Genomic DNA, 115343 nt, shown 5'->3' with positions numbered 1-115343 from the left:
TCCATTAAAATATAAGGTTCCACCAATACTGGTGTCCTCGTTAAAATAATACTCGTACGAACCCTCAACGGTTGAGGTTGCCAAAAACTGACCAATATTAAATTTTACTTCATGATTATTAGCGAACTGGGGATATGCCTGACCTATGGTCAAGTTTGAGACCAATAGGACAAAAGATATAAGGAGTATATTTTTCATGTCAATCTACATTTAAGAACTAGACCCATAGCACAAATCATGTTCCAAAACTGCGAAGTTAAAATTTTAATAATTGACAAAGCGTGCCATAGTAGATGCCTTTTTCTATTTTTGAGTCAAATTAATTTCATGAAAATAGTATCCTATAATGTGAACGGCATTCGTGCAGCTTTGAACAAAGGCTTTATCACTTGGTTACAATCGGTAAATCCGGACGTAATCTGTTTACAGGAGATAAAGGCCATGGAAGAACAATTGGACCTTTCTGTTTTTGAAGCTGCAGGTTATACCTACAACTATTGGTTCAGTGCCCAGAAAAAAGGATACAGCGGTGTTGCTATCTTATCCAAGAAACAACCTGACCATGTAGAGATGGGCACAGGAATCGATTATATGGATTTTGAAGGCAGAAATCTTCGTGCGGATTTTGGAGACGTATCCATTATGAGTATGTATTTGCCTTCTGGGACCAATTTGGCGAGGCTGGAGCATAAGCTTACCTATATGGCCGATTTTCAAAGATATACGGATACTTTACGGAAATCACACCCCAATCTAATAGTTCTTGGCGATTACAATATTTGTCATGAAGCGATAGACATACACAATCCGGTAGGTCTTAAAAACGTATCCGGATTTTTGCCGGTTGAGCGGGAATGGATCGGTAATTTTATTGATAGTGGCTTTATTGATAGTTTCCGCTATTTTAACAAGGAACCGGATAATTACACCTGGTGGAGTTATAGGGCCAACGCCAGGAACAATAACAAAGGTTGGCGATTGGATTATGGGATGGTCGCAGAACCACTTCGAGATAGGCTGAAGCGATCTGTTATACTTTCGGAAGCTAAACACAGTGATCACTGTCCTATCCTGTTAGAGCTTGATAATTGAAAATGACGGATAAGACATAGCACATATATTTTGTAGTTTTGCTGCTTCATAATTACAGAAAGCCTTTAAATGATTTATACCAAACTCCCGCACACAGATATTGAAGTAAGTAAGATTTGCTTGGGAACCATGACTTGGGGAAACCAAAATACCGAGGCCGAAGGTCACGAACAGATGGATTATGCGCTAGATCAAGGGGTGAATTTTTTCGACACTGCAGAACTTTACCCAATTCCAGCTCATCCGGATAGACATTCGCTCACGGAGAAGATTATAGGTACTTGGTTTAAAAAGACGGGGAATAGGGACAAAATCATCCTTGCTTCCAAAATTGCAGGAAAGGCAGATTTTACAAAGTTTATAAGAACAACAGGTTTTAACAGGGATTCTATTATTGAAGCAGTTGAAGGGAGCCTTGAACGTTTACAGACGGATTATATTGATTTATATCAGTTGCACTGGCCGGAACGTACGACCAATTATTTTGGTGAACGAGGCTACACCCACGACATATCTGATCACTGGCAGGACAATATACATCAGGTTTTGGAAACTTTAAGAGACTTGATCCGTGAAGGAAAAATACGCCATGTTGGGATTTCCAATGAAACACCTTGGGGAACGATGCGTTATTTGGAAGAAAGCAAGGTTCATGCGACATTGCCTAGAAGTATAACTGTTCAAAATCCGTACAGTTTGTTAAACAGACAGTTTGAAGTAGGGATGTCAGAAATAGCAATGCGGGAACAAATAGGGCTATTGGCCTATTCACCTTTAGGATTTGGTGTGCTGAGCGGAAAATATTTAGGCGATCGAAAACCTGACGGCGCTCGAATAACATTATTTCCGAACTACAAAAGATATAGTAATGAAACAGCTGTTGCCGCCACTCAAAAATATTATGAGCTGGCACGGCAAAACGATTTGTCATTAGCGCAAATGTCGTTAGCTTTTGTAAATAGTAGACCTTTCTTAACCAGCAATATCATTGGTGCGACATCCATGAAACAGCTTGAGGAGAACATAGCGAGCATAGACATAGCATTGTCGGATGCTGTTCTAAAAGGAATTGAAGCTATTCACGACCAGATTCCAAATCCTGCACCCTAATATGAACAGTCTTTTTTTATTAAAAGTAGGTTTTGGTCAAATCGTACTGATCGTTGCTGTAATAATCATCATAATGGTTGTTGCCAGAATAATGCGGGATAAGCGTTAACCGAATAAACTGCTTACAACATCCTCGATTTTGGAAGCCAGCTGCACGTTAATTTTGGTGCATTTTAGACCAATTTTGTTGTTTTTGGAAACAATGATTGTTGTATAGCCTAATTTTTCGGCCTCCAATATTCGTTGTTCCACACGTTGTACTGGACGTATTTCTCCCGCCAGACCTACCTCGGCCGCAAAACAGAATCCCTTTTCGATAGGAATATCCTCATTACTGGAAAGTATGGCAGCTATTACCGCTAGGTCAATAGCGGGATCATCCACGGAAATCCCTCCAGTTATGTTCAAAAACACATCCTTTGCACCCAGTTTAAATCCCGCGCGTTTCTCTAAAACGGCCAATAGCATATTCAACCTCTTGGCATTGTAACCGGTCGTGGAACGTTGTGGCGTACCGTATACCGCCGTACTTACCAAGGCCTGGATTTCAATCAACAAAGGCCGCATACCTTCAACGGTTGAGGCAATGGCAGTTCCGCTAAGGCCCTCGTCATTCTTTGAAATCAGTACCTCGGAAGGGTTGTTTACTTCCCTAAGTCCGCTCCCCTGCATTTCATAAATTCCCAATTCTGCCGTAGACCCAAATCTATTTTTTAAAGACCGAAGAATACGATATACATAGTTGCGGTCACCTTCAAATTGAAGGACGGTATCCACCATATGCTCTAAAATTTTCGGACCTGCTATAGATCCGTCTTTGGTAATATGACCAATCAATATAACCGGAGTATTGGTTTCTTTTGCGAATTTGATAAGTTCTGCGGTACATTCCCGGATTTGGGAGATGCTTCCCGCTGCAGATTCAATATAATCTGAATGAAGCGTTTGGATAGAATCGATTACAACGATATCCGGTTCTGTAGCTTCAATTTGTTTGAAAATGTTCTGCGTTTTGGTTTCCGTTAGGATAAAACAAGTTTGGCTGTTGGGATGAATCCTATCCGCCCTCATTTTTATCTGTTTCTGGCTCTCCTCTCCCGAAACGTACAAAGTTCTATAAGGCAATTTTAGGGCAATCTGTAAGATGAGTGTGCTTTTACCCACACCTGGTTCTCCTCCTAGCAATACCAAAGCGCCAGGAACAAGACCGCCACCCAATACCCTATTGAATTCTAGGTCAAAAGTATTGAGACGCAGCTCTTTTTCAGTACTTATTTCATTGACCAATAAAGGTTTTGAAACTCTCTTAGCGGTGTTGGATGGTGTTTTCCAACCAACTTTTTCTTCTTTTTGAACCACCTCTTCCACTACAGTGTTCCATTCCTTACAAGCGGAGCATTGTCCCACCCATTTGGCATATTGGGTACCACAGTTTTGACAAAAAAATGCTGTTTTGGTTTTGGCCATCTTTAGCTCTTACAGTTTGGGCTAAAGGTAACAAGAAGTTTAAAAAAGGCTTGGTTTTAAGTGTATATAAACTACTAATCGTCCTCGTATCTTTTTTTATTGAAATCCATAAAGGCTATAAAAAAAGAAGCCCAAGCCATTAAGAGGGCAAGGCCGTTATACACAAGATTAAAATCACCCTTTAATCCAAAGTATGTAAATAAAATACCTGAAACAAGAAAATATTTAGCATCAATTTTAATCATAAAAAGTAGGATTTAAGACTTGGGTTGGGGAATTGGAATGTTTTTTAAAAGCCAAAGTCGGCTTTCAACGCATCCATTTTTTCTAGTGCCATTTCTTTGGTCAAGAAATCTATTTCGTCCATTTGAAAAGCCTTCTCAAATGTTTTCAAAGCCTTTTTTGGCTCGCCCAATTCTTCGTAGTATTCACCTTCAAAGTAAAAGCCAAGCATCGAATCTGGATATTGGGCTTTGCATAAATCGGAAAGCGGCTTTAAAGATTCAAAATCTTCCTTTTTTCTAGAAGCTGCATATATGGCCATAATATCATTTAGTTCTACGGGTTTACTAAACCCGAACAAGTCTTCTATACCCTTATATTTATTTTCCAAATATTGAAAAACGGGTTCTTCTGAAGTTAAGATTTGGGTTTTGTACTCTTTTGGGCTAATAGGTTTGAACATTCCAAAAATATTGTCAAAGGCTTTCCCTATCCCATAAGTAGCAACGGAAATATGGTCCGCTCCTTTGTACTCCTCGAAAAAATAATGTAGCGTCTCCTTGTCTATGGCTTTTATACCTTTATCCATAGCCATGATGGCCTGAGTATCCTTACTAGGTTCTCCTTCAACTATAAGTTGATAGAAAATCTGCTTCTCGAAACTACCCAAACGAATTGGAACCCTTGTTTCCATTTCAGGTGCCAATGTCGGAGAAATACTTACGTAAGCATTGAAAAGCGAATGGTCCTTAAACAACCAATAGTTTTGAAAATTGGCGGTTATATCATAACCTAAAACCATTTTAAAAGGAGCGGTGCTAAAATTTAAATCCAAATAGGGAATGAGCTCCATACCAAGAAATTCAAAAAATTTCTTTCCTTTTTCGGATGGTAGACCTGTGTCCGGTTCAAAAGCGCAATCATCGTACCTTAAATCGTTTTTACTTTGGTTCACACCCACTATGATGCTCTCTGGCATTCCATGAAAGCGACTGTAGAATTTTGAAGTAGCAACTACTTGGTCAAAAAGATAGTTGGCATCCAGGACCAAGATCAGCGGATATTTTTTGGTTTCGTCAAGATTTTCGGGAAAATAATACTGAACATCCCTTCTTTCCTGTAATTTAAAAGATTCGAATATTTCTTGTTTTACCTGTGCGGTAACGGTGAAGCAAAGTAGTATGGCAAAAATAAAGGTAAAGCGGCGCATTGGTATCAGTTTGAATAGTGCGCTATACTAGCAGGACTATCGGTTTCTGTTCAATAACGGTAAGAGGAGAAAAGATATTGCACCAAAAACCACAATCATTAAGGTTTGGGCTATCCACATAATCCATCCAAAAGCGTCTCCCGAAACTGCACTGATGCCGAAAACGGCCAAAGCCTTACTTACCAATATGGGATATAACCCTACACCGCCGTTTGTAACCATCATGGCTATTGCACCTGCCACAAAAGCCACCAAGAGTTGGTTAAGTGTTAGGCCGGCCGTTTCAGGTATAGTAAATTTTATGACCCAAAACATGCCAATGTAACAAGCCCAGATGAATAGGGTATGAAATACAAACATCCATTTATTTTTCATTTTAAAAATGCTCAAGAGACCATCCATAAGTCCGTTCACAACATGCTTAATTTTTATTGCAATTTTGTGATTTGACTTTTTAATGAAAATGTAGAAGAAAAAAAGTCCAATTAAACCAATGCCTCCCAATATCAGAAGGCTATTGGGGTTAAAACCACCTTCCTCTAAAAAACCGAGTATCACCTCAGTTTGAAGAAATAGCGTGATGGCTATAATGGAGAAAAGCATAAGAACGTCTATTACACGTTCCGTCACAATGGTACCGAGACCTTTTTCGAAAGGAACCCCTTCGTAAGTCGCTAAAGCCGTTGGTCTTAATATTTCTCCCATTCTTGGTATTCCTAAATTCGCGAAATAGGACATAAGAATAATAAGTACGTTATTTGAAAGTCTGGGTTCATATCCCAATGGTTCTAGTAAATAGTTCCAACGGATGGCTCTGGATACGTGACCCAGTATACCCAACAGAAGGGAAATGCTGACCCAAAACAAATCAGCTTCTTTAATGTAGTATAGGATTTGTTGACGATCTTCTGGCAACGTAGAACTGTACCAGTACCAAACTAAAAATACTCCCAAGGCGATTGGGAGTATTGTTTTGAGTATCTTTTTTATTCTTTGATTCAAAATCAGTTTAAAAGATTGTTCTCTTCATTTGGGAACACTAAGGAGGGATTGAATTTTTTAGCTTCCTCTAAATCCATTCTAGCATATGTTATCAAAATAAGGATATCTCCCACCGCTACTTTTCTGGAGGCGGCACCGTTTAAAGTTATTTCACCGCTACCGCGTTGCCCGGGAATGGCGTATGTCTCTAAACGTTCCCCGTTGTTATTGTTTACGATTTGTACTTTTTCACCTTGTATGATGTTAGCGGCATCCATTAAATCTTCATCTATGGTAATGCTGCCTATATAGTCTAGGTCTGCACCGGTAACCTTAACACGGTGTATTTTAGATTTTACAACTTCAATTTGCATGGGACAAAATTAGTTAATTCAGGGCTATATTATCAATCAGCCTAATGCTGTTCGCGTAAACGGCGATAAAGCCCCTGTATTTTATGTTTTCAATTTTTCTTTTGGCAGGGGTCAGCGTTTCTACGTCCGCAATCTCAAAATATTCCATCTTAAAATCGGGATGATTTTCAAATTCGTTGTCCACCCATTCCTTTGTATTATGAACACTTTCCGTGCCAAATTTTTGTTTGGCAGCCACAAGCGTATCATATATAAAACCTGCTTTTAGTCGTAACGAAGGGTCCAACCTTTCATTTCTTGAACTCATGGCCAATCCGTTGCTTTCGCGTACTATGGGACATCCAATAATTTTGACCGGCAGCTTTAAGATTTCGGTCATCTTTTGGATAATTCTGAGTTGCTGAAAGTCTTTTTCCCCAAAATAGGCTACATCTGGTCTAATTAAGGAAAATAACGTTTCAATTATGGTGCCTACCCCATTAAAATGATTGTCCCTAAATTCTCCCTCCATTACCTTGTCCAAGCCGTGGAAATCATATTTTTTTGGGATTACATTTGACTGATACATTTCAGAAGTAGTAGGAACGAATACCATAATATTTGGCGAAACATCAGCTATAAGCCTCAAATCGTCATGAAGCGCGGTCGGGTATTTTTGAAGGTCTTCTTCGTTGTCGAATTGTGTTGGATTAACGAAAATCGTTACTATAACAGTTTTGTTCTCCGCAACAGCTTTTTTAATCAATGAAGCATGCCCGCTGTGAAGAGCTCCCATAGTAGGTACTAGACCTATCTTTGAATTGGGGGCAAGGTTGGAACGTATTTCCTGAAGTTCTTTTTTAGTTCGTATGGGTAGCATCAAAAATCGTAATTAGCGAGCAAACTTACTATAAATACTGCTAATCTCTATATTTTTTGTAATTTTGCACCTGCGTTTCTGCGAAAAACAAAAAAGAGCTTTTATGAATGGTAAAAAGATATTGTTTGTATCTTCTGAATTAGTACCCTACCTCCCCGAAAACGAAGTTTCCTTAATGTCATACGAGGCTCCTAGAATGGTCAACAGCAATGGTGGCCAGATTAGGATCTTTATGCCAAGGTACGGTAATATTAATGAAAGAAGACATCAATTACATGAGGTAATAAGGCTGTCCGGTATGAATTTGGTCATTAATGATATGGATATGCCATTAATCATTAAGGTGGCATCTATACCTAGAGAGCGTATACAAGTCTATTTTATAGATAACGAAGAGTACTTTAAGCGTAAAGCAACTTTTACCGATAAGCAGGGAAATCTATTTCCAGACAATGATCATCGTGCTATATTTTTCGCAAAGGGAGTAATGGAAACGGTGAAAAAACTGAATTGGTCACCGGATATTATCCACGTCCATGGTTGGATGGCTAGTTTGTTACCACTTTACCTGAAAAAATATTATGCGGATGAACCTCTTTTCTCAGAAAGTAAAATCGTCCTATCCGTATATGGTAAAACCTTTGAAGGTTCATTGGATAAGGATATGATTAAAAAAATAGCTTTTGATGGAATCCCGGAAGAGGAAATAGAAGCGCTTAGTGATCCCACCTATAATAATTTGTTAAAGGTAGCCGTAGATTATTCCGATGCAGTTATTTTAGCCTCGGAAGATATTCCAGAAGAGTTAAATACCCACATTGCCAACCTTAAAAAACCAGTGTTGCCGTACGTTCCCATTCAAGAATTTGAAGAAGCTTACGCCAATTTTTATAACACAGAAGTTTTAAAATAACCTGAATGAACTTTTTTAAGAAATGCCCTTTTCCCATCGTATTGGGTGTCGCTTCGGTTTTGGCTTTTTTTGTTTCTTGCGAGGATGAATTAACTACTATAGGTTCTGGAGTTGTTGGGAGCGAGCCCTTCATTACAGGAAGTGAAACCTTTGATGTATTTGCTTTTAATAAAAATATTGAAGCAGTACGCACTAATAAGTTGCCCATATATCAACTTGGTACTTTCAATGACCCCATTTACGGCAGAACGGAGTACTTCGTTAATTCCCAGTTACAGTTGGCAACCAGTAACCCTAGATTTGGTGCTTTAACCCAAAGTGTGGAGGATGATGCTGAAACTGATGATGTTATTACGACTATTGATGAGGAAGAGACGGTAAAAGAGGTAATCCTTTACATTCCGTATTTAACTAAAGATGGATCTAGAGATGCTGATTTAGATGGGGTAGACGACGAGTTTGATTCGGAACCGAATGATTCCAGTAACGATAGCGATGATGATGGTCAAACGAACAATCAGGAAAGATTGGCCAATACAGATCCATTGGACAGCGATAGTGTAGATGCTGATGGTGATGGACTGAACGATACTGATGGTGCAATCATTTTTGCCAATAATTTTGCGAAAAAGGTAGATTTGGATAGTATTTATGGTAATCGGGACATTCCCTTTACCTTTAAAGTAGAACGTTCTACATTCTTTTTAAGAGACTTAGACCCAAACACCAATTTTCAGGAAGCACAACAATATTTTTCTTCTCAAGAATTTGCGCCGGAATTTATAGCGGAAACCTTGTTTGAAGGTGAGATTACCATAAGTGACGAAGAAATTCTAATTCCTAGAGAAGATGATGAATCTACAGAAGATGTGGATGAATCAAATACTTTTACGAAATTGCCTCCGGGTATAAGGGTGGCTTTAGACGCTGATTTTTTTCAGGAGAATATTTTGAATAAGGAAGGGAGTTCGGATCTTTTAAGTTCGGCAAATTTTAATGAATTCCTTCGCGGACTGCATTTCACGATTACTACAGCGGAGGGAGAGGAGATGTTGATTCTTTTTGATTTAAAGGATGCTAACATTACACTTACGTACACTTATCAAAGCTATAAAAATAATAGCACCCCTGAAGATACTTCAGATGATACAGTAGAAACAGAGGAATCAGAATTTGTTATCTCATTTCTAAGACAGGCTCCGTCCGGATCCGTAACGGGCAATGCTGTGAATACCATAATAAATGAGTCATACCCATCTGAAATAACAAGTTCATTGAATACAGGAGAGAATGCTTCTCGAATTTACTTAAAGGGTGGTCCGGGTATTTTTACAGAGATAAATCTCTTCGAGAGCGATAATGGCAGGGACGTCATTCAAGAAATAGAGGCAAATAATTGGATTTTGAATGAGGCTAATCTAGTTTTTCATGTAGATAGGGAACAATTGGATTTATTGGGTGTTGAGAACGAACCGCCAAGATTGTATCTGTACAACGCAGAAACGAACAGTCCAATTTTTAATACGCTTACCGAGCAGAATGTCGCCCAATCGTTATTCGGCTTGTTTCTTAATTACGATGGTATTATTGAAAGAGACGAAGACGGAGATGGTATAAGATATACCGTGCGTATTACGGAATACATCAGTAACCTCATTTATAGAGAAACAGAAAATCCTACCTTGGGATTAGTGCTTACGACAAATATCGAAAATATTGGTGTAGCCAACTCCATGTTAGCGTCTGGAGATGAACAAGATGTTCCAACTACAGCAAACGTTACGCCATTAGGTACTGTGCTTTATGGTCCTAATATTTCTCCTAGTGACCCAAATTATAATAAAAGGTTGCGTTTGGAAATTTTTTATACCAGCACAGACTAATAGCATTTTTTCTCCCCCGTTTTTATTTGCAAAAAATTTTGATGCATATGTATCATTTCATAGAATTTAACCGTTCTATAACCGAAAAGGGAAATTCTTAATACGAGTTGAATTACATTTGTATAAGAATTTAGAATTACTAAATCATTCATTTTTAGAGTTATGTGTGGAATTGTAGGATATATTGGTCATAGAGATGCTTACCCGATTGTAATAAAAGGTTTACAGCGTTTGGAGTACAGAGGATATGATAGTGCCGGGGTGGCCCTTTACGATGGTAACAATATCAATCTAGCCAAGACAAAAGGAAAGGTCGAGGATTTAAAAAAGAAATCCATAGAAACAATTTCGCTCGAGGGAACTTTAGGCATTGGTCATACGAGATGGGCCACACACGGAGTTCCAAATGATGTCAATTCACATCCGCATTATTCCAATTCCGGAGATCTTGTCATTATTCATAATGGTATTATTGAGAATTATGAATCCATTAAAAAAGAATTGTCAAAAAGGGGTTACACGTTTAATTCGGATACGGACACGGAGGTTTTAGTCAATTTAATTGAAGAAGTTAAGAAGACCGAAGGCGTAAAATTAGGACAAGCTGTTCAAATTGCTTTGAATCAAGTAGTTGGTGCATATGCAATTGCTGTTTTTGATAAGAAAAAGCCGGATGAAATTGTGGTAGCCAAATTAGGTAGTCCACTGGCCATCGGAATTGGAGAAAACGAGTTTTTCATAGCTTCCGATGCTTCCCCTTTTATAGAATTTACCAACAATGCCGTTTATCTTGAAGATGAGGAAATGGCAATTATCCGCTTAGGAAAGGAAATTAAACTGAGAAAGATCAAGGACGATGCTGTGGCATACCCTAGGATTCTGGAATTACAAATGAATCTGGAAGAAATTGAGAAAGGTGGTTATGACCACTTTATGCTGAAAGAGATTTACGAGCAACCGAGAGCTATAAAAGATACTTATCGTGGTAGGTTACTTGCAGACCAAGGATTAATTCGCATGGCTGGGATAGACCAGAACATGGAGAAATTCTTAAATGCAAACAGAATTATTATTGTGGCCTGCGGCACCTCTTGGCATGCTGGGCTCGTAGCAGAGTATATTTTTGAGGACTTAGCACGAATTCCCGTTGAGGTAGAATACGCATCCGAATTTAGGTATAGAAATCCAGTTATTACAGATAAGGATGTGCTTATTGCCATTTCGCAGTCTGGTGAAACCGCGGATACGCTTGCTGCTATCAAATTGGCCAAGGAGAAAGAAGCTTTTGTTTTTGGCGTATGTAATGTAGTAGGGTCATCAATAGCTAGGGAAACCGATGCAGGTGCATACACCCATGCCGGTCCTGAAATTGGTGTTGCCTCTACAAAAGCATTTACCACCCAAATTACGGTATTAACTTTAATAGCACTTAAATTGGCGAAGGCCAAAGGAGTGTTTTCTGAATCTAGGTATCATGAGTATTTAACAGAGTTGGAAACCATTCCCGCTAAAGTGGAAAAAGCGTTGGAGTCCAATCCTTTAATAGAAATCATATCAGACGTTTATAAGGATTCAACCAATTGTTTGTACCTGGGACGTGGTTATAATTTCCCTGTAGCCTTAGAAGGCGCACTTAAATTGAAGGAAATAAGCTATATACATGCAGAAGGCTACCCTGCTGCGGAAATGAAACATGGCCCAATTGCGCTAATAGATGAGCACATGCCGGTTTTTGTCATTGCCACTAAAAAAGGACACTATGAAAAAGTAGTAAGCAATATTCAAGAAATAAAGTCAAGGAAGGGCAAGATCATTGCGATTGTAACGGAAGGGGACGAACAAGTCACGGAACTGGCAGATCATGTTATTGAAGTTCCTGAAACATTGGAAAGCCTCACTCCCTTATTAACAACCATTCCATTGCAATTACTGTCTTATCATATTGCGGTAATGAGGGGTTGTAATGTGGATCAGCCACGTAACTTAGCAAAATCCGTTACGGTCGAGTAACTGGTTAAACATAGATGTAAAAAGGGCGTATCATTTTTGATACGCCCTTTTTTTGCATATCCGCAGTATTCAATATATCATTTTATCAAATTAATACTATGCATGCATAATTTTTTTCATTTTATTATTTTCGATATGAAATAATCTGTATCTTGACCCCAAACTAATTTTAACTCAATTTTATAATGAGAACAATACTATTTTTAGCATTGATTTTAGTGGGAACCATAGGTTTTTCCCAGACTACCATCAATGGAACTGTTGTTGACCAGAACAACGAGCCTATCCCCGGGGCCAATATTGTTATTGTTGGCAAAGCTATTGGTACGGTAACCGATTTTGACGGAAACTTCACCTTGCAAACTTCTGAGGAGCCCCCATTTGAATTAAGAATTTCTAGTCTTGGGTACTCGGACGTAACGGAAAATATTACATCCAACAACCAAACCATTACTGTTGTATTAAACGAAACGCAAACCTTCTTGGATGAAGTTGTAATTTCGGCCTCAAGAACTCCTGAACGTATTTTTGAATCTCCAGTTTCCGTGGAGCGTTTTGGCTTAAAAGAAATAAGAAACACGACTGCCGAGTCCTTTTATGGAGGGCTTCAAAATTTAAAGGGTGTAGATATTAACACCAACAGTTTAACCTTTCAATCCGTAAACACAAGAGGTTTTGCAACGTTTGCCAATACTCGCTTTTTGCAATTGGTAGACGGAATGGATAATACTGCGCCAGGTTTAAATTTTGTTCTAGGAAATTTAGTTGGTATGAACGAATTGGATGTGCAAAGTGTTGAGATTCTTCCAGGCGCATCTTCGGCATTATATGGAGCAGGTGCTTTTAATGGTATTCTGTTTATGCGCAGTAAGAGTCCGTTTGATTTTCAAGGAATAAGCGCTTACGTGAAAACTGGACTTACCTCTCAAGAAGCTGCTGGAGATAATAACTACTATGATGTGGGAATACGTGCCGCCCATGCCTTTAGTGATAAGTTGGCAGCTAAGGTTAGTTTTTCAATTTTAGAAGGAGAGGATTGGCATGCCAATAGAACTGATGATTTGGGCAATCCTGGAGCTGACAGAACTAATCCTGCTTATAATGGTTTGAACGTCTATGGTGATGAAGTAGGTACTTTATTGAACTTTGATGCAGCCGCCGGCCTGCCTACGGGTACGGTAGGCTCTGCATTTGTTACGAGAACCGGTTATAATGAGACCGATTTAGCGAATTATAATGCCCAAAGCATTAAAGCCGACTGGTCATTGAATTACCGACCTTTTGGGAATGATTTGGAATTAATTTACAATGGTCGTATTGGCCGTGGAACCACCATTTATCAGGGAGCAAATCGATATTCGGTAACAGGCTTTAAAATGCAACAGCATAAGGTGGAGCTAAAGAATGATAACTTTTTTATAAGGGGTTATATAGTTGCAGAAAACTCTGGTGATGCATATGATACTCGTTTTGCTGGTATCAATGTGAATAGACGGTGGAAAGGTGATAGGGAATGGTTTACAGATTACGCTACCACCTTTATTGGTGCCAGATTGGGTGTGGGTACAGGTGTTCAGGCAACGGAAGAACAAGCACATGCCGCAGCCAGGGCAGCAGCGGATACGGGAAGGTTAGTACCGGGAACTCCAGCTTTTCAATCTGCTTTCAATTCAGTGATTAGCGATGGAGACTTTGAAACTGGGGCGAAATTCATTGATAATACGAAGTTTCGACATGTAAACGGAAACTATAATATTGCCCATCTAATAGATAATTGGGCAGATATCCAAATTGGAGGTTCCTTTAGGGAATACGAGTTGAATTCTGCCGGTACCATATTTACTGATATTGACGGTCCCATTACTTATAATGAATATGGCGGCTATTTGCAATTTCAGAAGAAACTGGTGGACGATAGGTTGAAATTGACTTTATCTGGAAGATATGATAAAAACGAATTTTTTGATGGTTTCTTCTCACCAAGAGCAGGTGTAGCAGTTACTATAGGAGAAAATAGAAACCACAATATACGGGCATCCGTTCAACAAGGTTTTAGAAATCCTACTACACAAGATTTATTTATTGGTTTGAATGTTGGAAATGCGATATTGGTAGGTTCAGCACCGGATAATTTAGATAGAGATGTAAGGACTTTCGATGTAAGTGAACCAGGACAGGCTTTTACGGGCTCTGAAACAGTTGACGTCGTGGGTAGAGCAGCTTATGAAAATGCATTTTCATTGGTTTCTGTACAAGCCGGTGCCCCAACAGCGGTAAACACTCCATTGATACAGCCTGAAGAAATAACCGCTTTTGAAGTAGGTTATAGATCACAATTGGGCAAGTTTACGATTGATGCTAGTGGATACTATAATATTTACAATAACTTCATCTCTCAAACGCAAGTATTGGTACCATTATATGGAGAAGCAGGGGATGGAGGATTATCTTTATTGGCTTTACAGAATGATGATTTTGAAGTTTATCAAGTATATACCAATTCTCAAGAAGAAATAACTTCTTATGGGGGTACTTTTGGAATCGACACTAAACTGGCAGGTTTTGATCTTGGCGCAAATTATACATATACGGTTCTTGAAGATGCTGAAGATTTGAGAGCTCGAGGTGTAAGAGTTAATTTCAATTCCCCAGAGCACAAGGTGAAGTTGTCCTTTGGAAAGACGGACTTATTTAAAAACTTTGGATTTGGTGTAAATTGGAGGTGGAGTGATAGCTTCTTTTGGGAAGCTTCTTTTGCTGATGGTGACGTGCCGGCTTATTCCGTATTGGACGCGCAGATAAACTATTCTGTCCCAAAGATTAAATCAGTCTTCAAGGCAGGTGGTTCAAACCTCTTGGCAGATGAATATTTTCAAGCTGTAGGTTCTGGTTTAATAGGCTCCATATATTATCTTTCATGGACCATTAATCCGTAGAAGATTGACATAACAAAGTATAAAAGGCGCCTTTAACGGGCGCTTTTTTTGTATCAAAAAAAGAGTGGCAAAGTAGTTTCCATTTTAGCTTGAATAGTATATCTTTGCAGCCGGAAAATGACGGCATTTTCTAGCTTATTTTAAACGTAATACATAAACAAAAGAGTAATGTCAAAAGTTACAGGTAAAGTTTCGCAAATCATTGGGCCAGTGGTTGATGTAGAATTTCAATCAGGGGCAGATCTTCCTCAAATATATGATTCTTTAGAAATAACCAATAAGGATAAATCCAAATTGGTATTGGAGGTTCAATCACACGTTGGGGAAAATACTGTAAGAACTATCTCTATGGATTCCACGGATGGTTTAAGTAGAGGAACAGATGTGGTCGCTACAGGAGCTGCGATTCAAATGCCGGTAGGAGATGATGTTTACGGACGTTTGTTTAATGTAATTGGTGATGCCATTGATGGTTTAGGTAATTTACCCAAGGCCGGTAAAGATGGTTTGCCTATACACCGTGAAGCACCAAAATTTGAAGATCTCTCGACTTCTACGGAAGTTTTATTCACAGGTATTAAAGTAATCGACTTGATTGAGCCTTATGCAAAAGGTGGTAAAATTGGATTGTTCGGTGGTGCCGGTGTAGGTAAGACAGTTTTGATTCAGGAATTAATTAATAACATAGCCAAAGGGCATGGTGGTCTTTCGGTATTCGCGGGAGTAGGGGAAAGAACACGTGAAGGGAATGACCTTCTTCGTGAAATGTTGGAGTCCGGTATTATTAAATATGGGGATGAATTCTTGCACTCCATGGAAGATGGTGGATGGGATTTAAGCAAAGTGGACAAAAAGGCAATGAAAGAGTCCAAAGCAACTTTTGTTTTTGGTCAAATGAACGAACCTCCCGGAGCACGTGCTCGTGTAGCACTTTCTGGGTTAACCATTGCGGAATATTTCCGTGATGGGGCAGGTGAAGGTCAAGGAAAGGATGTTTTGTTCTTTGTGGATAATATCTTCCGTTTTACCCAGGCAGGTTCTGAGGTATCAGCACTGCTTGGACGTATGCCTTCTGCGGTAGGTTATCAACCAACCCTGGCTACGGAGATGGGTGCCATGCAAGAGCGTATTACTTCAACTAAAAGAGGTTCCATTACATCTGTACAGGCGGTTTATGTACCTGCGGATGATTTAACCGATCCAGCTCCGGCAACAACTTTTGCACACTTGGATGCGACAACGGTACTTTCCCGTAAAATTGCGGAGTTGGGTATTTACCCAGCGGTTGATCCATTGGATTCTACATCAAGAATTTTGACCGCGGAGATTCTAGGGAAAGATCACTACGCTTGTGCGCAACGTGTAAAAGAGCTATTACAACGATATAAGGAGTTACAGGATATTATCGCCATCCTTGGTATGGAGGAACTTTCAGAAGAGGATAAATTGGCCGTAGGTAGGGCAAGACGTGTACAACGTTTCCTATCGCAGCCATTCCACGTGGCTGAGCAGTTTACGGGAATCCCAGGAGTTTTGGTAGATATCAAGGAAACCATTAAAGGATTTAATATGATTATGGATGGTGAGTTGGATCACCTTCCTGAATCTGCTTTTAACCTTAAAGGGACTATTGAAGAGGCTATAGAGGCTGGTGAGAAAATGCTTGCGGAAGCTTAAATTAATTGTTAGTTGTGGGTTGATTGATGTTCGTATATTATAGAACAATCAACTAACAACAATCAACGAACGACTAGAAAATATGTACTTAGAAATCGTATCACCAGAAGCTACCCTATTCGCAGGTGAAGTTACTTCGGTAACAGTTCCGGGAATCAATGGGGAATTTCAGATGTTGAAAGATCACGCACCTATAGTTTCTTTGTTACAAAAAGGAAATGTTAAGGTAGAAGGAAATATTACCATAGACGAAGCCCATGAGAACAAATTTTCTAAAGATGCTTCCGGGAAAACCATTCTAGCTATCACCAGTGGAACTATAGAGCTTAAGGATAACAAAGTAATAGTTTTAGCGGATTAAAGCGCAAAATATATTTAATGGAAAGCCATGTTTAACGTGGCTTTTTTATGGGCAATATTCAAGAATATCTGCGGGTTGACAAGCTAACGCTTTGCATATAGCTTCCAATGTAGAAAAACGAATTGCCCTAGCTTTCCCTGATTTTAAAATGGAAAGATTTGCTTCGGTAATACCAATAATCTCAGCGAGTTCCTTACTCTTTATGTTGCGATTCGCCAGTACCTTATCTAGATGAACAATAATCGCCATACCTATATTGTTAGGTCGTTTTCGGATTTTAACAGATAGCCCTTTTGAACAAGTTCAGACTGTAAAGAAAGAATCTGGGATATTATGAATAGTGGAATACATATAAAACAAATTTTAGCAATGATTTGACCAAAAAGATATCCAGTGTTGTGTAAAGGACCTTTCCTAAAGCCACTTTCCTGAATCAGCATTTCAGAAGTGTCCAATGATGAAATTGAATATAATTCTAAGAAAAGTTTTAATACACCAATTAAAATTGTAAAGAAAAGAATACCATTTGCTATCCTTTTTAGTTGTACTCCGTTTTTTGCACTAAAAAAAAGGTCATTATAAAAGTCATTCATGACATCACTAAATTTTTTTAATTGCAATACAATGTAACTGAGCAATAGACAATAGAACAGGGTTAATATTCTAAAAACATTGGGGCTAAATTTATCGGAAATTTCTACTCCAAGTAATTTATAACCCTTTGCTTCCTCTATAAATAAAATTCCATGCCATATTCTCGAAAAAACCATAAGAACTAAAAAGCCTATTAGAACCCAAGTTAAAACTCGAATATTAAAAGAAATACTTTTCATAATCCAATATTAAATTGTTAAATCGTTTTCATTTTGAACCTTCAGTCCTCTTTTGAAAATTACTGCAACAAAGAGTAAAAACACACCGAATATTACACTGAGAATCAAATTATGGATTCCACTCATTATTGAAATATTCAGGATGATGCTTCGTATCAATATATATACGATTGGGAAAACCAGTAAATTGATACTTGCAAGTAGCTTTAAATGGCGAATAGCCGCTGCATTAAAAAGAACTGCCGACTTGAAAGATTTTAAAATCATTGACAAACTGTAGAGAAATCCACCAATGTAAGTTAAAATTAGTGTGATACTTGTTATGATGGAAGTTTTATAATCGCCCTTGATGTCAAAGTAGGAAAACAGAGGAAAAGGAATGGTAAAGCGCCCATTCTTTAGTTCATAATTGCCAAATACAAAGGAAAGTAAAATAAAAAGTGCTAAAACTAAAGAGCTAATGGCTCCTAGCCGAATGATATAGAACAAATAGCTTGAAACTGATTTTGGGCCGAGCATTTTCATGATTAAAATTATTGTTTAACAATAACAAATATAAAATAATTATTGATAAACAATAATAAAATAGTGTTTTTTCAAAATAAGATATGTAACAGTTAATGATTTTCTACAACATCAGAGATTCCAATATAACTTTTAAAGTGGTTGTGCAAATACTTATAAACTATATGTTAATAACTTAAACGTGTAGTTCATCGAAAAAAATATCATTTTCATCGGCAAACTTATTTTTTTAGATACTTTGCGGGCTTAAATTAAATTTGCTGACTTTTTGATATGGTATTGAAGCTTAAAAATGCACTTACAGCATTTTCCCTCCTCTTACTTTGTACTGTTTTTACATCTTGTCAGAAGGATCATGATTTGGTCTCTTCATATGTAATTAAAACCCCACTTCTGAAAGCAGAAGTGCCTGAGGCAAATGAAACCCACGATTACGTAAATAGTGACACAAAAACTATCGCCAAACCATCTGAAGTTTTAAAATAAATTTCAATTACTTACTTCTAAATTTCTATTTTTTTTAGATAAAATTTTATTCTTGGGTAGGTAAGGTAATTATATTCCATTTTCGTCCTATCGATTTATAACTACGCAATAGCTCAAAGCCAACGGCTAGATGGGCATTGAAGGAACGTGTATTCGTGGCATCCACTTCTGTAATTATGGTGGCATAATTGTTTTTGTATTCTCTCTTCATTGTCGCATACAATTCCCTAAAAACTCCTTTTTTGCGATAATTTTTATCCAAACATACTTGTCCCATTACCAAATAGTTTTCAATTTTTAAATTTTCTAACTCTTTGAACATAGGTTTTAAGACAGGAATATCGTCTCCAAAATTAGGATGCATACTTAGCGCATATCCTACTACTTTACCATTAGCCTTTGCAATAATGTGTGGACAAATACTATTCATTTGTTTTAGGATGTCAAAGGAATGCATAACTGTAACAAAACCTTCTTTTTCCCTTTCCTCGCCGGAAATGGTCGTAACCATATTTCTATTTTGAAGTGCTAAAATCTCTTTTAGTTCTTCATCGGTTGCAGCTATGGAGTAGTAGATTTCCATTTACTCTAGCCTTAACCAATCTTCTCGACTCTTCAAAACTTCTGCTGTAGGGTTTTCCCCTTCGCTCTCAAATAAGGAGAGGGTGTACGTGGGATTAGCCGTTAGGATTACTTGCGCTGTCTTCTTCTGGCCAAAGCGCTCAAAATCAATTTTAATTGTATCGCCAACGGAAAATTGTTTAATAACAGCATCGAATTGCTCGGATTTTGGATATGGGTCACCATTTATTGCGGTTATGATATCTCCATTGTCCAACCCGGCGTTATATGCAGGACTATTCATTTTAGGGTTGGAAGAAATTTTGCCATTTCCGTCACCGTCTAGAACTACTGTTACTCCAAAATAAGGCTCGCTTGCATTTTGTATTAAAACAACCCCCACAAATTTCAAAAATCGCTCATAATCGGGCATTTTACTATTGTAAATGTAGTTGTTGAAAAATGCATCCCCGAAATCTTTACCTGCGTACATGTTTAAGGTTCTTTGCAAATCTGCAACCGTATATGGAGTTTCATTTTTTCCATAGGTTTGCCAAACCAGTTTCATGTAATCGTCCAAGTTTAAATCACTTTCCCTTAGGGAGAGATCCAAGGCCAATCCGAGAACGCTTCCATAGGAATAATAGGAGATAAACGTATTCTCCCGGTTAACAGGGTCAACTGAAGTTGCGGCATCTACGAAAGGCGCTTGGTAGCTCATTTCTATTGGGTTGAAAAACTGGCGCGCGGGGGAATTCCAAACATAATTGAAGGTGCCCGATAGTCCTTCTACATACTTTTGGGGAGAAATAAGTCTGGCTCTACATAAAATTAAACCAGTGTAATAACTGGTAAAACCTTCTGCAAACCAAAGCGCCCCACTCATATTGGCTTCTTCAAAATTAAAAGGTTCTAATGATTCCGGACGAATACGCTCTACGTTCCAAGCATGAAAAAACTCATGGGAAACCGTTCCGATATTATTATCCATTCCTCCCTCTGCCAAACTTCTGGTACTGGTTAAAATTGTAGAATTGCGATGTTCCATCCCATCACCCGATGCATTGGGAATATAGCAGGCCAAAAAAGTATATTTACCGTAATCAAATGTTGGCAGTTCGCCATAAACCTCTTTCTCTGCCAAGACCACTTTCTTCACTTTCTCAAAATAAGTATTTAGTTCTTCTTCCGTACCATTATGATGAAGGGCCAATTGTATGGTTTGCCCATCGACCACAAATTCTCGTAGCCCAAAATTACTGACCTCCGTTGGGCTGTCCATAAAGTACTGGAGGTCGGGAGCGGAATAGGTAGTTCCAGAAACTAACGGGAGTTGCGTAGCAACTTTCCAGTCTAAATCTTTCCGGACCTTAAAATCCACTTCTATTTTTCTTTCTGATAAAGAAGGAGCGTACATAAAAGTAGCGGGAATATTCAAATGGGCATGGGTTTCATCTATTTGGGAATAGGTGCCATCTCCTCTATTTGCAAATAAGGTATAGGAAATATTTACTTCTCCATCATGACCTAGGATTTGCCATTGATATGGATCTGGACGTACCACATTTAACTGGTTTCCATTACCATCGGTTGCTTTAAAATTATAGACGTTCTTAGCAAATTCATGAAGGGCGTAGCGCCCTGGTGAAGTCCTACTCATTCTTACGGCGAACGTGTCTTTCTCAATATTCGAAAACTTAGCCGTAATTCCCGCTTCATGGTGAATTGCATTTTCAAACGATATGGTATAGGAATTTACCTGCCCGAAAGATGACCAACTCACTAAGAAAAGAAAAGGCAAGAATTGAAATATTTTCATGAATATTATTTTAAATCTTGGCACTAAATATATGGAAATAAGAGGCAAAATTCTGACCATATTTTTATAATTACGATTAAAAAAAAGCAATCGTTATGCTTTTGCACATCTATATATTTAGTCCCTATCCTTGGAGAACGATAAAAATTATGTTATTGGCGACACCATTTTTTTTGAATAGGATTTTAGCAGGTATTTGGATGAGGATGGTTTTAGAAATAAATTGGATGTATTTGAAACTACCTTTGCATTATCTTTTCATTACCCAATGGTATTGGAGAAGTTTTCTCCTCAATCCAATGGATACGCCCAAATAAAAGTTGCGAACAATTTAATTGTGGAAGAAAAAGGAATGCTGGTAGATGATTTTAATACCTTATGTGCGTTATTTAATGAAAAGCAAGATTTGTACGAGTCTAGAATCGGGATTATTTTGGCAGAAACGGGGAATTTCAGATTTTCCTTTGATTTTTTTTTCACTCTATCCGCAATAAAATGGCCATAGAATTGGTCTTTTCATCACACATAATTTCACTAATTTTAGTGTGGAGGATTTTGAATTCGAAGTAATCCAATAAAACGAAATTCCCTATAGATTTTTTCCTTAAACATGCTACATTTGATGGCATGCTAGATTTCCCAAAAAGACTAAAACAAAAATTGGAGGAAAGGGTTAAAGAAGATTCACTCCGTGTGCTCGACTATGAGCAAGGATTAGTGGATTTCACTTCCAACGACTATCTGGGACTTGCCAAAGATGAAACACTATTTTCCAAGACCTTTCAGCTCTTACTAACCAAGAACATTGCGGAAAATGGCGCTACAGGTTCACGATTGTTAACGGGTAATCACTCGCTGTATGAAACGCTAGAATCCCTTCTAAGTAGTTTTCATATGGCCGAAAGTGCCTTGGTGTTCAATTCCGGATACGATGCGAACATCGGATTCTTTAGTTCAGTGCCGCTAAGGGGAGATTTAATATTTTACGATGAACTCGTTCATGCCAGTATTAGGGATGGTATGGCCATGAGCAATGCCAAGAGTTATAAATTCCCGCATAACGATATTACTGGTTTACAAGAAAAGATTAGTGCGGTATTAAAAGGTAGTAAACCGGAAAAGGATGCGGAAATTTATATTGTTACGGAGTCTGTTTTTTCAATGGATGGGGATTCCCCGGATTTAAAGGCGCTTGCTCAATTTTGCACTAATAACAAGTACAGGTTGATTGTGGATGAAGCGCATGCCGTAGGTATTTTTGGAAAAAATGGAGAAGGCTTAGTACAGGAATTGAAGCTTCAGGGGAACGTATTTGCCAGAATTGTCACTTTTGGAAAGGCGCTAGGTGCCCACGGAGCTGCAATATTGGGTCCGTCCTCACTTACAGCATATCTTCTCAATTTTGCGAGAAGCTTTATTTATAGCACAGGGCTATCACCTCACTGCATTGCCACAGTAATTTCTTCATATGAATACCTAAAGGATGATTCACAAGAAGAACGTCAAAGGCTAAAGAGAAATATCAATTTTTTTAAGGAAAAAGCTGTAAAATTAAACTTGCAGGAGCATTTTGTGGTTAGCAATTCTGCCATTCACTCCTATATCATTAGTGATAACACTAGGGTAAAATCGGTTTCAAAAAAACTCAAGGACAAGGGGTTCAACGTTAAGGCTATCCTTTACCCGACCGTACCGTTAGGACAAGAGCGGTTAAGATTTTGCATACATAGCACCAATTCCGAAGAGGAGATTGGACTGGTGTTAGAATTATTGTCCAACTATCTTTAGGCCTATGGAAGAGAAATTTTATCTTTTGGCATCATTCGAATATGCTGCCGACGTACAGATAATAAAAGGAAAGTTGGAGTCCGAAGGAATCCCAGTATTTCTAAGGGATGAGAATACCCTAAATTCAGACCCCCTAATCAGCAACGCTATCGGAGGGGTCAAGTTGCAGGTATATTCACGGGATAAGGAAAGGGCCTTGGAGATTTATAATGAAGTAAGAGCCTATGCCTTGGACGAAAAGGGGGAACCAATTGTTTGTCCTAATTGTAAAGCAAGTAAATCCGAGGTTTATTATAGCAGGAAAGGAATTTTTTATAAACTTTTTCCATTTTTTGAAAAAAGAAAATATAAGTGCCTAAATTGTGGCATAATTACAAATCCGAGTAACTAATGCAGAAAATATTCGTCACTGGTATATCCACAGGAGTAGGAAAAACAATTGCCTCCGCCATAATTACGGAAGCTTTGGAGGGGGATTATTGGAAACCTGTTCAGGCCGGTGATTTGGACAATACGGACAGTCATAAGGTTGCTGAATTAATCTCCAATACCAAAACAAAAATCCATCCTAGTAGTTATGAGTTGAAAAGCCCTATGAGCCCGCATGCCGCGGCGGAGATTGATGGTGTTCGAATAGATCGTTTTCATATTAACGAACCGGAAACGGATAATCATCTTATTATCGAAGGGGCCGGTGGTTTGTTAGTGCCGCTAAACGAGGAAGATACAATGTTCGATATTATAATGCCGGATTATAAAGTAATCGTGGTTTCAAGACATTATTTGGGTAGCATAAACCATTCGTTATTAACCATAAGCTGGTTACAAAAAAAGGGGTACGAAGTTTTTGTTCTATTTAGCGGCAATGCAAATCCGCATACAGAAAATATAATTTTGCACAAAACAGGGGTTTCATTGATTGGTAGGATAGAAGAGGAGCCTCATTTTGACAAGACGGTGATAAAAAGATATGCCGAAAAGTTCAAACATATCTTAGAGACCCTCTAAGCGTTGCAGTATTTCGGCCTTTTCCACAGTGGCATGTACTCTATAATGCTTGGTTAGGAAAGCATCAATATATTCATTTTCTTCCTCTTCTTTTTTATCAAAAACACGCCTATCTTTCCTGACAACTATCGTTTTAGGGCGTAGTTCTTCCATGATATAGCGCAACTCTTGAATGGAATTTTCCCTAGGGTTATCAAAAAAGGGAAAGAGTTCATCCCTACAAATATTACTGGGATGGGTAGATGCTTTAGTAGGAGGTAGGCAATTTAGATTCCAGTATCCGATATGATAGCCTAAAAATAGGATGTTCTTTTTCTCTAAACCGTTATTAGCGATATACTGCGGAACAGTGAACCCTTCTCCATTGAAAAAAGTACCTTTTTGAATCTTGCTTTGAACAATATTTACATATTCCAGATAGCTTTCTATGGGAATTAAAAGCAATATAAATAAGATTGTTCGTGAAACCTTAAAGCTGTATACGGTTATTATGGCTTGAACAACTACCGCTATAAAGACAACTAGCATTGGATATATCTGAATCAAGTAATGCCCATTAACTCTCCCGCCTTTCAAAAACGATAGCAAAACTCCAAAAATGGCGACTGTTAGGAGTATAACAGTCCTATTTTTAAAATTCATCCAACCTTTTTTCCATGATAAGAACAAAAAACCTCCAACCACTAAAAAAGTTGGGGCCAGTTTAAAAAAGGAAAAGCGTCTGGCTTCCGTATATTTCAATGGCGCAAGAATTACGGACTTCCACCAGACCGTAAGTTCGCCTGCATTGTAATAGGGAAAAATGGTCAAGAGAATTACCGTACAGATACCGATCCCGAACAGAAATAGATTCCAAACGGATTTTATTTTCTTACTTTTAAATAATTCGTAACACAAGAAAAGGCCGAGGATTAGAATGGGATAGGCCATGTTCAATTTTACCATAACAGTTATTCCCATAAGGATGCCGGATGCCAAAAACCAATAATTCTTTTTTTGCTTATTAATAAATAAAGTCCTGGAACAAAGGCAGCCATACAAATGTGTTCGGACATGACCCCTTGCAAACTTCCAAATAAGCTCAATAAAAGCACACAACAAACAGAGGCCCAATAGGCAACTTTTTTAGTAGTAATGTGTACAGCAATTTTAAAAGTGAAAAAAGCTGTAATCACAACCAAAACAGCACCAAAAAAACGGATGGCCAAGAAGCTTTTTCCAAAAATGGAAATGATAGCTGCGAAAAAAGCGAATGTGAGCGGTGGCTTTAAGTCCCAAAGCTCCAAGTAGGGCAATTGCCCATCTACCCAGGATTGGCCCAAAAGGATAAAGGTGCTTTCATCACGATCTATATAATCTCTGAAGAAAAATGGGAATCGAATAAATAACGTAATAAGAAATAAAGAAAAGAATACCGAATTCTCATTCAAATATTTGACACGAATTGACACCTGTTTTTTGAGCTTATTGAACATGAATAAAATTACTTGGGTATTTATTAATGAACTCTCTTATTTTCAGTTTTCAACAGCGAACCAACTACCTGCTCAGAACTAAAATTTCCCCATCTTTGCAAGATAGATAAATTGAGGACTTTTTGGATTCTATGAAAATGCAAAATCTATCACAACGGGATAAAAAACACCTGTGGCATCCGCTAACACAGCATAAGACGTCATCACTTCCGGTTGGTATTGTCAAAGCCAAGGGGGCGTTGTTATGGGATGATAAAGGGAATGAATACATAGACGGAATCGCCTCATGGTACACCACTATGTATGGACATTGTAATGAGACAATTACAAAAGCTGTAACCAAGCAAATGCAGCATTTGGATTTTGTCATGTTCAGTGGTTTCACACATGAACCGGCCGTAACATTAGCAGAGCGCCTCATACATATCTTACCGAACAATCAAGAAAAGATATTCTTTAACGATAATGGTTCTACTGCGGTAGAAGCTGCCATTAAAATGGCATTACAGTACCATCATAATAAGGGAGATAAACGAGATACCATAATTGCCTTTGAAGATGGATTTCATGGGGATACTTTTGGTGCTATGAGCGCCTCCGGTCTCTCATCGTATAACGGTCCATTCGAAGAATTTCTATTGAAGGTAAAACGTATTCCACCCCCGCAGGAAGATAACATAGAAGATGTTTTAGCACAGTTGGAGAATATTGTTCAACATCATAATTGTGCAGCGTTCATCTTTGAACCGTTGGTTCAAGGGGCGGCCGGTATGAAATTCCATTCCGCCAAAGGGCTTAACACGTCAATCAAAAGATGTCAAGAGTTGGATATCTTATGTATCGCTGATGAGATTATGACCGGTTTTGGTAAAACAGGAGCGAATTTCGCTTCGGAGAATTTGGAAAACAAACCAGATATCATGTGTTTGAGTAAGGCTTTGACCGCAGGAATGTTCCCGCTTAGTGTCACCAGTTGTACTCAAAAAGTTTTTGATGCTTTTTTGAGCGATGAGGTTCACAAAGGCTTTTTCCACGCCCATACGTTTAGTGGGCATCCACTGGGTTGTGCTGCGGCGTTGGCAGGTATGGAACTTTTAGAATCCGATGTAATCCTAGAGAGAAGGGCTTATATTACGCAAGCACATAAAGATTTTATTGCTAATATACAGCATCACCCTAAAATAAAAGAGGTACGTTCCATGGGCGTAATTCTTGCGCTGGATTTGAATATTGAAATGGAGCGCTATGGTAATTTAAGGGATAAATTGTATCAATTCTTCATGGAAAGGGGAGTCATCCTGCGTCCCTTAGGGAATACCATTTACGTACTTCCGCCTTATGTCATTACAAATGGGGAATTACAGAAAATATATAATACTATAACCGAACTGCTGGAAACTGTCTAAATCTATTTTGAACGATAAAATTTCCATTACCGCAATTGCTTCCATATCCGCCTTGGGTGATTCATCCAGTGATACCTGGAGAGGTTATGGCCGAGATGGACATTGCTTCGAAGAACAGGATTTCGATAATCAAAGGACTTGGATAGCACCACTTTCTCCAACTTTAAAACAGGAAATCCAACAGTTAAAGGGGTCGAATTCCAAATATAAAAATTTAGATGACACCGTGCTTTATGCTATCTGGGTCTCAAGAGCCGTCATAGGAAAAGCTGGCTGGAGGGCAGCGGATAATTTTGGAATCAATATAGGCTCTTCGAGAGGAGCCACCCAATTGTTCGAAAAGTATCACGAGGACTATCTGCAACACAAAAAGACAGCTACCCTTACCTCTCCTACCTCCACATTGGGAAATATAGCATCTTGGGTAGGGCATGATTTACAAACGCAGGGGCCCGATATCTCACATTCCATTACCTGTTCTACGGCGTTGCATTCCATGCTGAACGGAATTGCTTGGTTAAAAAGTGGCATGGCCAACAGATTCCTGGTAGGTGGAAGCGAAGCGCCATTAACTCCGTTTACTATCGCCCAGATGAAGGCTTTAAAAATTTATGCTCCTATGACTTCGACCCCGCTCAGTCAACATGATGATATGGTAGCTGAGCAAAGTCGAAGCTATCCGTGCCGTGCTTTGGATTTAGATAAATCTCAGAACACGATGGTGTTGGGGGAAGGTGCAGCAATGGCCTGTTTGGAAGTAGGGTTATGGGAGAATTCCTTAGCAGTTATTGAAGGCGTAGGATACGCTACAGAGCCTTTGGAACATAATGTTTCCATTTCCACAGATGCAGTTTGTTTTCAACGTTCCATGAAAATGGCATTAGGGAATTTGTCACCAGATGAAGTCGATGCAATTGTAATGCATGCTCCCGGAACCATCAAAGGGGATATGACGGAATTCAAGGCGATTAAAGAAGTTTTTGGTAATAAAACACCGTTTTTAACTACGAATAAATGGAAAGTTGGTCATACGTTCGGAGCTTCGGGAATGTTAAGTGTTGAATTGGCGATACTTATGCTACAGCAACAAGAAGTGATAAAAGTCCCCTATTTAGTCTATGAGTCCACTCGCAAGAGTTTAAACAGAGTAATGGTAAATGCGGTAGGTTTTGGTGGTAATGCGGTAAGCGTACTTCTTAGAAGACCTTAACAATTTTTCTCAATTTACTAGGTTTTTAGTGATGTGAAGTTTTAATGTTTCTAGAGGTAATTTAAACTTCCAAATTATTTTTTCTATCCAAATTCAGCTATTTTTGATTTTTACCAACAACGTAAGATTTTATGACTGAAGTAAGACACAACTGGACCAAAGAAGAGATTTTAGCAGTTTATAACAAACCTTTAATGGAACTGCTCTATGACGCGGCAACCATCCACAGGAAAAATCATGACCCCAATACGGTTCAGGTATCTACTTTATTATCCATAAAAACAGGTGGTTGTCCAGAAGACTGTGGCTATTGTCCACAAGCGGCACGTTATCATACCGATATTGAAGGCAACGATTTGATGACCGTTCCACACGTAAAAGCTCAAGCGTTAAGGGCAAAAGCTTCGGGTAGCTCCCGGGTTTGTATGGGAGCGGCTTGGCGTAACGTAAAGGACGGACCGGAGTTTGATCAAGTGTTGGAGATGGTTCGCACCATCAACAAATTGGACATGGAGGTTTGTTGTACACTAGGGATGATTACGGAGAACCAGGCAAAACGTTTGGCAGAGGCGGGATTGTATGCATACAACCATAACTTGGACACTTCAGAAGACTACTACAAAGATGTGATTTCTACCCGTGCTTTTGAAGATCGTTTGGCAACTATAGATAATGTGCGTAAAAGTAATGTCACGGTATGTAGTGGTGGAATCATAGGTATGGGTGAAGCATTGGAAGATCGCGCAGGGATGCTGGTAGCCTTATCATCTTTAAACCCTCAACCAGAATCCGTTCCGATAAACGCATTGGTAGCTGTAGAGGGAACACCAATGGAAGATATGGAGCCTATTGCTATTTGGGATATGATTCGTATGGTAGCCACAACGAGAATCGTAATGCCAGAAACCCAGGTCCGGTTGTCGGCTGGTCGTACAGAGATGAGTAGGGAAGGGCAGGCAATGTGTTTCTTTGCCGGCGCAAACTCTATTTTTGCAGGGGATAAGTTGCTGACCACTCCTAATCCTGATGTAAGCGAGGATATGGAAATGTTTAAATTATTGGGGCTGAATCCACAAAAACCATTTACTAAAGTTTCCCAACCCAAAACCGTGGAAGCATCGGATTCCGAGTATCTTCCTTTAGGCGAAAAGCCAAAATGGACTAGGCCAGATCATAAGATTGAGCGCAACGAGATGGCGAAGGAAAAGGCTAAGTTGACTGACTAATCCTACATTATTAATTTTTTAAGAAAATCTTTTAAAGAGGTTAAGTAACTTTGGGGTTCCTAAAAACCCAAATACCATTGAAACTAGTTGAAATCCAAAGGGTGGAATCTATCACCAAGGAAGATTTTATTAAGAACTACGTCAAACCTCAAAAACCTTTGGTTATACAAAGGGCTATCGAAGATTGGCCTGCACTTACCAAATGGAATTTGGACTACATCAAAAAGGTCGCTGGGAATAAAGTTGTTCCTTTGTACGATGATCGGCCAGTACACCATGAGGATGGTTTTAACGAGCCACACGCTCAAATGAAGATGTCCGATTATATTGATACTCTAAAAAAGGGCCCTACCAAATTCCGGATTTTTCTATGGAATCTCTTAAAGGAAGTACCGGAATTACAGAACGATTTTTCTTTTCCTGATTTTGGCATACGATTGTTAAAGGGTATTCCTATGCTTTTCTTTGGTGGTAGAGACTCTCATACTTTTATGCATTACGATATCGATTTGGCCAATATTTTCCATTTTCATTTTGAAGGTGAAAAAGAATGTATTCTGTTTCCACAATCCGAAACCAAATACTTGTATAAAGTCCCACACAGTTTGATAACACATGAAAGTATAGACTTTTCGAATCCAGATTTTAAAAAATGGCCTGCGCTAAAAAGAGCTAACGGATTTAAAACTGAGCTGAAACATGGTGAAGTTCTTTATATGCCAGAAGGGTTTTGGCACTATATGAAGTATAAAACCCCAGGGTTTTCAATGAGCTTGCGGGCATTGGCAAGAAACCCCTTAAATTTTGCCCATGCGGCTTATAATATTTTCTTTATGCGCCATTTTGATGTTATGATGCGGAAAATACAAGGTCAAAAATGGATTGATTCCAAGAATGAAAAGGCCATAGTTAAAACAAATCAATTTTTGGTTCAAACCAGCGGTAAAGCTTAGCGCTATCTTTATTCGTTAGAAGACCATAGATATGTTTATGGTTAATGTATTCAGGCAATTAATTCTTGAAGTTTACCGTACACCAAATGACTCTCCCAACCTCTGTAAAGCAGATAGTCTGCCAACTTTTTTTTCCTCTTCTGAAGGTTGGTTTCTGAGATTTGCCCTAATCTTTTTTTTGCAAGACTGTCCAGTGTCTTTAGGTATTCTACCTCATCAATTTCCTTTAATGCGGTAGCGATATTGTATTTGGTAATATCTCTTTGTTTGAGTTCGCTAATAATTCGCCTTTTCCCCCACTTCTTAATTTTGAACTTGCCACGCGCAAAACTTTTTGCAAAACGTTCTTCGTTCAAATAGTTCTCTTTAATGAGATGACCAACAATTTGGTCAATGGCAAGTGGTATCATTCCCAGATCACGAAGTTTTCGAATTACTTCCTTTTGACAACGATCTTGATAGGCGCAATAGCTTTCCAGTTTTTTGGTGGCTTCTTCTACAGAGGTGAATTGCTGGGAATAGTTCATATTTAATTCTTGGAAGAATTAAAATAAAAATTGGTTCCCAAGATTAAACTGTCTTTGCCATCGGTTGCAAAAACTGCGTGTAAAATTTCTCCGTTATCAAATTTCAGAGTAATACTATGACCATTGATATAGTACGTACCTGAACTATCTCCTATAGCATTTTTTGAACTATTCTTGACACTTTTTACTGTTCCCGAACCTAGTTCGGTAGTATTTCCAGCTGTACTGGTAGTCCCCTTACGGTCCTTTCTGACTCCTGTCCTGGTAGTTGAATTGCCACTATTCACCTCGGCCAAGGAAAATGAGGTCGTTTCGAACCGTCCATCTTTAGAAAGTATTAACTTGGAAGTGGTGACAGAACTTGAAATAGTGGTTCCGTTCACTGAATACAACTTAACGGCGAGTTCATAACGTTCGTACTTGTCACTAGGTTTGTAGATTGTCGCTTTCTCGAACCTCGCATCATCCTTCCATTTTATCCAAAAAGAGGGGTTCTCCTTTCTTGACTTTTCAAAATTTATCTCTTCCGGAGGTAGCGTGGGATTTTTTAATGCCCAGCCATCTTTGAGTAAAAGCCAAGTAGATGCATTGTTGAATTTCCATGTTCCTGAAAAGGTATTATATTTCTTTTTGCCGAAGAGGTGCACCATTCCAAAAATATCGTTCGCATTATTTTTAGAGGTGGTTTGTTGGCCTGAAGAATTAAATGATATAAGCAAAATCAAGAACAATGTAATTTTTCTAGGAGCCATAGAATTAAGATTATTATAATGGAATATGGATAGTTATTGGGTTTTTATTTTTAAAGCAAAATAATACTTACAATATCGGTTTCCAACTTTTCGCTACTACAGGGCATGTAATAACATTCGGGAAATTAAATCAAGTTTCAGAATTTCCATAACTCTTGGACATAAAAAAAGCGACTTCCCGAAAGGGAAGTCGCTTTTAGTACTTTAATAAATGGTTTTACCGTCTTTATCCTTAAAACGATATTCGAGATACGTGTAGGCATCCCTTGGTTGTATTTTAATCCATCTTTTATGCTCCAAGAACCATTTGGTACGCATAGACGGAAAGCCTTTTGTGATGTAGGCTGCAATAAACGGATGTATATTTAGTGTAATACCGTTGTCTTTTGCAGGACCTTTTAAAAGTCGCTCTAAATCCACATTTATTTTGTCGATCAATACTATTGGAGCTTCTACTTCTTGCCCATTATTATTAGGGTTTTGTTCAGTAGTTTTGATGTTCATTTCGGGTCTAACACGCTGCCGTGTAATTTGGATAAGACCAAACTTACTGGGTGGCAAAATTTTGTGTTTTGCACGATCATCCTTCATCTCATCCCTAAGATGTTCAAAAAGCTTTTTTCTATGTTGTGCTTTTACCATATCTATAAAATCCACAACTATTATACCTCCCATATCCCTAAGGCGTAATTGCCTTGCAATTTCGGAGGCCGCCAGAAGATTCACTTCCAATGCGGTATCTTCTTGGTTCTTTGCTTTATTTGATCGGTTGCCGCTGTTCACGTCAACTACATGCAAAGCCTCGGTATGCTCAATTATAAGATAGGCTCCCTTGCTCATGGTGGCCGTACGACCAAAAGACGTTTTGATCTGTCTTTCGATACCAAATTTTTCAAAAATTGGAACTTGAGAATCGTAGTGCTTTACTATCGATTCCTTCTCCGAGCAATTTCCATTACATAATCCTTAATTTGATTATATAGGGAAGCATCATCTACATAAATTCCGGTAAAGCTATCATTGAACACGTCTCTTAAAATGGACGAAGCCCTATTGAGTTCTACCAATACTTTTGACGGCGTTTGAGCGCGATATAATTTTTTACACATTGCTGACCACTTGTTCAGCAAGTTTTCTAAATCTTTGTCTAGTTCTGCTACTTTTTTGCCCTCTGCAACTGTCCTTATGATAACTCCAAATCCTTTTGGTTTTATGCTCTTAACAAGTCTTTTTAACCTGTCTTTTTCTTCATTGCTCCCTATCTTTTGAGATACGGATACGCGGTCTGAAAATGGCACCATGACCAAATAACGCCCAGCTATTGAAAGCTCTGAACTAATTCTTGGCCCCTTGGTGGATATGGGTTCTTTAACAATTTGCACTAACAATGATTGATTGGCCTTAATTACGTCTGTAATAACACCATTCTTATCAATGTCTTTTTCGAACGGAAAGTTCTTAAGGGAATAGTCCCTTAGTTTTCCTGTACTCACTTGTTTTATGAACTTGAGCATAGAAGATAATTGAGGTCCCAAATCATGATAGTGCAGAAATGCATCTTTTTCATAACCAACGTTTACAAATGCAGCGTTGAGTCCTGTGACCGGCTTCCGTATTTTGGCTAAAAAAATATCACCAACGGAAAAATCATTATTGTCTTCTTCTTTATGCAGTTCAGTGAGTTTACCGTCCTTTAATAAGGCAAAATCTACGGCATCGGAACTAGATCTTACGATTAATTCTCTATTCACCTGAATGTATTTTTATCCGTCCCTTAACAATAACTATTTGCATGCGGGAGCGGAATGATTAAACAATATCAAAAACAGATTAATGAAATCTGCCGAGGTCCACTTTTGGAACCTCTATGTCAAGGAACGTATTAAAATGAAAAAGTAGTTTAAAAAACTACTTTTTCTTGTGTCGGTTAGCTCTTCTACGCTTCTTGCGCTTATGGGTAGCTACCTTATGTCTTTTTCTTTTCTTACCACTCGGCATAAAGTTCTTCTTTTAGATTATTGTTATTTTACTTGTACGTTGCTCTTTACTCCTTCAACAAAAACCTTTGCCGGCTTAAATGCGGGAATGTTGTGCGCAGGTATTTTTATGGTCGTATTCTTAGAAATGTTTCTTCCGGTTTTTTCCGCTCTAGTCTTAATGATAAAACTACCAAAACCTCTAAGGTAAACATTGTCTCCACCTTCCAATGAAGTTTTAACCTCTTCCATAAAGGATTCCACTGTTGCTTGTACATCTCCTTTTTCAATTCCCAGTTTATCTGAGATTTTCGATACAATTTCCGCTTTCGTCATCTTACAATATTATATTTTCTGTATGTTTTTTCGGGTTGCAAATATATAAATTTAATTCAATCTTTCTTTCTAAAGGGCTAATTTTAAGTATTTAAACTGCTACTTTTATCACTTAGTATTAAAGTAGATGTTATTTTCTAGGAAAATATTGATTTGGTACGGTCAAAATAAGCGTACCCTTCCGTGGCGGCGAACCCGCAATCCTTACAAAATATGGTTGTCGGAAATTATGCTGCAACAAACTCGCGTAGCCCAAGGGACCCCTTATTACTTGAAGTTTATAAGCGCTTTTCCAACAGTTCAGGATTTAGCGGCCGCCTCGGAGGAGAAGGTGTTAAAACTTTGGCAAGGCCTCGGATACTATTCTAGGGCTAGAAATTTACATGCCACCGCTAAAATGGTTGTGGACAATTACGGAGGGGAATTTCCGAACAATTATCAAGAACTTTTAAAACTTAAGGGTGTGGGCGACTATACGGCCAGTGCCATTGCCTCTATTTGTTTTGATGAGCCCCAGGCAGTTGTAGACGGTAATGTTTATAGGGTCTTGTCTCGATATTTTGGTGTAGTTACTCCTATTAATTCTACCACGGGGATTAAATATTTCAAGAAATTGGCTAATGAAGTAATGGACGTTGAGAATATAAGGGATTATAACCAGGGTATTATGGAATTTGGGGCCATCCAGTGCACACCAAAAAAACCCAATTGTCTCTTTTGTCCGCTATCTGAAAGTTGTATCGCGTTAAAGGATGGAAAAACAGACACGCTACCCGTCAAACTCAAGAAGACCAAGGTTAGGAACCGGTATTTTAATTATTTGGTCCCTATATTCTCAAGTGAAAAAGGTGAAAAAAGCACAGTTCTAAAGCAACGGAAGGGTAAAGGGATTTGGCAAAACCTATGGGAATTCCCCTTGTTGGAAACTGAAAAGGAGGTTGATATTAATTACATCGAAAAGGGATATAACAAAATTCTAGAGGGGAATACTAGTGGTCGAATCTCGCAATTTGATTCCACACCAATTGTACATAAATTATCCCATCAACATTTGAACACAAAGTTTTGGATTATTGAGACAGATGAAGTTTTATCGAAAGGAATTCCGGTAGCAAATTTGGATAAACACCCTGTTCCGGTTTTGATAGCGGATTTCATCAAAGCATTTAAATTTTAGTACTTTTGTTTAAGAAAAATATTCTTTTAAGAGTTTGATTTACATAGAGGTGAATTTGTAAAAAAATCATTAAGCCTCAAAAAATTTAATTGGAGAAAATAGTATGAGCGGTACATTGAATAAGGTGATGCTAATAGGGCATCTGGGAGATGAGGTTAAGATGCATTATTTTGAAGGAGGGGGTAGTATTGGAAGATTTCCGATTGCCACTAATGAGACCTACACGAATAAATCTACCGGAGAACGCGTAACAAATACCGATTGGCACAACATCGTTGTTAGAAACAAGGCGGCCGAGATATGTGAAAAATACCTAAGCAAAGGAGATAAAGTATATGTTGAAGGGCGGTTAAAGAACAGACAATGGCAAGGCGAGGATGGCAATACCCGGTACACCACTGAAGTGCATGTACAGGAATTTACTTTTCTTACCACTAAAAAGGAAAGCATGGCCAATGGCCCCGGGCAGTCAGAGCCAGCTCAGAATAAGACCGTAGAAAGTAGAACACCACCAAAAGAACCATCACCATTAAGTCAAACAGAAGACGACGACCTACCTTTTTAATGCAATTAACAAATATTGACCATTGGACCCTGACCCTTCACGTTTTATCTTAAATTTCATGGTTATGGATGGTGGCTTTTTCCTAAATATTGCTATTCTCATCATCCTATTAATTTGTTCCGCGCTTATATCTGGGGCGGAAGTCGCACTTTTTGGGCTATCCCCTACAGAGGCCAATGAAATTGAAGAAAAGAGAACAGCGCAAGGCAGTATCCTAATTAAACTGCTCGAGCGGCCTAAAAAATTGTTAGCTACTATTCTCATTGCCAACAATGCCATTAATATTGGTGTTGTCTTGCTTTTTAATATTATAGGAGATACTATTTTTTCCAGTGTAAACCAGCTGATTTTGGGAGTTGTTTCCCTTCGGTTTGTGTTAGAAGTGGTGGTAGCTACCTTTTTAATATTAATGTTCGGTGAAATACTTCCCAAGGTATATGCCAACCGTAACAGAATGAGTTTTTCCAATTTTATGGCTTACCCACTTAGGGTTCTGGACTTTTTATTTTCACCTTTGAGCCTTCCCATGCGTTCTGGAACTATTTTTTTATATAAAAAGCTGGGTAAAGAAAAGTCAAATTTAAGTGTAGACCATCTGTCTCAGGCCTTGGAACTAACTTCGGACGGTGATACCACAAAAGAGGAACAAAAAATTTTGGAAGGTATCGTTTCCTTTGGTAACACGGATACCAAACAAGTAATGCGACCGCGAATCGATATCTTTTCCCTAAACGACCAGATGAAATTTTTGGAAGTTCTCGAGGAAATTAAGAAAAACGGATATTCGAGAATTCCGGTTTATTCCGAGAATATAGATACTGTTCTAGGCGTGCTGTATGTTAAGGATTTGCTGCCCTATTTGGACAGAAAGTCCTTCAATTGGATGACCTTGATAAGGGAACCATACTTTGTTCCGGAGAATAAAAAGCTGGATGATTTGTTGGCCGAATTTCAGGCTAAGAAGAACCATTTGGCAGTTGTCGTGGACGAATACGGAGGCACCTCTGGGATAGTTACGTTAGAAGATATTATCGAAGAAATCGTTGGGGATATTAGCGATGAATTTGACGATGAGGACTTAATATTTTCGAAGTTGGACGATTATAATTATGTCTTTGATGGTAAGACCACCCTAAAGGATTTTTATCGGGTCACAAAGCTGGAGGACGAAACATTGTTCGAGGATAATAAAGGTGAGTCTGAAACCATTGCGGGATTTGTATTAGAAATTTCTGGAAGTTTCCCGAGAAGAGGTGAAAAAGTAGGATTTCATGATTTTCAATTTGTAGTGGAAAGTCTGGATAAAAAGAGATTGAAACAAATAAAAGTTACACTGCCCCATGAAGTTTAGATATGCGATAGTGGTCATTGGATTACTCCTGCCGGTAATATCTTGTAAGGAAGAACCTATTCCAAAACCGAAGGCACAGATGCGTTTGGAATACCCCGCCGGCAAATTGGCCACTTTGGAAACCGAAAATTTTATTTTTCAGTACAATCAGTTTGCCAATGTCGAATCTCAAGACAGTAAAGCGATTACCTTGACTTATCCGGACATGAAGGGAGCGATATTTCTCAACTATAAAAAAATAGATAACAACTTAGGTAAGCTCATTAATGATGCAAAAAGGTTAAGCTATGAGCATGCCGTGAAAGCGGACAACATTGTGGAGCAACCCTACGTTAACCCTGACGAAAAAATTTATGGCGCATTGTTTGAAGTTCAAGGGAATGCCGCCTCACAATCTCAATTTTTCGTAACGGACAGTACCGAACATTTTCTGACCGGGGCCGTTTATTTTGCCACAAAGCCCAACTACGATTCTATTCTTCCGGCAGCAGCATATCTGCAAAATGATATTAGACGGATTATAGAGTCTATAAAATGGAAAGATTAGCGTTATAAAACTATGGTTATGCAAAAGCGAGATATATTGGATTGCCATAGCAGAATAAAGCCTTATATACACCGTACGCCCGTTCTCACCTCCAGACTGATCAATGAAAAGATTGGAGCCGAAGTCTATTTTAAATGTGAAAATTTTCAGCGGGCAGGAGCTTACAAAATCCGTGGGGCTACCAATGCCATTTTACAATTGTCCGAGGAACAAAGGGCAAAGGGGGTGGTTACCCATTCTTCTGGTAATTTTGCGCAAGCGGTTGCCTTGGCCGCCACCAATCTAGGTATTTCGGCTCATATTGTTATGCCGACTTCTGCGCCCAAAGTAAAAAAGGTTGGGGTAGAACAGTATAAGGGAATCATATATGAATGTGAACCAACCTTAGAGGCAAGACAATCCCTGGCGGATAAAATTGCGCAGAAAACCGGAGCAACTTTTCTACACCCTTCCAATGACCTGAACGTTATTTTAGGTCAGGGCACTGCGGCCTTAGAGTTGCTGGAAAATTATCCAAACCTTGATTATATATTTTGTCCGGTGGGTGGTGGTGGCCTTATCGCTGGGTCCGCCGTGGTTGCACATTATTTTGGGACTGATTGTGAGGTCATTGGTGGGGAACCTTTTGAAGCAGATGACGCTTACAGATCTCTGAAAAGTGGTAAAATCGAAGGGAATAAAACCGTAAATACGATTGCGGATGGTCTGAGAACTACGTTGGGCGACAATAATTTTCCTATTATAAAAGAACACGTATCCAAAATTGTTAGGGTTGAAGAGGATGAAATTATTTCTGCAATGCATTTGGTCTGGGAACGTATGAAAATTATCATTGAACCTTCTAGTGCGGTAACCGTAGCCGCTTTAATTAGAGATGCCACTGAAAATCCTAAAGCTTATAAAGAAAAAAAAGTGGGTATAATTATTTCAGGTGGAAATGTAGATTTACAAAATCTGCCTTTCTAAATGGGAAAAATTAAAAAAGTTCTGAGGGGAATGGTCATAATCACAGGAGGCGCACTAATAGTAATTATTATTGGAACGATATTTTTCGTTAATATCAGTCCTGAGTTTGGTGGCTCTGCTTCTGGGGAGCAAAGAAAGCAGTACGCAAAATCCAATAACTACAAAGATGGTACTTTCATAAATCTTGATGACGTAAAAATGGAGCTGGGGTTTAGTGGTTTTTTCAAAAGCATAGGCAGCTATTTTAAACCGCAACCTAATACCCTACCTAAGAAGAATATTAACGTTCAAAAAATCGATTCTATTGAAATTATTCGCTACCAAGGTCCGACCCGACTCATTTGGTTCGGGCATTCCACTTTCTTATTGCAAATGGAAGGCGAGAACTTACTAATTGACCCAATGTTCGGGGATGTTCCGGCACCTAGCCCATATTTAGGCACCAAGCGCTTTAGTAAAAGTTTACCAATTGAAATAGAGAAACTACCAAAGATTGATGCTGTTATTTTTTCGCATGACCATTACGACCATTTGGACTATGGTTCTATTCAGCTGTTAAAAGATAAAGTGGCCATGTTTTACACTCCCTTAGGACTTGGGGTGCATTTGACGGAATGGGGCGTTGAAAAGGAAAGGATTATAGAGTTGGATTGGTGGGAAAATATTAATTTTAAGCAGTTAAAATTTATATGCACTCCCGCACAACATTTCTCCGGAAGGGGCCTGACCGACCGTGGTAAAACCTTGTGGAGTTCATGGATTATACAATCGGATACAGAAAATATTTTCTTCAGTGGCGATAGTGGATATGCTTCACATTTCAAGGAAATCGGAGAGAAATATGGTCCTTTTGATTTTGCTATGATGGAGTGCGGACAGTACAACGAACTTTGGAAGGAAATTCATATGATGCCTGAAGAAACTGCGCAGGCCGGTGTGGAAATTAAGGCGAAGAAAATAATGCCGATTCATTGGGGAGCCTTTAAACTGGCCATGCATGCTTGGACAGAACCAGTTGAGCGTGTTTCCACTAAAGCCAAAGAATTAGGGTTGCCTGTTGTAGTTCCGAAAATTGGAGAACCCATTTATTTGACAGAAACAGGTAAATATCAGGACAAATGGTGGGAAAAATTTAATTAGAGGACTCCAATAGAGCCTCAGCCTGTGCAATGCTTGAGTTAATCTCTTCTTTTACTTTTTTCACTTTTTCCTCCTCCTCGTCCAACCATTTTTGCTTTTCGGCAGATAGTTCTTTCCCTTCCAGAATTTCATCGGAATCAAAACGGTCGCCAAAATCCTTCATCCAATCCATCATGGATTCATTTGCTTGTTGCAAATCTCGCATGGCCTTAGCCTGAGCGGATTCGTCACCTAAGGAATCCGCCATTGGTTTCAATTGAGATACCAGTTTACCTAATTTTCCCATTTTTGGCATTACCTCATCATGAATGGCCATTACCTGTTCCATTTGTGTTGGTCCCTCCTCAACCTTTTTCTCTTCTTTGCAGGATGAAAACAGGAGTAAGGAAACAATTGAAAAGGACAGGACTATATTTTTAGAAATCATTTTTTGAAAGTTTTGAGGTTCTTAGGTCTAAATTGTTCAATAACTGTAAAGATATCAAATATAGAAAAGGTCCGATGCAAAGTATGTCGTAATTTCATGCTGGGAAGAAATACCAATATATATTATGATTTCATTGGTTATCCGTGCTGAATCTATCTAGAAAATCAATTGTAATGAAAATGAATAATTGATTTTTTTTAACTTACTGTAACAAAATAATTCTCATAATGTCTTTACGTAGTACTATACTAAAAATGAAAAAATCATGAAAAAATCAATCGTAACACTAGCATTATTTTTCTGCTTTGTAGCAGGTGTCTTTTCCCAAACCAAAACCGTAAATGTTGACCCCTTCGATAAAATCATCATAAGTCCACATATTGAGGTGGAATTGGTAGAGGGTTCAGAAGAATCCGTAATTATAGAAAATGCCAAGGTTTCTATGGATAAAATCAATGTTGAAGTGGAAGGGAATACCTTAAGAGTATATCTTGATGGCGCCAAGACCGTGACCAAATCCGAGCGTGTTTCTTCGGATAATTGGAAAGGGAAAAAATCTTTGTACGATGGAACAATGGCCACAGCCAAAATCACCTTTAAGACACTTAAAAATCTTTCTATTCGAGGAGAGGAAGTTGTGAAGGTAAAGAGCCCAATAAGCCAAGATGATTTAAAGTTGACCATTTATGGAGAATCCAAAGTTTACTTTAATGAACTTGTCCTAAGTGAACTTACCGTTGCCATCTATGGCGAAAGTTATCTAGAAATTACCAATGGCAAGGTAGATAGACAGGTTTACAGGGCATATGGCGAGAGTGAAGTGAATACCTCTTCCATGAATAACAATGAGACTAAAATTACGGCCTACGGGGAAAGTAACTTTAGGGTAAACGTTTCAGATAGGCTAAAAGTCACTTGTTATGGTGAAACGAAAATAAACTATACAGGGGATGCCGAGGTAGATAAAGGAATCGTTATTGGCGAGGCGGAAATTAGAAAAATAGGATAGTGTTTTTTTAGTAGTGTTTGGATAAAAAACCCCGCTCTTAGAAGCGGGGTTTTCGTTGTTAAAGGGATTAAGCCTTATTCGAAATCAGCTGGGGTTACACCCTCATTAACTTTAATTTCGGTGAACATAAAATCGATATTTTGAGGCCCCATACTTTGCGTTAATTTAAACGGGAACATAATTCCTGAGACTTCTTTATAATCGTCGTAAGAAAGTGTTTGTTGAACTTGTTGCCCTTGCATTTCGGCCAGATTTACTTCTTGTAATTTAAGCCCTGTCTCAACATCATAATACACGGTTTTATTGTCCGTCACCTTAATTTTGTAGGCTTTTTTATCACCAACATTTTCTATCCCTTCTAAAGTTATTCCACCTACTAATAGATAGTTTAGCTCTGGAAAAGGAGCTGATTCTTCTTTAATTTTACTAACTTCTTCCTCCGTAAAATCCTTACGTTGGCCTTGAGCCATTACATACCCTTTGTCACCATCAAAGACTTGCTTGCTCATAGAATTCCCCATCATCTTAACATCTTGCATGAATTGGTCCTTTGAGGTCTTTTTCATTTCAAGCTCCAGTTTCATTCCTTGCATCTCGGCCTCGGCGGTCATGGAATACGATTCTACCTCTTCTAAAGTTTTCTTGCCTCCAATTGCTTCAATATACTTCTCCAAGACTTCATCGGAGGTCACACCTTCGGGCATATCCGCACTGTAATCCGGTTTTTCGGTCTTCTCCCCCATTTTGTCATAATATTGAACGGGGATTTTTTTACCGTTTATGCTTACATTTTCTAAATTTTCCAATACCTCACTGCCTTTGCCGGCAACGACCACTCTTGCATTACTTGTAGAAAAATATTTTTGAGCAGCTTTTTGAACATCGGATACGGTTATTTTGTCCAAGCGTTCTAAATAGGTTTTGTAAAAATCTTTTGGAAGGTTCTCCTTTTCAATGTTCAAGGCATAGGCAGCTATCGTTTGTGGCTGTTCCAAGGCCATTACAAATCTCCCAGCATATTTCGCCTTCGTATTCTCCAATTCCTTCTCGGTTACCGGCTCATTGACTATTTTATCAATTTCCTTTAGTATTTCCACAACAGAACTGTCAGTAACCATATTGCGTACACTGGCGGTAGCCCTAAATCTGGAAACATCATATTTATCATCCCCTATTGATGAATAAGAGCCATAAGTGTAACCCTTGTCTTCTCGGAGATTGAGGAATAGACGGCCTTCGCCACCGCCACCTAAAATTTGGTTGGCCACTAGGGCAGGAAGGTAATCTTCGTTCTTCATTTTGAGCTCCACCAAATTTTGCACCGCAATCTCGGATTGTACCGCATTGGGCATATCTACAAAATTAATTTGGGTGTATTGGGCGTCATTCGGAGTAGAATAAGTAAAAGAGGGGGGCGCGGCTTTAGTCCACGGCGTAAATGCCTTTTCTGCCAATTCTTTAGCTTTCTCAAATTCTACATCACCGATGATGACGAGATAAGCATTGGCGGGAACAAAATAGTCACGGTAGAACTGCTCTACGTCCTCCAGGATTACGTTATTCACGGTTGCTTCCGTAGTAAATTCCCCATAGGGGTGATTCTTGCCATAAGCTAAAGCGCGTTGAACCCTACCAGCAATTGCCGCAACATCCTTTTCTTCAGTTTTGAGTCCGGTAATCAATTTTTCCTTCTCTTTTTCGAATTCTTCCTGTGTGAAGTTTGGATTTATAGCCGCATCTGCCATTAATTCCAATATTCTGGGAAAATACTTGGACAACGAACTTGTATAGGCACTTTGTGGACCAAAGCTCATTCGTGCCCCAAGAAAATCTATTTCCTCATTAAATTCGTCCTTACTTATATTTTTAGACCCTTTGCCTAAAAGACTTCCGGTTAAGCTGGATACCCCAGCTTTCTCACCCTCCAAAATGGGGGGGTTGTCAATAGTCAATTGAATGGACACCCTTGGTAATTTATGGTTTTCAACAACCATGACCTTTAACCCGTTCTTTAGCTGAAAGCTTTGAGGTTCTTCAAGATTGATTTCGGGAGCGGGTCTCGGTTCGGGCATCTTGGTGCGGTCTACTTGCGCATGTACTGTAAGGGCACTTAAAATTCCAATAAATAGGATATAATATTTTTTCATAGCGATATTTAATTTGATGGATTTTCTTCGGGTAGATAGTCTATTACTACACGTTGGTTTGGATTAAGGTACTTTTTGGCAACTTCCATTATCTCTTCGCGGGTAACGGACCGGTAAATATCTATTTCCTTGTTGATGAGCGAAGTATCGCCATACAACATATAATTAGTGGCCAAGGACCCGGCAATACCTTCCACACTGGAGTTGGAATTCACAAACCTATTTTCAAACTTGTTTTGTAATTTTTTGTAGTCGTTTTCAGAAATCAAGTTTGTCCTAACCTTCTCTATTTCTTCTTCAATAGAAGTATTCAATGTTTCCAACGAAGTGTCCCCAACGGGCAGTGCAAAGACCAAATACATGCCATAATCTTCCTGACCTATATTGAAAGCACCTACCTGCAGTGCTTCTTTTTGGTCGTCTACCATCTTTTTGTAAAGTTTGGAAGTTGGGCCATCACTTAAGTAGGTGGAGAGCATATCCAATACATAGGCATCTCTTTCTTTAAAGCCCGGAGTGCGGTAAGCGATGACAGTGGCCGGAATTTGGATGTTAGGGTCATAGGATACCGCCTTCACTTCGGTAGTTATTGGCTCTTCTGACGGATAGTTGCGAACGACTTCTGCACCTCTCGGGATGTCCTTGAAGTAGTCAGATATCCACTGCTTGGTCTGAGGGATGTCAATATCCCCTGCCACCACGAGGACAGCATTGTTGGGAACGTAGTATTTTTCCTTATACTCAATGAATTCCTCCAGAGAGGCCGAATCCAAATCTTTCATGTAGCCAATATTCGGGTCTTTGTAAGGGTGGTTCTTGAACAAGTTTTCTGATACCGTAAAGAGAATTTTACCGTAGGGTGAATTATCGTAGCGCAATCTTTTCTCTTCCTTCACAACTTCGTTCTGTGTATCCACACCGTCTTGGTTAATGACTGGATGAAGCATACGTTCGGCTTCCATCCAAAGACCTAGTTTAAGATTATTGGAGGGGAATACCTCGTAGTAATAGGTTCTATCCTGGGAGGTATTGGCATTGTTTTTTCCACCGTTCGAGGATACGATTTCAAACCATTTCCCCTTTTCAATATTCTCGGTACCCTCGAACAATAAATGTTCGAAAAAATGGGCAAATCCGGTTCTACCTTCTGTTCTGTCTTTACCTCCAACATGATACATGACCGAGGTAGTGACTACCGGAGCCGTATTATCTTGGTGAAGGATTACATGCAAACCATTGTTAAGGTTGTACTCTTCATACTTTACCTCTTGTGCGCTCGTAATCACGAACGAAAAAAGTAAGGCAGAAGTTGATAGCAATTTTTTTCTCATCTTATGTAGTGTTTTTAAATCATACTTTGAATAAGTATGATTTTCGTTCTCAATGTTACATAAAAATAAGGTTTTGTAAGTATATTCTTTAAGTGGTAAATTTGATCAACTTAATTTTCCGATATTAGACCGAATATTTATAACTTAAGAAAATTATTAATATAATTTTTTCTATGAAAAACTATGCATTACCAATCAGGTTTGGAATTGCCGCAAGCGGTAGTTTAATAGCCTATTTTTTAATCTTGTCGCTCTTGGGGTTACACACCAATGTTTTTTACAGCCTTTTTAATGGCGTAATAACTGGGTTTAGTATTTACGAGGCCATAAAATATTACAAGATTAAAAAAGGAAGCGCTTTCAGATACAGTACCGGATTTATGGCAGGGTTGATCACCGGAGGGGTTGCAACATTGATTTTCACGCTCTTTTTCGCACTGTATTCCACGGAACTTTCTCCGGGATTTTTAGAGGAACTTTCAACAAAGTGGGCCAGTACCTACCAAAGTTTTGAGGCCATTGTATTTCTTGTGGTTGCCACTATGGGATTTGTTACTACCATAGTACTAACATTATCTTTCATGCAACTTTTTAAGTCTACCAATAATCCGAATGTTAAGGAGAACCAAATTCCATAAAAAACCCTTGTACATTAATCAATAAGCAGTATATTTGCACCCGCCTTTGGAAAAAATCCAATAGGTTTTAATTATACATTTTTAACAATATGTACGCAATTGTAGAGATGGCAGGGCAGCAATTTAAAGTTGCAAAAGACCAAAAAGTGTACGTTCACCGTTTGCAGACAGAAGAAGGGAAAAAGGTAACTTTTGACAATGTTCTTCTTTTAGATGATGGTACGAACGTTACTATTGGCGCCCCGGCCATAGATGGAGCCGCTGTTGAGGCTAAAGTCATTAAGCACCTTAGAGGTGACAAAGTAATTGTCTTTCACAAGAAAAGACGTAAGGGTTACAGAAAGAAAAACGGACATCGCCAGTCCTTAACGGAAATCGTAATCGAAAGTATCGTTGCGAAGGGCGCTAAAAAAGCGAAAGCTGCAGAGTCCAAGAAGGCTGTTCCTAAAAAAGAGGCTGAATCTAAAAAGGTTACCGGCAAAGCCGCTTCTGTAGAAGTTTCAGTAGCTTCAAAGCCTAAGGCAAAAAAAGCTAGCCCCAAAAAGGAATCTAAAGCGGATGACTTGAAAAAGGTTGAAGGAATTGGACCTAAAATCGCTGAAACGTTGATTGCTGCAGGCATTTCTACATTTGCAGAATTGGCGAAGACCAAATCTGAAAAGATTGATGAAATTATTTCTGATGTTCGTGGTAATCATGTTACCGATACTTGGCCAGCACAGGCAAAATTGGCTGCAGAAGGCAAGTGGGACGAGCTTAAAGAATTACAAGATAATCTAGATGGAGGTAGAAAGTAATTTTCACTCCAATATAATTTAATAAAACCGTAACAAATGGCACATAAAAAAGGTGTAGGTAGTTCTAAGAACGGTAGGGAATCAGAATCGAAACGTTTAGGTGTTAAAATTTTTGGTGGCCAAGCCGCAACTGCTGGTAATATCATCGTTAGACAACGCGGAACAAGACATAATCCTGGTGAGAATGTGTATGCCGGGAAAGATCATACTTTGCATGCCCGTGTAGACGGACTCGTAAAGTTTGAAAAGAAAGCAGGAGGAAAATCCTTCGTATCTATTGAGCCTTTTGAGGCTTAGGACACGTCTCTAACAAATATGAAAAACCCCTTACTGTTTTAAGTAAGGGGTTTTTATTTTAAATTTTTTGATTCTTTTTTAGGACAAAAAGTTTTTTATGATTGAGGCGCAAGGATTACAACAGCTTCTCGGCTACTTCTTTCCAAGAATTGACCCGTTCAAAGCCTTCCGTGTTTACGTTATGAGGTGAGGTAAATTGCAGGGAACGGCCATCAAAACGTTCCAAATTATAACTACGATCATCAATAAGGACATCACCTTTTAATATGTGTTTGTGACCACATAATATTCTATTTTGCCATGGTATAAAAGGAAGATGTTCATCCAGCCAATCGCTTTTTTCCTCCAGGGAATTAGGAAATTGCATGGCTGCGGAGGCGATGTAAACTTGATGTACTTCCGAAAGTCTTTTTAGAATTGGAATGCTGTCGGCTATGGGCTTTAAATCCCTAAAGAATCCCTTTCTGGTGGCATGTTTACGAACACTTTCCTGATGTGCTTCTGGCACCATCCTCCAGACCTCGTTTCCTAAACAACTTTGCGCTGTGAGCTGTCCGCCAAATTCCGAATTATAAATTTCTATATGGGCGCCGTAGGTATCTGCGATAACTTCATCCATATCAACAAAAATGATCATAGCTTAATTTTTGAGTGACGTAAAAATAAATATAAGGATTGACGAAGTAAATTAAAATTACTATTTAAAAGCAAGGATTACCACCGCTGGTCCTTGAACCCTTGTTCCTTGGCAAAATGTATGGTATCTCTTAAATAATTTTCAAGATTGTATTCCGGAATAGGCAAAATTTGTTGTAAAAGGGTGGTATCCCACTCGCAGGGTTTGGAGGTGAGATAAGGCGTGAGGTGCACACCAATGGTCTTATAGTAAAATTGTTCTAGTTTCGATTCAAAACCAGACTTCTGGTCGATAATCTCATGGGTAAGGCTAAAATTGTCAAAAGCAACGGCAGCTAAGATTTTCTTTATGCCGCTGTTGATATGGGTTGTTTTAGAATGTACAATATTCAGTTGGGTAATATCCTTATCAAATACAGTCGTAATAACCTTTGCTGCATAATCCACAGGTATAATGTTGAGACCGCTATCTTTGTGTGCCGTTATCCGTACACGGCCTTTGGTTGTATTTCCATGAAAGAACTTAGCAAAGAGGTAAAAGACCTTATATTTTGAGATAAAGAGACTAGGCGTTTTCAGAATATTGCCGCCTAGGACACTAGGTCTTAGAATTTGAACGGGTATATCTTTAACTTTTCCAATAGATACCAAATACTGTTCAGTCGCAAATTTAGAAGCTTCATAGTGGTTTCTATGAGAGTTTGGCGATGAGGTCAAATAATCGTTGTCCATTATTCCACCAATATTACCTGCGGAAAAAGCCGTGCTTATGTAGATAAACTTATCAATACAGTGTGCATATGCTTCAAAAATCGATTTGGTAAAGGCATAGTTTTTCTTAAAAATGTCTTCCTTTGCTTCCGGCAACGTGGATAGGTTTACAAATCCGGCGGAATGGATAAAATGGGTAATGCGAACACCTTCTAAGAATCGCTCAGGGTTTAAAATATCCTTTGCACATACTACGTTTATTTTGTCCAAAAGTTCATTACGATTGGTTTGAATGAATTCCGGTGTAAACCCACTTTCTAACATTCCTAAGATTCTGGCCATCGGTGAAAGCGCTTTCTTTTCTCTCACAGGAAGGTATATCCTATTTATAGTGTCGAATTTCTCTTCTAGCAAGCAAAACAGAACCTGAGAACCTAGGGTTCCCGTGGCACCGGTCAATAAAATATTCATAGTGATTCCGTTAAGTCCGTAAATATCGTATTAATAAAAAGAAACGATAGAACGCTACAATAAAAAGACAAAATTATTTCCAAAACTTTAAGTGCAATGGAGATCTATTTTAGTGTCCAAGAGAAAACAAGCCAATTAAACATAGATGGGGATTTTTGATTTTTTTAGAGTAATAATTATTTTTTTAAACTTCATTTAGAAGGGATAAAACTTTATCTTGAAGGTTAAATCTAAAATACATACAAAATGAAAAAATCTATTATCTGCGTGGCTATGGCCAGCTCGTTACTGTTTACAAGTTGCTTAGGTTCTTTTAGTGCCTTCAACAATTTAAAGGAATGGAACCAGAATATTTCGGACAGCAAATTTGTAAATAACCTTGTGTTCTGGGGATTGAATATTATTCCCGTATACGGACTTTTCTTTTTAGGTGATACTGTTATTTTTAACGTAATAGAGTTTTGGAGCGGATCCAATCCTATTGCTATGGAAGAGGGAGAACAGGAAACTCAAATGGTAGAGCGTGATGGAAACACATTTAAAATGGTTGCATCTAAAAACAGAATGCAGGTGACGGTTGTAGACGGACCAAAGACAGGTAAGAAAATTGATTTGGTATACAAACCAAGTGAAAAATCATGGAACGCTATTCGTCCAAATGGTGAAATCATTAAATTATCCTCTTTCGAAGAAGGTTTTTACATCGTATACATGCCAAACGGTAAGGAAGTAAAAATTGATGCATTAAGTACAAGGGAAGAAGGTTTGGCACTTATGAAGGAACAAACAGATTGTTACTATATGGAAGGTATGTTGGCAGAGAACAACTAATATTGTTTCTATAAAATAAAAATGCCCTCGATATTCACGAGGGCATTTTTTGTATAATTATTTTTCTAGTATCTGTAATACTCTGGTTTATAAGGTCCTTCCACGGTGACGCCAATATATTCGGCCTGGTCTTGCTTAAGTTCCGTTAGTTCAGCTCCTAAGCGAGACAGATGAAGTTTAGCAACTTTTTCGTCCAAATGCTTTGGAAGCATGTACACGTCGTTTTCGTAGTTATCCTTATTGTTCCACAATTCAATTTGAGCCAAGGTCTGGTTAGTAAATGAATTACTCATCACAAAACTTGGATGCCCTGTAGCGCAACCCAAGTTTACTAATCGACCTTCAGCCAAAATTATAATGTCCTTACCATTGATGGTATACTTGTCCACTTGTGGCTTTATTTCATCTTTGGTACTGCCATGGTTTTTGTTCAACCACGCCATATCAATTTCATTATCAAAGTGTCCAATATTACAAACGATGGCCTTATCCTTTAGCGCTTCAAAATGTTCTGCTCGGATAATATCCTTATTGCCGGTAGTGGTTATTACGATGTCTGCATTCCCAATTACGGTTTCCAATCTCTTCACTTCAAATCCGTCCATACAGGCTTGTAGTGCACAAATAGGATCAATCTCAGTAACCGTTACAATAGAACCGGCTCCTTTAAAAGAAGCTGCGGTTCCCTTACCAACATCCCCGTAGCCTGCAACGACTACTTTTTTTCCTGCCAACATGGTATCCGTAGCCCTGCGGATTGCATCCACCGCACTTTCACGGCAACCGTATTTGTTATCGAACTTAGATTTAGTAACGGAATCATTTACATTAATAGCCGGCATGGGTAAAGTTCCATTCTTAACACGCTCATAGAGTCTGTGAACTCCTGTGGTCGTTTCTTCCGATAATCCGTTAATACCGGCTGCCAGTTCTGGATACCTATCCAGTACCATATTCGTAAGATCACCACCATCGTCCAGAATCATATTCAAGGGCTTTCGATCTTCACCAAAGAATAAGGTCTGTTCTATACACCAATCAAATTCCTCTTCGTTCATTCCCTTCCACGCGTATACAGGGATTCCGGCATCTGCAATCGCAGCTGCTGCCTGGTCTTGCGTAGAGAAGATATTACAGGAGCTCCAAGTTACTTCTGCACCTAAAGCTACCAAGGTCTCGATTAGGACGGCAGTTTGTATGGTCATGTGAAGGCACCCTGCTATACGTGCACCTTTAAGTGGTTGCTCGTTACCATACTCTTCACGCAACGCCATCAATCCGGGCATTTCCGATTCTGCTAATTCAATCTCTTTTCTGCCCCATCCTGCAAGGCTAATATCCTTTACTTTATAAGGTACAAATGGAATCGTTTTGGTGCTCATATGTTTTTTTCTTTTTACTTTCGTTCGTAAGTGTTTAGCTATTTTTCTTGCGCTTCAAAGGTACGAAATAGACAAAGAATCCCATGCCGCTTTACAAAACTATAACAGTTGATCCAGTCACCTCACTGGCCATTTGGAAGGTCGATGAAACAGAGGCATATTTGGCGAAGGGCATTGAGCTAACCCAGCATTGTCAGGAACGTTTTGACGGAATGAAATCCGAGATGCACCGCAGGGCCTTTTTGAGCATACGTCATTTAATGGCCCACTACAATTATGTTGATGCAGATTTGTACTATGATGAGGTAGGAAAACCTCATTTAAGGGATGGTAAGCATATTTCTATCACCCATTCCCATAATTTTACGGCGATCATTATCAGTGATGGAACAGAGGTTGGTATCGATGTAGAAAAGCAACGCGAGAAAATTTTACGCATTGCCCATAAGTTCACACCTTTTGAAGAATACAGTACGTTGGCTAATACCGATGCCATCATTAGAAAATTGACCATAGTTTGGGGTGCAAAGGAATCACTCTACAAAATATACGGCGAAGTGGGAATTAGTTTTTTGCATCATATAGATGTTGCGGATTTCTCTTTCGCCGATCAAAGGACAACCGCAGAAATTCTTTACGAAGGAAAGGGGTCCAAATACAGTATCGCTTTTTTAGAATTTGAAGGCTTCACCTGTGTCTATGCTCTAAAGGTTGTTAGTTGACATTTTTTGGTCTGCTGTAAATAAACTAAAACATCATATTTGAAGATTAGAATTTTTATATCGATTAAAGTATTTTCACCTAACACCTAACACCTAACACCTAACACCTAACACCTAACACCTAACACATAAGAATGAACATATCAGTAGAACTTACTTTCTCTCCGCTACAGGATGATTTTGAGTCACATATAATCAACTTTATCAAAAAACTCAGAGCCTCCGGACTTACCATTCTGGAAAATCCTTTGAGCACGCAGGTTTACGGCGATTACGATGCCGTCATGAAAGTACTACAGACCGAAATAAAAATAGCTTTTGAATTGATGGACAAAGGACTGCTATACATGAAGTTGGTTAAATCCGATAGAAGCGACTATGAGCCCCATTTTTGATTTTTTCCTAGATCCTTACAAAGAAAAGGAAGTGTTCATAATTGTTTTAGAAGCCATTGTCTTTGTATCAGGGATTCTGAGCGTATGGTTCGCTAAAAAAGAAAACATTTGGGTGTATCCTACCGGGCTAGTTGCCACAATACTTACTGTATATCTCTTATTCAGAGACCGGCTAATAGGAGACATGATGATGAATTTTTACTTTTCTATTATGAGTATTTATGGCTGGTGGAATTGGGCCCGAACGAAAAACGATAGGAAGGTGGTACAGATTTCCAGGACCAGCCAACGGGAAAAAGTAATTGGCTTTGGACTTTTTCTTTTGACCATGATTGTTACTTATGGAGTTTACAGGGCATTTGATGTTGTGATAACTACTTCTAATTATATAGACATTTTCACCTCAGGTATTTTCTTTACAGCCATGTGGTACATGGCACTCAAAAAGTTGGAGAATTGGACGTTATGGATTTTTGCCGATTTATTAACAATCCCGTTGTATGCCTACAGGGGATGGGGCATGCTTTCCCTTCAATATCTTATATTTACCATCCTGGCCGTCCAGGGTTATTTCGCATGGAAGAAAAACTTAAACAAGAGCCCTCTAACATTATCAAAGTAGTCCTTTTTGGACCAGAATCTACTGGGAAAACCACTCTGTCCGAACAGTTGGCCAGGTATTACAATACGGTTTGGGTACCCGAGTACGCCCGAGAATATTTGCAGGAAAAATGGAACAATACAAGAAAAACCTGCGAACCACACGACTTATTACCCATTGCCGAAGGTCAAATGAGACTAGAAAACATGTTGACGAAAAAAGCAACAGATATTCTGATATGTGATACGGATTTATTGGAAACCAAGGTATATTCCGAAGCGTATTACGTAGGTGACTGTGACCCGCTACTGGAAAAGTACGCCGTTAAAAATACCTACGACCTTTACCTACTAACATATATTGATATACCTTGGGAAGCGGATGATCTGAGGGACAAACCAAATGAACGTGAAGAAATGTTTTTGTATTTTCAGAAGACTTTAGAAAAATACGAGCGTAAATTTATTATCTTAAAAGGAAGTAAAAATGAGCGTTTAAAAACCGCTGTAGAACACATAGATAACTTATTAGAAAAACGATGAATTTAACAGCCAAGGACAGGGAACAAATAGTAGAAAAAGGAATAAGCGAGCAGAAAGTAAAAGATCAGATAAGTACATTTAAAGAGGGCATACCATTTGTAAATTTAAAAAATGCCGCGATAGTCGGTAACGGAATTTATAAATTTTCAAAAGCTGAAGAAAAAGAATTGGTGGAGCTTTTTGAAAAACGATTACCCGAACTATCCATTTTAAAATTTGTACCCGCATCAGGGGCAGCTTCACGAATGTTCAAGGCCTTGTTCAATTTTCTGGAAACTTATAACCCAGAAGAAGAATCTCTAGAAACCTACTTGGAAAGGACCAACGATAAGGAAATGAGTGTCTTTGCAGACGGACTTGAAAAATTTCCGTTTTATGAGAACGTTATAAAAGATTTGAAACAAGATTACGATAGCAAAGGAAAAAAAGTCTATGATTTTGTTAACGAACTGTTGGATGAGAACGCCTTGAACTATGGTTTTTATCCTAAGGGCCTATTACCTTTTCATAAATATCCAAGTGGTTCGGAAACCCCATTTCAGGAACATTTAAAGGAAGGGGCTCTTTATGCAAGTTCCAATGGTAAATCAAACCTGCATTTTACAATATCAGAACAACATGAGGCCATGTTCAATTTTGAATTAAATGAAGTAAGGGAAAAGGTATCGGAAGATACCAATACGAAATTTCACGTAGATTATTCCTTTCAGAAACCATCTACGGATACCATAGCAGTAGATATGAAAAATGAACCTTTCCGGAATGCGGATGGTTCATTGTTGTTTCGCCCAGGAGGTCATGGAGCTTTAATAGAGAACTTGAACGAACAGGATGCCGATATAATTTTCATAAAAAACATTGATAATGTTGCTATAACTAAAGATGCGGATGCCGTTGCGGAGAGCAAAAAAGTGCTGGGGGGCGTGTTAATTCAAGTTCAGGAAAAAGCATTTTCCTATGCCAAAATTTTGGATGAGGATTCAAATTCGGAGACGGACTTTAATGAAATAGAAGATTTCCTTAAAGAACGATTGAACGTTAGATTCAATTCAAGTTATGCGAAATCTTCAGATGAGGCAAAAATAAAAATCCTAAAGGATAGATTAAATAGACCTATCCGAATCTGCGGTATGGTTAAAAACGAGGGGGAACCGGGTGGTGGCCCGTTTTGGATAACCGATAGTGAAGGTAACGTTTCCTTGCAGATTATAGAGTCCGCACAGATAGATATGGATAATTCGGAACAAGTAGACATATTGCAAAATTCGACGCATTTTAACCCGGTAGATTTAGTATGTGGCGTACGAAATTATAAAGGTGAAAAGTATGACCTTTTAGATTTTGTGGATAGGAAGCAAGGGTTTATTACCGGAAAAACAAAGGAAGGAAGGGAGTTGAAAGCGCTGGAACTTCCGGGTTTATGGAACGGGGCCATGGCCTATTGGAATACGATTTTTGTAGAAGTACCACTAGTGACCTTCAATCCTGTAAAGACGGTTAATGATTTATTGAAACCTTCACATCAAGCTTAGAAATTTTCTCTTTTTATCTTTAAAAGTGTGTATTTCTTACACACTTTTATCATTTTGGATGCATAATTATACAGACCTCAATTCCACTCTTTTGATTGTAATAATATGATAATTAGTTATTTATCACTGTACTTTCTATATTTTATCTGTTGGCATCATTTTTCCACTACGGTTAAAAAGAAAGTTTAACTTAAAATATATGAAGATGAAAAAAATAGTTTTTGCCACAGCATTGGCCTTAGGAAGTATGAGTTTGGTAATGGCGGCCACACCAATTTTCCATGATGGAATTATGGAAGAGGTCATTTATCAAGATTATAAAGAAATTTCTACAGCCGATGTTCCAGCTGCAATTTTAAACGCTTTAGAAACGGATTTTCCGGGGGCAACCTTAAATAAGGCTTATGTTAATGAAGAGAGTCAATATAAATTGGAGGTATCTGCCGAAGACGGTAGCACCATGGATTTATATGCGGATGCCGAAGGTAATTGGCTTGAGATGTAATTGTTCTCTATAATTAGTTTATTAGTTTAGGAAAAGCTGCTTCGGCAGCTTTTTTTGCGTTAAAAAAGCTATAAAATGTAGGAGTGAACATCTAGAGTTCAGTAAGCCTCGTAAATAAATAAGTTTAACGATTAAAATTTTTAGGATGAAGTATATGATTATGGCCTTTTTGGCAATAGGGTTGATTTTTAATGTAGCTGCAATGGACAATTCAGATTTGAATCAATACCATAATACAATTACCCTTTCGGACGATTACGAAAGAATTGAATCAAGCGAGCTTACTCCTGCCGTTGTAGAAGAATTGCTTAAGCAATATCCTACTTCAAAATTGGGAGCCGCCTATCGAAATTCCAAAGGAGAATTTAAACTTATCATGGTCTTGAAAAGTGGGACTCGGAGAACGGTTTACATTGACCCTTATGGTAACTGGATTAATAAGAAATAATTATAAAGATAACTCTGATTAAAAAGCTGCTTTTGCAGCTTTTTTTATGTCAGCTTTTATAAAAGTATAGATTGCTTTCCCGGACTATTAATGGAATCAAAAGCGTGTATTTTTTACACATAAAAGGTTCAAGGCATACATATTTACTCAATTAAAAAAACAATAAATTTTTGTAAAACGTTGATAATCAATTAATAATTATAATTTTTTATTTTGGCACTGTTTTCCCATTTAAGTAATTGATTTTAAAAATGAAATAGTAATTTAAAACAGTAAAAATGAGAAAGTTATTTTTTTTAGGAGCGTTGGCTATCGGAAGTTTATCAGTAATGGCCCAAGAGGCAGATGTAGCTCAAGTAGATTCAACGGAAGTAATCGTTACGATGGATGAATTCACCGAAATAGCAACATCGGAATTACCAGTGGCAGTTACAGAAGCTGTAGTCAAAAATTACCCTATGGCAACTATAAATAAAGCGTATATAAATGAGGAAAAACAGTATAAGTTGGAAGTCTCTTTGGAAGACGGTACTTCCGGCACATTATATGCGGACGAGAACGGTAATTGGTTAGATCTCTAATATGGTATAACTTGTTTGTATCAAGTTGGTTTGGTCAGAAGAAGGTAGCTATGTGCTACCTTCTTCTATTTTAAGGCGTGTATAGCTATAATTTTTTGTTCCAGATTCCATTTTTTTTGAGGCTAAGGTTTAAGACAATTTTAGAAAACAAGTAGCTTTCTTATGGTATTTTTACGTAGATAGATTGTATACTTAGCCCATCATGCCCAAAATCTTAATTATTGAAGACGACACCTCTTTTGCTCAAATGCTCCAAAAGTTTTTGACTAAGAAAGGTTTTGACGTACTACTCAGCCATACCGGTTTAGATGGCGAAAAAAGGTTAAAGGAAGAGGCTTTTGATGTGATCCTGACTGATTTAAGACTTCCAGATTATGATGGGATAAAATTGATATCCGGACTTGAGGGGCAAACACCGATAATCGTTATGACAGGTTATGCTGAAGTGGCTTCTGCGGTGAAGGCAATGAAAAAGGGAGCTTATGATTACATAGCCAAACCTTTTACCCCGGAACAAATTCTCAAAGTACTTGAAGGTGCATTGCATAGAGTACCGGTATCAACTGAAACAAAACTAGCCAGTTCAAATCAAGATTCCGGCGATATTACGGGTGATGGCGACAATATTGCCGGTGAAAAGAAAGAACTCCAATTTATTAGCGATGCCTCGCTAAAATTACAGGAATATATTGCTTTAGTAGCCCCTACGGACATGTCCGTTTTAATAACTGGCCATAGCGGTACGGGGAAGGAGGTCACGGCCAAGGCGATTCATGATAGGAGTAAGCGAAAAGACAATGCATTTGTAGCGCTGGATTGCGGTGCCATTCCAAAGGAACTGGCGGCTAGCGAATTTTTCGGTCATTTGAAGGGAAGTTTTACGGGTGCCATTGCCGATAAAATTGGAAGCTTTGAGGCAGCCAACGGTGGAACCCTTTTTTTAGATGAGGTTGGCAATCTTTCCTATGAGAACCAAATACAACTACTTAGGGCTTTGCAAGAGCGGAAAATAAAACGTATTGGAAGCAATTCGGAAATAAAGGTTGATGTTCGGATTATTTCCGCTACCAATGAAGATTTAAAAGTGGGGGTGGAAAAAGGAACCTTTAGAGAGGATCTCTATCATAGGTTAAATGAATTTTCGTTACAAGTCCCTTCTTTGGTAGATAGAACGGGAGATTTATCGCTTTTCGCCAAGTATTTTTTAAAAATGTTCAACGAAAAACTCGAGAAGAACATACATGATTTTTCTAAAGAAGTATGGGAGGCTTTCAATACCTATCATTGGCCCGGTAACATCCGGGAGCTTCAGAATGTCATCCAACGTGCCGTTTTATTATCGGATACCGATGAAGTGCAATTAAGCGCATTGCCCGTTGAGATTATGCAATCTAAACCTGTAAAGAACGATATGGGAAATCTCTCCAAAGCGGAATTTGAGAAGGAGCAAATCTTGAAAGCTTTAAAACGTACCAATTACAATAAATCCAAAGCCGCAAAGCTACTGCAAGTTACCAGAAAGACTTTGTACAACAGGATCAGCCACTATGGTCTAGATGTCTAATGGGTCGCTTTTTCAACTCACAAATTAGTCTCCCAATACCTTCGTCCAAGCTTTTAAAATCCATTTTTAATTTTTCCATAGACAGGGATTCGGCAGTCGCAATTTCAAGAATTTCTAGAGTAGGAATACATCTATTTACCTGTAATTGTCTGAACATGGTAAGCATACGATGAGCCGTTTTATTGATGTCGTTGTAATCGGTCACTTTTACAGCTTTTTTTAATAAAGCCCTATTTACAAGAGTATCGTCTAAAAATGTTTTCAGTATTTCATCAATAGCCTCCATATCATCACCCAAAAACGATTCTGAGGTTTTAAGGCTGTAAAGTTGATAGTTTTCAATTTCAGGAGTACTAGTCTTTGTGTCAATTTTTAAATCGCCCTCGCTCAAAAATAGATTTATTGTTTCCAGCAACTTGATCTTAGAAAATGGTTTTTTAATTACGGTTGAAAAACCTTGGGAAGTAAAAAGTTCTTCCTTAAGGTCATGTCTACCGGTCATTGCAATTATTGGTTGATTATCATAATGCTTATAACTTCCTGAAGACAATCGTTTCATGACTTCGAAGCCAGAAATAGTAGGCATTTCAATGTCCGTTAATATCAAATCATAGCGTATTTTCTTTTTGGTTTGCGTTAGTTCGTCAAAACTGTTGAACAATATGGGAGTAATATGTGTTGTCTTGACCATTTCGCCTATCATTTGTAAAAAGGAAGAATCATCATCAATAATCAAGATGCTGATGTTTTTTTTCGATAATTCTTCTAATGCGGGCAGAGTCTTACTTTCAAGGGGAGAACTAAAAACAAGTGGGAATTCTAAAACAAAGGTACTTCCTTCTCCTAAAGTGCTTTCTAAGCGAATGCTTCCCCCCAACAATTCAGTAAGTTTTTTTGAAATGGTCAACCCTAATCCGTAACCACCATATTTTTTATCGGTATCGTTTTCAGCTTGGGTAAATTCATTAAAAATAAGCTGTTGTTTTTCCTTAGAGATGCCTATTCCTGTGTCCGTTACAGTGATGTTTACTTGCTGTTTTGTCTCGGAAGTTCCTACGACTTTGGCTGTTATGCTTATTTTGCCCTTTTGAGTGAACTTATAGGCATTACCGATCAAATTGGAAATTATTTGTCTTATCCGCTTAGGATCACTTATGATGGGCGACTGTAGGGCGTGGTCCATATCCAATACTAATACTATCTCCTTTTCAGGATTTGTGGATGCAATGTTTTGTGCGGTTTCGGTCAGTAGTTCGTAGAGGTTGAAGGAAATTTTTTCTGCGGTCATTTTTCCTGCTTCTAACTGGGAAAAATCCAAAAGATCGTTTACTAGATTATTTATATAACCGGTGGCGGATTTTATATATTCTACGTATCGTTCCTGTTGACGAGGTAGACCAGTATTTTCAAGAAGCTTGGCATAGCCGGTAATGGCACTCAGTGGTGTTCTAAGGTCGTGGCTGACCGTGGCAATAAGTTGTTCTCTGCTTTTTAATAAGGATTCTGAGAACTTTTTTTCTTTTTCAAGCTTTTGCCGGTACAGATGTGCTTTCCAAAAATCCTTGTTCAGAATAAATATAAACAGCCCCACTACCAAAAAACCCAATAGGGCAGCAATGCTTGCCAGCCGAATACTTCTTTTAAGGGCAGCCTCTTTTTTAATGTTATCATTAAAACTATTGACCATGATTTCATTTTCAAAAGCAGAAAGTATGTTCCTCAGTTGCTGGGATAGCTCCAAGTCAGTTTTATTTATGGCCATTTCTCTTCGTGCTAGGGAATTCTCATTAATTGTGTTTTCCTGCTGTACCTCCATCAGCAAAGCCTTGGAAGCCTCGAGTACACTATCCAGTTTTTTTGTTTTTTGTTCTTCAGTATCATCCGTGGGGATATTAGCGTTAAGGTAATCCGCCACTTTTTGGATTGCTTCACGTGCCTTTGGGGACAACTCGTTTAAATTAGGGACCAGCCCCTCCGCCGTAATGATACCTAAGGAAGCCTCCATTTCATCAAATTTTTCTAAGGCAGAAGTAATGGCCGTTCCAGTCTGGTTTTGGGTCTTAAGCTTTCCTAGCATTTCAGTATTGGCTACTTTTTTCGCCAAGAGTATTCGCAAACTGTCCAATAAATACTGTTGCTGTTGCTTGTTTGTGAATGTTTTGAGTTGCTCTATATCTGTGTAGATGGAGTCTATTTTAGATGCGTAAGCCACAAAGTCTTTTCTTTTTTTGGACTGAAGGGCCAATTTAGAATGACTTTCCGCTTCGTATAATTGAGTAAGGAAAGAACTTGTTTTAAGAAGTTTCGCATCGTTTTCTTCTGCTACCTCGGTAGATAGATAATCACGGATTTCACTATAAACATAAAATGAAGCCACAAGGGCAAGTACCACTAATAATAGATAGCTTAAGATAATTTTTAAGGTGAACTTGTTTTTCGGTTTGTTCATAGCGAGTGGGTACGTAATAATTTAAATACGTTTGCGACAGCTTATAAGGTTATAAAAAGGTGTTAATTCTGTAGTTCTGATGTTTTTAATTAATAATCATAATTCATAATTCATAGATTTTTTTTATGAAAGATGAATAGGCTGCTGTACATTTGTACCATCTCAAAGGGGTGCCTAATCCCAGAACCATAATCAGGCTAGTACTGAGGTCAGTTCCGGATGAAGCTGAGATTATACCCAATGAACCTGGGCGGGTAATGCCGCTAAGGGATGCGCAAGTCGCTTATTTGGAATTTTTCAATGTCCTTGGTTGGGCAAAATCAATTTTAACTTAGAATAATAGCCCCTTTTATTCGTAAATTTTTTTACGGATGAAGACTTTTATTTTTACTACACTGTCCATGTTTGGACTATCATTGGCCACAATGGCCCAACAACAATCAACAGACTCTTTAGAAGGTAGCAAAGTTGTGCTGGACGAGGTATTCGTATCGGCAATTAGGGTTACCAAAGAATCTCCGGTAACATTTTCCAATCTAACCAAAGAAGATATCAAGCCGCGTAATCTGGGGCAGGATATTCCAATTTTAATGAATTTTTTACCGTCCGTTGTCACTACTTCAGATGCCGGAGCGGGCGTTGGGTATACCGGAATTAGAGTTAGGGGAAGCGATGCTACCCGTGTTAACGTGACCATAAACGGTATTCCTTATAACGATGCGGAATCCCAAGGTACATTTTGGGTAAACATGCCAGATTTTGCCTCCTCTACCGAAAGCTTACAATTGCAACGTGGCGTAGGTACATCAACCAACGGTGCCGGAGCTTTCGGGGCAAGTTTAAATTTATTGACCGATGGATTTTCCGAAGATGCCTATGGTCAAATTTCATCCTCTATTGGTAGTTTTAAAACCCTAAGAAACAATATAAAATTCAGCACAGGTTTATTGAACGACAATGTGGAAATTTCGGGTCGTTTATCAAGAATTACGTCGGACGGTTATGTGGATAGGGCTACGTCGGATTTAGACTCCTATTTTTTACAGGGCGCTTATAAGGATGATAACACCTTGATTAAAGCGTTACTATTTGGAGGGCATGAAATTACGTATCAGTCTTGGTACGGAATAGATGCGGCAACTTTGGAAACCGATAGAACTTTTAATCCGTCCGGAATATATACGGACGAAGATGGCAATACCCAATTTTATGAAAATGAGGTAGATAATTATAAACAGGATCACGCTCAACTCCTTTGGAACGAAAAAGTTTCCGAATTCTGGAGCACAAACTTAGCTTTACACTACACTAGGGGAAGAGGTTATTTTGAGCAGTTTCGAGAAGATGACGATTTTGCTACCTATGGTTTTGAACCTCTTAATGTTGATGGCGAAGAAGTCAACACTACAGATTTAATTAGAAGGCGTTGGTTGGATAACGATTTTTACGGAACCGTATTTTCCGCAAATTACAGGAAAGATAAATTGGACTTAATTATAGGAGGGGGTTGAATAAATACGAAGGGGATCATTTTGGAGAGGTAATTTGGGCCAGATTCGCCAGTAATAGTGATTATAGGGACCGATATTATGATGATAATTCTTCTAAAACCGACTTCAACCTGTATACAAAAGCCAATTATAGTTTGGACGATAAATGGTCACTTTATGGGGATTTACAGTATAGAACTGTTAACTACAAAGCCAATGGAGAGGAAACTGGTCAGGTGGATGACACATTTAACTTTTTCAATCCGAAAGCAGGGGTAACCTATGACTTGAATCCAAACAACAACCTCTATTTTTCATATGCAGTGGCCAACCGGGAACCTAACCGGAACGATTACGAAAATGGAAGTCCAAGACCTGAAAGGCTGAGCGATTTTGAATTGGGATGGCGTTATGTCACTGCAGATGTACAGATAAATACGAATGTTTACTATATGAACTATAGAGATCAATTGGTCTTGACGGGTGAGTTGAACGATGTAGGAGCTCCTTTACGTGCTAATGTAGGCGATAGTTATCGTTTGGGATTGGAGGTTGATGCCAATATCAGGTTTAATGAGAAGTTTAGACTTAGACCAAATTTTGCTATAAGTTCTAACAAGAATCAGGATTTTATATTCCAAAGGGACGGTATTTTACAGAACTTAGGAAATACTAATATTGCCTTTTCACCCAACGTCGTAATCGGAAATATTTTGACCTATAGCCCAACCCAAATATTTCAAGTTTCTTTGCTATCCAAGTATGTGGGAAAACAATATATGGGTAACATAGATGCTGAAGCTTCCTTATTAGATGCCTATTCGCAAACGGATTTGAACATACAATACGAACTACGTTGCGATGGGTTTTTGAAAAGTATTGTTTTCTCTGGATTGGTAAACAATCTGTTTGATGCGGAATTTGAATCCAATGGTTATTTTTTCACATTTGATGATGATTTCTCTAATCCAGGAACAATTACGACTATTGAAGGGGCCGGGTATTATCCGCAAGCGGGAATTAATTTTTTATTAGGAGCCACGGTAAATTTTTAAAGATTGCATATGCATCTTAAAGAGAAATTTATAGCTATTTTCTAGTTAAATAATAAAAATTCATGATTGGTATTTGGCAAATCTTTCTTCTTCTCTTCGCATTGTCATCTTTTTTACTTCCCTTGATTGCTCTGATTAACATAGTGAAAAGTGAGTTTAAGGGAAGTAATGACAAACTGATATGGGTTTTGGTAGTATTGTTATTACCTATTCTTGGATCTCTTGTTTACTTTGTCGTAGGTTCTTCCCAAAAAGTAGATAAAACGGAGAACATGGATTTCTATACAAAATAGATACAAATAACATCTGAATGGCTCTGTGACTTAATTCGATACACTTACGATATTTCCTCCAAAAGTCGCCCTGTATTCCAACATGTCATAGTAACGGTTGCCATCATCCGGCTTGTTCAATTGTTGGCCTGTAAACAGGCTATACTGATAATCTTCGCACGAACAAGTTGCTATTTGGCCGTCCAATATCATTGTAGAACAATTATTGGGCGCGTGATTGGGACAGCTGGCTTCAAAAGCACGGAACTGGTTAAAACCGGTATTGACGATGAACACACCTCGTGTTCCAATGCCCTCACTTGTCACTAAAATGGCACTACCTGTATTCGTCAAAGGGCTATAAAGCGGAAGATTTAAATTGGCATCAAACCGAAAACCAATTTCTTGTAAATAAGGATTTCTATTGGTCCTGTCACTACTACAGGAAAACAGTAAAAGCATTAAAAAAATACTTAAAACACGGTTCATTTTACGGGGCTGTTTTAAAAAACTTAAACAAAAATGGGTAAAAATTATGTATATTTGCGTTAAATCCTCTCTAAAAAAACCTTGTATACAAGGCAGCTGCAGAGGATTTCTCTATTTATAAAACGATGAAGTTATGAGTAACGTATCATACTATACTGCGGAGGGACTAAAAAGGTTAAAAGACGAATTAAATCAACTTAGAGATGTTGAACGACCAAAGGCCTCTCAGGCAATTGCGGAAGCTAGGGATAAAGGTGATTTATCTGAAAATGCGGAATACGATGCAGCGAAGGAAGCTCAAGGACTTTTAGAAATGAAGATTGCTAAAATGGAGGCTACCTTGGCGAACGCACGTTTAATAGATGAGTCGCAATTGGACACTTCTAAAGTATTGGTTCTTTCTACGGTTAAACTTAAGAATAAGAACAACGGTATGGAGATGAAGTATAAATTGGTTGCTGAGAGCGAAGCCGATTTAAAAACCGGAAAGATTTCGGTAAGTTCACCCATAGGGAAAGGGCTGCTCGGAAAAAAAGTTGGAGATACTGCGGAGATTACGGTACCCAATGGAACGCTTAAATTTGAAATCTTAGAAATCACGCGGGAATAACATTCCATAAATACTTATATTTAATCCTGTTACTCACCGTGACAGGATTTTTTATTTAAAAACTGAACATGTCGACCTTATTTACAAAAATCATTAACGGAGAAATTCCTAGTTATAAAATAGCTGAAGACGATTCTTTTTTAGCCTTTCTGGATATAAATCCAAATGCAAAAGGCCATACTTTATGTATTCCTAAGGTGGAAGTAAATAAACTGTTGGACCTGGATAAGGACACCTATTTGGGTCTTATGGTATTTTCAAGAAAAGTAGGAAAGGCTATAGAAAGGGCAATTGATTGTAAGCGTGTTGGTATGTCCGTTATAGGGCTGGAAGTGCCCCATGTACATGTTCATCTCATACCTTTGAACGATATGAAAGATGCTACCTTTCAGCATAAAGTCACGTTGACCAAAGAGGAATTTGAGGCAATTGCCAGTAAAATTAGGTCTAAAATTGAATGAGCTTATTCATATAAACGTAAACGGCGCCCCCTACCAAAGCAACAAGCAATAACATTAGAACAAAGAAAAGTAGTGTAGGTTTTGATGATTTTTTTTCCGGAACTACCGTTTTTTGATAGTAATCGAACATGCGTTCTATATCTTCCGTCCAGCTAACCGGATAAATAGTGGATTTACATTTTTCGCAAACCATTTTATTGGAAACCTCATTGGTCGTTTTATGAAATAGGCTTCCATAAGTATGTTTTTGATAAAAGGAAAGCTTTAAATCTTGATTAAAACATTCCGGACAATTATTTTTAAGACTTGCTTCCTTAATGACGACTAGTTTTTCCTTTGCCATAACTATACGTGTACTTTAAGGGATATTTGCATTATTGTACCTTCCTTCCCGGAGGAGAGGACTTTTATTTTCCCGTTATGATATTCTTCAATTATTCTTTTAACTAAGGACAGGCCTAACCCCCAACCTCTTTTTTTGAGGTTACGCCGGGATTAAAGATAGTGGTAAAATTACTTTTGGGGATTCCATGTCCAGTATCCGCAATCAAAATATTCACGTACTTACCGTCCGGAACTATTTCAATGGCGATACTTCCTTTACCGCGCATGGCGTCTATGCCGTTTTTTACCAGATTCTCTATGGTCCAATTGTAGAGCGAGCTGTTTAAAAGAACGGGCATTTCATCCACTTTGGTATTAAAAGAAAAATGAATCAGTTTGGAACTTCTCCGTTTAAGGTAATCGTAGGCATTTTTGGTCTCCAATACGATATCCCGCTCATTTAATTTGGGCAGTGAGCCAATTTTCGAAAAACGTTCTGTAATGGTTTGTAGCCTATCTATATCCTTTTCTATTTCTTTGGTGATATCCGGATTTATTTCTTCGGTCTTTAATAATTCGTTCCACCCCAATAAAGAGGACAGGGGGGTTCCTATTTGATGTGCCGTTTCTTTGGCCATACCCGCCCAAAGTTTGTTTTGTTCGGAAACCTTGTTCGTTTTAAACAGAAAGTAAAGCACGGCCCCAAAAAGGAAGATAATCAACAAGAGCGCAATAGGATAATATTTTAGTTTATTTAATACTTCGGAATTCCCGTAATACAATGTTGCTAAATGTTCTCCTTGCTGATCTATGGAAATAGGGATGTTTTCGTTCTGAAATTGCTTTAGTTTTTTTAGAATATAAAGCGAGTCCGCAACCTTATCGGCTGGAATATTGTTCACCCGTGTTGATCCGTCCTTATTGATCAATATCATTGGGGTTGAGGTATTGTTTTGAAATACCTTTAAATGTAAACTGCCCAAATCCACATCTTCCGAAGATTGAAGAAATTCTGACTGCGCAGTTGCCCAAATCTCCATTTTTAGCCGTTCTTCTTCCTTGAATTTTTTAAAAAAGCTATTGGTGTTCAATAAAATCAAACTCACCAAAACAAACGAACCTATTAAAAGGAAAATATTGGAGACCTTGTTTTTGGGATTAAAATTCATTCAATTGATTGTAATACTAAAGATAACCCAAAATGTAAATAATTGTTGTGCGGTATTCGTCAACCGTAGTTTTATTACCGAGGCATTTTATGTATTTTTGTTTTTTATAGATAAACGAGTATTTTAAGATGGAAATAGAAGGAAAAGTAAAACTGATCGGGGAAACCAAAACCTTTGGAAACAATGGTTTTAGAAAGAGGGAATTGGTGGTTACGACAGATGAGCAGTACCCACAGCATATTCTTGTAGAATTTGTACAGGACAAGTGTGACTTGTTGAATAACTACAGCGTTGGCCAGGATGTAAAGGTTAGTATTAACCTTAGGGGAAGGGAATGGACAAACCCACAGGGTGAGGTAAAGTATTTTAATTCTATCCAAGGATGGCGTATAGAAAGCATACAACAAAATGCGCCTGCAGAAGGAATGCCTCCTGTACCACCAATGGAAGCTTTCGAACCCGCCGATAATCTTAATGAAGAAGATCACGACGACCTACCTTTTTAAATAGAATTATTCGGAAAAACCCACTTAAGTTTGAGAAAAAATTGAAGCGTAGTTAAAACCATATTAAAACTTGTTTGACCAAAAAAGTTAAACAAGTTTTTGATTTTTAGACGTATTTGTAAATTGAAAACCAGAAACTAAAAGAAAGAATGCAAAAGAGCACTATTTCTTTCCTTACGGATCGGTTGGAATTCCCGCCTTTGGATAGCGCCAATTCCGAAGGACTTTTGGCTGTTGGGGGAGATTTGTGTTCAGAACGTTTATTGTTGGCCTATCAAAATGGTATTTTCCCATGGTTCAATGATGATTCCCTTATAATGTGGTGGAGTCCCGATCCTCGGATGGTCCTTTTCCCAGAAAATATCAAGATTTCAAAAAGCATGCGTAAGGTCATGCGCAGCGGCCAATTTAGAATTACCAAAAACACCTGTTTCGCAGAAGTCGTTCAGCAATGCGCAGCTGTCTCCCGAAGGGAACAGGACGGCACTTGGATAACCCGGGATATGGCATCGGCATATGTAGAATTACACCGAAAAGGTTATGCGAAATCCTATGAGGTTTGGGAAAATGATAATTTGGTAGGAGGGTTGTATGGGGTGGACCTTGGTCATATTTTCTGCGGGGAGAGCATGTTCAGCTTAAGCTCTAACGCCTCCAAATACGCTTTCATTCAATTGGCCAAAGAGCTCAGGAAAAAGAACTATGCTTTAATAGACTGCCAGTTGTACACGGAACATTTGGCCAGCTTAGGAGCCGAGGAGATTCCAAGGCAGGAATTCATAAAAATTTTAAAGGGACACGATAAGACTGGTCAAAATAAATAATACATTTTCTGTTTTTTGGGTGTAGTTTTCAAAACGATACTCTGATCCTACTTGAAGTTTGGTCTTTTCGCTTAGTAACCATCCCAAATGGGCGGTAATGCGCTGGTCGTATTCAGGTTTGCTTGCCTTAGTTGTACTAAGTAGGGATTCGGAAGAAATTATGAAGTACGGCTCTCCTATATCTAATTGAACACCCTGTAAAGGTAAATCTAAAGCCAAACGATACCGAAACCTATGAATTGTTTGTGATGTAAGCAACCTTTGTTCCGCTCTAAAACGGTTCCCCAGTCTCAGACTCCTATATTTCTGCGTAATATTATATTGTTGGGTAAATCTGAGTTCATTCGACTTGTCGTCCTCAAAAATTTCTCGAATTCGGTATTGTACTCCCAAGCCAACACTTTGATTGTCCCTAATCTTCAAGTTTGAAAAATGGGAAATATCGTATTGTCGAACGTTAAACACAAAATCCTCTTCTTGGTATAAATAGGAACGATTTGCAATGGCAAAATTATGGGAATAATTCTTGGACACTTTATAGTTCAAAGAGATTTGAGGTTGCCAATAAATAGTTAAATTATCTTGTGCCTTCAACACATTTGATAATAGGGCTATTCCTAAAATTAAAATGATATGAGTCTTAGTAAAGAACATGGTCGTAATTTGGAGGTAACGACTTTCTTATTCGGATAAAATTGCCTTGGGAGTCGAATAAAATTTCGTAATCAAAGTACTCCTGATTTTTCTTCCCACCTATGATTAATTCGTAATTTATGGAGGGTAAAATCAAATTTTGAAAGGCGTTCTTTATGGTTTTATTCAGTTCCTCTCCTTCATTCGTGGGATACTGTTGCTGTATTTTTTTTATACGGTATTTTGAAAAAGATTTATCAAGATATTTTAATATGGCACTATATGTATCTGAAGGTAAGTCCACTTCCTTTACCAAAATTTCAATATCTTCCAGTTTACCAGATTCGTCAAATTCTACACTATACCAGAGTCGGTCTTTTTTAAACTTGGCTTCAAAGCTTGTTTTAGCACTATCCGTTTCCTTATAAAATTTTAAGCGTTTAGCACCTTCTAATTTCTCTGAAATAAGTATAATAGCTTCTTCAGGAAACTGTGATTTTTTAATTCGGTACTCCCGTTCATATTTATTTTGGGCAATTGTACTATAACAACAAAAAAGAAGGATAAAAAAAAGGGCTTGTAATATTCTAGTTTTCATTTACGCTACTCTATTTGTTAAACTTCATGATATCTAAAACAATTTATTTCATGGTCGTTGACCATTCCGGTAGCTTGCATATGTGCATAGATTACGGTACTTCCAACAAATTTAAAACCCCGTTTCTTCAGGTCTTTACTAAGTCTATCGGATATTGGGGTATTGGCAGGAGCTTCCTTGTAGTTCTTAACTGTATTTTTAATGGGTTTATTGTTGACAAAACCCCATATATAGGAGCTAAAAGTTCCGAATTCTTCTTGGACTTTTAAAAATGCCTGTGCATTGGACACCGTAGCGTTGACCTTTAGTTTATTGCGGATTATACCTGGATTTTGCAAAAGTTCATCTTTTTTGGCCTGGTCATATTGAGCTATTTTTTTATAATCAAAATGGTCAAACGCCTCTCTAAAATTATCCCTTTTCTTTAATACGGTAATCCAACTTAGACCTGCTTGGAAAGTCTCTAAAATTAAAAATTCGAAAATGGTCGCATCGTCCTTAACGGGAACGCCCCATTCCTCATCATGATAAGCCTCATAAAGCCTATCTCCTATGCACCACCCACACCTTTGTTTATCCATGTAAAAAGTTTGGATTAAAGATATGAGAATAAACTTGAAACTTATACCAGGGCGGTATTGCTACGTACCATCTCTGTAAGTTCATCATCCATATAAATTATAGGAATTGCATAAAGCATGGGCATACTTTTGGGATATTTTTCTTTAAGTAATGCATTGATGGTACTGAACAACAGTGCCTTGGTTTTACCAATAATTAAGGTATGTTCTAAGTCTTCTATCTCCCCTGTTTTTTTATTTTTTTCATAAACTTTCTTAGTGGAAATGACAGCACTAAAAATTAGGTCCTTTTCCGTAAGTAGTTTTATAATATCCATCGTCTGTTCCCTTTCCTTAACTATTATATGTGCTAGGATCATAAAACTTTTTTAAAACACCAGTTTAGAAAATGCCTTAAGTGTTACTAGCGAAGAAACAAGGGCTCCAAACTGGTGCTGAGAACAATTATTATTTTTGTTGTACCAAAGACTGTTCTTTAGCTTTGTTAGGTAATTGAAGTTCTTTACTTTCCATCGCTTTTGTTAGATTAGCCTCTACATTACTATAAACATTAAAGAATTTCTTTGAGCCTAAGGGGGTTAGGTCTACAATTAAGTTATTGTTTTCACTTGTGTAAACACGATTGATTTTTACAATAGTGCCATCAAGTCCCTTGTAATTAGCAATTCCCCCTCTCTTAATTATAAAGTTGGGTTTTGGGAAGAAAAGATTTTTAAATGGTTGATTATTTGATTTGTTAATGACATATAAATCTCCAGTCTTTATGGTTTCCCCGATTTCTTGAGACCAAATTGCATTTGCGAATAAACTTGTAATAAGTACTAAGAATAGTTTTTTCATTGCGCTAAGCTTTAATTAATTATTGAATTATCATTAAGGTTTAATATCTCATATGGAATTAAATCTGCTTTTAATATAGGATACTGCCCGAAAAAATTATCACCATCCTCTCTTCTTAAGGTCAAGGAGATAACACCTTTTGAAGAAATATCTCTACTTTGGACAATTACTTTACTACCATAAATATTAAAGTAATTGTTCATTCCGTCCCAATCGTTGAGACCACCCATTACGGCTACGACCTTATGGTTGCCTAATTCTATTAAAGGTCTTATTTCTCCGTAAGAGGTTTCAGGCTGTTCGACAGCTGTTAACCTCAAAGTAGCTGTTTGCTGAGCATAAGAGAAGCTCATAAATAGTATAGTAATAAAAGTTAAGTAAATTTTTCCCATAATCGTATATCTTATCATTATCCAAAAAGCTATTCTAATTTAAATAAAAAAAGTATTACTTTCGTTAAAAAACAGTTAAACTATCATGTTATGATAGTATTACTATTATATTTGACTGATATAAAAAATTACCATGGACCATTTACTACAATCAGTCAAAATCGCCATTAATGAAAATATTTACCTTAAAGATCCGGAGTCATCTGATTTAGGAAAACGGATTATACAGGAAAGCATCTTGATGATCAACGAGATGGGTTTTGAGAGCTTTACTTTTAAAAAATTAGGTATTCGAATTAAATCTAACGAAAGCTCCATATACAGGTACTTTGAGAACAAACATAAACTGTTGTTGTACCTGACTTCGTGGTATTGGGGCTGGTTGGAGTATCAACTTGTATTTGCTACCAATAGTATTGAGGATCCTACTGCGAAACTGGAAAAGGCTATTGAAATTGTTACCAAAACAACGGTAGAGGATTCTGCCTTTTCTCATATCAATGAGGTTTTGTTAAACAAGATCGTTATAAACGAGTATTCGAAGTCGTATTTAACCAAAGAGGTAGATGCTGAAAACAAGGATGGTTATTTTGTAATTTATAAGCGCTTGGTTAACCGGATAAGTGAGATGATCAATACTTTAGACCCCGATTATAAATATCCTTCCAGTCTGGCGAGTACGATTTTGGAAGGTTCTTTACACCAAAATTTCTTGAAAGATCACTTTAGTTCGTTGACCGATTGTCATGCGAAACAGGACCCGACCCAATACTTTCTTCATTTAACATTTTCAACACTTAAATCATAAGGATTATGGCCAAAGATATTCTAACCGCCTGGCAGCGGCTAATAGGATTGTTACGCTTGGACAAAAGGGATGTTTTTCAGATATTCTATTATGCCATATTCGCAGGATTGGTCAATCTATCCTTACCACTGGGAATCCAAGCCATTATTAACCTTATTCAAGGGGCACAGATAAGTACATCTTGGATCGTTTTGGTGGTTTTGGTGACTTTAGGTGTCGCATTCGTAGGAATACTTCAATTAATGCAGATACGTATCATTGAAAACGTTCAACAGAAAATTTTTACCAGATCATCCTTTGAATTTGCCTATCGCTTTCCAAAAATAAAAATGAGTGAATTACGAAACTACTATCCGCCAGAATTGGCGAATCGTTTTTTTGATACCCTAACAGTACAGAAAGGTCTTTCTAAGATTTTAATAGATTTCCCTGCTTCGCTATTACAAATCATCTTTGGACTACTATTGCTGTCTTTTTACCATCCTTTCTTTATAATTTACGGTATACTCTTATTGGTACTTATATATATCGTGTTCAAGTTTACCGCTCAAAAGGGACTTGATACGAGTTTGGACGAATCACAAAGTAAATACAAAGTTGCACATTGGATACAGGAAGTAGCCCGGTCTATTGTTAGTTTTAAACTGTCCGGTAAAACCTCACATGCCTTGGACAAAAATGATGCACTTGTAACCGAATATTTAGAAGCCAGGGAAAGTCATTTTAGAATCTTGGTGCTTCAGTTCATCCAAATGATAGGATTTAAGGTCTTAGTTACCGCTGGTCTTTTATTAATCGGTGGTCTGCTAGTACTTAATCAAGAAATGAACATTGGCCAATTCGTGGCAGCAGAAATCATTATACTATTGGTCATAGGTTCGGTGGAAAAACTTATTACTGGTCTGGAAACTTTCTATGACCTATTAACCTCATTAGAAAAATTAGGTCAAGTTGTTGATAAAGAGCTGGAGCCCCAAGAAGGAGAGAAGCCATTTAAGGAGAACGAGGGATTTCAAGTGGAGTTAGATAAAGTTACTTATATGGTGCCCGATAGGGGTAAGAAAATCATAGACAACTTATCATTGACAATTACACCTACCTGCACTATTCTTTTAAATGGAAACAGTGGCTCTGGCAAGTCTACCCTTTTACGCATCATAGCAGGTATTTTGCAGCCGGATGCGGGAGGCGTTTACATTAATGGAGCGGATTTAAGAGGAATGAACCTTAATTATTACAGGTCCCATATTGGACAGTCCCTACCCGAGGAGTCACCTTTTGAGGGTACTATTTTAAATAATATCACATTTGGGGATACTTCAATTTCATCGGAGCAGGTTTACTGGGTCTTGGAACAACTAGGATTGACCCAATTCGTAAAGGAACAACCAAAGGGTCTTCAGACCATACTATATCCAGAAGGTAGACAGATACCCTATACGATATCTAAAAAAATTGTTTTGGCGCGTAGTATCGTAAGAAAGCCCAAACTACTCATACTTAAGGACCCATTGGATCAATTTGATAAAGAAGAGGGTACTCGGATAATGAATTTCCTTAGTAATCGTGAAAATGGCTGGGCCTTGATAGTAGTGAGCGAAAATTTGCGATGGGCTGATAAATGTAGCCGTGTTATTACCATGGAACAAGGGAGAATAATCAACGAAAAATAACCAGAATGCTTAATATATCACATAACAGATTAAATCAGAAGGTAAGCTTGGATAGGTTTACCTCGGCACAACGGGTATTTCATCAAAGGCATTACAAACACTTCAACAGATTTTTGCTGGCTTTTACATTGGTTGGTTTCATCGTCTTATTCCTACCGTGGACACAAACAATCAATGGAAATGGTTACGTTACTACCTTAACTCCCGAACATCGTCCGCAGACCATACAGTCTCCTATCCCCGGCAGAATAGAGAAATGGTATGTGCGTGAGGGGGATTTTGTAGAAAAGGGAGATACAATCCTATTCATATCCGAGGTCAAGAATGAATATTTTGATCCAAGGTTAGTGGAACGGACAGGAATGCAAATAAGGGCAAAAGAAGCATCGGTAAATTCATACGAAGGCAAAGTAAAAGCCTTGAATAATCAAATCGGGGCCTTGTCCAGTGAGCGAAAGCTCAAATTGGAGCAAGCAAGAAATAAGTTGTTACAGGCAAAATTAAAGGTACAAAGCGACAGTATTGATTTGGAAGCGGCAAAAACGAATATTCAAATTGCTGAACGTCAATTTAACAGGACAGTACAGTTGGAGAGTGAAGGACTTAAAGCGGTTACGGATGTAGAGGAAAAGAGACTTAAACTTCAAGAAACCCAGGCAAAGCTAATTTCCCAGCAAAATAAACTATTAGCCGCGAAGAACGAGGTTATTAATGCGGAAGTCGAGATTAATAGGGTGCAGGCGGAGTATACCGATAAAATTAGCAAAGCGCAGAGTGATATGTTTACCGCGCAATCCGGTCAATTCGATTCTGAGGCACAGGTCACTAAGTTGGAGAATGAATATACCAATTATGAAATGCGAAATAGTCTGTACTATATCCGTGCGCCGCAAAATGGTTACATCAATAAAGCCATACAGGCAGGGATTGGTGAGACTTTTAAAGAAGGAGATCGTTTAGTGGGAATTATGCCCTCGGATTATGAGATGGCCGTAGAGACCTACGTAGAGCCCATTGATCTTCCCCTAATTCATTTGGGAGAAGAAGTTCGAATTCAGTTTGATGGATGGCCAGCTATTGTTTTTAGCGGATGGCCCAACGTTTCCTATGGTACTTATGGGGGTAAGGTGGTTGCTATAGAAACATTTATAAGTGACAATGGCAAGTATCGAATTTTGCTGGCGCCTGATGAGAATGACCATCCTTGGCCCAATGAGTTAAGGGCAGGTTCGGGTGCCACCACCATCGCACTTTTGGAGGATGTGCCCATTTGGTTTGAACTCTGGCGACAGCTCAATGGTTTCCCGCCTAATTATTACCAGCCTGAAGGTGCTCAGGGAAAACCAGTAAAAAAATAACATGCGAAGGTACCTTACATACATGCTGCTTTTGTTTTCGCTCGTTGTAGTAGGCCAAGTTCAGGATTCCTTAGTGCTGGGGTTCAATGAGTATTTGGGCTACGTCAAAAAATACCACCCGATTGCCAAGCAGGCCGAGTTGACCCTGAACATGGGGCAGGCGAATTTGATGAAAGCGCGTGGTGCCTTTGACCCAAAAATTGAGGTGGATTACGACCGAAAGGAGTTTAAGGGAATCGATTATTGGGAGCGTTTAAACGGAACCTTTAAGATACCTACTTGGTACGGAATTGAGTTAAAAGGTAATTTTGAGCAAGATCAAGGTGTGTTTTTGAGCGGGGACGAAGAGGGGACCGCCCAAGGTCTATATAGTGCAGGGGTTTCCATGAGTTTGGCACAAGGCCTTTGGATAAATGACCGTATGGCTACTTTGAAACAGGCAAAACTGTTCAGGGAACAGACCAAAGCGGACCGGGACCTATTGGTTAACCAAATTCTCTATGATGCTGCCTTGGCTTATTTTGATTGGTTGCAAGCGTTTAACGAAGTATCTATTTTTCAGAACTTTTTGGTCAACGCCGATATTCGATTTCAGGGTATTAAAAGTCGGGCAGAAGCGGGTGATATCGCCGCCATCGATACCGTTGAGGCTAAAATTGCTTTGCAATCACGGGCATTGAGTTTAGAACAGACCAAAGTGAAACTTATGAAACGTTCACTTGAACTTTCCAATTTTCTTTGGATGAACGATAACGTTCCTGTGGAGTTGCAGCCTAATGTGATTCCCGATGTTAATATTAGTGAAGAAATAGACATCACTTTGGAAATTCTGGGAAGACCTTTGGGTGATTTTACCATTGAAAACCATCCGAAGTTATTATCACTTGGGTATAAAATAGACGGCTTGCGGGTGGAGAGAAACTTAAAGGCGAACAAATTATTGCCGAAAATAGATTTGGAGTATAATTTTCTTACCGAAAAGCCAGAACTTATCAATTCATTACAATATCAAGAATACAAAGGGGGAGTAAAATTTCAATTCCCTTTGTTTTTGCGTAAGGAACGCGGCGATTTGAAGCTCGCCAAATTCAAACTCCAGGATGCACAGTTCGATTTGGACAATGCAGAGATAGCGATAAAAAATAAAATCTTGGCCCTTTACCGAGAACTGGAGTCTTTCGAGACACAGAACGTTCTTATTGACGATATCGTAAGCAGCTATAGCACTCTTTTGGAGGCGGAGGAGCGTAAATTCAGTTTTGGCGAAAGTTCGTTGTTCTTGATCAATAGTAGGGAGAGCAAATTAATAGAGACTCAATTGAAGCGCATCGAAGTCCAGAACAAGTTTTATACCGCCAAAGCGAAACTATTTAATAGTCTAGCGGTAAACCCTGAAAATTTATAGTTTTCTTGATATGAGAAAACAATGCAGCTTATAGGAATATCTTCATAGTTTAAAATAAATTGGAATGGGAGGACATAAAAATAGCGGGTTTTATGTGATGGGGCATTTGGGTGCATATCTAAAAAAATCCAGAAAATTAAGGGTTACTGCAAAATCCTATCTAAAGGATACCTTTTTTATCGTGTCTGGTATTTTTGCGGCAGCATTTGGGCTGGAGAGTTTTCTATTGCCCAATAGTTTTATTGATGGCGGTGCAACCGGAATCTCGTTGCTTATTACCACCATAAGTCCATTACCACTATCCACGATTATTATTCTCATAAATTTACCATTTCTTATACTTGGTTATAAGGTAATTGGGAAGCAGTTTACCATCAAAGCTACATTGGCCATTCTAGGCCTGGCCCTGGTTTTGGGATTGGTGGATTTTCCCGAAATAACCCAAGACAAACTTTTGGTTGCTGTTTTTGGGGGATTTTTCTTAGGTGCGGGAATTGGTTTATCCATAAGGGGAGGTGGTGTTCTTGATGGCACGGAGGTACTTGCAATTTTTTTGAGTCGAAAATTGGGAGCAACCATTGGCGATGTTATAATTCTGATTAATATTCTTATTTTCCTGACTGCGGCCTATCTGTTGTCTATTGAAACTGCGCTCTATAGTATGTTAACTTATCTCGCTGCTTCTAAAACGCTGGATTTTATTGTAGATGGAATCGAAGAGTACACGGGAGTTACTATAATTTCCAAAGCCAGTGAAGATATTCGTTTAATGATAATCAATAAACTGGGTCGTGGGGTGACGATTTATGATGCAAAAGGGGGCTTTGGAAAAGACGGTATACATAATGAATATGACGTCCTTTTTACGGTTATTACACGATTGGAAATTAGAAAGCTGAACATTGAAATTACGAAGATTGACCCAAAAGCTTTTGTCGTTATGAGCAAAATAAACGATACCCGCGGGGGAATGATAAAGAAAAGGGCCCTGTAAGTTTTTGGTTTGATGAACTACTAACGTTTTCTAATGATAAGAAAATGCAAAGAGCCATTTCAAATAAGATGCATAATACAACTGAAGAATTGATAAGGGAAAGTTTATCCAAAGGAATGACCTATTCGGAATATAGGAGTCTAGTTTCATCAATGGCATATAGTGGAAAGACATCCGGTCCATCAGAGACCGAAGCCTTAATAAATTATACCCGACTCAATGATAAACGTATGAAAAGGTGGGATAAGACCTTTATCATCCATGAAGAGGCTGCTCAAAAAATTAGGGATATCGACATTTCTATAACTTGGTTGGTTCTAACCGAAAGTTGGTGCGGTGATGCATCACCAGCCTTGCCTGTAATGAATAAAATTGCCAATTCATCTCCCAATATCACGTTGAAAATACTATTAAGAGATGAAAATATTGAGTTGATGAATAAATTTTTGACTAACGGAAAAATGTCCATTCCTAAGCTTATCGCTATTGAAAATACAACGGGCAACGTAATTGCGGATTGGGGACCTAGGTCAAAAAACGCCACAGTATTGGCCGAGGACTATAAAGCCGAGCATGGCTCTTTTACTGATGAGTTCAAGCAAGACATACAAGTTTGGTATAATAAGGATAAGGGGCAGAGTATATTGAACGACCTAATGGAATTACTTCCGTTGAAATAAATAGGTTATCGTTCCTTTCTGTGAAGATTTATCCCCCGCACTAAATTTTGCTTTTAACGCATAAGCAATTGCATTATCCACCAAACAGCCATTAGAGGTACCGGAACTTCTCTCATTGAAATCTGCATCGATTACATTGCCCAGGGCATCAACTTCTATGTTAATAACCACTTTACCACCTTCAATACAGGTATAGATAGGAGGGGGCAATCGGTAACTATTTCTATTTACCAGAGAATACGATATGGACGTCTTTCGTTTTGCGAGATTATTGGTAAATTCTTGTTTTTCCGCTTCCTTTTCGCCCAAGAGTTGTTTTTGTTCTTCCCTTTTTTTGGCAAGCTCCTTTATTTTAGCGGCATATTCGGAATCTGAGATTAAATCCTCCGAAGGGTCTCCATCGCTCATTTCCGCCTTTTCCTCAAGAATTTCTTCTAAGGTCTTTAGAGGCTCCGGATTGCCGTAATTAGGTTTGGCCGTTTCATTATAGGCCATATGACTCTGAATGGGATCGGCCTTGGAGAGTTCTTCTAATATTTTTTCCTCCTCAGGGGTAAGTTCCTCTATCAAATCCTCTTCCATGACCATTTCTACAACATAGTCATCTTGTTCCTCTTGTCCGCCTAAATGGATATTATAGAGCACCAACACGACAATACCCATTGAAAAAATGGTAATGATTAAGGATAATTGTTGTCTATTGAGGTTCATGGTCTTATAACCTGTTTTTTAAGAAAAAAGTATTTAGAATCGATAAAAGGAAAATCATTTTAGTTTACGACATTTAACCAGACTCATTAAGTAACATTTCCGAAAACTCCGAAGGGTCCTGGGCTATATCTACGTTAAAATCGCCTATTTTGGTTCTTTTAAGAGCCGATAAATGCCCTCCTGACCCCAAAGCAATTCCAAAGTCGTGGGCTATGGAGCGAATATAGGTACCCTTACTACATACAATTCTAAAGTCGAGCTCAGGAAGTTCCGTACGTGTAATCTCAAATTCGCTAATATGTACTTTTCGTTTATTTATGGCTACTGCTTTTCCTTCCCTTGCATATTCGTACAAGCGTTTGCCGTCCTTCTTTAAGGCTGAAAATATAGGAGGGGCTTGTTCTATTTCTCCAATGAAATTTAGTAGAATTTTTTCAATTAAGGCTTGCGTAATATGATCAAATTTAAATATCCGGTCAACATCGGTCTCTAGATCATAGGAGGGTGTTGTGGCGCCTAGTGTTATCGTTCCGGTGTATTCTTTAGCTTGACCTTGGAAATCCGGAATTTTTTTGGTGAACTTTCCTGTACAAATAAGCAATAGGCCCGTAGCAAGAGGGTCTAATGTGCCGGCATGACCAATTTTAATTTTTTTAAGATTGAATTTTTTACGAATAGCCCATTTCAGCTTATTCACCGCCTGGAAAGAGGACCAACCAAGAGGTTTGTCTATCAATAGTATTTGACCTTCTAAAAAATCTTCTTTAGTTTTCAAACCTTGATTATTGGTTCATTTTTTTAAGTTAAGTGCTTTTATAATCTCTACATTTTTCCTTACAAAAAATCCTAGAGCGTAAACTAGTACTGGAATGACAAGGGTAGCTAGAAGAGCGATTAATATCGGCCATACACCAATTATTAAACTCATTACTTTAGGATTTAGGGAACAAGATAACCATAAAAAATAGCTATCAACCCTACGATTAAACAGTATACGGCAAAATAGGAAAGCTTGCTCTTTCGCACAATTTGAATCATCCAAGTACAGGCGGCCAGTCCGGCAATAAAGGCAGCCAGAAATCCTGCGCCCATTGCAATATTGTTTTCTCCATTAAAGTTTAGTTCTCCACCAATAAGGTCCTTAGCTATTTTTCCAATGATTAGTGGTACTACCATTAAAAACGAGAAACGTGCCGCCTTGGATTTGTCAACTCCCAATAATACCGAAGTGGAAATAGTAGCCCCGCTTCTAGAAATACCAGGTAGCATTGCAATTGCTTGTGAAACCCCGACGATAAAAGCATTTTTAAAACTTACCTTCTTATCCGTGTCCTTTGCTCTATCCGCGAAATAAAGGAGTACTGCCGTTATCAAAAGCATAAAACCTACGAAACGAACATTTCCGCCAAAAAAGGACTCTAATTGTTCTTCAAAAAATAAGCCTACAAAAACGGCAGGCAGCATAGAAATTATAATTTTTATGGAAAACTGACTTTCTTCGTTCCATTCAAATTGGAACAATCCCCTCAAAATTTCCCATACGTCTTTTCGGAATACTACAATCGTGCTAAGTGCCGTGGCAAAATGGAGAACAACGGTGAATAACAGACTTTCCTCTGGAACCGAAGTGTCTCCTAGGATGGCTTTTCCCAATTCCAAATGGCCACTAGAGGATACAGGAAGAAACTCGGTCAATCCTTGTACGATACCGAGAATAATGGCGTCAAGAATGTCCAACTAGTTCTTTTTTTTGTAGGGATTCAACAAAATCGCATAAATTTCGATACCTAGGCCAATAAGCACCAAAGTTGGCGCTAACCTTATTCTTCTAAAATTATAGATTTCGGGATTAAATACATTGGGGTCATCACTTCCGCCACCACTCATAAGTATAAAACCTAGGGCAATAAAAGCTATACCGATGAACATAAAAAGGTAATTTTTCTTCTGAAAAATAAAATCTTGTTTAGGGGTCTGGTCAGCTCTATTTTTTTTACTCATGGCGCAAATTTAATAATATAATTCGTCTGTCCTAAGGTTTAGAAAACGTTGGGTGGCAAAATAGGTGCTTACCAGTGAAATTAAAATACCCAAGACAAATACGCCTATCAAAAGTATGATTAGTATTGTGGGGTCTTCCAACAGGCCTAAATCCTGAAAACTAGTATTCACATAATAAATAACGCCACCTATGGCCACAAGGGCCAATAGCGCTCCAATCATACCCAATTTTATATTCTGCCAAATAAAAGGTCTGCGTATAAAGGTCTTCGTCGCACCAACCATTTGCATGGTCTTGATAATAAAGCGTTTGGAATAGATGGATAAGCGAATGGAACTATTAATCAATAAAACGGCTATAAATGTAAATATGGCACTGGCTACCAGTATCCAAAATCCTATTTTCTCCACGCTTTTAGCCACCATGCTTACCAGCACCTTGTCATAACTCACTTCGTCCACATAGCTTTTTTCGGAAAGCTCTGCAGCAATTTCCGTAACTTTTTCAGCGGTCACGAAATCAGCATTCAGTTTAACATCGATGGAGTTTTTTAACGGGTTATACCCTAGGTAATCCACAAAATCCTCTCCTATTTCTTGGCTGTGCTGCTCTGCCGCCTCCTCTTTAGATACATACGTAGCCGATTTCGTATAATCGGACATGGCCAGGGTTTTTTGTAATTGTTCCACCTCCAATTCTTTGGCGTCTTCCTTTAGGAATATGGATATGGTTATCTGCTCCTTGGAGCGGTCGGCCATTTTTTTGGTGTTGAGGACCAAAAGTCCCAAAATACCCAGTAGAAATAGTACTAATGCGATACTTAGTACTACTGAAAAGTAGGAGGATATTAGTTTTCGCCTTTGATAATTTTCAAAAGAAGTGCTCATGAGGGTGAATAGAAATGTAAAAATAGGAAAGTAAATTGAATAAACTTATTTTTGTGGCTAACGGGACAGACCTGTCAGGTTTACTGCATTAAAAACCTGACAGGTCTAACACATTAATATGAACTACAATTTCAACCATATAGAGAAAAAGTGGCAGAAGTACTGGGCCGAGAACCAAACCTTTAAAGCAGAGAACAATTCGGATAAGGAAAAGTTTTATGTGTTGGATATGTTTCCTTATCCCTCTGGGGCGGGTCTTCATGTAGGTCATCCGTTGGGTTATATAGCCAGTGATATTTATGCGCGTTACAAGCGTCATAAAGGGTTTAATGTACTTCATCCACAGGGATACGATTCTTTTGGCCTGCCCGCGGAACAATATGCCATTCAAACGGGGCAACACCCTGCCATTACTACAGAAGAGAACATAAAAACATATCGTCGTCAGCTTGATCAAATTGGTTTTTCTTTTGATTGGAGCAGGGAGGTGCGTACTTCCGACCCCAAGTACTATAAATGGACGCAATGGATTTTCATCCAATTGTTCAATGCATGGTACAACAAGGATACCGACAAAGCAGAGGATATAAAAGGCCTGATTTCAATTTTTGAAAAAGAAGGCAATAGAACGGTAAATGCAGTCTGTGATGATGAGATCACCTATTTTTCTGCGGACGAATGGAACAAGTTTTCGGCAAAGAGGAAGCAGGAGATTTTGTTGCAATATCGATTGACGTATTTGGCGGAGTCTGAAGTTAATTGGTGTCCGGCTCTAGGTACGGTGTTGGCCAACGATGAAATCGTAAACGGTGTTTCGGAACGTGGGGGACACCCGGTCATTCGTAAAAAAATGACACAGTGGAGCATGCGTATAACCGCATATGCCCAACGTTTGTTGGACGGATTGGAAAAAATTGATTGGCCACAACCGCTTAAGGATTCCCAAACCAATTGGATTGGTCGCTCAGAAGGAGCTTCTGTAACTTTTAATGTTTTTCCAAATGAAGGTGGGGAGCCCAAACATCAGATTGAGGTTTTCACTACACGGCCTGATACTATATTTGGAGTTTCCTTTATGACCTTGGCACCGGAACACGAGCTCGTACAAAAAATTACAACTGACGAACAGAAAGCTGAGGTGGATGCCTATGTAGAAGCCACGGCAAAACGGTCCGAGCGAGATCGCATGGCAGATGTTAAGACCATTACCGGTGCATTTACGGGAGCTCACGCCGAACATCCGTTTACAAAAGAACCTATTCCCATTTGGATCGGGGATTATGTCTTGGCAGGTTACGGCACCGGTGCGGTAATGTCCGTTCCTTGCGGTGACCAGCGTGACTATGATTTTGCAAAGCATTTCGATATCCCGATTCCGAATATTTTTCAGGGTGTGGATATTTCTGAAGAGGCTTTTGCCAATAAGGAGAAGACTATCATTGCCAACTCTGATTTTCTGAACGGATTGCCCTATAAGAAAGCATCTAAAATCGCTATTCAAACCTTAGAAACACTGGGGCAGGGCAAAGGCAAAATAAACTATCGCCTGCGGGATGCCGTTTTTAGCAGACAACGGTATTGGGGAGAACCCTTTCCGGTGTATTACGATCCCGATGGGATGCCACAGATGTTAAATGAAAAATTCTTACCATTAGAATTACCTGAGGTCGATAAATACTTACCTACCGAGACCGGCGAACCACCTCTGGGGAACGCAAAGGAATGGTATTGGCTACAGTATGGTGATGAAGGTAAGGTAGTTTCTGAAGAGGCGTTCAAGAGTTCCTCCCCCTCGGGGAGACTAGGAGGGGCCCTTGAATTGAACACCATGCCCGGTTGGGCGGGCAGTTCCCAATATTTTAACCGGTATATGGACCCGCACAATGAGGAAGAAATCTTCTCCCAAGAGGCCATAAACTATTGGCAGGATGTGGACTTGTATATTGGAGGTAGCGAGCACGCCACGGGACATTTATTGTACAGCCGTTTTTGGCAAAAGTTTATGTTCGATAAGGGTTTGGTGCCCAAAGATGAATTTGCTAAAAAGCTAATCAATCAAGGGATGATTACGGGTACCAGTGCTTTTGTAGGAAGATTTACTTTGGATTGGTTTTCAGGTGATCCTGACGAATTTGTGCCTGAAAGCTCTGCATTTGAAACAGCTGAATTATTTGTTTCCGAAAGTATAATAGACAAATTAGAGGCAACAACTGATACAAATTGGGAATTACAAATTGAAAGTATACTAGGTTCCAAAATTCCAAAATCATTTGAATTTGGAAGTTATAAATCTTCAAGAATTGATAGAATCCATTCAGATGTTTCCTCAATAAATTCTTCAGATGAATTGGATATTGAAGCCTTTAAAAAATGGCGTCCAGAATATGCCGATGCAGAGTTCATAAAAGAGCCAGATGGGAGTTTCAAGGTAAGTCGTGAAATCGAAAAAATGTCCAAATCCAAATACAATGTGGTCAACCCAGATGATATTGTACAGGAATATGGGGCGGACAGTCTTCGTTTGTATGAAATGTTTTTAGGGCCATTGGAACAATCCAAACCTTGGAACACCGCGGGGATTACAGGAGTACATTCGTTCTTGAAAAAGATGTGGCGTTTGTACCATACCGGGGCGGATAGTACTTTTGAGGTTGCCGAAGTAGCACCTTCTAAAGATTCTTTGAAGACCTTGCATAAGACCATAAAAAAGGTTGAGGACGACATAGAGAACTTCAGCTTTAATACTTCTGTGGCTACTTTTATGATTTGTGTGAATGAGTTAACGGCCCAAAAATGTACGAGCCGAGCCATCTTGGAACCACTCGCTATTTTGGTATCGCCTTATGCTCCGCATATTGCCGAGGAACTTTGGGAAAAATTAGGCAATAAAGGGTCGATCGCTACGGTACCATTTCCAAAGTTTGAGGAAAAATATGTGGTGGAGAGTACTAAGGAGTACCCTATTTCCTTTAATGGAAAAATGAAGTTCACTATAGAAATGCCTTTAGATTTTAGCAAAGAGGAAATAGAATCTATGGTGATGTCACATGAAAAGACGCACCAACAGTTACAAGGAAGGACCCCGAAGAAAGTAATTGTGGTACCGGGAAAAATCGTGAATATTGTAGGCTGATTAAGAATTGCCCCCGGCATTGGTTATGTGAGGTGTCTTTCAACATATTTAGGAGACTAAAGGTTTGGTGTCCAACAAATTAATATCCATTCATGACATACATAGACATCCTCGGCATAGTAGCCGCCATACTTACGACCGCGGCCTACGTCCCCCAAGTATACAAAACCTGGAAACAGAAATCTACCAAAGACATTTCTCTATTCATGTACTTGGTACTTTTGACAGGGGTGCTGCTCTGGTCGGTTTACGGATTTTATATTGAGAGTTTACCTATCATATTGGCCAATTGTATTACTGCTGTCCTAGTACTCTTCGTTTTAATAATGAAATTAAAATACAAATAATTAGAAGCCACCCCCCCTAAATTTTAGGGGGTATAGCTTTTAAAACTGAATTTTTTAACGTTAACCCCTGCCTTTTAACGATTATTTGTTTGATAAGTGTTTAATTTGTCACAACTTCGTGACTTAATATAAAACTCTATAACAATGATTGTTGGTATTCCTAAAGAAATTAAGAACAACGAAAGCCGGGTTGGGATGACGCCTGCTGGGGTTTTTGAATTGGTAAAGAACAATCACACCGTTTACGTGCAATCTCAAGCAGGCGATGGGAGTGGATTTTTCAATAAGGATTATCAACAGGCCGGGGCTATTATCTTAGATACTATCGGTCAAGTGTACGCCATGTCAGAAATGATTGTAAAAGTTAAGGAGCCCATAGCCGAGGAATACGAATTAATTCAGGAAGGACAAATCCTGTTCACCTATTTTCATTTTGCTTCAAGCGAGGAACTGACCAAAGCGATGATCAAACAGAAGGCCGTTTGCATTGCGTACGAAACGGTTGAGGATGAGGAAGGAACGTTACCATTATTAACACCAATGTCCGAAGTTGCCGGTAGAATGGCCATACAACAGGGCGCTAAATACTTGGAAAAACCTGTAAAGGGACGTGGGGTGCTTTTGGGAGGGGTGCCTGGTGTAGCGCCAGGAAGAGTCTTGGTGCTGGGCGCAGGGGTCGTGGGTATCCAGGCTGCTAAAATGGCAGCCGGTTTAGGTGCACACGTGACCATTATGGATATTAATATGAAACGATTACGCTATGTAAACGATGTGATGCCACCGCATGTGGTAACGGAGTTTTCGAACGAATTCAATATCAGAAAACATATAAAGACCCATGATTTAATTATTGGTGGAGTCCTGTTGAAAGGCGCTAAAGCACCAAATTTGATTACAAGGGATATGCTTAAGGAAATGCGACCGGGTACTGTAATTGTAGATGTGGCCGTAGATCAAGGAGGTTGTGTAGAAACCACGAGACCAACAACCCATGAGGACCCCATTTATATCATTGACGATGTAGTACATTATTCCGTAGCGAATATGCCGGGTGCCGTTCCCTACACTTCTACAATGGCCTTAACGAATGTTACGTTTCCTTATGTATTAAAATTAGCTAATCTTGGGTGGGAAGCTGCCTGTAAAAAGGATGCCAGTTTGAACAAAGGTCTGAACATCGTTGAAGGAAAAGTTGTTTACGAAGAGATTATAGAGGCTTTTGGCTGGGAAGAAGTCCTTGCCTAGCGTACATTTTGTCGGTTATAATAGACCTCGGCATACTCTTAATTGTAATTTTTGGGTTTGGCGGGGTTTTTGCTTTTTATTGGGAAATACTCAAACAAATTGTTTAGTATCTTTAATTCTATAAAATTTTAAAAGTTATGATGGGATATTATATACTGATAGGTGCAATCGCATTAGTCAGTTGGTTAGTGAGTAGTCGCTTAAAAAGCAAGTTTAAGCACTATTCAAAAGTACATCTGCAAAACGGTATGAGTGGTGCAGAAATTGCTGAAAAAATGTTGGCAGATCACGGTATACGAAATGTGAAGGTTATTTCTACTGCTGGTATGCTCACAGATCACTATAATCCAAAAAATAAGACGGTTAACCTTAGTGAAGGGGTGTACAGTCAAAGGAACGCGGCGGCTGCAGCCGTTGCGGCACATGAATGTGGCCACGCTGTACAGCATGCTACCGCATATGATTGGTTGACCATGCGGTCCAAATTGGTGCCCGTAGTAAGTGTAACTTCCGGAATGTCCACCTGGGTGGTCTTTGGGGGGTTGGTTCTAGGAGCAGCCGCGGGAGTTGGATTTGGTTATTGGGTAGCAATTGCTGGATTGGTAATGATGGGAATGGCTACATTGTTTAGCTTTATAACGCTACCAGTAGAATACGATGCCAGTAACAGGGCTTTAGCTTGGTTAAAATCGAAAAACGTGGTTACCCAATCGGAATACAAGGGTTCTGAAGATGCGTTGAAATGGGCTGCCCGAACTTATTTGGTAGCTGCTATTGGTTCTTTGGCCACCCTAGTATACTGGGGACTCCAAGTTTTTGGAGGTAGGGATTAAATGAAATTTTAATTTTAAACTTCAGCCCGTTAAGCAAACTTGACGGGCTTTTATATGGATTATAAAGGCATGATTATCCTACAAACCAAAAGACTATCCCTTTCAGAAGCTAATTTAGATGATGCCCATTTTTTCATGGAATTGATGAACAGTGCCAATTGGTTGCAACATATTGGAGACAGGGGAATCGATGATATAAAAAAGGCCGAGAACTATATAGAGGACAGTCTTTTAAATAGTTATCGGAAAAACGGCTTTGGTCTTTACAAAGTGCTTCTAAAACCGCTTATGGAACCGGTGGGAATTTGTGGATTTGTAAAGCGTGACTATTTGGAGCATCCAGATATAGGTTTCGCCATATTGCCAAAATTTGAAGGAAAAGGATACACAACAGAAGCTGCGTTAGCCACTATTTCCTATGGTTTTGAGGTTTTAAAATTCCCAACAATTTTTGGGATAACGACGGAAGATAACCATGGGTCTAAAAAAATACTAGATAAAATTGGTCTTCGGTATATCGAAAAAATTAAAAAAAGAAGGATAGACCAGAGCTACTTTTATATTCTAAAGTAGCACCAATTAAATCGTGATTTGTCTATCGATTTGTTGCGCTAGTGAGATAAAGGTCTCTGTTCGGGATACCCCCTCAATTTGCTGAATTTCTTTATTGAGTACGTGCATTAAATGCTCATTGTCCCTACATAATACTTTGATAAGTATGGACCAGTTTCCGGTAGTGTAATGACATTCTAAAACTTCTGGTATTTTTTCCAATTGTTTAACAGCGAGCGGATTGCTCATAGCCTTGTCCAAATAGATGCCAATATAGGCCATAGTGGTGTACCCCATCACTTTTGGATTAATGATAAACTTGGAACCGGAGAGTAAACCGGAAGCCTCTAGTTTGCGAAGTCGCTGATGAATTGCTGCTCCAGAAATTCCAATACCCCTTGCAATTTCCAATACAGGTTTGCGGGCATCTTTCATCAGAAATCTTAGGATTTTCTTATCGATACCGTCAATCTTTACCTTTTCATTAGTGGATTTTCCCATTTTGCCTTATTATTTTAATAAATATAGGGAATACAGTATCAATATACCACCTTTCCACGGCGGCCTTTAGCGTAAATTTTGAATAGAAAAGAGTCTTAATTTTTTACGGATTCAGGGTCGTAGCCCAGATAAGGAACATCATGCTCCTTGAATATTATGCCATAGGCTTTTAGTTCCTTCAAAATCGGTTCGTAAACTTCGCGGGTAATCGGAATTTGAACCCCAGGGGTAGTAATTTTTCTATTCAGGATGAGCAGGGTGGCAATGGCAACCGGAAGCCCCACTGTTTTAGCCATGGCAGTGTATGTCCTGTTTTCACCTATAACTACCATATTTGCATCTATCTGTTTCTTGGCTCCATGTATTTCGTAGCCAAACTTGTGATACATGACAATCATATCCTTATCGTCATCTTGCAATGTCCAGCTATCTTCTAATATATACTGGAGTATTTGGGCCGGGGTGGCATTTTTTAACGGAACTGTTTTTTCGCCGTCAAAAAGGTTCAGCTCCAGTAGCTTTTCCCACCGGATATCGTCTTGATCAATTTTTAATAAATGACGTAGTTTTAGTTCAACGGAATCCGTAGGGGAATAAGGTAAAAATAAGTTCACAAACTCCCTGTAAGACATGCCTTCCGAATTTTCAACTTGATAGCTATCATCTGTCATTCCTAGTTGCACGAACATATTCCAAGCTTTGGAGAATCCAACCCTTCTCATGGTACCGCGATATAAGGTAAGCACATCTTGAAGACCGTAGGCCTCCCTATAATTGAGGGAATCCCTGTTGGCGTAGCCTTCAAATTTCCCGTACCCTTCTATTTCAAAAAACTCGGTCCTTCTAAATAGTTGGTTGTAGGGAATATACTTATAGGTGCCTTCTTGAAGAAATTTAGCCGTTCCCCCCTGCCCTGCAACGACTACATTCCTGGGGTTCCAAGTAAATTTGTAGTTCCATAGGTTGTTGTCGGACTCCGGTGCCACTAGTCCGCCCGTAAACGATTCGAATAAAAGCATCTTTCCACCTTTGGACCGTATATTGTCTATGATTTGCATGGCACTCATATGGTCTATTCCCGGATCAAGACCCATTTCATTGATGAAGACCAAACCCTTTTCTTTGGCTCGGGCATCCAAGGCTTTAATTTCGTCCGACACGTAGGATGCCGTAACCAGATGTTTTCCAAAAACTATACAATCTTCCGCTACCTTTATATGCATGCGGGCAGGAAGCATGGAAACCACAATATCACTTTCTGAGATTACCTCTTTGCGTTGTGCGTCATCAAATATGTCCAGTTGTAGAACGGTACAGGATTCATGGCTTTGAATATGATCAGCGATGACAGCCGGATTTATGTCACCAATTGTTAAATGCAGTTGCTCATCATCCGATTTTTCCAGAAAATAATCAATTAAAAAGGAGGTAGACTTCCCCGCTCCAACAACCAGTATTTTTCGTGACATAGGTTTCCTTACTTTTGCTTTACAACGAAGGGCTAAGGTATCAAATTGTTACATTTATAAAAAAAGACAGTTACTAAGTTATGAACAGAACAATTTTTTTAACCGCATGTATTTTCGGTCTGCTGGCCATAATCTTAGGTGCTTTTGGCGCTCATGGTTTGGAGAAACTAGTGGACGAGTATGCCATTGCTACTTTTGAAACGGGTGTTACCTATCAAATGTACCATGCTTTCTTCCTTTTTGTTTTAGGGCTTTTACCACAATTAGAGTTTGGTACAAAAAAGTTGATTTACAGTTTAATTGTTACTGGAGTTATTTTATTTTCTTTTTCGATATATCTTTTGGCACTGAATTCACTTACGAATTTCGACTTTGGCAAAATTGGGTTTTTGACACCGATAGGAGGTGTTTTCTTAATAGCCGGTTGGGGAACCTTAGGGTATCAATTATATAGAAAAGTTCAATAATTCGTCCAAGAAATAAAATGCTATGAATAGAACAAGATTAGTTGGATTAGTGTTAGGACCAATTGCTTTTTTCTTGATCTTGTTTTTTTTCCATCCAGAAGGTCTTTCCAAAGAAGCCAACGCCGTCTTGGCCACAACGGCCTGGATCGCTGTATGGTGGATTACCGAAGCCATTCCCATTGCCGTAACCGCATTATTGCCCATAGTGTTGTTTCCTTTGTCGGGTGGTCTGGATCTATCCACAACATCCGCCTCTTTTGGTCATAAGTATATCTTCCTGTACATGGGCGGGTTCATTATCGCCATAGCTATAGAAAAATGGAACCTGCATAAACGCATTGCCTTGAATATCATTAATCTCATAGGTTCGGATGTTCGCAAAATTATTCTAGGATTTATGTTGGCAACTGCTTTTTTGTCCATGTGGATATCCAATACGGCCACCGCTGTAATGATGCTCCCCATAGGTATCGCCATAATCAAACAATTAAAGGACAACCCGGATACGGTAGCGGATGAAAACCTAATTTTTGGTAAAGCATTAATGCTCGCCATAGCGTATAGCGCTTCCATTGGCGGGGTTGCTACGCTCATCGGTACACCTCCTAATCTAGTTCTTGCAGGGATTGTTTTGGATACCTACGGTTATGAGATAACATTTATGCAGTGGTTTATTTTTGGTCTACCCATTTCCATAACACTATTGTTAATATGTTGGAAGTACTTGACGAGATATGCTTTTACTTTTACGCAGAACGAATTTCCAGGGGGTAAGAAGGAAATTAAAAGGCTCCTTAGTACATTGGGTAAAATAACTTACGAGGAAAAACTGGTTACCGCTGTTTTTGCGCTTACGGCGTTTTGCTGGATTACAAGATCCTTTCTCTTACAAAAGCTGTTACCGGGATTGGATGATACTATTATCGCAATTTTCTTTGCCATTGTACTTTTTCTGATTCCTTCCAGGAATAAAAGGGAACGGCTCATTAATTGGGATGAGGCGGTACAAATGCCGTGGGGAATTATTTTACTGTTCGGTGGTGGTATGGCTTTGGCAAAAGGTTTTGAGGAGAGCGGGCTGGCGGTATGGATCGGGAATCAAATGACTTCTTTATCAGGGCTTCCTATTTTTTTATTGATTCTGGTACTGGTAGCTGCGGTCAACTTTCTAACGGAGATTACCTCTAACCTGGCCACTACTGCCATGCTTTTACCCGTCTTGGCCCCAATGGCTTTGACCATAGACGTTCATCCCTTTGTTCTAATGGTAGGGGCTGCCGTGGCGGCTTCGTGTGCGTTCATGCTTCCTGTAGCAACACCACCCAACGCGGTAGTGTTCGGTTCGGGATACTTGCGCATACCGGACATGGTAAGCAAAGGGTTTTTTATGAACCTTGCTTCTATTTTAATACTATCACTTTTTGTATACTTTGTATTACCTGAATTATGGAATATAGCCATCGTAGGTTTTCCGGAAATACTTAAGAAATAATCTGATTTCTCCTTATGAGCGTGGAGCTTTGACTCTACATTTATTTCTACCGACGAAATTGACGTAATATGAATTGGAGCCTGATTTAATAATTAGATAATCATATTTAGTAAGAGAATTCACAGAAGTTTGTTGCCTTGGAAATTATCAAATAAAGGAAATAGAGGCGCTTTTTTATGAAATTGATAATTAATTAAATATTTTACTGAATTAAGTCTAAAATTTAATAAAATGCCCGAATTAATCTTGAAAGGTTTTTTATAAGGGGTACGGATAATACAATTCGACGAGTTTTATTCCTATTAAGGCATAAAAATCTAAGGCTTAGTACGGGAATTTTTTAGCTTTGCACAAACAAACAGCTTTTATGACCTCATCTGCAAATAGTACGAAATCGATTTCGTTAAAGGATTACGGAATATCTCATCATAATTTTCACTATCAACTAAGCCCAACAGATTTACAAAAAATTACGTTGAACGAAGAAATGGGTACAGAAACGGCGAATGGTACTTTGGCCGTTAATACCGGAGAATTCACCGGACGATCTCCTATGGACCGTTTTATCGTTAAGGACAGTATTACCGATGATAAAGTATGGTGGGGAAATATTAATATTCCGTTTGATACCGAGAAATTTGATGCCTTGCATAAAAAGGTCATTACTTATTTAAATGAAAAGGAACTGTACGTACGTGATGCCTATGCCTGTGCGGAGAATGCGTACCGTTTAAATATTCGGGTCATCAATGAATATCCTTGGTCCAATATGTTCGCCTACAATATGTTCTTAAGACCAACTGAGGAGGAACTGGATAATTTTGAGCCGGAATGGACGGTCATAAATGCACCTGGATTCATGGCAGATGCCGAAATTGACGGAACCAGGCAGCATAATTTTGCCATTCTCAATTTTACAAAAAAAATAGCCTTAATTGGTGGTACAGGATATACCGGAGAAATTAAAAAGGGAATCTTTTCGGCTTTAAATTTTATCCTTCCCGTTTTTAAGAATACGCTACCCATGCATTGTTCTGCCAATGTAGGGCCAGAAGGAGATACAGCAATTTTCTTTGGACTATCGGGAACTGGAAAAACCACGCTCTCCACAGATCCGGACAGAAAACTTATTGGTGACGATGAGCATGGGTGGACCAGCCAAAACACTGTTTTTAATTTTGAGGGAGGTTGTTATGCTAAGGTCATCAACTTGTCAGAGGAGCAAGAGCCCGAAATATATAGGGCCATTAAACCTGGTGCTATTCTGGAGAATGTAGTTTTGGACAAAAACGGAAATGTAGATTTTGCAGATACTTCTATAACGCAAAATACGAGGGTTAGTTATCCCATTTACCACATCGACAATATACAGGAACCATCCATTGGAGAAAATGTAAAGAATATTTTCTTTTTAACGGCCGACGCCTTTGGGGTGCTTCCACCTATATCCAAGTTGACCCCCAGTCAGGCGGCTTATCATTTCATCTCGGGTTATACGGCAAAGGTTGCCGGTACAGAGGCTGGCGTCGTGGAACCACAACCTTCTTTTTCGGCCTGTTTCGGTGCTCCATTTATGCCTTTACATCCAACGAAATACGCAGAAATGTTAAGTAAGAAGATGAAAGAGTCCGGAGTAGATGTTTGGTTGGTGAATACAGGTTGGACCGGAGGTCCTTATGGTATAGGAACACGCATGAAATTAAAATATACGCGTGCCATGATCAGTGCGGCATTAAGTGGAAAGCTTGGACTGTATTCTTATGACAATTATCATATTCATTCGGTTTTTGGCGTGGCACAACCTCGGGAATGCCCAGGGGTTCCTACAAGCGTACTAAGTCCAAGGGCAACTTGGAACAACGACGAAAAATATTATACGACAGCATTTAAACTTTCCAATGCCTTTAGGGAAAACTTCAAGAAATTTGAAAGTTATGCCAGTGAAGAAATACGACGAGGTGGTCCACAACGGTATGCATTTTAAAATCAAAAAAGCCTCACTTTTAGTGAGGCTTTTTTTATAGACTAACGTGTAATTTATTTATTTACACTGGTTATATATTTTTGCAGTGCCATGGTCATGGACGGCGTCTCTGGTGTGGGAGCCTTAATGTCTATTCGTAGGCCAGCATCTGTAGCGGCCTCTACGGTAGAGTTTCCAAAAACGGCGATGCGAGTATCGTTCTGTTCAAAATCTGGAAAATTCTGTAAAAGAGACTCAATTCCAGATGGGCTAAAAAATACGAGGATATCGTAGTATACATTTCTTAAATCCGATAGGTCGCTGATGACCGTTTTATAAAAAATACCTCTTTTCCAAGAAATATTTAAGTCATCAAGTATTTCTGGATATTCGGGCTTAAGTACATCGGATGACGGGAGTAAGAATTTTTCGTCTTTATACTTCTTTATTAAAGGAATCAAATCAGAAAATAATCTTTGGCCCACATAAATTTTACGCTTTCTGTACACCACGTATTTTTGGAGATAATAGGCCACTGCCTCAGATTGGCAGAAATACTTCATGCTATCGGGCACCTTAAAACGCATCTCTTCTGAGATTCTGAAAAAATGATCAACGGCGTTGCGGCTTGTAAGAATTATGGCAGTATAATCTTTTGGGTCAATTTTTTGCTGACGAACACTTTTTGCATCAACTCCTTCTACATGTATAAAGGGTCTAAAATCGACCTTTACCTTTTCCTTGTCAATAAGCTTGGAGTAGGGAGAATTTTCCATTTTTGGTTCCGGCTGAGAGACCAAAATCGTCTTTACTTTCATATGGCGCACTATTTAAGAAAGCTTCCCATTAGTATTAAGGGTGCAATTTCGAGTGTGCAAAGGTACAAAATAAAATAGAAAAAATAATTGGTTATCAATTTTTGGGAATTTCTAATAACTGTAATCCAACCAATTAAATTAATTATGAAGAAGAGAAACACCGCCACCAAGGCAACGGACTTATTATCTACAAAAATATAGGTCAGGAGAATGTTGGCAATAAAAAGTATAAGGCCGCCATAGTTCAAATAGGAAAGTTTTTTAAAAACAAGATCGCTGATTGTGCGATATGACCCGAATACAAAACCGTTTCCTAATTGTAGGGCAATCTTTAGGATTATAAAGAGAAAAAATCCGGTTAGGATAATAGGGTAGAGAAAGGGGGAGCTTTCCCCATCGGCACCTCTAAAAATTTGCCAGAATAGAAATATGAAAAGGGATGTATTTATTATTTGAAAAATAGTAAGCAGAATTTGAAACCAATTAAATAGGCGCTCTTTCTTATTGTACATGAAAATGTACTTATTATTAAAGGGTAGGATAATGAAGTTTAAGAAACGGGAATAGAACAGACTTTTGGCCAAGAGGACAAAAAGCAAGCTTCCAAAAATAAGGATGGTAATCCAGTCATTGGCCTCTATGGTTCTATATACGGGGTCCATCATTCTAATTCAATCGGTTTACCATTCAGTCCAAAATACAGATTGTTTTCTGAAATCACGACCCTAAAGTAAGAAGGATACCCTTGTTTTGGAGCAGGTAGGGCAAATGTGAAATCCGTAGTATCTTTTGCGATTAAATTCTCCGTATCCTCCTTTATCGATTTTACTTGAATCGGAATGGTCTGTTGTGTTATTTTATAGGCATCCAAATAGGCGATTCCAAATTTTAAACTATTTAAGGGGACGTCAAATGTATAGGGATTGTATACCTTAAGGGTTAATTTCCGCTCGGTATCTAGGGAAATATTTTCTTCGGGAACGATACATTCCAGTTTACGATAGGATTTAAAATCATCTATAAACTTGCCATGATATAGTCCACCATCCGTCTTGGTATAATGAAAAGTGCCATCTTTAATAAATCTAGAAACATAGAGTACATCCTTTCCCCTAACTTTTTCTTCCGAATCATCTATAGAGTACTGGTTCTTTCTGTACATGACATTGTTTAATGAAAAAGTGGTATTTCCTTGCGCATAGAAAGCATACATGGGTGCGTTTCTATAGGAATTTTCAAAAACTACGGGCATATCGTCCACCTCATCTTGGATTTTGTTCACCCAATCCTTATTCCCGTGGGATTCATAAAATACATTGAACAATAAAGGTTGGTACACTAGACCCACACGTAAGTAGAGGATTACGGCAATATTGATTAGTCCTAATCTAACTATCCATAGCATACTCCTTCTATGTTGTAGCATGTAATTAAAAACTATAATGATTAGGGGAATACAAATAATAATGATCCATTGGGTTTGTACCCTTCTGTTGAAACTGGAGATGAAAAAGAAAAGTATTACACCGTAGGTTAAAAAGAGCAGGGCCTTTTTAAACTGATCGGTTGCCTTACTTTTTAAAAGTGCATGATAAATGAAAGGAAAGGGCAATCCGAAAATAGCGATTAGGTTTACAAAAAAACCTAGCGTATACTTTTCAAAACTATATGCACCATTGGGCCTTTCATACAAGTGATACTTAATAGAGACAAAATCATTGGCATAAAGCCAATAAAAATGAGGTATGTAGCAAAACAAGGCCACACCGACAGCCAGCCAAGCATGTTTATTTTTTATTAGTGAAAGGTTAGATAATAGCACGAAAAGAATAACCAATACAGCGTGGTATTTGCTATACATCAATGCCGCCATAATAATACCCAAAATGATTGAATGGAAGACGCTTGGCTTTTTGATAAAGTGTTTATAGATAAGTAAAAAGCAGGAGGTAAAGAATAACAATGGAGTGTCCGGAAGCGTGAAAAACCCATAGGCATTTAGAAGGGTCATTGAAAAAACGAGGACAAAAAAATGTGTTATGTAACGGTTCTTATTCGGGTTATCGATTAAAAGCCAAAGCACCAAAATGTTAGCTGCCGAAAGTAGACAGCTTACAAAACGTACCCCCAGCTCCCAATTAAACAAATAGCTACTTAATTTCACTAATAAAGCAACCATAGGAGGGTGGTCAAAATATCCCCATGCCATATCCTGGCTGTAATACCAATAATAGGCCTCATCAAAAATGAGTTCCGTAAAATGGCTTTGCACAAGGTTAAGGACTAAAAATCCAAAAAGAAAATAAAAGAACTTTCCGGGAATTTTTTCGAACATTCGTGAATATTGCTTCGGGCAAAATTACAAATTCTGAACTTTACAAATTGTTTTAAAAATGTCATAAACCTCTCTAGCCCGTTTCTCCAACATTTTTAAAACCTTACTTTTGTGGAAATTCAATACGTTTCATGTCCAACAGCATCGTAATTATTCCGACATACAATGAGATAGAGAATATAGAAGCTATAATTCGTGCTGTTTTCGATTTACAAAGAGATTTTCATGTATTGGTTGTTGACGATAATTCACCGGATGGGACCGGAGCATGTGTCAAAGCCTTACAGCAAGAGTTTGCTGGTCGACTTTTTTTAGAAACACGGATGGAAAAATCCGGTCTCGGGACGGCATACATTCACGGATTTAAATGGGCAATAGATAAGAAGTACGATTATATTTTTGAGATGGATGCGGATTTTTCCCATAATCCTTCGGACTTGTTGCGACTTCTTAAAGCATGCGAAAACAACGCCGATGTTGCCGTCGGTTCTAGATACAAGAAAGGCGTAAATGTCGTCAACTGGCCTTTATACAGAGTGCTATTGTCCTATGGAGCTTCGGTTTATGTAAAAATGGTAACCGGAATGCGCGTACATGACCCTACGGCAGGCTTTGTTTGCTATCGTAGGGCGGTATTGGAGAATATAGATTTGGACTCTGTCCGTTTCGTAGGGTATGCCTTCCAAATTGAAATGAAGTTCCGGGCCTATCTAAAAAATTACAATATAGAGGAAGTCTCCATAATTTTTAGGGATAGGGAAAAGGGTAAGAGCAAAATGAGTTCCTCTATAATCAGTGAGGCCATTTGGGGTGTACTGGCAATGAAGCTTCGAAGTCTTTTTCAAAGAAAAAAATTCTAATGATGGGCAAAACACTATTCAAAAATGGTAAAATCGTTAACGAAGGGATTATCCAGGAGCGCGATATTCTTATCGATGGCGAAAGAATAGCTAAAATAGGTCTTGACCTTTCTGATGTCAATGCCCAGGTAATCGATTTGAATGGGAAACATATCCTGCCGGGAATCATAGACGACCAGGTGCATTTTAGAGAACCGGGCCTTACTCATAAGGGAACTATTGCCACCGAAAGCAGGGCTGCAATTGGTGGGGGCATAACCACATTTATGGAACAACCCAACACTGACCCTCAAACTATTACTATTGAAAAGTTGGAAGCAAAATTTGCTTTGGCTAAGGAAAGCTCTTTTGCCAATTATTCCTTTTTATTAGGGGGTACCAACGATAACTTGGAAGAAATAAAAAGACTGGATAAAAACGCCTGTTCGGGAATAAAGTTATTTTTAGGATCATCCACAGGAAATATGTTGGTGGATGACGAGGAGGTAATTGAGAATATTTTCCGTAATACCGAGATGGTTATTTCCACACATTGTGAGGATGAAACCACAATTCGGAAAAATCTGGAAATTTACAAGGAAAAATATGGTGATGCCATTCCAATTGAGTATCATTCGAAGATTCGGAGCGAGGAGGCCTGCTACCTTTCATCGTCGAGAGCCGTAGAACTTGCAAAAAAGACTGGGGCCAGACTCCATGTTTTTCATTTATCCACGGGAAAAGAAACGGAATTGTTCAGAAACGATATTCCATTGGAACAAAAAAAGATTACTGCTGAGGTATGTATCCATCACCTTTGGTTTTCGGACAGCGATTACAAAGAAAAGGGAACTTTAATTAAATGGAACCCCGCCGTGAAGACCGCTAAAGACCGGGATATGCTTTGGGATGCCCTACTGGACGATAGACTGGATGTAATTGCAACCGATCATGCACCCCACTTATTGTCAGAAAAGGATAACGTGTATACTAAGGCTCCAAGCGGAGGACCTTTAGTGCAGCATGCTCTACCAGCAATGTTAGAGAAACATTTGGAAGGAAAAATAACCTTGGAGAAACTGGTGGAAAAAATGTGCCATAATCCTGCTAAATTGTTCCAGATTGATAAAAGAGGCTTTGTTAAAGAGGGTTATTATGCAGATTTGGTCGCGGTTGACCTCAATTCCCAATGGAAAGTTTCCAAGGATAACATAGTTTACAAATGCGGTTGGTCGCCTTTTGAGGGCACAACCTTTAAAGCAAGGGTAACGCATACCATAATAAATGGACATTTGGCTTACGAGAACGGGGTCTTTTCCGAAAATAGAAACGCTAAAAGACTCACTTTTAACAGAAAATGAAAAAATCCACCATCTTTTTCGTTGTATTAATGTTTCTGTTTTCTTGTGCGGAAAAACTGATAAAAAAGCCCGATAACCTAATTCCTAGAGATAAAATGGTAGAGATTCTTAAGGAAATGACCATTTTAAATGCGGCCAAAAGTACCAATTTGGGTATTCTGAAGGATAACGGTATTGAACCTACAACTTATGTTTTTGAAAAATTTGATGTGGATAGTATTCAATTTGTAGAGAGCGACCGATATTATGCCTCTTTGCCACAAGAATACGAAGCCATATATAAAGAAGTGGAAAGCTTATTAGAAGCCCAGAAGAAACGTGTAGAAGAGATAAAGAAAATTAATGATAGTCTAAAATTGATAGACAAGGAATATAGGTTTGATAAGTTAAAGGATAGTTTAAACCTTCCAAAAAATTAAGATTCCTTCGCCAAAAAATGTCGGCTACACAGCTTAATGGTTTTCTCCAAAGGTTCAAATTGAAAATTCAGGGCATTTTTAACTTTGGTACTGCTATAGACCTTTGGGTGTTTAAGGCTGTAAATGGAATTTTTGGTAATCTTTCTTTTCCGTCCTTTAATTATACTTGCAAAAGCATCGACATACCTGCCAATTTGAAGCTGCCATATTTTGAGCTTTTTGCGAGGAGGTTTCTTTCCAAGCTCAAGCGCAATTTTGGTCATAATTTCCTTGAAAGATAGATTTTCGCCCACGATTATAAACCGTTCGGTCCTAATGTCCGATTCCATTAAGCTAATCATAATTTGAACCACATCAGAAACGGACACAAAGCCTGTTTCTCCAGGTGGGTAATAGGAATATCCCTTGTTCACGGAACCAAACAATGAACCACTGCCATCCTCCCAAAATCCAGGTCCCAGAATAACGCCGGGATTAATGATGACAACGGGGACATTTTCTTGAGAAGCTCGCCAGACCTCCATTTCGGCCGAATATTTGGTGAGCGCATATACATTGGCATATTCATCGCTCCACTCATTCTCTTCCGTCAACACCGCCCCTTTCGCACCTCTGCTGATAGTGCCAATCGTACTTACGTAACAGAGTTTCTCAATTTTATGATGAACACAAAGATTGACAATGTTCGTAGTGCCCTCCGTGTTAATTCGTTTCAGTTTTTTAAAATCCCTGGGGTCAAAGGAAATAAATGCCGCAGCGTGATAAACGCGTTTTACACCTTGAAAAGCAAGCTCTAATTTTGGAATATCCAGAATATCGCCTTGAATCCATTCAATCTCATTAAAGATGTCTAAAGGATTTTCAACGTAGTAGGTGAAAACTTTTTTTACGTTTTCCAGTTTATCCGCAGACCTGTAAATAGCCCTCACCTTGGTACCTTTTAAAACCAATTCCAACAATAAATGCGAACCAACCAATCCAGTACCTCCGGTAACCAAAACCATAACTCAAAGTTAGGGAATACCCGTGGATAAATTCCTTTTCAATTAAGGCGTATGGGCGGAATATTTCCTTTTATATTTGCAATCAATAACCATAAGAAAGGAACAGGATGACTTCAAATTTTGTAAAGGAATTGGAATGGAGAGGAATGTTACATGATGCAATGCCTGGAACGGAGGAGCATTTGATGGAAGGAATGCAATCCTCTTATGTAGGAATTGATCCAACGGCAGATTCCTTACATATAGGTCATCTAGTGGGTGTTATGATGTTACGGCATTTTCAATTGGCTGGGCATAAACCTTACGCATTAATTGGGGGTGCAACGGGTATGATCGGTGACCCTTCTGGAAAATCATCGGAACGGAACTTATTGGATGAGGCAACTTTAAGGCACAACCAACAAGCGCTAAAAGAGCAGCTCTCCCGTTTTTTGGACTTTGAGAGCGATAAAGAAAATGCCGCAGTTTTGGTGAACAACTATGACTGGATGAAAGACTTTTCGTTCTTGGATTTTATCAGGGATGTGGGGAAGCACATTACGGTCAACTATATGATGTCTAAGGATTCTGTCAAAAAAAGACTTTCCGCTGAGGCAAAAGAGGGAATGTCCTTTACGGAATTCACGTATCAATTGGTTCAGGGTTATGATTTTTTGCATCTGTATAAAACCTATAACTGTACGCTTCAAATGGGAGGTAGCGATCAGTGGGGAAATATAACCACCGGAACGGAACTCATACGTAGAATTGGCGGTGGGAAAGGCTATGCAATTACATGTCCTTTAATCACAAAAGCCGATGGCACCAAATTTGGAAAAACGGAGAGCGGTAATGTCTGGTTGGACGCTGAAAGAACTTCTCCCTATAAATTTTACCAATATTGGTTAAATACTTCGGATGACGATGCGGAGAAATATATAAAAATATTCACTTTCATTTCAAAGAGTGAAATCGAGGAATTGATACAACAGCATTCGGAAGCCCCACATTTAAGAATACTCCAAAAACGATTGGCCGATGAAATTACTGTAATGGTACACTCACAAGAAGATTTGGAAAATGCCGTACAAGCCAGTAACATTTTGTTTGGGAAATCCACGTCCCAAGATTTAAAGAAATTGAACGAAAAAACGTTTTTGGAGGTTTTTGACGGAGTTCCTCAGGCTGAAGTTTCCAAAGAAGAATTGGAAAATGGATTGGATATGATTGGGGCCTTGGCAGCAAAAACTGGTTTTTTAGTTTCAAATGGTGAGGCACGGAGAGAACTAAAACAAAACTCAATTTCCGTGAACAAGGAAAAAGTAAAAGAAGATTACCTGATAACCACGGCAGATTTGATCAACGAAAAATTTGTGCTGTTGCAAAAAGGTAAAAAGAATTATTTTGTGCTGGTATTCAATTAAATCCCACTTTAACGCAACTAATCCAGAAGTCCTGCATCTTTTCAATAAGTATAGTTAAAAGGTTATGGCAAAATTCTATCTGCTATTTTCGGTTTTGCTTCTCTTATTTTCTTGTTCAAAGGATGAGGATGGAAAAGACTTGGAAGATGCTTCTTTAGAGGGTTCTTGGGTTTTGACCAATGTTAGCTGTTTTTGTGGCTTCCCCGAGGACAATGATTTTACGGAAACCCTGCTTTTATTTGATACGGAAGAGAACAAGGTTACCGTAGATAACCGTGGGAAGTACGAATATTTTAAACCGTCGGGCACTTACTCTTACAACGGTGAGGACAATCGAATAAAATTTGAGGATGGCCGTAACTATCGCTTTGAAATAAATAAAGAAATACTAAATCTCATTTTTATGGATGAGCCTAATATAGCGGACGACGAAATAACATATACTTTAGAAAGGGAACAGTAATTCCAGAAGATTATGTGAAGTAATCATAAATGCTGGAATTATTGATGACTCTAAAAACATTTTCCACACTGTAAATTGCTCTAATGAAAAACGGTCTGTTTACCCTAGTACTATCAATTGTTTTCTTTTCATGCAGTGTTGAGGATTACACGGAGGATGATATCAGTTTGCAATACACCACTCAAAAATGGGAATTGGTACGAATGACGGGAAGCTTTCCAAATTCCGAAACAACCGGTGCAGCAATGGCGTGGCAAGAGTATTATATTTTTAATCCAGACGGTACTTTTTTAAAATCTAGGACTGTGGAAGGGAAGGGTATAGAGGCTAAAGGCACTTTTCAGGTAATGGAATATGATAATGACGAGGCCGATTATTTGGAATTGGAATTTGAAAACGGAAAAGAACTGATTGGTAGTTGTATCCGAGGTGATACGGAGACGTTGGTGTATAGATCCTCTCGTGCTTTGTCCAATACTTGGAATGCGTGTGATGGCCCTGGCTTGGACTATTCGTTGGTCTTGGATTAAAGCGCCATCAAATTACAGCCCCTAATATCGGAATGGTCAAACCGGCCCAGAACTTCAAAACTCCCGTTTTCAAACACCTTGCCTAAATCTTGTGTAGCAATAAATGAACAGGAATTAATGTTTGCCAAGTCAATAACATTGATACCCCCTGTTTTACCCGTGGGATTCATTGTTAGGGCATCTTCTGTATCCCTGATCATTATTTTCATCCAGTGCGGACAATTGAAAATACCGTTACCAAAAGAATAAGCCTGTGAAAGTAACTCGGTCATTCCATATTCGGAATGTATGGCTTCTACTCCAAACCCTTTTTTTAATTGATGGTGAAGTTCCGCTCTGATCATTTCTTTTCGGCGGCCTTTCATGCCTCCCGTTTCCATGATGATTGTGTTTTTTAAATCAAACTGAAATTCTTCGGCGAAATCCAACAATGCAAAAGAAACACCGATTAATAACGTTTTGGTTCCTGAAGCTTCCAGTTGTTTCAATTCAAATCTCAATTTATCGAAATCATTGAGAAAAAATCCACTTTTGGGATGGTTGGATTTTCCAATCAGGTCGTTTACCATATAAATCAGGGAAGACCCTTCTCGCTCTAGGTATGAAGGTAAAAGCGCAAGGATACAGTAGTTTGCGGGATTTCCATAGAAATGCTCGAAGGCCATATTATAACTCTTCCGATAAATAGATACATCTGTGATGAAATGTGAACTTGTAGTAGCACCAGTTGTGCCACTGCTCGTAAAAACCATTTCTGGCTCATCTGAATCGCTTAAAATTTCTCTTGACTTGAAAAATTGAATGGGTATAAAAGGTAAAGTTTCTAAGGAAAGTACATTATTGGGATTAGCTCCAAAATAATCGCAAAATTCCTTATAAATACTATTCGTTCTGTATTGATGCCCAAAAATATCAAGCGTCACGGATAAAAATTCCGCATCCGTTTTGATATTGAAAATTCGTTGATAATCCATCCTACTCCCCAAGTTGCTGCAAAGGTACTGAACCCTTGAGAAAAGAGGATTTTAATGGTAGTTAATCCGCAGGAATTAATATAGTTTATTTCACCACCAACTTCCTATTAATAGATTTACTATTTTCGGTAACCTGAACCACATAAACTCCGGGTGACAACCTAGAAATGTTCAGTAGTTTAGAAGAAATCCTATCGGACAAAACCAATTCTCCGAAAACGTCATAAACGCGAATTTCCTTGGTGTCGTTCTTATCGGTGGTTACATAGACCATGTCCGCGGTGGCGGGGTTCGGGTAGAGCTTAAATCCTGTGATTTCATCATTCTTCAGCGTTCTGAAATCAATGGTATCTTGGGCATAGATACCAATAGAAAAAGCCATAAATAGCATTAAGTAGATTTTCTTCATTTTGTATTGATTTGGGATCAACATAGTAAAGGTACTTATATGCTATGGGCAGTTCATAAAAATGTTGTGAAATCTAATAATTTGTAGGTCAACAAGATAGGCGTGGTAATTCACCGATATTATTGGCAGATTATCGATAAGTGAAAAGTAGAAATTGTAGTAAAAAGCGTGGGTAGGGTTACTTAACGATTAGTTTACGCGTCGCCATTTTATCCTTTTCAAAGACACGTAAAACGTAAACTCCGGCATCAAGATCGGTAACGCTCAATTCTTTTCCTAGGATGGTGGTCTTAAGGACTAGTGTGCCTAAAACATCGTAGATCATAATTTCCTTTGGACTGTTCTGAGCGGTAGTGATGTAAACTTTACCATTGGTAACCGGATTGGGATACATGCGAAAACCATCTATATCCCCATTGCCAGCGGTACTTTGTCCGTAGCTGAAGGAAATAAAAAGAAAGAAAAGAATCGCGTAAAATTGCTTCATATATAGCCGGTTACAAATGCTATGCCACAAATATAGGAATTATACTTCCTGAAAGTCAATGGTATAGGTGGGTTTCTTTCAATTTTTCGATGAAATGTAAAAAAGCCCGCAATTTGCGGGCTTTTAATTAAAATTCAAACGATTTTTTAGTTAATACCTACGGTCCAACCCGCACCCCATGAAGAAACGTTCGTTCCCGTACCGTTTCCTATTCCGCTTATCAAATCGGCCTCGGTTGCGCTGCCATCAATGGAAGTATTCGTAGTAACATCTGTAAAAGTAACATCCGTAAAACTCAAGGTGCCGTCTGAAATACCATTAGATGTTGGCGTAGAGGCCTCGTCATCATCAACAGAAATACCTGTGTTTTTACCCACGATCAGTACGTTGGAAAAAGTACCTTGCGTACCTGCTCTTAATAAAAATCCTCTTGTGCTGTCATTAGCACCACTTTCACTCTCAATAGTTACATTGGTTACGGTAGGGTTGGAAAAAGCTCCGGAGGCATTGGTGAAATCTGTATTAAATCCATCACACTCAAAAGCCTCGTCGCCTATTCCATTTCCTTGCAAAACGTATGCATCTGTTATGGTTCCGCTATAACCTTCAGTCCAGTCTATAGAATCGTCTTCTGCATCGACTACGACTATGAAGCTAGCATTTACAGTTCCTCCAAAAAATTCGACCCCGTCATCTGCACCCTCAAAAGCTTGAATATATTCTATTGTAGTTCCGTTTCCTACCCCGTAGAAAGAAAAGCCATTGTTTTCTGACTGACCATCTGCGGCACCACCAGAATATTGTATACGTACATAACGCAAAACGCCAGAGTTATCATCCGCAATATTTCCTCCATAAGGTAAATTCCCAATTTCTGAAGTCGCTGTTGATGTTCCGGTAACTGAGTTTACAGGAGCTCTACCTAAAAGGATAATACCACCCCAGTCTCCGGCGGCCGGTGTAGTGGAATTGGAGGTAAATATAATGGGATTGGAAGAAGTACCGTTTGCAATAATTTGGGCGCCTTGTTCCACAGCTAAATAAACGTTTGGTCCCGCCTCTGCTTTAATAATAGTTCCAGGTTCTATGGTAAGTACAGTGCCGGAGGCTACAATTGTGGCACCGTTTATAATATATTCTTTACTTGCTTCTAAAGTAAGATTCTCGGTAATAGAACCAGATGCTGGAGTTAAGATTACGGTTTCCTCTTCGTTTCCACCTTCTTCTCCGGTTGTGTTGTTGATGGTCGTCACGCTATTATCGGTTATGATAATATCCGCTGTGTCATCGCGCTCGCAGGAAACAAACAGTGATGCTGCAATACCAAATACTAAAAGTTTATTCTTCATTGTTTTCAGTTTAATAATTATGGAATTTTTAAAATTTATATTTAAGTGTTAGTCCTATATTGATTCCGAGATTATATTCCCTAATGGCTATGTCACCATTCCCGGTATTTTCCCTTATCAATGAGATATCCGGATTTAACAAATTCGTAGCACTAAGATTAGCTTCAAAGTGTTCCCCGATAGGGTTTTTCCAGATGAAGTTTAGGGTTGGAACCGCTTTTTCTACTATATTTCCTAATGAACCTGCTCCTAGAGCGGATATCCTATCAGAAAAGTAAGAGAATACTAAAGTTGCCTTAGGGTTGTAATTTTCAAAAGATGGACTATAATTTAAATCCGTATTAATTATAAAGGGCGATGCCCCTTGTAATGCATCGGAATCTCGATCAAAAGTAGTTCCAAAGGTATTTTCATCCCCGGCCTCTATATTTTTTAAATCTTGATTGGTGTAGGTGTATGCGGCATTTAAACCTAATGAGAGCGTAGTTTTTTCATCTTCATCAGTAATTAGATTCTTTCTCATTTCCACCTCGATGCCTAAAACCTCTGCTTGATCACCGGTACGGAAAAGACGTTGTGTTCCTGTTGCATCTGCCGCAATAACTCGGTTTACAGGATCTTGTATGAGTTTACTGAAAGCAGCTACCGAAATAAGCTCACCACGTTCCATAAACCACTCGTATTTAATATCGAAATTATAGATGTCTGAATAGTTGACACCCTCGCCGTTCTTGCCTCCGAATAAATCCGGATTACCGCCAAAACGTTGGGTTACGCCTTCATAAACAAAAGGGGCTACTTCCTTAAACTCAGGAAAGGAAACCGTGTTACTAAAACCGAATCTTAGGTTGGAATTTTCAGTTAATTTGTAACGAATATTCAAGCTAGGCAGGAAAATGTTTTCATAGACATCTCTAAATCCGGGATCCGAAGGAGGAAGGTTTATTACCTCGTATTGAATATTCTGGCTTACAGATTCTGCCCTAATACCTGGAACGATAAGCAGTTTTTCGTTAAGGCTCCATTCCGCCGTTAGGAATCCTGCATGAATATCTAAATTACCTTGATAACTGTTGTCCGGTAGACCAGGTCTGTTAACCGCGCCAATATCATTATTGATAGGGTTTAGATTCCTTATTTCATAAAGAGCATCTTCCGTTGGTATTAGGCTGCTATTTTCTATGGTGAAAAAGGAATCAAAATTGTTGACGTCCGTCACTGGAGTGGTCCGATCAAAAACACGATAACCATATCTTATACTAGAAAAGTTCCTTTCTTTAGATCTACCGTTGTACCCAAACTTTAAAGTTAGTTTGTCAGAAATGGTATTGGTCAAATTGATAAAGCTATTAAGCTCATCATCCGCTATACTTTGAAAAAAGCGTTGATTTTCAAAAGCTGTATTAGTGAAAAATACAGGGTTCGTATTCGGATCATTATCCAAGGCAAACTGATAATTTTCTAGCGTAATACGCTTTCTATCCGGCTCATCCGAGAAGACTTTGTTATATCCTGTACCCCAGTCCAATATCCATTTTTCATCAAATCGATGTTGTCCAGTAAGCTGATTTACAAAAATCATATCTTGGTTAAACTGTATATTGGAGATAAAGAATCCGTCGTCAGAAGTAATCCCATCACGGTTAAATCCTTCTCCTTGGGTACCAAAAAAACTAACGGCATCCGTTGCGCTGTTAATGAACAGGGAACTGTATTTTAATTTATGCTCGTTATTTATTTTGTAAACTATATTGCCAAGTGCCGTTGTAGTCGTTTTATACGCATACTCCTCCGTATTAGGAAAATCGAATTTCAATACGTTGGTGAAATCTCTGGCAGGCCCCTCAAGAAACTCGTATCCATTTTTAAAACTTGCTGTTCCAAAGAAACTAAGTCTAGATTCTTCATTTAAATTTACGGAGTAACCACCTTCAATGGCCCCATTAATATTAATGGGAGTAGCCATGCTTTCGGGATCAATTCCGTGCGATAGGATTACTGCAAAAGGGTTGTTGTCGTATCTGTTATAAAATCCAAAAAAACTTGTTCCTTCACTTTGTAAAAAATCTTGACCTGCGGCATTGGAGTTGACACCGCTTCCCAAAGCTATCTCCAAATAACCATCACCAGTATATTCCTTTGAATCTATATTTACGTTTCCAGCAGCAAAATCGCCATAAAAAGAGGAGTTGTAAGCTTTGCTCACAGAAACGTTTTCAATAATACTTGAGGAAAATAGATTTAAGTCTATATTCTTTTTATTTACATCATTGGAGGGTAAGGATAAGCCATTCATGGTGGTGTTCTGGTACCGGTCTCCCAAACCACGGACATAAACATTACTCGAACCCTCCTGTTTTGAGATACCTGAAATTTGTGAAACGGCTGCGGCCGCATCATCAATTCCTTTTAAAGTCAACGCCTCTGCACTAATGGCCTCTTGCATTACCGTTGCATTTTTTTGTTGCAATAGCAGTGCTACTTCAGAATCTTTTCTTGCGGAAACTGTAACCACAACCTCGTCCAAGGAAACCCCGGCGGAGGCTCTCATTGGAACGTTGACCGTTGAAACCTTTCCTGACACTACTTCAATGGAAGGTATTTCTACGGTTTCATAACCCAAATAACTATAAACTACGGTATATATTCCTGGTTCTAGGTTGGCAATTTCGTAGAGTCCATCAAAATCAGAGGTAGTTCCTTTTGTGGTTCCCTTAATCAAAACGTTAGCAAATGCCAACGGTTCATCATTAACTTCTTTATCAATAAGCTTCCCTACTATACTTCCTGTGTCCTGAGCAACCCCGTAATAACTGCATAAAAACAAGATAACTAGTACTATTTTTTTCATTAGATGTAGTTCTTCTAAAATCCGTGGCAAAGATCTTAGGAAGGTGTGAAAATGAAGTTATCTGTACGTTAAACATTTATTTTATTAGTGTTAGCTAAAGGTTACCATATTAAATGAATGTTAAGCGACTGCCTAATAATGGTATAATGAGTATTTTTGATAAAATAACCTCACGAAAAAACCATGAAAAAGAAAGACATCAAAATACTTTTAGTAGATGATGAGCCGGATATTTTAGAAATAGTAAGCTATAATCTTTCAGCCGAAGGTTATGATGTATATACCGCCAAAAACGGTGCGGATGGCGTGGCAAAAGCTAAAAAGAAACTTCCCCATCTTGTCATCTTGGATGTTATGATGCCAGAGATGGATGGGATAGAAGCTTGTGAACTTATGCGGAAAACACCTGGGCTGGAGAATACCGTAATTACTTTTTTAACAGCCAGGGGAGAGGATTATTCCCAAGTGGCAGGTTTTGACGCTGGAGCGGACGATTATATTACAAAACCGATAAAACCAAAGGTGCTTGTTAGTAAGGTAAATGCCCTTTTAAGAAGGATTAAGCAAGGTGAAAATTCCCAGGAAGACATTATGCAGGTTGGAGATATTATTATTAATAGGGAGGAATATAAGATTGTTAAAAGCGGAAAGGAAATAATATTACCAAGAAAAGAGTTTGAGCTTTTGGCATTGCTTACCTCAAAACCAAGTAAAGTTTTCAAAAGAGAAGTCATTCTAGATAAGGTTTGGGGTAACGAAGTAGTAGTAGGAGGTAGAACTATTGACGTGCATATTAGAAAACTTCGGGAAAAGATTGGTGAAGATCATTTCAAAACGGTTAAAGGAGTAGGTTATAAGTTTGTGCTCTGATGGCCGTTCGTTCCAAAAAATCATATAAGTTTGCCTTTAAATCAGCAGGGTACATTTCAATAATAATTTTTGTATTTCTGACCTCACTACTCTGGTTCTTTGATTTATTGGGGTGGTATTTATTACTTGCCATCGTTCTTTTTACTTTCCTTTCTTCATTTGTAATTCTTCAAGTACGTATCGAAAAATTTATCTACAAGAGGATTAAAAAAATCTATGATGATGTGGCGCTATTAGAATCCTCTTCGCTGTCTACGGGCCCCATTACTACGGATATGCGAACGCTAACGGCTGAAATAGAAAAATTTGCGCAGGATAAAAAAATTGAAATCGACACCTTAAAAATAAGGGAAGAATATCGAAAGGATTTTCTAGGGAATGTTTCCCATGAATTAAAAACGCCATTGTTTACAGTGCAAGGTTATTTAGAGACACTTTTAGATGGGGCCATTGATGATAAAAGTGTTCGGAAGAAATATATAACTAGGGCCAATAAAGCGGTGGATCGGCTCATTTATATTGTCAAGGACTTGGATTTAATAACCAAACTTGAAGTTGGTGACCTCAGTTTGGAAAAGACAACTTTTGATATTATTGAACTTATAGAAAGTGTTTTTGAACTTTTGGAGATGAAAGCCGCGAAAAAGAACATTATCCTAACTTTTGACACCAATTACGACGAGCCTATTCTTGTTTTTGCCGACAAGGAAAAAATTCAGCAAGTGCTGACGAACCTTCTCGTAAACTCAATAAAATACGGTAATGAGGATGGCACAACGGAAGTTAGTGTGGAGAATTTGGTTAAGAATAAGGTAATTATCAGGGTCACGGATAATGGTGAAGGAATTCCAAAACAACATATTCCAAGACTTTTTGAGCGCTTTTATAGGGTTGATCAGAGTGGAAGCAGGAGAGAGGGAGGTTCCGGCCTTGGGCTAGCCATCGTAAAACACATTATAGAGGCGCATGGTGAAAAAATATATGTAGAAAGTGTAGAAGATGTTGGGTCTGAATTTTCATTTACCCTGGAAAAAAGTAAATCTAAAATAGCCTAGCCATATATACCACCTTCAATATTGAATTTTAGTAGTTTTGTTGGCACTTATAAAGTTGACCGTGGGAAGTAAAAACAAGCTTAAAAGATTCGAAGAAAACAAGACATTCCAGAATGTTATACAACCAACTAGGGAGGAAATTCAAGAGGGTTTTGAACTCAAGGGAAAATGGAACGAGCATTTTGGGAACGATAATCCAATTGTACTAGAGTTAGGGTGTGGTAAGGGGGAGTATACCGTTGGTCTAGCCAAACGAAATCCCAATAAAAATTTTATAGGAATAGATATAAAAGGAGCACGCTTTTGGAGAGGAGCAAAAACCGCCATGGAAGAAAATTTGCAGAATGTCGCTTTTTTAAGAACACAGATTGAACTCACAGATCGACTTTTCTCAAAGAATGAAGTTTCCGAAATTTGGATAACATTTCCAGACCCCCAAATCAAATACAAGCGAACGAAGCATAGGATGACCAATCTTTCGTTTTTAGAGAAATACAGAAAAATCCTTATGCCAAATGGCACTATTCACCTTAAGACAGATAGTGAATTTATGCACGGTTACACCTTGGGTCTTTTGCACGGATTGGGATATGAGATAATCTATGCCAACCACGATGTTTATAAAAATGAAGGTAGTCCAAAAGAGGTATTGGAAATACAGACTTTCTATGAAAATCAGTATCTTGAAAAAGGCAAACCAATAACCTACATCCAATTTAGGCTGAACTAGTTTCAGTTTAAGACCAATTGACCAAATGACGCACTTGCTAATTCTATTCTTCGCAACTTTTTCGGCGGCTTTCATGGCCACGGTACCACCAGGGTTGTTGAATATGAATGCTGCGAAAACAAGTGTAGAGAAGGATAAATTAAATGGTATCATCTTTAGTTTAGGCGTTTCAACGATGATAATGCTTCAGGCGACTGTGGCCGTTTTTATTTCCAAGTTTTTAGATAGAAATCCAGATGTTGTTGCGGTGCTTTTAAAGATTGCCGTTTTTGTTTTTGCCGCCTTGGCAGTCTATTTTTTTGTACTTGCGAAAAGGGATAAGAAGAAGAAAATCAAAGCGATAAAAATCAGTAAAAGAAACAGCTATTTTAAAGGAATGTTTCTAGCAGGCGTTAATCTTTTAACAATACCCTACTATAGTGGCCTTAATATTATGTGGAATGCGTCCGGCTGGATCAAGTTCATGGTTTGGGATATCGTCATTTTTGTTTTAGCTGCAGGTCTTGGTACTTTTTCCGTATTGTATTTGTATGTTTTCTACTTTAACAAATTGGAACATAAAACCAATAAATTTGGTAAGAACGCCAATTATATTCTGTCGGGTTTAATGTTTTTGTTGTTAATAATAACCGTTATTCGAGTTTATAACAGATAAGATGGCGCAGAACGACAACTTCTTTCAAAAAGTCTATGATGTGGTCAGGCAAATTCCTTTCGGCCGCGTCACTTCATATGGTGCCATCGCAAAGTATCTGGGTGCGGCTAGAAGTGCCAGAATGGTCGGATGGGCCATGAACGGGTCAGGTAATATGGAAGATGTTCCTGCCCATAGAGTGGTCAATAAAGCAGGCTTGTTGACTGGTAAGCATCATTTTGATGGAACTAACCTTATGCAGCAATTATTGGAAAGCGAAGGAATAGAAGTAGTCGACAATCAAATAATAAACCTGGAGAAGCACTTTTGGGACCCTTGGAAGGAATTGAGAGCTGAAGATGAGTTATAGCTTCGAGATAGGACTGTAAGAAACCAAAGCTTCATAATTCTATTTCATTTAAGCAAAATCTAGATTAATCAAAGATTAGCGTAAAGACGGTGTTCTCATTGGAGGCAACACTAATGCTACCTCCATGAAGACGCATAATCTGTTTGGAGAGACTAAGTCCAATACCTGTCCCCGTATTTTTAGTAGTAAAAAAAGGCACAAAAATTTCGTCGATAAGTTCAGGGGTTATTCCCGGCCCATCATCAACAACCTGAATATATTTTTTATTCAGCTCATTGATTCCCGCCCTGAATTGAATTCTTCCTTCATCGGAATATTGAAGTGACTGTTGTGCATTTTTTCCAAGATTGAGCAATACTTGTGTAATCTGCTTTTCATCGGCAAAAATTTCTAAATTCTCCGGATGTACCAAAACATCGATTTCCACCACCTTATCGGTTTTCTGCTCCTCTACAAGCAATTTTATTTTCTCCAACAACCTTGTAGCAGGAATAAGTTCTTTGTCCGGTTCGGGAACACTGAGGAAGGTCCTGTACGACTGTACAAAACTCATCAGGTCGTTGCCCTGATTTTTAATCACCTCTAATCCTTTGGCCGTATTTTTAATTTGGTCCGGAGTGAAATCGCTGGACGAGGCAAGTTGATTTCCCTTTCTGAAATATTTCAGAATGGATTCTGAAATGGAAGTAATAGGGGTTATCGTATTCATAATTTCGTGGGTGAGTACACGGATTAATTTTACCCAAGAATCCGTTTCCTTTTCGTCCAATTCTTTGTGGATATCATGGACTACGACGAGCAATAAGACCTGCCCTTCAATGGTAATAGGGGTGCACTTTAGGCTTAGGGCCCTTTTGCCACGTTCATTTCCCAATTGGAAAATAATATTATCAAAAGGTTCCAAATCTTTGAATAGCTCATAGAGCTTGTTGTCTACCTGGTTGAGTTGCTTAACGTGATTTAAGGGCCTGTAATTAAATAAATTCTGAACCGTTGGATTGGCATAGAGGATATGACCTTTTTGATTGATCGTAAATATACCAATGTCCGCTTGCCTTAGTATTTCTTGGTAGTATTGCTCCTGAGCCTGTTTTTTCAAATGAATGTCCTGAATCATACTGTTCAGCATGTTGAGGCTATGGTTCAGTTCCTCCAGAGACTTCACACTTAATTTTTCCGGAAAACGCAGCGTAAAATCTTCATTCTTAATGGCGTCAAAAAAATAGGCTATTTTTCGGTTGGTTTGATTGACATAGTTAATAAGGGCAACAATTTGGCCTACCAATATGAACACCCCCATACTCCCAATTATATATTGGCCCTTAAAGAAAAAGTAGGTGGAAATGACCACTGTTACAGCTACAAATATGATGCGGAACACCAACTGTAAATAAATATTGCGGCTTACCATACTAGTGTTTCAGGTTCAAAGTTCAAGGTTCAGACAAGTTTAAAAGTTGATGGTTTTATTTCTTGTAGAATTAGATTACTTATCATTTTGAGGGCTTTTTCTTTAGTTTATTATAAAGTGTTTGTCGGGAAATACCCAACTGATCGGCCGCTGCACTGTAATTCCCGTCATTTTGGTTAAGGGCATTTTCTATCATCAATAATTCCATCTCTTCCAAAGTGCTAGGTCCGCTTTCAAAAGAAACCGCGTTTTTCAAATCTAATAGGAAGTCGGTCGGTTTTAAAACATTTCCTTCCGATAGAATTACAGCACGTTCCATGGTATGCAGAAGCTCCCTAATATTACCTGGCCATTTGTAGGCCATTAATTTCTCCTGTGCCGCTTGGTTGATTCTTAACCCTTGTTTACCATATTTATTAATGAACTTGTTCAAGTAAAAGTCCGCCAAAACCAAAATATCACCATCCCGTTCCCGTAAGGGAGGAACCTCTACACGTATGGTGTTGATACGGTATAATAAATCTTCCCTAAAAAGACCGTCCGCTACCATTTGGTCCAAATTACAGTTGGTGGCACAAATTAACCGGATATTTACGGGAATGGGCTTATTGGAGCCAACTCTTACGATGACCCTATTCTGTATGGCCGACAAAAGTTTCGCTTGGGTCTGGAGTGATAAATTGCCGATTTCGTCCAAAAATAAGGTACCCCCGTTGGCAGCCTCAAACTTTCCAATGCGGTCCTCTTTGGCATCCGTAAACGAACCCTTTACATGACCGAACAACTCACTTTCAAAAAGGTTTTCGGAGATGGAACCCATATCCACGGAGATGAAGACTTCATTATTGCGACGTGATAGTTTGTGTAATTCCCTAGCAATTAATTCCTTTCCGGTGCCGTTCTCGCCCGTCACCAAAACGTTTACATCAGTTTTCGCAACTTTTTGTACCAAATTCATTACCGCGTTCAATGCCTTAGAATTCCCTACGATATAGTTTTTGTTCTGGTTAATGACCTTTTTTAGGTTACTTTCCTTCTGTTTAAGGAGGTGTACTTCTTTCTGGCTTTTCCTGAGTTCATAGGCAGATTTCACGGTAGTCAACAGTCGCTCATTGTTCCATGGTTTTAAAATGAAATCGGATGCTCCTTCTTTCAATGCTTCTACGGCCAGGTCAATTGCCCCGTAGGCGGTCATCATGATAACCGAAATATGTGGTGCTTTCTTTTTAATCTCCCTCAGCCAATACAAACCCTCGTTTCCGGTATTTACGCCTGCCGAGAAATTCATATCCAAAAGAATAATGTCTATCTCAGACAAATTTGGAAAGGAAGAAATTTGATTGGGGTTCGATAAGGTTTGTACAGTTTTATATTCAAACTGTAACAGGATTTCCAAAGCGCTTAGTACACTTTTATTGTCATCGATTACCAGAATTTTTGCATCGGTCATTGTAACGATTCTTTTATTTCGCGGTCCTTAAATAAAACCCGTAAAATTGCTTTGAACATAGTTTTGATTCTATTAAGTAGTTTAAAGCTAGAATTTTTAATTCAGAATAAAATAAAGTTGTCAAATATTTTGACAATCTCTGTACAACTATTTTACAGTAATTTATGAATGACGTAAAATATTGTTATTTAATATTCTGATAACCAATAAAATAGATTCTTGGCATACATATAGTTATTTGTTTGGCACACCAATAAAGAATATGATTACTAAATTCAAAATATCCCTACTATTTACAGTTGTGTTCGGCTTAACGTTGACCGCTCAAGATAAATGGACTTTAGACGAATGTGTGGCCTATGCTTTGGAACACAACCTTCAGCTAAACGATTTTAACTTTACGGAGCAGTCGGGCCGGGAAACCTATAGACAATCTGTGCGTAACTTGTTACCAGTACTCAATGCCAATTCGAATTACAATGTAAATTCCGGTAGAGCTGAAGATCCTAATACGGGAACGTTCGTGGTTCAAGACTTTTTCTCAAATAATTATTCATTGCAGTCTAATATTGATTTATTTCAAGGTTTTCAAAAAATCAATTCTATAAAGGCATCTAAATTTCTATATAAGGCGGCGAAGGAAGAGTTGCTACAGCAAAAATACCTTTTGGCGTTTCGCGTTATGCAAGCGTTTAACAACATCCGGTTCTTTGAAGGTTTAGTGGCCATTGCGAGTGAGCAATTAACGGTCTCCGAAACTAATTTGAAGTTGGTCGAGAAACAGATAGAATTAGGTTTAATGGCCGGTGCTGACCTATACGAGGCAAAATCCGCATTATTGGCCGATGAATTAAACCTCACCCAAAGTGAGAATCAGTTGGCGGCGGCGAAGTTAACCTTGATTCAAGAAATGAACCTGGAAGATACTTCCGAGATAGAAATTGTACCTGACATTGGGCAAGTAGCACAAACAGAAACAGCATCAAAGATGCGTTCGGACACTGTCTATTCAAAAGCACGAGAATTCTTGCCTTTAATAAAGGCACAAGAACTAAGGGCCCAAGCGGCAAAAAAGCAAG

Annotated in this window: 117 protein-coding genes and 3 pseudogenes (2 of these 120 cut by a window edge); 68 read left to right on the top strand and 52 right to left on the bottom strand. The window is 38.6% G+C overall.

The window, feature by feature from the left end:
* Nucleotides 1-198: the beginning of a hypothetical protein gene (locus N8A89_RS06605; protein ID WP_281541540.1), read on the bottom strand. 324 nt of this gene lie to the left of the window's left edge; the window shows 198 of its 522 coding nt (coding positions 1-198); the start codon lies at nt 196-198; the stop codon falls past the left edge of the window.
* 129 nt (nt 199-327) lie between these two features.
* Here N8A89_RS06605 and N8A89_RS06600 point away from each other — a divergent pair, with 129 nt between their 5' ends.
* Both N8A89_RS06600 and N8A89_RS06595 read left to right on the top strand, forming a co-directional pair.
* A complete protein-coding gene (locus N8A89_RS06600) occupies nt 328-1092 on the top strand; it encodes an exodeoxyribonuclease III (RefSeq protein WP_289645146.1) in 765 nt (254 codons plus the stop codon).
* Nucleotides 1093-1161: 69 nt separating this feature from the next.
* The gene (locus N8A89_RS06595; protein ID WP_281541539.1) at nt 1162-2202 is read left to right on the top strand and encodes an aldo/keto reductase; all 1041 of its coding nucleotides are present in this window, start codon (nt 1162-1164) and stop codon (nt 2200-2202) included.
* 105 nt (nt 2203-2307) lie between these two features.
* Here N8A89_RS06595 and radA read toward each other — a convergent pair whose 3' ends face one another.
* The 6 genes from radA to panC form a co-directional block, all read right to left on the bottom strand.
* Entirely contained in the window at nt 2308-3669 is a 1362-nt protein-coding gene (gene radA, locus N8A89_RS06590; protein WP_281541538.1) for a DNA repair protein RadA, read from the bottom strand.
* A gap of 74 nt (nt 3670-3743) precedes the next feature.
* Complete coding sequence (locus tag N8A89_RS06585) at nt 3744-3914, bottom strand: hypothetical protein (RefSeq protein WP_281541537.1); 171 nt, start codon at nt 3912-3914, stop codon at nt 3744-3746.
* 44 nt (nt 3915-3958) lie between these two features.
* On the bottom strand, nt 3959-5101 hold the full coding sequence (locus tag N8A89_RS06580; RefSeq protein WP_281541536.1) for an alpha/beta hydrolase: 1143 nt from the start codon (nt 5099-5101) through the stop codon (nt 3959-3961).
* A 36-nt stretch (nt 5102-5137) separates the two neighbouring features.
* The gene (locus tag N8A89_RS06575) at nt 5138-6103 is read right to left on the bottom strand and encodes a lysylphosphatidylglycerol synthase transmembrane domain-containing protein (RefSeq protein ID WP_289645145.1); all 966 of its coding nucleotides are present in this window, start codon (nt 6101-6103) and stop codon (nt 5138-5140) included.
* 2 nt (nt 6104-6105) lie between these two features.
* The gene (gene panD / locus N8A89_RS06570; protein ID WP_281541535.1) at nt 6106-6456 is read right to left on the bottom strand and encodes an aspartate 1-decarboxylase; all 351 of its coding nucleotides are present in this window, start codon (nt 6454-6456) and stop codon (nt 6106-6108) included.
* A 13-nt stretch (nt 6457-6469) separates the two neighbouring features.
* A complete protein-coding gene (panC, locus tag N8A89_RS06565) occupies nt 6470-7315 on the bottom strand; it encodes a pantoate--beta-alanine ligase (protein ID WP_281541534.1) in 846 nt (281 codons plus the stop codon).
* A gap of 103 nt (nt 7316-7418) precedes the next feature.
* On the opposite strand from panC, the gene N8A89_RS06560 reads away from it, so the two are divergent.
* From N8A89_RS06560 to N8A89_RS06535, 6 genes are all read left to right on the top strand, one after another.
* Nucleotides 7419-8228 (top strand): glycogen/starch synthase, encoded by an 810-nt coding sequence (locus N8A89_RS06560; protein ID WP_289645144.1) that lies wholly within the window; start codon nt 7419-7421, stop codon nt 8226-8228.
* 5 nt (nt 8229-8233) lie between these two features.
* Nucleotides 8234-10111 (top strand): DUF4270 domain-containing protein, encoded by a 1878-nt coding sequence (locus N8A89_RS06555; protein ID WP_289645143.1) that lies wholly within the window; start codon nt 8234-8236, stop codon nt 10109-10111.
* A gap of 162 nt (nt 10112-10273) precedes the next feature.
* Complete coding sequence (gene glmS / locus N8A89_RS06550; protein WP_281541532.1) at nt 10274-12121, top strand: glutamine--fructose-6-phosphate transaminase (isomerizing); 1848 nt, start codon at nt 10274-10276, stop codon at nt 12119-12121.
* Between the two features lie 185 nt (nt 12122-12306).
* A complete protein-coding gene (locus N8A89_RS06545) occupies nt 12307-15057 on the top strand; it encodes a TonB-dependent receptor (protein WP_281541531.1) in 2751 nt (916 codons plus the stop codon).
* Nucleotides 15058-15225: 168 nt separating this feature from the next.
* Entirely contained in the window at nt 15226-16734 is a 1509-nt protein-coding gene (gene atpD / locus N8A89_RS06540; protein WP_281541530.1) for a F0F1 ATP synthase subunit beta, read from the top strand.
* An 82-nt stretch (nt 16735-16816) separates the two neighbouring features.
* On the top strand, nt 16817-17095 hold the full coding sequence (locus tag N8A89_RS06535; protein ID WP_281541529.1) for a F0F1 ATP synthase subunit delta/epsilon: 279 nt from the start codon (nt 16817-16819) through the stop codon (nt 17093-17095).
* A gap of 45 nt (nt 17096-17140) precedes the next feature.
* Here the strand turns inward: N8A89_RS06535 and N8A89_RS06530 are convergent, their stop codons facing one another.
* The 5 genes from N8A89_RS06530 to N8A89_RS06510 all read right to left on the bottom strand — a co-directional run bounded on the left by N8A89_RS06530 (nt 17141) and on the right by N8A89_RS06510 (nt 21319).
* On the bottom strand, nt 17141-17344 hold the full coding sequence (locus N8A89_RS06530; protein ID WP_281541528.1) for a helix-turn-helix domain-containing protein: 204 nt from the start codon (nt 17342-17344) through the stop codon (nt 17141-17143).
* Between the two features lie 2 nt (nt 17345-17346).
* Nucleotides 17347-17928, bottom strand: a complete 582-nt coding sequence (locus tag N8A89_RS06525; RefSeq protein ID WP_289645142.1) for a hypothetical protein — start codon at nt 17926-17928, stop codon at nt 17347-17349.
* Between the two features lie 9 nt (nt 17929-17937).
* On the bottom strand, nt 17938-18453 hold the full coding sequence (locus N8A89_RS06520) for a DUF2975 domain-containing protein (protein ID WP_281541527.1): 516 nt from the start codon (nt 18451-18453) through the stop codon (nt 17938-17940).
* Between the two features lie 532 nt (nt 18454-18985).
* Nucleotides 18986-19522 carry a GNAT family N-acetyltransferase gene (locus N8A89_RS06515; RefSeq protein ID WP_281541526.1) on the bottom strand — a complete coding sequence of 179 codons (537 nt, stop codon included), beginning with the start codon at nt 19520-19522 and terminating at the stop codon, nt 18986-18988.
* A complete protein-coding gene (locus N8A89_RS06510) occupies nt 19523-21319 on the bottom strand; it encodes a M61 family metallopeptidase (protein WP_289645141.1) in 1797 nt (598 codons plus the stop codon).
* A gap of 223 nt (nt 21320-21542) precedes the next feature.
* On the opposite strand from N8A89_RS06510, the gene N8A89_RS06505 reads away from it, so the two are divergent.
* From N8A89_RS06505 to bioD, 4 genes are all read left to right on the top strand, one after another.
* Nucleotides 21543-21824, top strand: coding sequence for a hypothetical protein (locus tag N8A89_RS06505; protein WP_289645140.1), 282 nt, complete (start codon nt 21543-21545; stop codon nt 21822-21824).
* Nucleotides 21825-21946: 122 nt separating this feature from the next.
* Nucleotides 21947-23107: an aminotransferase class I/II-fold pyridoxal phosphate-dependent enzyme gene (locus N8A89_RS06500; RefSeq protein ID WP_281541524.1), complete on the top strand. Its 1161-nt coding sequence runs from the start codon at nt 21947-21949 to the stop codon at nt 23105-23107.
* 4 nt (nt 23108-23111) lie between these two features.
* Entirely contained in the window at nt 23112-23498 is a 387-nt protein-coding gene (locus N8A89_RS06495) for a putative signal transducing protein (RefSeq protein ID WP_281541523.1), read from the top strand.
* Nucleotides 23498-24115, top strand: a complete 618-nt coding sequence (gene bioD / locus N8A89_RS06490) for a dethiobiotin synthase (protein WP_289645139.1) — start codon at nt 23498-23500, stop codon at nt 24113-24115. The genes N8A89_RS06495 and bioD overlap by 1 nt, the downstream gene beginning before the upstream one ends.
* Here the strand turns inward: bioD and N8A89_RS06485 are convergent.
* Complete coding sequence (locus N8A89_RS06485; RefSeq protein WP_281541522.1) at nt 24101-25093, bottom strand: hypothetical protein; 993 nt, start codon at nt 25091-25093, stop codon at nt 24101-24103. The two genes, bioD and N8A89_RS06485, sit on opposite strands and share 15 nt — an antisense overlap.
* Nucleotides 25066-25590 carry an ArnT family glycosyltransferase gene (locus N8A89_RS06480; protein WP_281541521.1) on the bottom strand — a complete coding sequence of 175 codons (525 nt, stop codon included), beginning with the start codon at nt 25588-25590 and terminating at the stop codon, nt 25066-25068. The genes N8A89_RS06485 and N8A89_RS06480 overlap by 28 nt, the downstream gene beginning before the upstream one ends.
* Nucleotides 25591-25727: 137 nt before the next feature.
* Between N8A89_RS06480 and bioA the strand changes: the two genes are divergently transcribed.
* From bioA to N8A89_RS06460, 4 genes are all read left to right on the top strand, one after another.
* Entirely contained in the window at nt 25728-26996 is a 1269-nt protein-coding gene (bioA, locus tag N8A89_RS06475; protein WP_281541520.1) for an adenosylmethionine--8-amino-7-oxononanoate transaminase, read from the top strand.
* A gap of 7 nt (nt 26997-27003) precedes the next feature.
* Nucleotides 27004-28206, top strand: a complete 1203-nt coding sequence (locus tag N8A89_RS06470) for a beta-ketoacyl synthase N-terminal-like domain-containing protein (protein WP_281541519.1) — start codon at nt 27004-27006, stop codon at nt 28204-28206.
* Between the two features lie 131 nt (nt 28207-28337).
* Nucleotides 28338-29432, top strand: coding sequence for a biotin synthase BioB (gene bioB / locus N8A89_RS06465; RefSeq protein WP_281541518.1), 1095 nt, complete (start codon nt 28338-28340; stop codon nt 29430-29432).
* A gap of 77 nt (nt 29433-29509) precedes the next feature.
* On the top strand, nt 29510-30385 hold the full coding sequence (locus tag N8A89_RS06460; protein ID WP_430682095.1) for a cupin-like domain-containing protein: 876 nt from the start codon (nt 29510-29512) through the stop codon (nt 30383-30385).
* Between the two features lie 50 nt (nt 30386-30435).
* Here the strand turns inward: N8A89_RS06460 and N8A89_RS06455 are convergent, their stop codons facing one another.
* The 4 genes and pseudogenes from N8A89_RS06455 to N8A89_RS06440 form a co-directional block, all read right to left on the bottom strand.
* A complete protein-coding gene (locus tag N8A89_RS06455) occupies nt 30436-30912 on the bottom strand; it encodes a regulatory protein RecX (protein WP_289645138.1) in 477 nt (158 codons plus the stop codon).
* 2 nt (nt 30913-30914) lie between these two features.
* Nucleotides 30915-31664 carry a hypothetical protein gene (locus N8A89_RS06450; protein WP_281541517.1) on the bottom strand — a complete coding sequence of 250 codons (750 nt, stop codon included), beginning with the start codon at nt 31662-31664 and terminating at the stop codon, nt 30915-30917.
* A gap of 204 nt (nt 31665-31868) precedes the next feature.
* Nucleotides 31869-33415 (bottom strand): annotated as a pseudogene (locus N8A89_RS06445) (Rne/Rng family ribonuclease).
* Between the two features lie 270 nt (nt 33416-33685).
* Entirely contained in the window at nt 33686-33976 is a 291-nt protein-coding gene (locus N8A89_RS06440; protein WP_099572450.1) for an HU family DNA-binding protein, read from the bottom strand.
* A gap of 127 nt (nt 33977-34103) precedes the next feature.
* On the opposite strand from N8A89_RS06440, the gene mutY reads away from it, so the two are divergent.
* The 6 genes from mutY to N8A89_RS06410 all read left to right on the top strand — a co-directional run bounded on the left by mutY (nt 34104) and on the right by N8A89_RS06410 (nt 39722).
* Entirely contained in the window at nt 34104-35153 is a 1050-nt protein-coding gene (gene mutY / locus N8A89_RS06435) for an A/G-specific adenine glycosylase (protein WP_289645137.1), read from the top strand.
* 103 nt (nt 35154-35256) lie between these two features.
* Nucleotides 35257-35718: a single-stranded DNA-binding protein gene (locus N8A89_RS06430; RefSeq protein ID WP_281541516.1), complete on the top strand. Its 462-nt coding sequence runs from the start codon at nt 35257-35259 to the stop codon at nt 35716-35718.
* Nucleotides 35719-35740: 22 nt separating this feature from the next.
* Nucleotides 35741-37069, top strand: a complete 1329-nt coding sequence (locus N8A89_RS06425) for a gliding motility-associated protein GldE (protein ID WP_430682094.1) — start codon at nt 35741-35743, stop codon at nt 37067-37069.
* Entirely contained in the window at nt 37059-37616 is a 558-nt protein-coding gene (gldD, locus tag N8A89_RS06420) for a gliding motility lipoprotein GldD (protein WP_281541514.1), read from the top strand. The genes N8A89_RS06425 and gldD overlap by 11 nt, the downstream gene beginning before the upstream one ends.
* Nucleotides 37617-37634: 18 nt before the next feature.
* Nucleotides 37635-38582 (top strand): pyridoxal-phosphate dependent enzyme, encoded by a 948-nt coding sequence (locus N8A89_RS06415; protein WP_289645136.1) that lies wholly within the window; start codon nt 37635-37637, stop codon nt 38580-38582.
* Nucleotides 38583-39722 carry an MBL fold metallo-hydrolase gene (locus tag N8A89_RS06410; protein WP_281541513.1) on the top strand — a complete coding sequence of 380 codons (1140 nt, stop codon included), beginning with the start codon at nt 38583-38585 and terminating at the stop codon, nt 39720-39722.
* Here the strand turns inward: N8A89_RS06410 and N8A89_RS06405 are convergent.
* On the bottom strand, nt 39715-40149 hold the full coding sequence (locus N8A89_RS06405; protein ID WP_281541512.1) for a hypothetical protein: 435 nt from the start codon (nt 40147-40149) through the stop codon (nt 39715-39717). The two genes, N8A89_RS06410 and N8A89_RS06405, sit on opposite strands and share 8 nt — an antisense overlap.
* A 265-nt stretch (nt 40150-40414) precedes the next feature.
* On the opposite strand from N8A89_RS06405, the gene N8A89_RS06400 reads away from it, so the two are divergent.
* A complete protein-coding gene (locus N8A89_RS06400) occupies nt 40415-41158 on the top strand; it encodes a head GIN domain-containing protein (protein WP_281541511.1) in 744 nt (247 codons plus the stop codon).
* A gap of 74 nt (nt 41159-41232) precedes the next feature.
* On the opposite strand, the gene N8A89_RS06395 is transcribed toward N8A89_RS06400, so the two are convergent.
* Nucleotides 41233-43305 carry a M16 family metallopeptidase gene (locus N8A89_RS06395; protein ID WP_289645135.1) on the bottom strand — a complete coding sequence of 691 codons (2073 nt, stop codon included), beginning with the start codon at nt 43303-43305 and terminating at the stop codon, nt 41233-41235.
* 8 nt (nt 43306-43313) lie between these two features.
* Nucleotides 43314-44636 carry a M16 family metallopeptidase gene (locus tag N8A89_RS06390; RefSeq protein ID WP_281541510.1) on the bottom strand — a complete coding sequence of 441 codons (1323 nt, stop codon included), beginning with the start codon at nt 44634-44636 and terminating at the stop codon, nt 43314-43316.
* Nucleotides 44637-44809: 173 nt separating this feature from the next.
* Here N8A89_RS06390 and N8A89_RS06385 point away from each other — a divergent pair, with 173 nt between their 5' ends.
* The 3 genes from N8A89_RS06385 (at nt 44810) to rpmA (ending at nt 46368) form a co-directional block, all read left to right on the top strand.
* Entirely contained in the window at nt 44810-45274 is a 465-nt protein-coding gene (locus N8A89_RS06385) for a DUF4199 domain-containing protein (RefSeq protein WP_281541509.1), read from the top strand.
* Between the two features lie 89 nt (nt 45275-45363).
* The gene (gene rplU / locus N8A89_RS06380) at nt 45364-46071 is read left to right on the top strand and encodes a 50S ribosomal protein L21 (RefSeq protein ID WP_289645134.1); all 708 of its coding nucleotides are present in this window, start codon (nt 45364-45366) and stop codon (nt 46069-46071) included.
* 36 nt (nt 46072-46107) lie between these two features.
* Complete coding sequence (rpmA, locus tag N8A89_RS06375) at nt 46108-46368, top strand: 50S ribosomal protein L27 (RefSeq protein WP_281541508.1); 261 nt, start codon at nt 46108-46110, stop codon at nt 46366-46368.
* Nucleotides 46369-46483: 115 nt separating this feature from the next.
* Here the strand turns inward: rpmA and N8A89_RS06370 are convergent, their stop codons facing one another.
* A complete protein-coding gene (locus N8A89_RS06370; protein WP_281541507.1) occupies nt 46484-47005 on the bottom strand; it encodes a 5' nucleotidase, NT5C type in 522 nt (173 codons plus the stop codon).
* Nucleotides 47006-47082: 77 nt separating this feature from the next.
* Nucleotides 47083-48186, bottom strand: a complete 1104-nt coding sequence (locus N8A89_RS06365) for an SDR family oxidoreductase (RefSeq protein ID WP_281541506.1) — start codon at nt 48184-48186, stop codon at nt 47083-47085.
* 246 nt (nt 48187-48432) lie between these two features.
* On the opposite strand from N8A89_RS06365, the gene N8A89_RS06360 reads away from it, so the two are divergent.
* Nucleotides 48433-49017 carry a DUF3332 domain-containing protein gene (locus N8A89_RS06360; protein ID WP_281541505.1) on the top strand — a complete coding sequence of 195 codons (585 nt, stop codon included), beginning with the start codon at nt 48433-48435 and terminating at the stop codon, nt 49015-49017.
* A 65-nt stretch (nt 49018-49082) separates the two neighbouring features.
* On the opposite strand, the gene ahcY is transcribed toward N8A89_RS06360, so the two are convergent.
* On the bottom strand, nt 49083-50399 hold the full coding sequence (ahcY, locus tag N8A89_RS06355; RefSeq protein WP_289645133.1) for an adenosylhomocysteinase: 1317 nt from the start codon (nt 50397-50399) through the stop codon (nt 49083-49085).
* 83 nt (nt 50400-50482) lie between these two features.
* Here ahcY and N8A89_RS06350 point away from each other — a divergent pair, with 83 nt between their 5' ends.
* From N8A89_RS06350 to N8A89_RS06310, 9 genes are all read left to right on the top strand, one after another.
* Entirely contained in the window at nt 50483-51121 is a 639-nt protein-coding gene (locus N8A89_RS06350) for a 4'-phosphopantetheinyl transferase family protein (protein WP_281541503.1), read from the top strand.
* 134 nt (nt 51122-51255) lie between these two features.
* The gene (locus tag N8A89_RS06345) at nt 51256-51516 is read left to right on the top strand and encodes a thiamine-binding protein (RefSeq protein ID WP_281541502.1); all 261 of its coding nucleotides are present in this window, start codon (nt 51256-51258) and stop codon (nt 51514-51516) included.
* Complete coding sequence (gene pnuC, locus N8A89_RS06340; protein WP_281541501.1) at nt 51500-52138, top strand: nicotinamide riboside transporter PnuC; 639 nt, start codon at nt 51500-51502, stop codon at nt 52136-52138. Before N8A89_RS06345 ends, pnuC begins: the two co-directional genes overlap by 17 nt.
* Entirely contained in the window at nt 52093-52659 is a 567-nt protein-coding gene (locus tag N8A89_RS06335) for an AAA family ATPase (RefSeq protein ID WP_281541500.1), read from the top strand. The genes pnuC and N8A89_RS06335 overlap by 46 nt, the downstream gene beginning before the upstream one ends.
* Complete coding sequence (locus N8A89_RS06330) at nt 52656-54191, top strand: DUF4301 family protein (protein ID WP_281541499.1); 1536 nt, start codon at nt 52656-52658, stop codon at nt 54189-54191. The genes N8A89_RS06335 and N8A89_RS06330 overlap by 4 nt, the downstream gene beginning before the upstream one ends.
* A 205-nt stretch (nt 54192-54396) precedes the next feature.
* On the top strand, nt 54397-54696 hold the full coding sequence (locus tag N8A89_RS06325; protein WP_281541498.1) for a hypothetical protein: 300 nt from the start codon (nt 54397-54399) through the stop codon (nt 54694-54696).
* A 145-nt stretch (nt 54697-54841) separates the two neighbouring features.
* Complete coding sequence (locus N8A89_RS06320; protein ID WP_281541497.1) at nt 54842-55144, top strand: hypothetical protein; 303 nt, start codon at nt 54842-54844, stop codon at nt 55142-55144.
* Nucleotides 55145-55422: 278 nt separating this feature from the next.
* Nucleotides 55423-55725, top strand: coding sequence for a hypothetical protein (locus N8A89_RS06315; protein ID WP_289645132.1), 303 nt, complete (start codon nt 55423-55425; stop codon nt 55723-55725).
* Nucleotides 55726-55927: 202 nt separating this feature from the next.
* A complete protein-coding gene (locus tag N8A89_RS06310; RefSeq protein ID WP_289645131.1) occupies nt 55928-57289 on the top strand; it encodes a sigma-54-dependent transcriptional regulator in 1362 nt (453 codons plus the stop codon).
* On the opposite strand, the gene N8A89_RS06305 is transcribed toward N8A89_RS06310, so the two are convergent.
* A complete protein-coding gene (locus N8A89_RS06305) occupies nt 57264-59738 on the bottom strand; it encodes a hybrid sensor histidine kinase/response regulator (RefSeq protein ID WP_289645130.1) in 2475 nt (824 codons plus the stop codon). The two genes, N8A89_RS06310 and N8A89_RS06305, sit on opposite strands and share 26 nt — an antisense overlap.
* A 425-nt stretch (nt 59739-60163) precedes the next feature.
* Here N8A89_RS06305 and N8A89_RS06300 point away from each other — a divergent pair.
* Both N8A89_RS06300 and N8A89_RS06295 read left to right on the top strand, forming a co-directional pair.
* Nucleotides 60164-62283: pseudogene (locus N8A89_RS06300) on the top strand (TonB-dependent receptor).
* A 62-nt stretch (nt 62284-62345) separates the two neighbouring features.
* A complete protein-coding gene (locus N8A89_RS06295) occupies nt 62346-62576 on the top strand; it encodes a PLDc N-terminal domain-containing protein (protein ID WP_281541494.1) in 231 nt (76 codons plus the stop codon).
* Between the two features lie 30 nt (nt 62577-62606).
* On the opposite strand, the gene N8A89_RS06290 is transcribed toward N8A89_RS06295, so the two are convergent.
* Nucleotides 62607-63044, bottom strand: coding sequence for a Rieske (2Fe-2S) protein (locus tag N8A89_RS06290; protein WP_281541493.1), 438 nt, complete (start codon nt 63042-63044; stop codon nt 62607-62609).
* 133 nt (nt 63045-63177) lie between these two features.
* Between N8A89_RS06290 and greA the strand changes: the two genes are divergently transcribed.
* Together greA and N8A89_RS06280 are read left to right on the top strand one after the other, a co-directional pair.
* Nucleotides 63178-63654 carry a transcription elongation factor GreA gene (gene greA / locus N8A89_RS06285; protein WP_289645129.1) on the top strand — a complete coding sequence of 159 codons (477 nt, stop codon included), beginning with the start codon at nt 63178-63180 and terminating at the stop codon, nt 63652-63654.
* 68 nt (nt 63655-63722) lie between these two features.
* A complete protein-coding gene (locus tag N8A89_RS06280) occupies nt 63723-64115 on the top strand; it encodes an HIT family protein (protein ID WP_281541492.1) in 393 nt (130 codons plus the stop codon).
* Here N8A89_RS06280 and N8A89_RS06275 read toward each other — a convergent pair.
* Together N8A89_RS06275 and N8A89_RS06270 are read right to left on the bottom strand one after the other, a co-directional pair.
* The gene (locus N8A89_RS06275) at nt 64102-64458 is read right to left on the bottom strand and encodes a hypothetical protein (protein WP_289645128.1); all 357 of its coding nucleotides are present in this window, start codon (nt 64456-64458) and stop codon (nt 64102-64104) included. The two genes, N8A89_RS06280 and N8A89_RS06275, sit on opposite strands and share 14 nt — an antisense overlap.
* A gap of 2 nt (nt 64459-64460) precedes the next feature.
* A pseudogene (locus N8A89_RS06270) lies at nt 64461-65608 on the bottom strand (ATP-binding protein).
* Nucleotides 65609-65736: 128 nt separating this feature from the next.
* On the opposite strand from N8A89_RS06270, the gene N8A89_RS06265 reads away from it, so the two are divergent.
* Nucleotides 65737-66114: a DUF3127 domain-containing protein gene (locus N8A89_RS06265; RefSeq protein WP_281541490.1), complete on the top strand. Its 378-nt coding sequence runs from the start codon at nt 65737-65739 to the stop codon at nt 66112-66114.
* A gap of 149 nt (nt 66115-66263) precedes the next feature.
* The gene (aat, locus tag N8A89_RS06260; protein ID WP_281541489.1) at nt 66264-66938 is read left to right on the top strand and encodes a leucyl/phenylalanyl-tRNA--protein transferase; all 675 of its coding nucleotides are present in this window, start codon (nt 66264-66266) and stop codon (nt 66936-66938) included.
* Here the strand turns inward: aat and N8A89_RS06255 are convergent.
* The 6 genes from N8A89_RS06255 to N8A89_RS06230 form a co-directional block, all read right to left on the bottom strand.
* Complete coding sequence (locus tag N8A89_RS06255; RefSeq protein ID WP_281541488.1) at nt 66903-67592, bottom strand: DUF2490 domain-containing protein; 690 nt, start codon at nt 67590-67592, stop codon at nt 66903-66905. The genes aat and N8A89_RS06255 overlap by 36 nt on opposite strands.
* On the bottom strand, nt 67579-68169 hold the full coding sequence (locus tag N8A89_RS06250; RefSeq protein ID WP_289645127.1) for a hypothetical protein: 591 nt from the start codon (nt 68167-68169) through the stop codon (nt 67579-67581). The genes N8A89_RS06255 and N8A89_RS06250 overlap by 14 nt, the downstream gene beginning before the upstream one ends.
* Before the next feature lie 17 nt (nt 68170-68186).
* Nucleotides 68187-68750, bottom strand: coding sequence for a DNA-3-methyladenine glycosylase I (locus N8A89_RS06245; protein WP_281541486.1), 564 nt, complete (start codon nt 68748-68750; stop codon nt 68187-68189).
* A gap of 41 nt (nt 68751-68791) precedes the next feature.
* Complete coding sequence (cutA, locus tag N8A89_RS06240; protein WP_281541485.1) at nt 68792-69109, bottom strand: divalent cation tolerance protein CutA; 318 nt, start codon at nt 69107-69109, stop codon at nt 68792-68794.
* Nucleotides 69110-69197: 88 nt separating this feature from the next.
* Nucleotides 69198-69590, bottom strand: a complete 393-nt coding sequence (locus N8A89_RS06235; protein WP_281541484.1) for a hypothetical protein — start codon at nt 69588-69590, stop codon at nt 69198-69200.
* A gap of 11 nt (nt 69591-69601) precedes the next feature.
* The gene (locus tag N8A89_RS06230) at nt 69602-69943 is read right to left on the bottom strand and encodes a hypothetical protein (RefSeq protein WP_289645126.1); all 342 of its coding nucleotides are present in this window, start codon (nt 69941-69943) and stop codon (nt 69602-69604) included.
* Nucleotides 69944-70115: 172 nt separating this feature from the next.
* On the opposite strand from N8A89_RS06230, the gene N8A89_RS06225 reads away from it, so the two are divergent.
* The 6 genes from N8A89_RS06225 to N8A89_RS06200 all read left to right on the top strand — a co-directional run bounded on the left by N8A89_RS06225 (nt 70116) and on the right by N8A89_RS06200 (nt 76900).
* Nucleotides 70116-70790: a TetR/AcrR family transcriptional regulator gene (locus N8A89_RS06225; protein WP_281541482.1), complete on the top strand. Its 675-nt coding sequence runs from the start codon at nt 70116-70118 to the stop codon at nt 70788-70790.
* Nucleotides 70791-70795: 5 nt separating this feature from the next.
* On the top strand, nt 70796-72463 hold the full coding sequence (locus N8A89_RS06220; protein WP_281541481.1) for a peptidase domain-containing ABC transporter: 1668 nt from the start codon (nt 70796-70798) through the stop codon (nt 72461-72463).
* A 5-nt stretch (nt 72464-72468) separates the two neighbouring features.
* On the top strand, nt 72469-73821 hold the full coding sequence (locus N8A89_RS06215) for an HlyD family secretion protein (protein ID WP_281541480.1): 1353 nt from the start codon (nt 72469-72471) through the stop codon (nt 73819-73821).
* A 1-nt stretch (nt 73822) separates the two neighbouring features.
* On the top strand, nt 73823-75226 hold the full coding sequence (locus N8A89_RS06210) for a TolC family protein (protein ID WP_281541479.1): 1404 nt from the start codon (nt 73823-73825) through the stop codon (nt 75224-75226).
* 64 nt (nt 75227-75290) lie between these two features.
* Nucleotides 75291-76220 carry a YitT family protein gene (locus N8A89_RS06205; protein WP_281541478.1) on the top strand — a complete coding sequence of 310 codons (930 nt, stop codon included), beginning with the start codon at nt 75291-75293 and terminating at the stop codon, nt 76218-76220.
* Between the two features lie 44 nt (nt 76221-76264).
* Complete coding sequence (locus N8A89_RS06200; RefSeq protein WP_281541477.1) at nt 76265-76900, top strand: thioredoxin family protein; 636 nt, start codon at nt 76265-76267, stop codon at nt 76898-76900.
* Here N8A89_RS06200 and N8A89_RS06195 read toward each other — a convergent pair.
* The 5 genes from N8A89_RS06195 to N8A89_RS06175 all read right to left on the bottom strand — a co-directional run bounded on the left by N8A89_RS06195 (nt 76883) and on the right by N8A89_RS06175 (nt 80500).
* Nucleotides 76883-77611 carry an energy transducer TonB family protein gene (locus N8A89_RS06195; RefSeq protein ID WP_289645125.1) on the bottom strand — a complete coding sequence of 243 codons (729 nt, stop codon included), beginning with the start codon at nt 77609-77611 and terminating at the stop codon, nt 76883-76885. The two genes, N8A89_RS06200 and N8A89_RS06195, sit on opposite strands and share 18 nt — an antisense overlap.
* A gap of 73 nt (nt 77612-77684) precedes the next feature.
* Entirely contained in the window at nt 77685-78386 is a 702-nt protein-coding gene (gene truB, locus N8A89_RS06190; RefSeq protein ID WP_281541476.1) for a tRNA pseudouridine(55) synthase TruB, read from the bottom strand.
* A gap of 164 nt (nt 78387-78550) precedes the next feature.
* Nucleotides 78551-79348, bottom strand: coding sequence for an undecaprenyl-diphosphate phosphatase (locus N8A89_RS06185; RefSeq protein WP_281541475.1), 798 nt, complete (start codon nt 79346-79348; stop codon nt 78551-78553).
* A complete protein-coding gene (locus tag N8A89_RS06180) occupies nt 79349-79612 on the bottom strand; it encodes a DUF3098 domain-containing protein (RefSeq protein WP_289645124.1) in 264 nt (87 codons plus the stop codon).
* 9 nt (nt 79613-79621) lie between these two features.
* Nucleotides 79622-80500: a cell division protein FtsX gene (locus N8A89_RS06175; RefSeq protein ID WP_281541474.1), complete on the bottom strand. Its 879-nt coding sequence runs from the start codon at nt 80498-80500 to the stop codon at nt 79622-79624.
* Between the two features lie 118 nt (nt 80501-80618).
* Between N8A89_RS06175 and N8A89_RS06170 the strand changes: the two genes are divergently transcribed.
* The 5 genes from N8A89_RS06170 to N8A89_RS06150 all read left to right on the top strand — a co-directional run bounded on the left by N8A89_RS06170 (nt 80619) and on the right by N8A89_RS06150 (nt 86631).
* On the top strand, nt 80619-83633 hold the full coding sequence (locus N8A89_RS06170) for a leucine--tRNA ligase (protein WP_281541473.1): 3015 nt from the start codon (nt 80619-80621) through the stop codon (nt 83631-83633).
* A 92-nt stretch (nt 83634-83725) separates the two neighbouring features.
* Nucleotides 83726-83980, top strand: a complete 255-nt coding sequence (locus N8A89_RS06165; protein ID WP_281541472.1) for a SemiSWEET family sugar transporter — start codon at nt 83726-83728, stop codon at nt 83978-83980.
* Between the two features lie 144 nt (nt 83981-84124).
* Nucleotides 84125-85225, top strand: a complete 1101-nt coding sequence (ald, locus tag N8A89_RS06160; protein WP_281541471.1) for an alanine dehydrogenase — start codon at nt 84125-84127, stop codon at nt 85223-85225.
* A gap of 137 nt (nt 85226-85362) precedes the next feature.
* On the top strand, nt 85363-86058 hold the full coding sequence (locus N8A89_RS06155; protein WP_289645123.1) for a zinc metallopeptidase: 696 nt from the start codon (nt 85363-85365) through the stop codon (nt 86056-86058).
* Between the two features lie 54 nt (nt 86059-86112).
* A complete protein-coding gene (locus N8A89_RS06150) occupies nt 86113-86631 on the top strand; it encodes a GNAT family N-acetyltransferase (RefSeq protein ID WP_281541470.1) in 519 nt (172 codons plus the stop codon).
* 6 nt (nt 86632-86637) lie between these two features.
* Here N8A89_RS06150 and N8A89_RS06145 read toward each other — a convergent pair whose 3' ends face one another.
* Both N8A89_RS06145 and N8A89_RS06140 read right to left on the bottom strand, forming a co-directional pair.
* Complete coding sequence (locus N8A89_RS06145) at nt 86638-87111, bottom strand: Lrp/AsnC ligand binding domain-containing protein (protein ID WP_281541469.1); 474 nt, start codon at nt 87109-87111, stop codon at nt 86638-86640.
* Nucleotides 87112-87206: 95 nt separating this feature from the next.
* On the bottom strand, nt 87207-88580 hold the full coding sequence (locus tag N8A89_RS06140; RefSeq protein WP_289645121.1) for a saccharopine dehydrogenase family protein: 1374 nt from the start codon (nt 88578-88580) through the stop codon (nt 87207-87209).
* Nucleotides 88581-88660: 80 nt separating this feature from the next.
* Between N8A89_RS06140 and N8A89_RS06135 the strand changes: the two genes are divergently transcribed.
* The 3 genes from N8A89_RS06135 (at nt 88661) to pckA (ending at nt 92523) form a co-directional block, all read left to right on the top strand.
* Complete coding sequence (locus N8A89_RS06135; protein ID WP_281541468.1) at nt 88661-89047, top strand: DUF423 domain-containing protein; 387 nt, start codon at nt 88661-88663, stop codon at nt 89045-89047.
* A gap of 22 nt (nt 89048-89069) precedes the next feature.
* Nucleotides 89070-90539 carry an SLC13 family permease gene (locus N8A89_RS06130; RefSeq protein WP_289645118.1) on the top strand — a complete coding sequence of 490 codons (1470 nt, stop codon included), beginning with the start codon at nt 89070-89072 and terminating at the stop codon, nt 90537-90539.
* Between the two features lie 367 nt (nt 90540-90906).
* Nucleotides 90907-92523, top strand: a complete 1617-nt coding sequence (gene pckA / locus N8A89_RS06125; RefSeq protein WP_281541465.1) for a phosphoenolpyruvate carboxykinase (ATP) — start codon at nt 90907-90909, stop codon at nt 92521-92523.
* Nucleotides 92524-92576: 53 nt separating this feature from the next.
* On the opposite strand, the gene N8A89_RS06120 is transcribed toward pckA, so the two are convergent.
* From N8A89_RS06120 to N8A89_RS06110, 3 genes are read right to left on the bottom strand one after another with little or no spacing between them, the layout of a single operon-like run.
* Nucleotides 92577-93320 carry a uroporphyrinogen-III synthase gene (locus tag N8A89_RS06120; RefSeq protein ID WP_281541464.1) on the bottom strand — a complete coding sequence of 248 codons (744 nt, stop codon included), beginning with the start codon at nt 93318-93320 and terminating at the stop codon, nt 92577-92579.
* Nucleotides 93321-93328: 8 nt separating this feature from the next.
* Nucleotides 93329-93985 carry a DUF4271 domain-containing protein gene (locus tag N8A89_RS06115; protein WP_289645115.1) on the bottom strand — a complete coding sequence of 219 codons (657 nt, stop codon included), beginning with the start codon at nt 93983-93985 and terminating at the stop codon, nt 93329-93331.
* Entirely contained in the window at nt 93982-95655 is a 1674-nt protein-coding gene (locus N8A89_RS06110; RefSeq protein ID WP_281541463.1) for an ArnT family glycosyltransferase, read from the bottom strand. The genes N8A89_RS06115 and N8A89_RS06110 overlap by 4 nt, the downstream gene beginning before the upstream one ends.
* A 131-nt stretch (nt 95656-95786) precedes the next feature.
* Between N8A89_RS06110 and N8A89_RS06105 the strand changes: the two genes are divergently transcribed.
* From N8A89_RS06105 to N8A89_RS06095, 3 genes are read left to right on the top strand one after another with little or no spacing between them, the layout of a single operon-like run.
* Nucleotides 95787-96515, top strand: coding sequence for a polyprenol monophosphomannose synthase (locus N8A89_RS06105; protein WP_289645113.1), 729 nt, complete (start codon nt 95787-95789; stop codon nt 96513-96515).
* A gap of 2 nt (nt 96516-96517) precedes the next feature.
* Nucleotides 96518-97855 carry a dihydroorotase gene (locus tag N8A89_RS06100; RefSeq protein ID WP_281543349.1) on the top strand — a complete coding sequence of 446 codons (1338 nt, stop codon included), beginning with the start codon at nt 96518-96520 and terminating at the stop codon, nt 97853-97855.
* The gene (locus tag N8A89_RS06095; RefSeq protein ID WP_281541462.1) at nt 97852-98274 is read left to right on the top strand and encodes a DUF4296 domain-containing protein; all 423 of its coding nucleotides are present in this window, start codon (nt 97852-97854) and stop codon (nt 98272-98274) included. Before N8A89_RS06100 ends, N8A89_RS06095 begins: the two co-directional genes overlap by 4 nt.
* Here the strand turns inward: N8A89_RS06095 and N8A89_RS06090 are convergent.
* On the bottom strand, nt 98271-99278 hold the full coding sequence (locus N8A89_RS06090; protein WP_281541461.1) for an SDR family oxidoreductase: 1008 nt from the start codon (nt 99276-99278) through the stop codon (nt 98271-98273). The genes N8A89_RS06095 and N8A89_RS06090 overlap by 4 nt on opposite strands.
* Before the next feature lie 107 nt (nt 99279-99385).
* On the opposite strand from N8A89_RS06090, the gene tyrS reads away from it, so the two are divergent.
* From tyrS to N8A89_RS06075, 3 genes are all read left to right on the top strand, one after another.
* On the top strand, nt 99386-100681 hold the full coding sequence (tyrS, locus tag N8A89_RS06085; RefSeq protein ID WP_281541460.1) for a tyrosine--tRNA ligase: 1296 nt from the start codon (nt 99386-99388) through the stop codon (nt 100679-100681).
* A 64-nt stretch (nt 100682-100745) separates the two neighbouring features.
* The gene (locus N8A89_RS06080) at nt 100746-101144 is read left to right on the top strand and encodes a lipocalin family protein (protein WP_281541459.1); all 399 of its coding nucleotides are present in this window, start codon (nt 100746-100748) and stop codon (nt 101142-101144) included.
* Between the two features lie 83 nt (nt 101145-101227).
* Nucleotides 101228-101674: a hypothetical protein gene (locus N8A89_RS06075; protein WP_281541458.1), complete on the top strand. Its 447-nt coding sequence runs from the start codon at nt 101228-101230 to the stop codon at nt 101672-101674.
* On the opposite strand, the gene N8A89_RS06070 is transcribed toward N8A89_RS06075, so the two are convergent.
* The 5 genes from N8A89_RS06070 to N8A89_RS06050 form a co-directional block, all read right to left on the bottom strand.
* Complete coding sequence (locus N8A89_RS06070) at nt 101671-102648, bottom strand: LuxE/PaaK family acyltransferase (RefSeq protein ID WP_281541457.1); 978 nt, start codon at nt 102646-102648, stop codon at nt 101671-101673. The genes N8A89_RS06075 and N8A89_RS06070 overlap by 4 nt on opposite strands.
* Before the next feature lie 85 nt (nt 102649-102733).
* On the bottom strand, nt 102734-103057 hold the full coding sequence (locus tag N8A89_RS06065; protein WP_281541456.1) for a T9SS type A sorting domain-containing protein: 324 nt from the start codon (nt 103055-103057) through the stop codon (nt 102734-102736).
* A gap of 178 nt (nt 103058-103235) precedes the next feature.
* Complete coding sequence (locus tag N8A89_RS06060; RefSeq protein ID WP_281541455.1) at nt 103236-103544, bottom strand: T9SS type A sorting domain-containing protein; 309 nt, start codon at nt 103542-103544, stop codon at nt 103236-103238.
* Between the two features lie 146 nt (nt 103545-103690).
* Entirely contained in the window at nt 103691-104893 is a 1203-nt protein-coding gene (locus tag N8A89_RS06055) for a multidrug transporter (RefSeq protein ID WP_281541454.1), read from the bottom strand.
* A gap of 28 nt (nt 104894-104921) precedes the next feature.
* Nucleotides 104922-107744 (bottom strand): TonB-dependent receptor, encoded by a 2823-nt coding sequence (locus N8A89_RS06050; protein ID WP_281541453.1) that lies wholly within the window; start codon nt 107742-107744, stop codon nt 104922-104924.
* A gap of 183 nt (nt 107745-107927) precedes the next feature.
* On the opposite strand from N8A89_RS06050, the gene N8A89_RS06045 reads away from it, so the two are divergent.
* From N8A89_RS06045 to N8A89_RS06025, 5 genes are all read left to right on the top strand, one after another.
* Nucleotides 107928-108614: a response regulator transcription factor gene (locus tag N8A89_RS06045; RefSeq protein ID WP_281541452.1), complete on the top strand. Its 687-nt coding sequence runs from the start codon at nt 107928-107930 to the stop codon at nt 108612-108614.
* Nucleotides 108614-109669, top strand: a complete 1056-nt coding sequence (locus N8A89_RS06040; RefSeq protein WP_281541451.1) for a sensor histidine kinase — start codon at nt 108614-108616, stop codon at nt 109667-109669. The genes N8A89_RS06045 and N8A89_RS06040 overlap by 1 nt, the downstream gene beginning before the upstream one ends.
* Before the next feature lie 61 nt (nt 109670-109730).
* Nucleotides 109731-110399, top strand: coding sequence for a tRNA (guanosine(46)-N7)-methyltransferase TrmB (gene trmB / locus N8A89_RS06035; RefSeq protein WP_281543348.1), 669 nt, complete (start codon nt 109731-109733; stop codon nt 110397-110399).
* A 25-nt stretch (nt 110400-110424) separates the two neighbouring features.
* A complete protein-coding gene (locus tag N8A89_RS06030; RefSeq protein ID WP_281541450.1) occupies nt 110425-111054 on the top strand; it encodes a LysE family transporter in 630 nt (209 codons plus the stop codon).
* Between the two features lies 1 nt (nt 111055).
* The gene (locus N8A89_RS06025; RefSeq protein WP_281541449.1) at nt 111056-111403 is read left to right on the top strand and encodes an MGMT family protein; all 348 of its coding nucleotides are present in this window, start codon (nt 111056-111058) and stop codon (nt 111401-111403) included.
* 64 nt (nt 111404-111467) lie between these two features.
* Here N8A89_RS06025 and N8A89_RS06020 read toward each other — a convergent pair whose 3' ends face one another.
* Nucleotides 111468-112784 (bottom strand): sensor histidine kinase, encoded by a 1317-nt coding sequence (locus tag N8A89_RS06020; RefSeq protein WP_281541448.1) that lies wholly within the window; start codon nt 112782-112784, stop codon nt 111468-111470.
* A 112-nt stretch (nt 112785-112896) separates the two neighbouring features.
* Nucleotides 112897-114264, bottom strand: coding sequence for a sigma-54-dependent transcriptional regulator (locus N8A89_RS06015; RefSeq protein ID WP_289645106.1), 1368 nt, complete (start codon nt 114262-114264; stop codon nt 112897-112899).
* Between the two features lie 262 nt (nt 114265-114526).
* On the opposite strand from N8A89_RS06015, the gene N8A89_RS06010 reads away from it, so the two are divergent.
* Nucleotides 114527-115343 carry the 5' portion of a TolC family protein gene (locus tag N8A89_RS06010; RefSeq protein WP_281541445.1) on the top strand. It continues 539 nt past the right edge of the window, so only the first 817 of its 1356 coding nucleotides appear in the window; it begins with the start codon at nt 114527-114529; its stop codon lies off the right edge, out of view.

The organism is Maribacter aestuarii (assembly GCF_027474845.2).
Taxonomy (GTDB): Bacteria; Bacteroidota; Bacteroidia; order Flavobacteriales; family Flavobacteriaceae; genus Maribacter; species Maribacter aestuarii.
This window is presented reverse-complemented; position numbering and strand designations above follow the sequence as displayed.

Bases quoted from the DNA above. Each gene is read 5' to 3' on its own strand.
- N8A89_RS06600 (WP_289645146.1), top strand. From the start codon at position 328: ATGAAAATAGTATCCTATAATGTGAACGGCATTCGTGCAGCTTTGAAC.
- N8A89_RS06595 (WP_281541539.1), top strand. From the start codon at position 1,162: ATGATTTATACCAAACTCCCGCACACAGATATTGAAGTAAGTAAGATT.
- radA (WP_281541538.1), bottom strand. From the start codon at position 3,669: ATGGCCAAAACCAAAACAGCATTTTTTTGTCAAAACTGTGGTACCCAA.
- N8A89_RS06585 (WP_281541537.1), bottom strand. From the start codon at position 3,914: ATGATTAAAATTGATGCTAAATATTTTCTTGTTTCAGGTATTTTATTT.
- N8A89_RS06580 (WP_281541536.1), bottom strand. From the start codon at position 5,101: ATGCGCCGCTTTACCTTTATTTTTGCCATACTACTTTGCTTCACCGTT.
- panD (WP_281541535.1), bottom strand. From the start codon at position 6,456: ATGCAAATTGAAGTTGTAAAATCTAAAATACACCGTGTTAAGGTTACC.
- panC (WP_281541534.1), bottom strand. From the start codon at position 7,315: ATGCTACCCATACGAACTAAAAAAGAACTTCAGGAAATACGTTCCAAC.
- N8A89_RS06560 (WP_289645144.1), top strand. From the start codon at position 7,419: ATGAATGGTAAAAAGATATTGTTTGTATCTTCTGAATTAGTACCCTAC.
- N8A89_RS06555 (WP_289645143.1), top strand. From the start codon at position 8,234: ATGAACTTTTTTAAGAAATGCCCTTTTCCCATCGTATTGGGTGTCGCT.
- glmS (WP_281541532.1), top strand. From the start codon at position 10,274: ATGTGTGGAATTGTAGGATATATTGGTCATAGAGATGCTTACCCGATT.
- N8A89_RS06545 (WP_281541531.1), top strand. From the start codon at position 12,307: ATGAGAACAATACTATTTTTAGCATTGATTTTAGTGGGAACCATAGGT.
- atpD (WP_281541530.1), top strand. From the start codon at position 15,226: ATGTCAAAAGTTACAGGTAAAGTTTCGCAAATCATTGGGCCAGTGGTT.
- N8A89_RS06535 (WP_281541529.1), top strand. From the start codon at position 16,817: ATGTACTTAGAAATCGTATCACCAGAAGCTACCCTATTCGCAGGTGAA.
- N8A89_RS06530 (WP_281541528.1), bottom strand. From the start codon at position 17,344: ATGGCGATTATTGTTCATCTAGATAAGGTACTGGCGAATCGCAACATA.
- N8A89_RS06525 (WP_289645142.1), bottom strand. From the start codon at position 17,928: ATGAAAAGTATTTCTTTTAATATTCGAGTTTTAACTTGGGTTCTAATA.
- N8A89_RS06520 (WP_281541527.1), bottom strand. From the start codon at position 18,453: ATGAAAATGCTCGGCCCAAAATCAGTTTCAAGCTATTTGTTCTATATC.
- N8A89_RS06515 (WP_281541526.1), bottom strand. From the start codon at position 19,522: ATGGAAATCTACTACTCCATAGCTGCAACCGATGAAGAACTAAAAGAG.
- N8A89_RS06510 (WP_289645141.1), bottom strand. From the start codon at position 21,319: ATGAAAATATTTCAATTCTTGCCTTTTCTTTTCTTAGTGAGTTGGTCA.
- N8A89_RS06500 (WP_281541524.1), top strand. From the start codon at position 21,947: ATGCTAGATTTCCCAAAAAGACTAAAACAAAAATTGGAGGAAAGGGTT.
- N8A89_RS06495 (WP_281541523.1), top strand. From the start codon at position 23,112: ATGGAAGAGAAATTTTATCTTTTGGCATCATTCGAATATGCTGCCGAC.
- bioD (WP_289645139.1), top strand. From the start codon at position 23,498: ATGCAGAAAATATTCGTCACTGGTATATCCACAGGAGTAGGAAAAACA.
- N8A89_RS06480 (WP_281541521.1), bottom strand. From the start codon at position 25,590: ATGTTCAATAAGCTCAAAAAACAGGTGTCAATTCGTGTCAAATATTTG.
- bioA (WP_281541520.1), top strand. From the start codon at position 25,728: ATGCAAAATCTATCACAACGGGATAAAAAACACCTGTGGCATCCGCTA.
- bioB (WP_281541518.1), top strand. From the start codon at position 28,338: ATGACTGAAGTAAGACACAACTGGACCAAAGAAGAGATTTTAGCAGTT.
- N8A89_RS06455 (WP_289645138.1), bottom strand. From the start codon at position 30,912: ATGAACTATTCCCAGCAATTCACCTCTGTAGAAGAAGCCACCAAAAAA.
- N8A89_RS06450 (WP_281541517.1), bottom strand. From the start codon at position 31,664: ATGGCTCCTAGAAAAATTACATTGTTCTTGATTTTGCTTATATCATTT.
- N8A89_RS06440 (WP_099572450.1), bottom strand. From the start codon at position 33,976: ATGACGAAAGCGGAAATTGTATCGAAAATCTCAGATAAACTGGGAATT.
- mutY (WP_289645137.1), top strand. From the start codon at position 34,104: ATGTTATTTTCTAGGAAAATATTGATTTGGTACGGTCAAAATAAGCGT.
- N8A89_RS06430 (WP_281541516.1), top strand. From the start codon at position 35,257: ATGAGCGGTACATTGAATAAGGTGATGCTAATAGGGCATCTGGGAGAT.
- gldD (WP_281541514.1), top strand. From the start codon at position 37,059: ATGAAGTTTAGATATGCGATAGTGGTCATTGGATTACTCCTGCCGGTA.
- N8A89_RS06415 (WP_289645136.1), top strand. From the start codon at position 37,635: ATGCAAAAGCGAGATATATTGGATTGCCATAGCAGAATAAAGCCTTAT.
- N8A89_RS06410 (WP_281541513.1), top strand. From the start codon at position 38,583: ATGGGAAAAATTAAAAAAGTTCTGAGGGGAATGGTCATAATCACAGGA.
- N8A89_RS06405 (WP_281541512.1), bottom strand. From the start codon at position 40,149: ATGATTTCTAAAAATATAGTCCTGTCCTTTTCAATTGTTTCCTTACTC.
- N8A89_RS06400 (WP_281541511.1), top strand. From the start codon at position 40,415: ATGAAAAAATCAATCGTAACACTAGCATTATTTTTCTGCTTTGTAGCA.
- N8A89_RS06395 (WP_289645135.1), bottom strand. From the start codon at position 43,305: ATGAAAAAATATTATATCCTATTTATTGGAATTTTAAGTGCCCTTACA.
- N8A89_RS06390 (WP_281541510.1), bottom strand. From the start codon at position 44,636: ATGAGAAAAAAATTGCTATCAACTTCTGCCTTACTTTTTTCGTTCGTG.
- N8A89_RS06385 (WP_281541509.1), top strand. From the start codon at position 44,810: ATGAAAAACTATGCATTACCAATCAGGTTTGGAATTGCCGCAAGCGGT.
- rplU (WP_289645134.1), top strand. From the start codon at position 45,364: ATGTACGCAATTGTAGAGATGGCAGGGCAGCAATTTAAAGTTGCAAAA.
- rpmA (WP_281541508.1), top strand. From the start codon at position 46,108: ATGGCACATAAAAAAGGTGTAGGTAGTTCTAAGAACGGTAGGGAATCA.
- N8A89_RS06370 (WP_281541507.1), bottom strand. From the start codon at position 47,005: ATGATCATTTTTGTTGATATGGATGAAGTTATCGCAGATACCTACGGC.
- N8A89_RS06365 (WP_281541506.1), bottom strand. From the start codon at position 48,186: ATGAATATTTTATTGACCGGTGCCACGGGAACCCTAGGTTCTCAGGTT.
- N8A89_RS06360 (WP_281541505.1), top strand. From the start codon at position 48,433: ATGAAAAAATCTATTATCTGCGTGGCTATGGCCAGCTCGTTACTGTTT.
- ahcY (WP_289645133.1), bottom strand. From the start codon at position 50,399: ATGAGCACCAAAACGATTCCATTTGTACCTTATAAAGTAAAGGATATT.
- N8A89_RS06350 (WP_281541503.1), top strand. From the start codon at position 50,483: ATGCCGCTTTACAAAACTATAACAGTTGATCCAGTCACCTCACTGGCC.
- N8A89_RS06345 (WP_281541502.1), top strand. From the start codon at position 51,256: ATGAACATATCAGTAGAACTTACTTTCTCTCCGCTACAGGATGATTTT.
- pnuC (WP_281541501.1), top strand. From the start codon at position 51,500: ATGAGCCCCATTTTTGATTTTTTCCTAGATCCTTACAAAGAAAAGGAA.
- N8A89_RS06335 (WP_281541500.1), top strand. From the start codon at position 52,093: ATGGAAGAAAAACTTAAACAAGAGCCCTCTAACATTATCAAAGTAGTC.
- N8A89_RS06330 (WP_281541499.1), top strand. From the start codon at position 52,656: ATGAATTTAACAGCCAAGGACAGGGAACAAATAGTAGAAAAAGGAATA.
- N8A89_RS06325 (WP_281541498.1), top strand. From the start codon at position 54,397: ATGAAAAAAATAGTTTTTGCCACAGCATTGGCCTTAGGAAGTATGAGT.
- N8A89_RS06320 (WP_281541497.1), top strand. From the start codon at position 54,842: ATGAAGTATATGATTATGGCCTTTTTGGCAATAGGGTTGATTTTTAAT.
- N8A89_RS06315 (WP_289645132.1), top strand. From the start codon at position 55,423: ATGAGAAAGTTATTTTTTTTAGGAGCGTTGGCTATCGGAAGTTTATCA.
- N8A89_RS06310 (WP_289645131.1), top strand. From the start codon at position 55,928: ATGCCCAAAATCTTAATTATTGAAGACGACACCTCTTTTGCTCAAATG.
- N8A89_RS06305 (WP_289645130.1), bottom strand. From the start codon at position 59,738: ATGAACAAACCGAAAAACAAGTTCACCTTAAAAATTATCTTAAGCTAT.
- N8A89_RS06295 (WP_281541494.1), top strand. From the start codon at position 62,346: ATGATTGGTATTTGGCAAATCTTTCTTCTTCTCTTCGCATTGTCATCT.
- N8A89_RS06290 (WP_281541493.1), bottom strand. From the start codon at position 63,044: ATGAACCGTGTTTTAAGTATTTTTTTAATGCTTTTACTGTTTTCCTGT.
- greA (WP_289645129.1), top strand. From the start codon at position 63,178: ATGAGTAACGTATCATACTATACTGCGGAGGGACTAAAAAGGTTAAAA.
- N8A89_RS06280 (WP_281541492.1), top strand. From the start codon at position 63,723: ATGTCGACCTTATTTACAAAAATCATTAACGGAGAAATTCCTAGTTAT.
- N8A89_RS06275 (WP_289645128.1), bottom strand. From the start codon at position 64,458: ATGGCAAAGGAAAAACTAGTCGTCATTAAGGAAGCAAGTCTTAAAAAT.
- N8A89_RS06265 (WP_281541490.1), top strand. From the start codon at position 65,737: ATGGAAATAGAAGGAAAAGTAAAACTGATCGGGGAAACCAAAACCTTT.
- aat (WP_281541489.1), top strand. From the start codon at position 66,264: ATGCAAAAGAGCACTATTTCTTTCCTTACGGATCGGTTGGAATTCCCG.
- N8A89_RS06255 (WP_281541488.1), bottom strand. From the start codon at position 67,592: ATGTTCTTTACTAAGACTCATATCATTTTAATTTTAGGAATAGCCCTA.
- N8A89_RS06250 (WP_289645127.1), bottom strand. From the start codon at position 68,169: ATGAAAACTAGAATATTACAAGCCCTTTTTTTTATCCTTCTTTTTTGT.
- N8A89_RS06245 (WP_281541486.1), bottom strand. From the start codon at position 68,750: ATGGATAAACAAAGGTGTGGGTGGTGCATAGGAGATAGGCTTTATGAG.
- cutA (WP_281541485.1), bottom strand. From the start codon at position 69,109: ATGATCCTAGCACATATAATAGTTAAGGAAAGGGAACAGACGATGGAT.
- N8A89_RS06235 (WP_281541484.1), bottom strand. From the start codon at position 69,590: ATGAAAAAACTATTCTTAGTACTTATTACAAGTTTATTCGCAAATGCA.
- N8A89_RS06230 (WP_289645126.1), bottom strand. From the start codon at position 69,943: ATGAGCTTCTCTTATGCTCAGCAAACAGCTACTTTGAGGTTAACAGCT.
- N8A89_RS06225 (WP_281541482.1), top strand. From the start codon at position 70,116: ATGGACCATTTACTACAATCAGTCAAAATCGCCATTAATGAAAATATT.
- N8A89_RS06220 (WP_281541481.1), top strand. From the start codon at position 70,796: ATGGCCAAAGATATTCTAACCGCCTGGCAGCGGCTAATAGGATTGTTA.
- N8A89_RS06215 (WP_281541480.1), top strand. From the start codon at position 72,469: ATGCTTAATATATCACATAACAGATTAAATCAGAAGGTAAGCTTGGAT.
- N8A89_RS06210 (WP_281541479.1), top strand. From the start codon at position 73,823: ATGCGAAGGTACCTTACATACATGCTGCTTTTGTTTTCGCTCGTTGTA.
- N8A89_RS06205 (WP_281541478.1), top strand. From the start codon at position 75,291: ATGGGAGGACATAAAAATAGCGGGTTTTATGTGATGGGGCATTTGGGT.
- N8A89_RS06200 (WP_281541477.1), top strand. From the start codon at position 76,265: ATGCAAAGAGCCATTTCAAATAAGATGCATAATACAACTGAAGAATTG.
- N8A89_RS06195 (WP_289645125.1), bottom strand. From the start codon at position 77,611: ATGAACCTCAATAGACAACAATTATCCTTAATCATTACCATTTTTTCA.
- N8A89_RS06180 (WP_289645124.1), bottom strand. From the start codon at position 79,612: ATGAGTAAAAAAAATAGAGCTGACCAGACCCCTAAACAAGATTTTATT.
- N8A89_RS06175 (WP_281541474.1), bottom strand. From the start codon at position 80,500: ATGAGCACTTCTTTTGAAAATTATCAAAGGCGAAAACTAATATCCTCC.
- N8A89_RS06170 (WP_281541473.1), top strand. From the start codon at position 80,619: ATGAACTACAATTTCAACCATATAGAGAAAAAGTGGCAGAAGTACTGG.
- N8A89_RS06165 (WP_281541472.1), top strand. From the start codon at position 83,726: ATGACATACATAGACATCCTCGGCATAGTAGCCGCCATACTTACGACC.
- ald (WP_281541471.1), top strand. From the start codon at position 84,125: ATGATTGTTGGTATTCCTAAAGAAATTAAGAACAACGAAAGCCGGGTT.
- N8A89_RS06155 (WP_289645123.1), top strand. From the start codon at position 85,363: ATGATGGGATATTATATACTGATAGGTGCAATCGCATTAGTCAGTTGG.
- N8A89_RS06150 (WP_281541470.1), top strand. From the start codon at position 86,113: ATGGATTATAAAGGCATGATTATCCTACAAACCAAAAGACTATCCCTT.
- N8A89_RS06145 (WP_281541469.1), bottom strand. From the start codon at position 87,111: ATGGGAAAATCCACTAATGAAAAGGTAAAGATTGACGGTATCGATAAG.
- N8A89_RS06140 (WP_289645121.1), bottom strand. From the start codon at position 88,580: ATGTCACGAAAAATACTGGTTGTTGGAGCGGGGAAGTCTACCTCCTTT.
- N8A89_RS06135 (WP_281541468.1), top strand. From the start codon at position 88,661: ATGAACAGAACAATTTTTTTAACCGCATGTATTTTCGGTCTGCTGGCC.
- N8A89_RS06130 (WP_289645118.1), top strand. From the start codon at position 89,070: ATGAATAGAACAAGATTAGTTGGATTAGTGTTAGGACCAATTGCTTTT.
- pckA (WP_281541465.1), top strand. From the start codon at position 90,907: ATGACCTCATCTGCAAATAGTACGAAATCGATTTCGTTAAAGGATTAC.
- N8A89_RS06120 (WP_281541464.1), bottom strand. From the start codon at position 93,320: ATGAAAGTAAAGACGATTTTGGTCTCTCAGCCGGAACCAAAAATGGAA.
- N8A89_RS06115 (WP_289645115.1), bottom strand. From the start codon at position 93,985: ATGATGGACCCCGTATATAGAACCATAGAGGCCAATGACTGGATTACC.
- N8A89_RS06110 (WP_281541463.1), bottom strand. From the start codon at position 95,655: ATGTTCGAAAAAATTCCCGGAAAGTTCTTTTATTTTCTTTTTGGATTT.
- N8A89_RS06105 (WP_289645113.1), top strand. From the start codon at position 95,787: ATGTCCAACAGCATCGTAATTATTCCGACATACAATGAGATAGAGAAT.
- N8A89_RS06100 (WP_281543349.1), top strand. From the start codon at position 96,518: ATGGGCAAAACACTATTCAAAAATGGTAAAATCGTTAACGAAGGGATT.
- N8A89_RS06095 (WP_281541462.1), top strand. From the start codon at position 97,852: ATGAAAAAATCCACCATCTTTTTCGTTGTATTAATGTTTCTGTTTTCT.
- N8A89_RS06090 (WP_281541461.1), bottom strand. From the start codon at position 99,278: ATGGTTTTGGTTACCGGAGGTACTGGATTGGTTGGTTCGCATTTATTG.
- tyrS (WP_281541460.1), top strand. From the start codon at position 99,386: ATGACTTCAAATTTTGTAAAGGAATTGGAATGGAGAGGAATGTTACAT.
- N8A89_RS06080 (WP_281541459.1), top strand. From the start codon at position 100,746: ATGGCAAAATTCTATCTGCTATTTTCGGTTTTGCTTCTCTTATTTTCT.
- N8A89_RS06075 (WP_281541458.1), top strand. From the start codon at position 101,228: ATGAAAAACGGTCTGTTTACCCTAGTACTATCAATTGTTTTCTTTTCA.
- N8A89_RS06070 (WP_281541457.1), bottom strand. From the start codon at position 102,648: ATGGATTATCAACGAATTTTCAATATCAAAACGGATGCGGAATTTTTA.
- N8A89_RS06065 (WP_281541456.1), bottom strand. From the start codon at position 103,057: ATGAAGAAAATCTACTTAATGCTATTTATGGCTTTTTCTATTGGTATC.
- N8A89_RS06060 (WP_281541455.1), bottom strand. From the start codon at position 103,544: ATGAAGCAATTTTACGCGATTCTTTTCTTTCTTTTTATTTCCTTCAGC.
- N8A89_RS06055 (WP_281541454.1), bottom strand. From the start codon at position 104,893: ATGAAGAATAAACTTTTAGTATTTGGTATTGCAGCATCACTGTTTGTT.
- N8A89_RS06050 (WP_281541453.1), bottom strand. From the start codon at position 107,744: ATGAAAAAAATAGTACTAGTTATCTTGTTTTTATGCAGTTATTACGGG.
- N8A89_RS06045 (WP_281541452.1), top strand. From the start codon at position 107,928: ATGAAAAAGAAAGACATCAAAATACTTTTAGTAGATGATGAGCCGGAT.
- N8A89_RS06040 (WP_281541451.1), top strand. From the start codon at position 108,614: ATGGCCGTTCGTTCCAAAAAATCATATAAGTTTGCCTTTAAATCAGCA.
- N8A89_RS06030 (WP_281541450.1), top strand. From the start codon at position 110,425: ATGACGCACTTGCTAATTCTATTCTTCGCAACTTTTTCGGCGGCTTTC.
- N8A89_RS06025 (WP_281541449.1), top strand. From the start codon at position 111,056: ATGGCGCAGAACGACAACTTCTTTCAAAAAGTCTATGATGTGGTCAGG.
- N8A89_RS06015 (WP_289645106.1), bottom strand. From the start codon at position 114,264: ATGACCGATGCAAAAATTCTGGTAATCGATGACAATAAAAGTGTACTA.